110 protein-coding genes, 1 other RNA gene and 1 other annotated feature (1 of these 112 only partly in view) are annotated in these 114,532 nt (G+C 56.0%); of the genes, 63 read left to right on the top strand and 48 right to left on the bottom strand.

The window, feature by feature from the left end:
- Positions 1–153: 153 nt before the first annotated feature.
- From IV493_RS13735 to ppnP, 5 genes are all read left to right on the top strand, one after another.
- On the top strand, positions 154–906 hold the full coding sequence (locus IV493_RS13735; protein WP_095707629.1) for an IclR family transcriptional regulator: 753 nt from the start codon (positions 154–156) through the stop codon (positions 904–906).
- Positions 907–1,193: 287 nt separating this feature from the next.
- Positions 1,194–2,753 (top strand): OPT/YSL family transporter, encoded by a 1,560-nt coding sequence (locus IV493_RS13730; protein ID WP_195857297.1) that lies wholly within the window; start codon positions 1,194–1,196, stop codon positions 2,751–2,753.
- A 10-nt stretch (positions 2,754–2,763) separates the two neighbouring features.
- On the top strand, positions 2,764–3,696 hold the full coding sequence (locus tag IV493_RS13725; RefSeq protein WP_195857296.1) for a DUF1177 domain-containing protein: 933 nt from the start codon (positions 2,764–2,766) through the stop codon (positions 3,694–3,696).
- Between the two features lies 1 nt (position 3,697).
- Complete coding sequence (locus tag IV493_RS13720) at positions 3,698–4,375, top strand: AroM family protein (RefSeq protein ID WP_041456664.1); 678 nt, start codon at positions 3,698–3,700, stop codon at positions 4,373–4,375.
- A 95-nt stretch (positions 4,376–4,470) separates the two neighbouring features.
- Entirely contained in the window at positions 4,471–4,767 is a 297-nt protein-coding gene (gene ppnP / locus IV493_RS13715) for a pyrimidine/purine nucleoside phosphorylase (RefSeq protein WP_013356948.1), read from the top strand.
- Between the two features lie 368 nt (positions 4,768–5,135).
- Here the strand turns inward: ppnP and rdgC are convergent, their stop codons facing one another.
- Positions 5,136–6,047: a recombination-associated protein RdgC gene (rdgC, locus tag IV493_RS13710; RefSeq protein WP_033782014.1), complete on the bottom strand. Its 912-nt coding sequence runs from the start codon at positions 6,045–6,047 to the stop codon at positions 5,136–5,138.
- 146 nt (positions 6,048–6,193) lie between these two features.
- Here rdgC and mak point away from each other — a divergent pair, with 146 nt between their 5' ends.
- Positions 6,194–7,105, top strand: coding sequence for a fructokinase (gene mak / locus IV493_RS13705; protein WP_195857295.1), 912 nt, complete (start codon positions 6,194–6,196; stop codon positions 7,103–7,105).
- 82 nt (positions 7,106–7,187) lie between these two features.
- On the opposite strand, the gene eat is transcribed toward mak, so the two are convergent.
- Positions 7,188–8,552, bottom strand: a complete 1,365-nt coding sequence (eat, locus tag IV493_RS13700; RefSeq protein ID WP_195857294.1) for an ethanolamine permease — start codon at positions 8,550–8,552, stop codon at positions 7,188–7,190.
- 249 nt (positions 8,553–8,801) lie between these two features.
- On the opposite strand from eat, the gene IV493_RS13695 reads away from it, so the two are divergent.
- Positions 8,802–9,806, top strand: a complete 1,005-nt coding sequence (locus tag IV493_RS13695) for a phosphotransferase enzyme family protein (RefSeq protein ID WP_195858186.1) — start codon at positions 8,802–8,804, stop codon at positions 9,804–9,806.
- Between the two features lie 154 nt (positions 9,807–9,960).
- The gene (locus IV493_RS13690; protein WP_061061743.1) at positions 9,961–11,028 is read left to right on the top strand and encodes an AraC family transcriptional regulator; all 1,068 of its coding nucleotides are present in this window, start codon (positions 9,961–9,963) and stop codon (positions 11,026–11,028) included.
- On the opposite strand, the gene IV493_RS13685 is transcribed toward IV493_RS13690, so the two are convergent.
- Entirely contained in the window at positions 11,025–11,417 is a 393-nt protein-coding gene (locus IV493_RS13685; RefSeq protein ID WP_061061744.1) for a cell envelope integrity TolA C-terminal domain-containing protein, read from the bottom strand. The two genes, IV493_RS13690 and IV493_RS13685, sit on opposite strands and share 4 nt — an antisense overlap.
- A gap of 154 nt (positions 11,418–11,571) precedes the next feature.
- Here IV493_RS13685 and IV493_RS13680 point away from each other — a divergent pair, with 154 nt between their 5' ends.
- The 3 genes from IV493_RS13680 to IV493_RS13670 are packed head-to-tail and all read left to right on the top strand — an operon-like array spanning position 11,572 to position 13,273.
- Positions 11,572–12,249: a CsgG/HfaB family protein gene (locus IV493_RS13680; protein WP_013356955.1), complete on the top strand. Its 678-nt coding sequence runs from the start codon at positions 11,572–11,574 to the stop codon at positions 12,247–12,249.
- 11 nt (positions 12,250–12,260) lie between these two features.
- Positions 12,261–12,620: a DUF4810 domain-containing protein gene (locus IV493_RS13675; RefSeq protein ID WP_013356956.1), complete on the top strand. Its 360-nt coding sequence runs from the start codon at positions 12,261–12,263 to the stop codon at positions 12,618–12,620.
- Positions 12,617–13,273 carry a DUF799 domain-containing protein gene (locus IV493_RS13670; protein WP_230299971.1) on the top strand — a complete coding sequence of 219 codons (657 nt, stop codon included), beginning with the start codon at positions 12,617–12,619 and terminating at the stop codon, positions 13,271–13,273. The genes IV493_RS13675 and IV493_RS13670 overlap by 4 nt, the downstream gene beginning before the upstream one ends.
- 29 nt (positions 13,274–13,302) lie before the next feature.
- On the opposite strand, the gene IV493_RS13665 is transcribed toward IV493_RS13670, so the two are convergent.
- On the bottom strand, positions 13,303–16,977 hold the full coding sequence (locus IV493_RS13665) for an AAA family ATPase (protein WP_195857293.1): 3,675 nt from the start codon (positions 16,975–16,977) through the stop codon (positions 13,303–13,305).
- A complete protein-coding gene (gene sbcD, locus IV493_RS13660) occupies positions 16,974–18,173 on the bottom strand; it encodes an exonuclease subunit SbcD (protein ID WP_195857292.1) in 1,200 nt (399 codons plus the stop codon). The genes IV493_RS13665 and sbcD overlap by 4 nt, the downstream gene beginning before the upstream one ends.
- 197 nt (positions 18,174–18,370) lie before the next feature.
- Between sbcD and phoB the strand changes: the two genes are divergently transcribed.
- The 6 genes from phoB (at position 18,371) to proY (ending at position 25,733) form a co-directional block, all read left to right on the top strand.
- Positions 18,371–19,060: a phosphate response regulator transcription factor PhoB gene (gene phoB, locus IV493_RS13655; protein WP_003852491.1), complete on the top strand. Its 690-nt coding sequence runs from the start codon at positions 18,371–18,373 to the stop codon at positions 19,058–19,060.
- Positions 19,061–19,074: 14 nt separating this feature from the next.
- Positions 19,075–20,388: a phosphate regulon sensor histidine kinase PhoR gene (gene phoR / locus IV493_RS13650; RefSeq protein WP_095707620.1), complete on the top strand. Its 1,314-nt coding sequence runs from the start codon at positions 19,075–19,077 to the stop codon at positions 20,386–20,388.
- Between the two features lie 19 nt (positions 20,389–20,407).
- Complete coding sequence (locus IV493_RS13645) at positions 20,408–21,328, top strand: PstS family phosphate ABC transporter substrate-binding protein (RefSeq protein WP_147788576.1); 921 nt, start codon at positions 20,408–20,410, stop codon at positions 21,326–21,328.
- 164 nt (positions 21,329–21,492) lie between these two features.
- Entirely contained in the window at positions 21,493–22,599 is a 1,107-nt protein-coding gene (locus IV493_RS13640) for a cobalamin-independent methionine synthase II family protein (protein WP_195857291.1), read from the top strand.
- Positions 22,600–22,990: 391 nt separating this feature from the next.
- Positions 22,991–24,310 carry a branched-chain amino acid transporter carrier protein BrnQ gene (gene brnQ, locus IV493_RS13635; protein WP_013356963.1) on the top strand — a complete coding sequence of 440 codons (1,320 nt, stop codon included), beginning with the start codon at positions 22,991–22,993 and terminating at the stop codon, positions 24,308–24,310.
- A gap of 70 nt (positions 24,311–24,380) precedes the next feature.
- The gene (proY, locus tag IV493_RS13630) at positions 24,381–25,733 is read left to right on the top strand and encodes a proline-specific permease ProY (protein WP_033731734.1); all 1,353 of its coding nucleotides are present in this window, start codon (positions 24,381–24,383) and stop codon (positions 25,731–25,733) included.
- Between the two features lie 522 nt (positions 25,734–26,255).
- Here proY and IV493_RS13625 read toward each other — a convergent pair.
- The 3 genes from IV493_RS13625 to IV493_RS13615 form a co-directional block, all read right to left on the bottom strand.
- A complete protein-coding gene (locus IV493_RS13625; RefSeq protein ID WP_195857290.1) occupies positions 26,256–27,512 on the bottom strand; it encodes a histidine-type phosphatase in 1,257 nt (418 codons plus the stop codon).
- The gene (locus IV493_RS13620; protein ID WP_195857289.1) at positions 27,513–28,325 is read right to left on the bottom strand and encodes an inositol monophosphatase; all 813 of its coding nucleotides are present in this window, start codon (positions 28,323–28,325) and stop codon (positions 27,513–27,515) included.
- A gap of 207 nt (positions 28,326–28,532) precedes the next feature.
- Complete coding sequence (locus tag IV493_RS13615; protein WP_095707616.1) at positions 28,533–29,114, bottom strand: ACP phosphodiesterase; 582 nt, start codon at positions 29,112–29,114, stop codon at positions 28,533–28,535.
- Between the two features lie 103 nt (positions 29,115–29,217).
- Between IV493_RS13615 and queA the strand changes: the two genes are divergently transcribed.
- From queA to secF, 5 genes are all read left to right on the top strand, one after another.
- Complete coding sequence (gene queA / locus IV493_RS13610) at positions 29,218–30,288, top strand: tRNA preQ1(34) S-adenosylmethionine ribosyltransferase-isomerase QueA (RefSeq protein WP_033731738.1); 1,071 nt, start codon at positions 29,218–29,220, stop codon at positions 30,286–30,288.
- Between the two features lie 78 nt (positions 30,289–30,366).
- Entirely contained in the window at positions 30,367–31,515 is a 1,149-nt protein-coding gene (tgt, locus tag IV493_RS13605; protein WP_013356969.1) for a tRNA guanosine(34) transglycosylase Tgt, read from the top strand.
- Positions 31,515–31,847 (top strand): preprotein translocase subunit YajC, encoded by a 333-nt coding sequence (yajC, locus tag IV493_RS13600; RefSeq protein WP_009091760.1) that lies wholly within the window; start codon positions 31,515–31,517, stop codon positions 31,845–31,847. The genes tgt and yajC overlap by 1 nt, the downstream gene beginning before the upstream one ends.
- A gap of 25 nt (positions 31,848–31,872) precedes the next feature.
- Positions 31,873–33,720 carry a protein translocase subunit SecD gene (gene secD / locus IV493_RS13595; protein WP_013356970.1) on the top strand — a complete coding sequence of 616 codons (1,848 nt, stop codon included), beginning with the start codon at positions 31,873–31,875 and terminating at the stop codon, positions 33,718–33,720.
- A 10-nt stretch (positions 33,721–33,730) separates the two neighbouring features.
- A complete protein-coding gene (secF, locus tag IV493_RS13590) occupies positions 33,731–34,699 on the top strand; it encodes a protein translocase subunit SecF (RefSeq protein WP_013356971.1) in 969 nt (322 codons plus the stop codon).
- A gap of 57 nt (positions 34,700–34,756) precedes the next feature.
- Here secF and IV493_RS13585 read toward each other — a convergent pair whose 3' ends face one another.
- Together IV493_RS13585 and lysM are read right to left on the bottom strand one after the other, a co-directional pair.
- Entirely contained in the window at positions 34,757–35,335 is a 579-nt protein-coding gene (locus IV493_RS13585) for a DUF3251 domain-containing protein (RefSeq protein ID WP_195857288.1), read from the bottom strand.
- Between the two features lie 16 nt (positions 35,336–35,351).
- The gene (lysM, locus tag IV493_RS13580) at positions 35,352–35,789 is read right to left on the bottom strand and encodes a peptidoglycan-binding protein LysM (protein ID WP_033782154.1); all 438 of its coding nucleotides are present in this window, start codon (positions 35,787–35,789) and stop codon (positions 35,352–35,354) included.
- 186 nt (positions 35,790–35,975) lie between these two features.
- Between lysM and nrdR the strand changes: the two genes are divergently transcribed.
- The 6 genes from nrdR (at position 35,976) to pgpA (ending at position 40,046) form a co-directional block, all read left to right on the top strand.
- Positions 35,976–36,425: a transcriptional regulator NrdR gene (gene nrdR, locus IV493_RS13575; RefSeq protein ID WP_009091750.1), complete on the top strand. Its 450-nt coding sequence runs from the start codon at positions 35,976–35,978 to the stop codon at positions 36,423–36,425.
- Between the two features lie 3 nt (positions 36,426–36,428).
- The gene (ribD, locus tag IV493_RS13570; protein WP_195857287.1) at positions 36,429–37,529 is read left to right on the top strand and encodes a bifunctional diaminohydroxyphosphoribosylaminopyrimidine deaminase/5-amino-6-(5-phosphoribosylamino)uracil reductase RibD; all 1,101 of its coding nucleotides are present in this window, start codon (positions 36,429–36,431) and stop codon (positions 37,527–37,529) included.
- Positions 37,530–37,619: 90 nt separating this feature from the next.
- Positions 37,620–38,090, top strand: coding sequence for a 6,7-dimethyl-8-ribityllumazine synthase (gene ribE, locus IV493_RS13565; protein ID WP_195857286.1), 471 nt, complete (start codon positions 37,620–37,622; stop codon positions 38,088–38,090).
- A gap of 19 nt (positions 38,091–38,109) precedes the next feature.
- A complete protein-coding gene (gene nusB / locus IV493_RS13560; RefSeq protein ID WP_013356976.1) occupies positions 38,110–38,529 on the top strand; it encodes a transcription antitermination factor NusB in 420 nt (139 codons plus the stop codon).
- A gap of 55 nt (positions 38,530–38,584) precedes the next feature.
- Complete coding sequence (gene thiL, locus IV493_RS13555) at positions 38,585–39,562, top strand: thiamine-phosphate kinase (RefSeq protein ID WP_095707612.1); 978 nt, start codon at positions 38,585–38,587, stop codon at positions 39,560–39,562.
- On the top strand, positions 39,507–40,046 hold the full coding sequence (gene pgpA, locus IV493_RS13550; RefSeq protein ID WP_195857285.1) for a phosphatidylglycerophosphatase A: 540 nt from the start codon (positions 39,507–39,509) through the stop codon (positions 40,044–40,046). Before thiL ends, pgpA begins: the two co-directional genes overlap by 56 nt.
- Positions 40,047–40,105: 59 nt before the next feature.
- On the opposite strand, the gene IV493_RS13545 is transcribed toward pgpA, so the two are convergent.
- From IV493_RS13545 to xseB, 4 genes are all read right to left on the bottom strand, one after another.
- A complete protein-coding gene (locus IV493_RS13545; RefSeq protein ID WP_195857284.1) occupies positions 40,106–41,080 on the bottom strand; it encodes an aldo/keto reductase in 975 nt (324 codons plus the stop codon).
- Positions 41,081–41,161: 81 nt separating this feature from the next.
- Entirely contained in the window at positions 41,162–43,027 is a 1,866-nt protein-coding gene (gene dxs / locus IV493_RS13540) for a 1-deoxy-D-xylulose-5-phosphate synthase (protein ID WP_013356980.1), read from the bottom strand.
- 19 nt (positions 43,028–43,046) lie between these two features.
- Positions 43,047–43,946, bottom strand: coding sequence for a (2E,6E)-farnesyl diphosphate synthase (ispA, locus tag IV493_RS13535; protein ID WP_095707609.1), 900 nt, complete (start codon positions 43,944–43,946; stop codon positions 43,047–43,049).
- Positions 43,946–44,188, bottom strand: coding sequence for an exodeoxyribonuclease VII small subunit (gene xseB, locus IV493_RS13530; RefSeq protein WP_013356982.1), 243 nt, complete (start codon positions 44,186–44,188; stop codon positions 43,946–43,948). Before xseB ends, ispA begins: the two co-directional genes overlap by 1 nt.
- 232 nt (positions 44,189–44,420) lie before the next feature.
- Between xseB and thiI the strand changes: the two genes are divergently transcribed.
- Positions 44,421–45,869, top strand: a complete 1,449-nt coding sequence (gene thiI, locus IV493_RS13525; RefSeq protein WP_195857283.1) for a tRNA uracil 4-sulfurtransferase ThiI — start codon at positions 44,421–44,423, stop codon at positions 45,867–45,869.
- A gap of 66 nt (positions 45,870–45,935) precedes the next feature.
- Here thiI and yajL read toward each other — a convergent pair whose 3' ends face one another.
- Positions 45,936–46,532, bottom strand: coding sequence for a protein deglycase YajL (gene yajL / locus IV493_RS13520; protein WP_195857282.1), 597 nt, complete (start codon positions 46,530–46,532; stop codon positions 45,936–45,938).
- Positions 46,486–47,406 carry a 2-dehydropantoate 2-reductase gene (gene panE, locus IV493_RS13515; RefSeq protein ID WP_033731754.1) on the bottom strand — a complete coding sequence of 307 codons (921 nt, stop codon included), beginning with the start codon at positions 47,404–47,406 and terminating at the stop codon, positions 46,486–46,488. The genes yajL and panE overlap by 47 nt, the downstream gene beginning before the upstream one ends.
- 135 nt (positions 47,407–47,541) lie before the next feature.
- Here panE and IV493_RS13510 point away from each other — a divergent pair, with 135 nt between their 5' ends.
- A complete protein-coding gene (locus IV493_RS13510) occupies positions 47,542–48,033 on the top strand; it encodes a YajQ family cyclic di-GMP-binding protein (RefSeq protein WP_195857281.1) in 492 nt (163 codons plus the stop codon).
- Positions 48,034–48,787: 754 nt separating this feature from the next.
- Here IV493_RS13510 and IV493_RS13505 read toward each other — a convergent pair.
- From IV493_RS13505 to IV493_RS13470, 8 genes are all read right to left on the bottom strand, one after another.
- Positions 48,788–50,152, bottom strand: a complete 1,365-nt coding sequence (locus tag IV493_RS13505) for an MFS transporter (protein WP_033782162.1) — start codon at positions 50,150–50,152, stop codon at positions 48,788–48,790.
- 132 nt (positions 50,153–50,284) lie between these two features.
- Positions 50,285–51,172 carry a heme o synthase gene (gene cyoE / locus IV493_RS13500; protein WP_010255394.1) on the bottom strand — a complete coding sequence of 296 codons (888 nt, stop codon included), beginning with the start codon at positions 51,170–51,172 and terminating at the stop codon, positions 50,285–50,287.
- Positions 51,173–51,185: 13 nt separating this feature from the next.
- The gene (locus IV493_RS13495; RefSeq protein ID WP_008924889.1) at positions 51,186–51,515 is read right to left on the bottom strand and encodes a cytochrome o ubiquinol oxidase subunit IV; all 330 of its coding nucleotides are present in this window, start codon (positions 51,513–51,515) and stop codon (positions 51,186–51,188) included.
- Positions 51,515–52,132, bottom strand: coding sequence for a cytochrome o ubiquinol oxidase subunit III (locus IV493_RS13490; protein WP_009091720.1), 618 nt, complete (start codon positions 52,130–52,132; stop codon positions 51,515–51,517). Before IV493_RS13490 ends, IV493_RS13495 begins: the two co-directional genes overlap by 1 nt.
- Positions 52,132–54,114: a cytochrome o ubiquinol oxidase subunit I gene (cyoB, locus tag IV493_RS13485; RefSeq protein WP_013356988.1), complete on the bottom strand. Its 1,983-nt coding sequence runs from the start codon at positions 54,112–54,114 to the stop codon at positions 52,132–52,134. The genes IV493_RS13490 and cyoB overlap by 1 nt, the downstream gene beginning before the upstream one ends.
- A gap of 4 nt (positions 54,115–54,118) precedes the next feature.
- Entirely contained in the window at positions 54,119–55,045 is a 927-nt protein-coding gene (gene cyoA, locus IV493_RS13480) for a cytochrome o ubiquinol oxidase subunit II (RefSeq protein ID WP_033731758.1), read from the bottom strand.
- 444 nt (positions 55,046–55,489) lie between these two features.
- Positions 55,490–56,980, bottom strand: a complete 1,491-nt coding sequence (ampG, locus tag IV493_RS13475; protein ID WP_195857280.1) for a muropeptide MFS transporter AmpG — start codon at positions 56,978–56,980, stop codon at positions 55,490–55,492.
- Between the two features lie 57 nt (positions 56,981–57,037).
- Complete coding sequence (locus IV493_RS13470) at positions 57,038–57,616, bottom strand: lipoprotein (protein ID WP_013356991.1); 579 nt, start codon at positions 57,614–57,616, stop codon at positions 57,038–57,040.
- A 286-nt stretch (positions 57,617–57,902) separates the two neighbouring features.
- Between IV493_RS13470 and bolA the strand changes: the two genes are divergently transcribed.
- The 9 genes from bolA (at position 57,903) to IV493_RS13425 (ending at position 68,330) form a co-directional block, all read left to right on the top strand.
- A complete protein-coding gene (bolA, locus tag IV493_RS13465; RefSeq protein WP_033731761.1) occupies positions 57,903–58,217 on the top strand; it encodes a transcriptional regulator BolA in 315 nt (104 codons plus the stop codon).
- Positions 58,218–58,510: 293 nt separating this feature from the next.
- Complete coding sequence (tig, locus tag IV493_RS13460) at positions 58,511–59,815, top strand: trigger factor (RefSeq protein ID WP_110331458.1); 1,305 nt, start codon at positions 58,511–58,513, stop codon at positions 59,813–59,815.
- A 335-nt stretch (positions 59,816–60,150) separates the two neighbouring features.
- Positions 60,151–60,774, top strand: a complete 624-nt coding sequence (gene clpP, locus IV493_RS13455) for an ATP-dependent Clp endopeptidase proteolytic subunit ClpP (protein WP_010255410.1) — start codon at positions 60,151–60,153, stop codon at positions 60,772–60,774.
- A gap of 135 nt (positions 60,775–60,909) precedes the next feature.
- Positions 60,910–62,181, top strand: a complete 1,272-nt coding sequence (gene clpX / locus IV493_RS13450) for an ATP-dependent protease ATP-binding subunit ClpX (protein ID WP_003850494.1) — start codon at positions 60,910–60,912, stop codon at positions 62,179–62,181.
- Positions 62,182–62,367: 186 nt separating this feature from the next.
- The gene (gene lon / locus IV493_RS13445; protein WP_003850493.1) at positions 62,368–64,722 is read left to right on the top strand and encodes an endopeptidase La; all 2,355 of its coding nucleotides are present in this window, start codon (positions 62,368–62,370) and stop codon (positions 64,720–64,722) included.
- A 214-nt stretch (positions 64,723–64,936) separates the two neighbouring features.
- Complete coding sequence (gene hupB, locus IV493_RS13440; RefSeq protein ID WP_033731763.1) at positions 64,937–65,209, top strand: nucleoid-associated protein HU-beta; 273 nt, start codon at positions 64,937–64,939, stop codon at positions 65,207–65,209.
- A gap of 247 nt (positions 65,210–65,456) precedes the next feature.
- Positions 65,457–67,325: a peptidylprolyl isomerase gene (gene ppiD, locus IV493_RS13435; RefSeq protein WP_013356996.1), complete on the top strand. Its 1,869-nt coding sequence runs from the start codon at positions 65,457–65,459 to the stop codon at positions 67,323–67,325.
- 140 nt (positions 67,326–67,465) lie between these two features.
- Complete coding sequence (locus tag IV493_RS13430; RefSeq protein WP_013356997.1) at positions 67,466–67,831, top strand: helix-hairpin-helix domain-containing protein; 366 nt, start codon at positions 67,466–67,468, stop codon at positions 67,829–67,831.
- A 100-nt stretch (positions 67,832–67,931) separates the two neighbouring features.
- Positions 67,932–68,330 (top strand): YbgC/FadM family acyl-CoA thioesterase, encoded by a 399-nt coding sequence (locus IV493_RS13425; RefSeq protein ID WP_195857279.1) that lies wholly within the window; start codon positions 67,932–67,934, stop codon positions 68,328–68,330.
- A 50-nt stretch (positions 68,331–68,380) separates the two neighbouring features.
- On the opposite strand, the gene queC is transcribed toward IV493_RS13425, so the two are convergent.
- Both queC and IV493_RS13415 read right to left on the bottom strand, forming a co-directional pair.
- Positions 68,381–69,076, bottom strand: coding sequence for a 7-cyano-7-deazaguanine synthase QueC (gene queC, locus IV493_RS13420; RefSeq protein ID WP_095707747.1), 696 nt, complete (start codon positions 69,074–69,076; stop codon positions 68,381–68,383).
- 41 nt (positions 69,077–69,117) lie between these two features.
- Entirely contained in the window at positions 69,118–70,836 is a 1,719-nt protein-coding gene (locus IV493_RS13415) for an SgrR family transcriptional regulator (RefSeq protein WP_195857278.1), read from the bottom strand.
- Between the two features lie 92 nt (positions 70,837–70,928).
- Between IV493_RS13415 and cof the strand changes: the two genes are divergently transcribed.
- The gene (gene cof / locus IV493_RS13410) at positions 70,929–71,750 is read left to right on the top strand and encodes an HMP-PP phosphatase (protein ID WP_095707601.1); all 822 of its coding nucleotides are present in this window, start codon (positions 70,929–70,931) and stop codon (positions 71,748–71,750) included.
- 34 nt (positions 71,751–71,784) lie between these two features.
- On the opposite strand, the gene IV493_RS13405 is transcribed toward cof, so the two are convergent.
- Positions 71,785–72,819, bottom strand: coding sequence for a PLP-dependent cysteine synthase family protein (locus IV493_RS13405; protein ID WP_041456680.1), 1,035 nt, complete (start codon positions 72,817–72,819; stop codon positions 71,785–71,787).
- A gap of 117 nt (positions 72,820–72,936) precedes the next feature.
- Between IV493_RS13405 and IV493_RS13400 the strand changes: the two genes are divergently transcribed.
- The 5 genes from IV493_RS13400 to amtB all read left to right on the top strand — a co-directional run bounded on the left by IV493_RS13400 (position 72,937) and on the right by amtB (position 78,877).
- Complete coding sequence (locus IV493_RS13400; RefSeq protein WP_033782182.1) at positions 72,937–73,398, top strand: Lrp/AsnC family transcriptional regulator; 462 nt, start codon at positions 72,937–72,939, stop codon at positions 73,396–73,398.
- 24 nt (positions 73,399–73,422) lie between these two features.
- The gene (locus IV493_RS13395; protein WP_013357004.1) at positions 73,423–75,192 is read left to right on the top strand and encodes a SmdA family multidrug ABC transporter permease/ATP-binding protein; all 1,770 of its coding nucleotides are present in this window, start codon (positions 73,423–73,425) and stop codon (positions 75,190–75,192) included.
- Positions 75,185–76,960, top strand: coding sequence for a SmdB family multidrug efflux ABC transporter permease/ATP-binding protein (locus IV493_RS13390; RefSeq protein ID WP_013357005.1), 1,776 nt, complete (start codon positions 75,185–75,187; stop codon positions 76,958–76,960). The genes IV493_RS13395 and IV493_RS13390 overlap by 8 nt, the downstream gene beginning before the upstream one ends.
- Before the next feature lie 257 nt (positions 76,961–77,217).
- Positions 77,218–77,556 (top strand): P-II family nitrogen regulator, encoded by a 339-nt coding sequence (gene glnK, locus IV493_RS13385; RefSeq protein WP_003850469.1) that lies wholly within the window; start codon positions 77,218–77,220, stop codon positions 77,554–77,556.
- Positions 77,557–77,590: 34 nt separating this feature from the next.
- Positions 77,591–78,877, top strand: a complete 1,287-nt coding sequence (gene amtB / locus IV493_RS13380) for an ammonium transporter AmtB (RefSeq protein WP_195857277.1) — start codon at positions 77,591–77,593, stop codon at positions 78,875–78,877.
- A 58-nt stretch (positions 78,878–78,935) separates the two neighbouring features.
- Here amtB and tesB read toward each other — a convergent pair whose 3' ends face one another.
- Positions 78,936–79,799 carry an acyl-CoA thioesterase II gene (gene tesB / locus IV493_RS13375; RefSeq protein ID WP_013357007.1) on the bottom strand — a complete coding sequence of 288 codons (864 nt, stop codon included), beginning with the start codon at positions 79,797–79,799 and terminating at the stop codon, positions 78,936–78,938.
- A gap of 190 nt (positions 79,800–79,989) precedes the next feature.
- Here tesB and IV493_RS13370 point away from each other — a divergent pair, with 190 nt between their 5' ends.
- Positions 79,990–80,547, top strand: coding sequence for a YbaY family lipoprotein (locus IV493_RS13370; protein WP_013357008.1), 558 nt, complete (start codon positions 79,990–79,992; stop codon positions 80,545–80,547).
- A 1-nt stretch (position 80,548) separates the two neighbouring features.
- On the opposite strand, the gene IV493_RS13365 is transcribed toward IV493_RS13370, so the two are convergent.
- Positions 80,549–80,893, bottom strand: coding sequence for an MGMT family protein (locus IV493_RS13365; RefSeq protein ID WP_013357009.1), 345 nt, complete (start codon positions 80,891–80,893; stop codon positions 80,549–80,551).
- A 187-nt stretch (positions 80,894–81,080) separates the two neighbouring features.
- Between IV493_RS13365 and ffs the strand changes: the two genes are divergently transcribed.
- Positions 81,081–81,177: signal recognition particle sRNA small type (ffs, locus tag IV493_RS13360), an RNA gene on the top strand.
- 138 nt (positions 81,178–81,315) lie between these two features.
- On the opposite strand, the gene IV493_RS13355 is transcribed toward ffs, so the two are convergent.
- The 3 genes from IV493_RS13355 to IV493_RS13345 all read right to left on the bottom strand — a co-directional run bounded on the left by IV493_RS13355 (position 81,316) and on the right by IV493_RS13345 (position 82,434).
- A complete protein-coding gene (locus IV493_RS13355) occupies positions 81,316–81,531 on the bottom strand; it encodes an HHA domain-containing protein (RefSeq protein WP_003850458.1) in 216 nt (71 codons plus the stop codon).
- A gap of 24 nt (positions 81,532–81,555) precedes the next feature.
- A complete protein-coding gene (gene tomB / locus IV493_RS13350; protein ID WP_013357010.1) occupies positions 81,556–81,933 on the bottom strand; it encodes an Hha toxicity modulator TomB in 378 nt (125 codons plus the stop codon).
- Between the two features lie 147 nt (positions 81,934–82,080).
- The gene (locus tag IV493_RS13345) at positions 82,081–82,434 is read right to left on the bottom strand and encodes a hypothetical protein (protein WP_041456682.1); all 354 of its coding nucleotides are present in this window, start codon (positions 82,432–82,434) and stop codon (positions 82,081–82,083) included.
- A gap of 329 nt (positions 82,435–82,763) precedes the next feature.
- Here IV493_RS13345 and IV493_RS13340 point away from each other — a divergent pair, with 329 nt between their 5' ends.
- The 3 genes from IV493_RS13340 to IV493_RS13330 are packed head-to-tail and all read left to right on the top strand — an operon-like array spanning position 82,764 to position 85,166.
- A complete protein-coding gene (locus IV493_RS13340) occupies positions 82,764–83,432 on the top strand; it encodes a metal ABC transporter ATP-binding protein (RefSeq protein WP_033782191.1) in 669 nt (222 codons plus the stop codon).
- Positions 83,429–84,268, top strand: coding sequence for a metal ABC transporter permease (locus tag IV493_RS13335; RefSeq protein ID WP_107319385.1), 840 nt, complete (start codon positions 83,429–83,431; stop codon positions 84,266–84,268). Before IV493_RS13340 ends, IV493_RS13335 begins: the two co-directional genes overlap by 4 nt.
- A gap of 19 nt (positions 84,269–84,287) precedes the next feature.
- On the top strand, positions 84,288–85,166 hold the full coding sequence (locus IV493_RS13330) for a metal ABC transporter substrate-binding protein (RefSeq protein ID WP_195857276.1): 879 nt from the start codon (positions 84,288–84,290) through the stop codon (positions 85,164–85,166).
- A gap of 45 nt (positions 85,167–85,211) precedes the next feature.
- Here the strand turns inward: IV493_RS13330 and ykgO are convergent, their stop codons facing one another.
- The 4 genes from ykgO to IV493_RS13310 form a co-directional block, all read right to left on the bottom strand.
- Entirely contained in the window at positions 85,212–85,352 is a 141-nt protein-coding gene (gene ykgO / locus IV493_RS13325; RefSeq protein ID WP_009091664.1) for a type B 50S ribosomal protein L36, read from the bottom strand.
- 11 nt (positions 85,353–85,363) lie between these two features.
- Positions 85,364–85,618 (bottom strand): type B 50S ribosomal protein L31, encoded by a 255-nt coding sequence (locus IV493_RS13320; protein WP_033782196.1) that lies wholly within the window; start codon positions 85,616–85,618, stop codon positions 85,364–85,366.
- 161 nt (positions 85,619–85,779) lie between these two features.
- Positions 85,780–88,935 carry a multidrug efflux RND transporter permease subunit AcrB gene (locus tag IV493_RS13315; protein WP_013357015.1) on the bottom strand — a complete coding sequence of 1,052 codons (3,156 nt, stop codon included), beginning with the start codon at positions 88,933–88,935 and terminating at the stop codon, positions 85,780–85,782.
- Positions 88,936–88,951: 16 nt separating this feature from the next.
- Entirely contained in the window at positions 88,952–90,145 is a 1,194-nt protein-coding gene (locus IV493_RS13310) for an efflux RND transporter periplasmic adaptor subunit (protein WP_013357016.1), read from the bottom strand.
- 142 nt (positions 90,146–90,287) lie between these two features.
- Between IV493_RS13310 and acrR the strand changes: the two genes are divergently transcribed.
- Positions 90,288–90,926, top strand: coding sequence for a multidrug efflux transporter transcriptional repressor AcrR (gene acrR / locus IV493_RS13305; protein WP_033731781.1), 639 nt, complete (start codon positions 90,288–90,290; stop codon positions 90,924–90,926).
- On the opposite strand, the gene rsmS is transcribed toward acrR, so the two are convergent.
- From rsmS to priC, 3 genes are read right to left on the bottom strand one after another with little or no spacing between them, the layout of a single operon-like run.
- Positions 90,923–91,075 (bottom strand): pleiotropic regulatory protein RsmS, encoded by a 153-nt coding sequence (gene rsmS / locus IV493_RS13300; RefSeq protein WP_013357018.1) that lies wholly within the window; start codon positions 91,073–91,075, stop codon positions 90,923–90,925. The two genes, acrR and rsmS, sit on opposite strands and share 4 nt — an antisense overlap.
- A gap of 8 nt (positions 91,076–91,083) precedes the next feature.
- Entirely contained in the window at positions 91,084–91,329 is a 246-nt protein-coding gene (locus tag IV493_RS13295) for a membrane protein (protein ID WP_013357019.1), read from the bottom strand.
- A gap of 57 nt (positions 91,330–91,386) precedes the next feature.
- Positions 91,387–91,917, bottom strand: a complete 531-nt coding sequence (priC, locus tag IV493_RS13290; protein WP_147788559.1) for a primosomal replication protein PriC — start codon at positions 91,915–91,917, stop codon at positions 91,387–91,389.
- A 57-nt stretch (positions 91,918–91,974) separates the two neighbouring features.
- Here priC and IV493_RS13285 point away from each other — a divergent pair, with 57 nt between their 5' ends.
- From IV493_RS13285 to IV493_RS13245, 9 genes are all read left to right on the top strand, one after another.
- Positions 91,975–92,364: a DUF454 family protein gene (locus tag IV493_RS13285; RefSeq protein WP_013357021.1), complete on the top strand. Its 390-nt coding sequence runs from the start codon at positions 91,975–91,977 to the stop codon at positions 92,362–92,364.
- Between the two features lie 144 nt (positions 92,365–92,508).
- Positions 92,509–93,060 carry an adenine phosphoribosyltransferase gene (gene apt / locus IV493_RS13280; RefSeq protein ID WP_147788558.1) on the top strand — a complete coding sequence of 184 codons (552 nt, stop codon included), beginning with the start codon at positions 92,509–92,511 and terminating at the stop codon, positions 93,058–93,060.
- Between the two features lie 158 nt (positions 93,061–93,218).
- Positions 93,219–95,288, top strand: a complete 2,070-nt coding sequence (dnaX, locus tag IV493_RS13275; protein ID WP_195857275.1) for a DNA polymerase III subunit gamma/tau — start codon at positions 93,219–93,221, stop codon at positions 95,286–95,288.
- Positions 94,630–94,691: a sequence feature (DnaX frameshifting element), on the top strand. (Overlaps the previous gene by 62 nt.)
- A 55-nt stretch (positions 95,289–95,343) precedes the next feature.
- Positions 95,344–95,676 (top strand): YbaB/EbfC family nucleoid-associated protein, encoded by a 333-nt coding sequence (locus IV493_RS13270; protein WP_003850423.1) that lies wholly within the window; start codon positions 95,344–95,346, stop codon positions 95,674–95,676.
- On the top strand, positions 95,676–96,281 hold the full coding sequence (recR, locus tag IV493_RS13265) for a recombination mediator RecR (protein WP_013357024.1): 606 nt from the start codon (positions 95,676–95,678) through the stop codon (positions 96,279–96,281). The genes IV493_RS13270 and recR overlap by 1 nt, the downstream gene beginning before the upstream one ends.
- A gap of 97 nt (positions 96,282–96,378) precedes the next feature.
- On the top strand, positions 96,379–98,253 hold the full coding sequence (htpG, locus tag IV493_RS13260) for a molecular chaperone HtpG (RefSeq protein WP_195857274.1): 1,875 nt from the start codon (positions 96,379–96,381) through the stop codon (positions 98,251–98,253).
- A 455-nt stretch (positions 98,254–98,708) separates the two neighbouring features.
- Positions 98,709–99,353, top strand: a complete 645-nt coding sequence (gene adk, locus IV493_RS13255) for an adenylate kinase (protein WP_013357027.1) — start codon at positions 98,709–98,711, stop codon at positions 99,351–99,353.
- A 113-nt stretch (positions 99,354–99,466) separates the two neighbouring features.
- Positions 99,467–100,426: a ferrochelatase gene (gene hemH, locus IV493_RS13250; protein WP_013357028.1), complete on the top strand. Its 960-nt coding sequence runs from the start codon at positions 99,467–99,469 to the stop codon at positions 100,424–100,426.
- A 57-nt stretch (positions 100,427–100,483) separates the two neighbouring features.
- Entirely contained in the window at positions 100,484–101,785 is a 1,302-nt protein-coding gene (locus tag IV493_RS13245; protein ID WP_013357029.1) for an inosine/guanosine kinase, read from the top strand.
- Positions 101,786–102,066: 281 nt separating this feature from the next.
- On the opposite strand, the gene ybaL is transcribed toward IV493_RS13245, so the two are convergent.
- A complete protein-coding gene (ybaL, locus tag IV493_RS13240) occupies positions 102,067–103,761 on the bottom strand; it encodes a YbaL family putative K(+) efflux transporter (RefSeq protein WP_013357030.1) in 1,695 nt (564 codons plus the stop codon).
- Positions 103,762–104,356: 595 nt separating this feature from the next.
- Here ybaL and ushA point away from each other — a divergent pair.
- The gene (gene ushA, locus IV493_RS13235; protein ID WP_230300010.1) at positions 104,357–106,072 is read left to right on the top strand and encodes a bifunctional UDP-sugar hydrolase/5'-nucleotidase UshA; all 1,716 of its coding nucleotides are present in this window, start codon (positions 104,357–104,359) and stop codon (positions 106,070–106,072) included.
- A 34-nt stretch (positions 106,073–106,106) separates the two neighbouring features.
- Here the strand turns inward: ushA and IV493_RS13230 are convergent, their stop codons facing one another.
- Positions 106,107–106,538, bottom strand: a complete 432-nt coding sequence (locus tag IV493_RS13230; protein WP_013357032.1) for a multidrug/biocide efflux PACE transporter — start codon at positions 106,536–106,538, stop codon at positions 106,107–106,109.
- 89 nt (positions 106,539–106,627) lie between these two features.
- Between IV493_RS13230 and IV493_RS13225 the strand changes: the two genes are divergently transcribed.
- The gene (locus IV493_RS13225) at positions 106,628–107,497 is read left to right on the top strand and encodes a LysR family transcriptional regulator (protein WP_041457183.1); all 870 of its coding nucleotides are present in this window, start codon (positions 106,628–106,630) and stop codon (positions 107,495–107,497) included.
- Here the strand turns inward: IV493_RS13225 and ybaK are convergent.
- From ybaK to copA, 3 genes are all read right to left on the bottom strand, one after another.
- Positions 107,494–107,973 carry a Cys-tRNA(Pro)/Cys-tRNA(Cys) deacylase YbaK gene (ybaK, locus tag IV493_RS13220; RefSeq protein ID WP_033782216.1) on the bottom strand — a complete coding sequence of 160 codons (480 nt, stop codon included), beginning with the start codon at positions 107,971–107,973 and terminating at the stop codon, positions 107,494–107,496. The two genes, IV493_RS13225 and ybaK, sit on opposite strands and share 4 nt — an antisense overlap.
- A gap of 173 nt (positions 107,974–108,146) precedes the next feature.
- Positions 108,147–108,950 carry a TraB/GumN family protein gene (locus tag IV493_RS13215; RefSeq protein ID WP_033782219.1) on the bottom strand — a complete coding sequence of 268 codons (804 nt, stop codon included), beginning with the start codon at positions 108,948–108,950 and terminating at the stop codon, positions 108,147–108,149.
- A gap of 72 nt (positions 108,951–109,022) precedes the next feature.
- The gene (gene copA / locus IV493_RS13210; RefSeq protein ID WP_195857272.1) at positions 109,023–111,536 is read right to left on the bottom strand and encodes a copper-exporting P-type ATPase CopA; all 2,514 of its coding nucleotides are present in this window, start codon (positions 111,534–111,536) and stop codon (positions 109,023–109,025) included.
- A 97-nt stretch (positions 111,537–111,633) separates the two neighbouring features.
- Here copA and cueR point away from each other — a divergent pair, with 97 nt between their 5' ends.
- Entirely contained in the window at positions 111,634–112,038 is a 405-nt protein-coding gene (cueR, locus tag IV493_RS13205; protein ID WP_033731796.1) for a Cu(I)-responsive transcriptional regulator, read from the top strand.
- Here the strand turns inward: cueR and IV493_RS13200 are convergent.
- From IV493_RS13200 to IV493_RS13185, 4 genes are all read right to left on the bottom strand, one after another.
- Entirely contained in the window at positions 112,026–112,472 is a 447-nt protein-coding gene (locus tag IV493_RS13200) for an NfeD family protein (protein WP_013357038.1), read from the bottom strand. The genes cueR and IV493_RS13200 overlap by 13 nt on opposite strands.
- Positions 112,472–113,386 (bottom strand): SPFH domain-containing protein, encoded by a 915-nt coding sequence (locus tag IV493_RS13195; RefSeq protein WP_013357039.1) that lies wholly within the window; start codon positions 113,384–113,386, stop codon positions 112,472–112,474. Before IV493_RS13195 ends, IV493_RS13200 begins: the two co-directional genes overlap by 1 nt.
- A gap of 58 nt (positions 113,387–113,444) precedes the next feature.
- Complete coding sequence (locus IV493_RS13190) at positions 113,445–114,302, bottom strand: co-chaperone YbbN (protein ID WP_013357040.1); 858 nt, start codon at positions 114,300–114,302, stop codon at positions 113,445–113,447.
- Between the two features lie 79 nt (positions 114,303–114,381).
- Positions 114,382–114,532, bottom strand: partial view of an SDR family oxidoreductase gene (locus IV493_RS13185; protein WP_107320161.1) — the final stretch only. It continues 623 nt past the right edge of the window; only the last 151 of its 774 coding nucleotides appear in the window; its start codon lies off the right edge, out of view; its stop codon occupies positions 114,382–114,384.

The raw sequence follows: 114,532 nt of genomic DNA, 5'->3' as shown, positions 1-114,532 counted from the left end.
GCCATATAAAGCCCCGCTAATCATTTCTGTCACATTATTTTCTCTGCTGCCGATAACGTTAAGTGTTGAATTGTCGCTTGACCGATTCAGCGTCACGTTTTACTTTCGTCAAACCAACAGAGGAACTTAGTTCCATATAGTGGAACACGCTACATGACCACACTTGAAAATGCGGCTGCCGTACTCCGATTGTTTCAGCACAAAGGTGTGACGCAGGGGCATGTCGGTCTCTCATTCAGTGAGGTGGTTGAGGCGCTGACGCTGCCGAAGAGCACCGTTTCACGTCTGCTGGCCACGATGGAAAGTCAGGGGCTGCTGGAGCGGGATGCGGACACGCGCGGTTATCATATTGGTCGCGTGTTGCTGGCCGCCGCTGGTCATTATCTCTCGGCACCGCTGGTCGATAGCGTTTCAGCGGCGATGGTCCGGCTGGCTGCGAAGACCGGCTGCATGGGATACGTGTCGAAGCTCGATGGACGGGAAGTGTTAGTAATGCGCATGTTTCATGGGCGTCACTTTACGCAGATGGTCACACCGCCCGGCAGTCGAATGCCTGCCGCTGCGACGTCAACCGGTCGGGCGCTGTTAGCGCAACTCAGTGACGAAGAGGTCATAGCGCGCTTCCATGATCACTGGCAGGCTGGCCCGGCGAACTCGCCGCAAAGTCCCGAGGCGCTCTGTGCCAGACTGGCTGAAATCCGCCAGCACGGCTGGTCACTGGCCCGCAATGAATCACTGCCAGGCATCAGCTCGCTGTCGGTCATTGTTCATAACAAACATCATGGCGAAACGGTGGCACTCTGCCTGTCGTTTCTGTCACAGGAGAGTGAACCGGGTTTCCCGCCAGCGCTCCTTGAAGCACTACGTGCAACGGCCACAGAGATGACCGACAAATATGGCGCGTAACTTCACCACGATTTTATCGGCGTAATACTTTCGCCACACCAGGGAAAACCAGGGCCTTCGGGCCTTTTTCTTTCAATCTGATCGCTACGTTGTCCGCAGCAACCCGGTTGCCTGTGTTCGTCTCCCCCTGTCTCCTGTATCGGTTCAGCATCCGGGGTGACGACCATCTGCAATGGCTGTTGCTATGCGGCGCGCATCAGGGCAGTGAACCAGAAAACCGGCGTAAACCTGACATCAGGCAGGCGGACGTTATTTCATTTCTTCTCAACAAGGACTGGCGGGGACATATGGAACGGGTAAATCCAATCAGACACATTGGCGTGGCACTGGTTTTAATTTTTCTTTCCATCGCGGGTGCCATTATCGGCATTCAGCTGATTACGACGATTGGCGTAACGCCTAATACCTCCATTATCGGGGCGCTGTTTGCCATGCTGCTGGCGCGTATTCCGCTGCAGGCATTTCGCCGTTATCGTTCGATTGAAATCCAGAACCTGGCGCAGACCGCCATCTCTTCAGCGACCTTCGGGGCGGCTAACAGTCTGCTGATGCCGATTGCTGTGCCCTGGGCGCTGGGTGAGCCTCAGCTGGTGCTGCCGCTGTTCTGTGGCGTCAGCGCCGCGATGCTGCTCGATGCCTGGCTGCTCTATCGGCTGTTTGATACCCGCGTCTTTCCGGCCAGTAATGCATGGCCACCAGGCGTTGCAGCAGCAGAAGCGATTAAAGCGGGGGATAAAGGCGGACGCCAGGCGTGGCTGCTAGTGGCGGGCATTGCCGGTGGCGTTGTCGGCGCCATGCTGAAGATTCCGATGTCCGCTTTTGGCACCGCGTTTATTGGCAATATCTGGGCGCTATCGATGCTCGGCATCGGTTTTCTGCTGCGCGCCTACGCGCAGCCGGTGGCCGGTATTGATATCAATGCGCTCTATATTCCGCATGGGGTCATGGTCGGTGCCGGTCTGGTGGCGCTGATTCAGGTGGTGATGGTCATCCGCAGCCGTAAAAATGATGCGCTGACGGTGAGTCGCAACGGTAATGAAGTGCAGCGGGCGCTGGGTTTCGGCAGCGTGGGGTATATCGTGATTTCGGCGCTGCTGGCCCTGGCGGGGGGCCTGTGGAGTGAGATGGGCATCGCGATGCTGCTGCTGTTTGTTCTCTATGCTGCGTTTGCCGCTTTCGCCCATGAACTGATAGTCGGCATTGCCGCCATGCATTCCGGCTGGTTCCCGGCCTTTGCCGTGGCGCTGATTACGCTGATTATCGGCATTCTGATCGGCTTTCCACCGCTGGCGCTCTGCCTGCTGTGCGGCTTTACGGCCGCTACCGGCCCGGCGTTTGCTGACATGGGTTACGACCTGAAGGCGGGCTTTATCCTGCGCGGTAACGGGGCGGATCTGCAGCAGGAGTTGTGGGGACGTCGTATTCAGCTGATCGCGGCCATGATCGCCTTTGTGGTGTCGATTCCCCTTGTCTGGTACGCGCATACTCTTTTCTTTACAGACAATCTGCTGCCGCCGGTGGCGCGGGTGTATGCCAAAACAATTCAGGCGGGTGCTGAACCCGGTATCGCCGGAAACCTGCTGATGTGGGCTATTCCGGGTGCCCTTATCCAGCTGATCGGCGGGCCGAAACGCCAGCTGGGCGTGCTGCTCGCCACCGGTTTATTAATTAATAACGCGATGGCGGGCTGGGCGGTGGTGGTGGGGATCGCCTTACGCATTGTGATCATTCGCATCTGGGGCGAACGCGGCCGCTCGCCCATGGAGGTCATGGCGGCAGGCTTCATTGCCGGTGATGCTCTCTATAGCTTCTTTCATTCGCTGTTTACCAGCAGCAGCAAAAAATAAAGGATAAAGCATGAGCTTGCAGCAGACCCTGGCGGTTTTTGAGTTACTGGATAGTGCCCACATTGACGGGCAGCAGGTCGTGGATCTGTTTACCTTTTATCCTGACGTTATGGCCCGCTTTACCCGCGTCACCGGCCCCAAAGGTCGTACTGATTTTGTGCGCATTGATATCCCGGGTACCCAGGGTAAATCAGGCGGCGGCACGGCACCGACGCTGGGCATCATCGGTCGCCTGGGTGGCATTGGTGCCCGTCCTGGGCGTATCGGCATGGTATCCGATGCGGATGGCGCAATAGCGGCGATCGCCAGCGCGCTTAAACTGGCGCAGATGCAGAGCAAAGGCGACAGGCTCGCCGGCGACGTAATCATCACTACTCATATCTGTCCCGATGCACCGACACGGCCGCATCAGCCGGTCGATTTTATGGATTCGCCGATTGATGATGTCACCATGAATGATAATGAAGTGGTGGCGGGCGTGGATGCGATTCTGTCGATCGATACCACCAAAGGTAACCGCATTATCAATCACAAAGGATTTGCCCTGTCGCCGACGGTGAAAGAGGGCTATATCCTGCGGGTTTCGGAAGATCTGCTGCGCATTATGGAGATGACCAGCGGCCGTCCGGCGGTGACCTTTCCTATCACTACGCAGGATATTACCCCTTACGGCAACGGTGTTTATCACCTCAACAGCATCCTGCAACCCTCGACCGCCACCGATGTGCCGGTGGTCGGTGTGGCGATCACTGCCGAGTCGGTGGTGCCGGGCTGCGGAACCGGGGCCAGTCATGAGGTGGACATTGCGGCAGCGGCGAAGTTTGCAATTGAGGTGGCGAAGGCGTTTGGTCGTGGAACCTGTCACTTCTATGACGCTGAAGAGTATGCGCGGCTGATTACGCTCTATGGCAGCCTGGCGCACCTGCGCCACCGGAACCACTAAGATGGCGAAATCACTGGCGACCCTGACAATCGGGCAGTCACCACGCAGCGATATTCTGCCGTTGCTGCGTCAGCATCTGCCGGATGCGGTGACCGATCATGCCGGTCTGCTGGATGGACTGGACGCTACTGAGATTGCCGACCACTTCACGCCAGCCGCAGGCGACAGGGTTCTGGTGTCTCGGTTACAGAGTGGCGAACAGGTGCGGCTATCGGCGTCGAAGGTGGAGCAGGGATTACAGCGTAAAATCAGCGCGCTGGAGCAGATGGGGTATGACACCATTCTGTTGCTATGCACCGGTGAATTCAGCCAGCTCGTTACCCAGCGTGCGCTGCTGCTGGAGCCGGATCGCATCATTCCTCCGCTTATACGCGCCATGGTGCAGCAGCAGCGGGTCGGAATTGTGGTGCCGGTTGAGGAGCAGATTGTTGAACAGGCTGGCAAGTGGCAGCCACTGCCCGCGCAGCCCTGTTTTGCGGTCGCCAGCCCCTATCAGGGCGATGAGGCAACCTTCGCTGATGCCGCAAACCGCCTGAAAGCGCAGGGCGCAGAGCTGGTGGTGCTTGACTGCATGGGCTATCACCAGCAGCATCGGGCATGGTTACAGCAGCGGCTGGACGTGCCGGTTCTGCTCTCTAATCAGCTGGTAGCCCGACTGGCGGCGGAGCTGCTGCCCTGACGCAGGCGATCACAAACCGCCATCATTTCGCGTGACAGATCAGCGGGTTCCCTTCTACACTGCCTGACACACAACATGTGCTCTGGAGAACTATTATGCTCAACGTAAGTGAGTATTTTGACGGAAAAGTTAAATCTATCGGTTTTGACAGTGCGAGCACCGGCCGTGCCAGCGTGGGCGTGATGGCTGAAGGTGAATACACATTTGGTACCGGCCAGCCGGAAGAGATGACCGTGGTCAGCGGCTCGCTTAAGGTGCTGCTGCCAGGTGAGACCGAGTGGAAATGGTTTGAAGCGGGTTCGGTGTTTAACGTGCCGGGCCACAGCGAATTTCATCTGCAGGTTGGCGAGCCAAGTTCCTATCTCTGCCGTTACCTGAAAGATAAAGATTAAAAAAAGGTCCGCTAAGCGGCCCTTTTTGACAACTTCTGACCCGAACCGTGGTGGGATCATGCCCCAGCTCAGGGAACAGGGTCAGATCGGAAAGACGCTAAAGCCAATCCCTGGCCGCTCGGCCCGCGCGATTACGCACCTCATCCCTGAGGTGCGCCCGTTGCCGGGCCAACGCGTTGCGTTGTTCAAAAACGCTCCCGGCGTTTTTGTCCATGGCGCGGGACGCTTTCCTCTTCTGACCCTGTTCCCAGCGCTTTATGCTTTTCCGCTGCTGTCAGATCTACCTTGTTGGCATAGGTGCTTAAATGGCCGCTAAGCGACCATTTTTTTGGCATAAAACGTTTTTTCTGGCAACCCTGCCTGCTGAATTAACGCTGGGCTTCGCCGCCTAACGCTTCCACCAGATTGCTGGTCAGTGCCGCCAGTTCGCTGGTCATCAGAATAAAGTCTGCATCAAAGCGCTGGGCAAAATCTTCGCGATCGATATCGTCGTTCTGGTCGCGCAGCGTGTCGCTGAACTTCAGACGTTTTACCGAACCGTCATCCGCCAGCACGAACTGAATGCGCTCCTGCCAGTCGAGTGCCAGTTTGGTCACTACCTTACCGGCTTCGATATGGTTGGCGATCTCGTCACACACCAAATCCTGTTTCTTACAGCGGATGACGCCGCCATCTTCCAGCAGTGCTTTCAGCTCCGCTTCATCCATCAGCGCAAACCCGGCTGGCAGGTCGCCTGAACGTACCCATTGGGTCAGCGTCAGCTCAATCGGATTTTCCAGCGTCAGCGGCACCACCGGCAGTGAACCCAGACTTTTGCGCAGCAGCGCCAGAGTATCTTCCGCTTTTTTCGCGCTGGCACAGTCAACCATAATCAGGTTATTGACCGTATCGATCCACAGATAAGTCTGGCTGAAACGGCTGAAGGCGCGCGGCAGCAGGCTGTGCAGCACTTCATCTTTCAGGGAATCTTTTTCGGTCTTCTTAAGCTTGCGGCTCTGCTCAGATTCCAGCTTGTCGATTTTCGCTTCCAGCGCCTGTTTTACCACGGGCGAAGGCAGGATTTTCTCTTCTTTGCGGGCGCAAATCACAATCTGACCTTTGTTCTCGTGGGTCAGTGCGTCGCTGCGGTTGCCCATCGGTGGGACCCAGCCGGTCTTGCTCATATCCTGACTGCCACACGGTGAAAACGTGAAGGCGTCGAGCTGTTTTTCCATCTCGTCTGCGGACAACGGAATGTCACGATTCAGACGATAAACCATCATATTTTTAAACCACAACATCGGGATTCCTTACCGTGGCGCGATCGGGCGCACAAGTCTGCGAGAGTCAGCGCGCATGATAGCGAAACATCGGAGTGGTTTCATTGCCTTTAAGGCAGTCGCCTTCTACTGTATCTCTCACCTGAACGAACAACGAGGATGTAACCTTGCGCATAGGCATAGATCTGGGTGGCACCAAGACAGAAGTGATCGCATTGTCAGATAAGGGAGAGGAGCTGTTCCGCCACCGGGTGAATACCCCGCGTGATGACTATCAGGCCACGGTGCAGGCGATTGTCGATCTGGTTAACCTGGCCGAGCAGAAAACCGGCGAGACCGGTACGGTCGGCCTTGGGATTCCTGGCTCGCTGTCGCCCTTCAGCAAGCGGGTAAAAAATGCCAACTCCACCTGGCTCAACGGCCAGCCGCTGGATAAAGATCTGGCGCAGGCGCTGAACCGGGAAGTGCGCATCGCCAACGATGCTAACTGCCTGGCGGTGTCGGAAGCGGTTGACGGGGCGGGAGCCGGACAGTCGCTGGTGTTTGCCGTGATCATCGGCACCGGGTCGGGCGCGGGTGTGGCGATCAACGGGGAGTCGCGCATCGGTGTCAACGGCAATGCTGGCGAGTGGGGCCACAATCCGCTGCCGTGGATGGATGAAGATGAGCTGCGTTACCGCCAGGAAGTGCCCTGTTATTGCGGGCAGCAGGGCTGCATCGAGACCTTTGTTTCCGGCACCGGTTTTGGTATCGACTATCAGCGGCTGAGCGGCGTGCAGCGTAAAGGCGCAGAGATCGTTTCGCTGCTGGCACAGCAGGATCCGATCGCCGAACTGGCGATGAGCCGCTATGAGCTGCGGCTGGCTAAATCCCTGGCGCAGGTGGTGAACCTGATCGATCCCGACGTGATCGTGCTGGGTGGCGGGATGAGCAATGTGGATCGTCTCTATCAGACCGTGCCGGTGCTGATGAAGAAGTGGGTGTTTGGCGGGGAGTGTGAAACGCCGGTGCTGAAGGCGCAGCATGGCGATTCCAGCGGCGTGCGCGGTGCGGCGTGGCTCTGGCCGCTTAACGGCTGATGCCGATCCTGCCCGCGGTTCAGCACCTGAAGCCCGGGTGCTGAACCGTTAACCTCTGGCGCAGCATCCTGCCGCGCCGCGGTTATTCGCCAGCCAGCATCGTGTCCTGCGGTGCCCGATCGCGCTGCGCTTTGGTGGCGAGGAAGTAGAGATAGCCGACCACCATGATGGCGACAAACAGCGCGCCAATCACCGGATTAAACCACAACATCGCCAGCAGGCAGACGACTGACAGCAGCAGGGCGATGCCCGGCACAATCGGATAACCCGGCGCGCGGAAGCTGCGCACCATCTCCGGCGCGCTGCGGCGCAGTTTAAACAGGCTCAGCATGCTCATGATGTACATCACAATCGCGCCAAACACCGCCATGGTGATCATCGCTGCCGTCAGCGTCATCCCCTGCAGATTAATCACGCCATCGCTGTAAATCGCCGCGATGCCCAGCACGCCGCCGAGAATAATTGCGCGATGCGGAGTCTGGAAACGCGACAGTTTTGCCAGCGAAGGGGGCAGATAGCCCGCGCGGGCCAGGGCAAAAAACTGCCGTGAGTAGCCGAGAATGATGCCGTGGAAGCTGGCAATCAGGCCAAACAGCCCAATCCACACCAGCATATGCATCCAGTTAGAGTGTTCGCCAACGATCATTTTCATCGCCTGCGGCAGCGGATCGTTAATGTCAGCAAGTTTGCGCCAGTCGCCTGCGCCGCCTGCCATCAGCATCACGCCAATTGCCAGCACCACCAGCGTCAGGATCCCGCTGATATAGGCACGTGGAATGGTCCGGGTGGGATCTTTCGCCTCTTCAGCCGCCATCGCGGCGCCTTCAATAGCAAGGAAAAACCAGATGGCGAAAGGAATGGCGGCGAAAATGCCGGAGAAGGCGGGCAGTCCGAAGCTGTCGCTGCCCGCCCAGCCGTGCGCAGCAAAGTTTGCCAGGCTGAAGCCAGGCGAGACCACGCCCATAAACACCAGCAGCTCAATGACCGCCAGCACGGTGACAACCAGTTCGAACATCGCTGCCAGTTTTACGCCGAGAATATTCAGCGTCATAAACACCAGGTACGCGCCGACCGCCGCGGTTTTCGGGTTCAGTTCAGGATACTGCACATTGAGATAAGCCCCGATCGCCATGGCAATCGCCGGTGGTGCAAAGACAAACTCAATCAGCGTCGCCAGCCCGGCAATCAGCCCGCCGGTTTCGCCAAAGGCGCGACGGCTATAGGCAAAGGGGCCGCCCGCATGGGGGATCGCGGTGGTCAGCTCGGTGAAGCTAAAAATAAAGCAGGTGTAGAGCGTGGCGATCAGCGCCGTGGTCACCAGAAATCCCAGCGTGCCTGCCACAGCCCAGCCGTAACTCCAGCCAAAATATTCGCCTGAGATCACCAGGCCAACCGCAATCCCCCACAGATGCAGGGTGCCCAGCGTGGGCTTGAGTCTGTTTGTCATACTGTTATCCCCGTCGTTGTTGGTCTCACGCGGCGTTTCACCGCCATAACTACTAAAGTAAGGGGATAATGCCGTTGCATTACTCACCACGACTTGACGCGGGCGCAGTAACTTCTGTCCTCCACAGTCAACTCACAGGCAACAACCTGGCCAGCTGCACGCTGCGGTCAACTTTGTCTCTTCTGAGGTCAAGCAGCTCACCTTCTGGCAACGCATGCTGAGATAACGCAAGTGAAAAGGAGCCGGATGATGAGCGCTAAACAATATGACAACCTGACTGATTCCCAACTCACCCTGATGGCGCAGCAGGCGCTCGCCTGCTATCCCGCCGAGCTGCAGGGTCAGCTCAGCCTGCTGTGCCGCTCAGAGAACGCCACGTTCCTGGTGAAAGCGGCAGGCCGGCGTTATGCGCTGCGGCTGCATCGCGGCGATTACCACCAGAAAGCGGATATCCTTAGCGAACTGCTGTGGCTCGATGCATTGCGCGAAACCGGCATTATGGTGCCGGAAGCGGTGCCGGACAACGCGGGCGAAACGGTGCTGACGCTGCGGCTGCCGGATGGCAGTGAGCGCTACGTGGTGCTGTTTCACTGGATCGATGGTGAGATGCCGACCACCGACGTTGATCCCCGCGCCTTTCAGCAGCTTGGTCAGATTACCGCGCGGCTGCATCAGCACAGCAAACAGTGGCAGCCGCCTGCGGGTTTCCAGCGCATTATCTGGGATCATCACACCATGACCAGCGCTGAGAGTCACTGGGGGCGCTGGCAGGATGCGCCCAATTTGCCTGTTGCCGATCACGGCGTCGTCGAACAGACGATCGCGCAGGTCGGCGCGGCGATGGCGCAGTTTGGTAAGGGATCGGATCGCTATGGCCTGATCCACGCCGATCTGCGGCTGACCAATCTGCTGCTGCACAAGGGAGAAACGCGGGTGATCGACTTCGATGACTGCGGACTCGGCTGGTATCTGCACGATCTGGCGGCCGCGATCAGTTTTGTTGAGCATCACCCGCGCGCGCCAGAGTGGATCGATCACTGGATACGCGGTTATGAGCAGGTGGCGCATATCAGCGATGCGGAGATGGCCATGCTGCCCGCACTGCTGATCCAGCGTCGTATTCAGCTCACCGCCTGGGTAGGATCGCATGCTGAAACCGAAATGGCGCGCAGTCTCGGCCCGGCGTGGGCCAGTCACTCGGTCCGCCTCTGCCGCGATTATCTGGAGGGTAAAGCGCTGCCGGTCGGTGTCTGATGCACCAGCGGCGGGCGTGGCTGCGCCGCCGCAGTGCCGGATGCCGTGTCCGCGCGCAGTCCGGACCGCCCGCAGGCGGGGCTTAGAGACCTGGTATGGAATTTGCTCTGATCTCAGGGACGGGTGATCCACCTGACTTCTGACTGAGGCGACCATGAATCCGACACTGATCAAGCCCGATGCGTTTGCGGCCTGCTCTGCCGCGGCGGGGGCAGGCAATCACGGCGTACTGGCTGCGGCGGCGACCGGCTTAAGCGAGTTTATTCATACTCAGGGTGGCGATGTTGATCGCATATTTGGCATCAGCGGCATCGATCCGGAACGTCTGGCCAGTCCGACGCTAAGCCTGGGGCTGGTGAACTACTGTCGGGTGCTGGAAGAGGCGGCGCGCCACTCTGGTTTTGATAACTTCGGTTTGCACTACGGCAGGCAGTTTAAACCGCAGTCATTAGGCCTGATCGGCTACATTGGCTTGTGCTCCGTCACGCTGGAACAGGCGCTGCACAATGTGGTTAACGCGTTTCCCTGGCATCAGCACGACACCTTAACCCGGCTGGTGGATAAGGGAGAGTGCTGGCGGCTCGACTATCAGGTGCGCCACGGGGCTATTCTGTCGCGCCGTCAGGATGCCGAGCTGACGCTGGGGATGTTTATGAATCTGATCCGCCACGTCGCGGGCAGACACTGGGCGCCGCGCGAAGTCCATTTCGAGCATCCGCGTCCCGGCCAGTGGCACGATCACTGCAAAGTGTTTGATGCGCCGGTCTGGTTCGATCAGCCGTTTAATTCGCTGGTGATCCCGAAACGCGATCTGCTGCGCGCGATGCCGGAGAGCGATCCGATCCTGTTGATGGTGATGCAGGATGCGATCCGGCGGCTGAACCGCGGGACGTCTCAGCAAAGCATGATTGAGCAGGCGCGTTCGCAGGTTAATTTATCGCTGATGCAGGGCGAGCCGGTGCTGGAAGAGGTGGCGGATAAACTCGGGCTGTCGAGCTGGTCACTACAGCGGCGGCTGCGCGAAGAGGGCAGCAGCTTTACTGCGCTGGTGGATCAGGTGCGCTGCGAAATGGCGACGTACTATCTGCAGCAGAAGCAGCTGCCGATCTCGGAGATGGCGCTGCTGCTGGGCTACTCGGAAGTCAGCGCGTTCTCACGCGCATTTCGCCGCTGGTTTGGCATCAGTCCGCGCCAGTGGCGCCAGGAAGGTCTGGCCAGCTAACCACGCGGCGCAAAGCCAAACCACGCCGGTTGTCCCGGCTCCGGCGGCGGGGGCAGATCGCGCGTTTGTGCCACCAGCTGCCAGGCACGCAGGCAGAGCGCCTCATCCCCCTGAGTCTGCGTCACGGCATAATGTCTGCTGTGTTGTTGCCACTCCATCCGTACCAGACATTGCTGACCGGCGTAACGCGCCGCATCAGTAAACTGTCGATTCAGTACCGGCTGCATTTGATTAGTCCAGTGACAGGATTTGCTGTCCGGATCCTTCGCAGGCTCACACAGGTTTGCCACGCTATCCCGTTGCTTTGTCACAGGTTGCTGACAGGCGCTGAGCGCCATTGCAATAATCACACCTGGCAATACTCTCACTATTGTATTAATTAAATTCATTAAGTTAGCCACTTTTTTCTAAAGATCTTCCGGTCTGCTGCCGACAGTCTACAGACCGGCCTGCTGAATGCTATGGCATTCCTCCGACTGTCGGCAGAACCAGAATTTACCGCCTCTGTGCGGATGATGTCTTTTTTCACTTCATGGATTAGAAATGCAGAAAAAATATGCCTTTGCGGCACTCTCCTTGTTAACCACCTCGCTAATCAGCGGCTGTGCTACCGAATCTTCCCGTGCTATTCAGGCTCCGCAGGTTCGTGCAGCCAGCCAGCCGGTTTATCAGGGCGTGCGCAGCCCGATTGCGGTAGGTCAGTTCGATAACCGCTCCTCGTACATGAACGGCATCTTCTCTGATGGTGTCGATCGGCTGGGTAATCAGTCGAAAACCATTCTGATTACCCATCTGCAGCAGACCAATCGCTTCAGCGTGCTGGATCGCAGCAATCTGAAAGAGTTGCAGCAGGAGTCAGACTTCAAACGCAGCCAGCAGAATATCAAAGGCGCGAACTACATCATCACCGGTGATATTACCGAGTTTGGCCGCAAAGAAGTGGGCGATCAGCAGCTGTGGGGCATTCTGGGCCGCGGCAAAACCCAGATCGCCTATGCCAAAGTGAATCTCAACGTGGTGGATGTCACTACCTCTGAAGTGGTTTACAGCACCCAGGGTGCAGGCGAGTACCAGCTTTCGGCGCGTGAAGTGATCGGCTTTGGCGGCACCAGCAGCTATGACTCGACGCTGAACGGCAAAGTGATGGATCTGGCGATTCGCGAAGCGGTCGATCATTTAGTGGATGGAATCAACAACGGCGCATGGCGTCCGGCTAAATAAGGAAGCAGTAAATGAAAATGATGACACTGAGCAGCCTGCTGATGGCAGCGGCGCTGCTGGCCGGCTGTGCGCCAAAAGCGCCGAAAACGATCTACTACTGGGGCGACTATCAGGAACAGATTTATAGCTACTATCAGCAAAGCGGCGATCCGCTGAAGCAGATCGATGCGCTGAGTCTGGATGTGGAAAAAGCCCGTGCTGCGGGTCAGCCCGTACCGCCAGGCCTGCATGCGCAGCTCGGCCTGCTCTACGCTAAAACCGGTGATACCAATAAAGCGTTTGGTCAGTTCGCCACCGAGAAGCAGCTGTTCCCCGAATCAGCACCTTACATGGATTTTCTGATGAGTAAAAAACAAGGAGTGGTACAGTGAAAAAATGGATTGCCCTGAGCGGCGCGCTGATGGTGCTGTTGCTGACTGGCTGTGCGCAGCCAAAAAAACCGTACGACTACACTGCGTTTCGTGCCAGCAAGCCTGCCTCGATTCTGGTGCTGCCTGCCGCTAACACCTCGCCGGATATCAACGCCGCTCACAGCCTGAACTCGCTGGTGACGCGTCCGCTGGCCGAAGCCGGTTACTACGTCTTCCCGGTGGCGGTGGTTGAAGAGACCTTTCAGCAGAACGGCCTGACCAGCGCCAGCGACGCCCAGGCGGTCAGCGCGAAACGTCTGAATGAGATCTTCCACGCCGACAGCGCGCTCTATATCTCGATCAGCGACTATGGCAGCAGCTATCGGGTGATCGACAGCGTGACCACCGTGACCGCCAAAGCACGGCTGGTGGATTTACGCAGCGGCAAAGAGATCTGGCAGGGTTCCGCTACCGCTACCGACAATGATCAGGGCAATAATAACAACAACGGCGTGATTGGTATTCTGGTCAGCGCGGCGATCAAGCAGATTTCCGACAACGTCACTGACAAAGCCCATACCGTGGCCGGACTGACCAGCAATCGTCTGCTGTCACAGAACGAGCAGGGCGGATTACTTACCGGCCCTCGCTACAAAGTCGTCAGCACCCGCTGATCAGACTCAAACGGGCGCTTTGGCGCCCGTTATCCCTGCGGCAATTCCAGCTGGCTGTACCCTAATCCATTCATCTTGCGCACTTTAATCTGCACCGGGATACGCTCTTTCATCGCTTCCACGTGGCTGATCACCCCGATGGTTTTGCCGCTGGCGTTCAGCGCGTCGAGGGCATCCAGCGCGGTGTCCAGCGTCTGGGCATCCAGCGTGCCGAACCCCTCATCCAGAAACAGCGATTCGATGCGCGTTTTGTGGCTGACCAGATCCGATAACGCCAGCGCCAGCGCCAGACTGACCAGGAAACTCTCGCCACCTGACAACGTGCGGGTATCGCGAGCCGCGTCGGCCTGCCAGGTATCGACGACATCCAGCTCCAGCAGATCCTGCGCCCGGCGCTGCAGCAGATAACGGCCATGCAGCCGATCGAGCTGACGGTTGGCAAGCGCTACCAGATGATCCAGCGTTAACCCCTGGGCGAAGCGCCGGAATTTATCGCCGCTGGCGGAGCCGATCAGATCGTTGAGCAGGCTCCACTGCGCCAGCACCACACCATCCTGTTCAATCTGCGTCATCAGGCTCTGTTGTCGGGCGCGGAGGCTGGCGTCGCTGTGCAGCTGCTGCTGAATCTGACCCTGCTGGCTGGCGTTGTCGCGCAGGGCCAGCCGTAACTGCTCCAGCTGCTGCGCCAGTGCTTCGGCGGATTCCGGCATCGCATCGGGTTTCGCCTGCTGATGAACGCTGAGCCGCTGCTGCAGATCCGCTAGTCGCGCCTGCTGCTGCTGGCATTGCTGATCGAGCTGCTGCAGCTGCTGACGCAGTTGCAGCGCAGTCTGCTCATCCAGCAGCGCCGCGCGCAGGCTGGTTTCATCGATAAATCCGGCGCTCTCCAGTGCCTGCTGCAGCGTGCTTTCCGCCTCTGCCAGTTTGCCGCTGAGCGTCTGACGCTGATTTTCCAGCCCCGACAGCTCACCCTGCAGGCGACTGACCTCGGCCTGCGCCTGCTGCAGGGCGGTGAGCTGCTGTGCCAGCTGTTCATCAGCGTGCTGAACGCGGGCCTGCAGCTGCTGACGGGCGTTGGCGACATCGCGATCGCCAAACAGCGCCAGACGGGCACGACGCATTTCGCTGAGCTGCGCCTGGCTCTGCTGCTGCTGCTGCTGACGGGTGGCGAGCTGCTGCTGTTCCTGCTCTGCCTGTTGTTGCAGGGCAGTGAGCTGGGTTTCCCCTTTTAACAGCTGCGGCTGCAGGTTAGCGAGCAACTGCTCACTTTCCTGCCAGCGCTGCCAGCGCCGCTGTTGCTCCGCCAGCCACGCATCGCGATCGGCAGCATCGGGCAGGGCAAGATGGTGCGCGCTGAACTGCTGCTCCAGACGGCTCTGCAACTGCTCCCAGGCCTGCTGTTCCTGCTGCTGACGCTGTTGCAGCGCATCCAGTGCCTGTTGCAGGCTGGTCAGCGACTGCTGCGCCAGCTGTTCGGCCTGCTGGTGCTGCTGCCAGGCCTGTAGTTGCTGAAGATGGTGATCTTTCGCAGCCTGACGCGCCTGTTCAGCGGCCTCCTGAGCCTGTCGCTGCTGCTCAAGCTGACTTTCACGGTCGCTTTGCTGCTGCTGCCACGTGGCTAAGGCCTCGCGATCGGCAAGCGGGATGGTAAGTGCCAGCTCACCGCTCAGCGCCTGCCATTGCTGCTCAAGCTGCTCAAGCTGTTGCTGCATCCCGGCGATTTCATCGCGCAGGGCCTGCTGCTGCACTACTGACTGCTTCAGCTGTTCATTTTTTGCCGTGCCCGCTTCACGCAGTGCCTCGGTTTGCTGCTGCAGCGCAGCCCGGCGCTGCTGGTTAGCACTCACTTCCAGTGTGCTGTAGGCCTCAACGGCGGGATGGGTGCAGGAGCCGCACAGCGGGCAGGGCTGATCGGCGGTGAGCCGGGCGCGGTAATCGCTGAGGTCGACAATCTGCTGCTCCAGCGCGCAGATTTTTTCGACATCATCCAGCTGCTGTTTTTCGCGTTTCCACGTCTCGCGCAGGCTCTGGAGTTCCGCTTCACTCTGCTGATGCGCTTTTTCCAGCGCGCTCAGCCTTTGCTGGCGCTGGCCCAGCTGCTGGTGCAGCGGCTGCCACTGCGTTGAGAGCAGCAGCAGTTGCTGACGCGCCGGACGGCTGTTCTGCAACTGGCTTAATGCCTGCCGCAGTGCGGCAGGCGGATGCTGCTCCTGAAGCGAAGTGAGTACCTGCTCCGCCTGCGACAGCGCCTGGCGGGCCTGTTGATCTGACAACTGGCGCGGCAGTGCCTGTTGTGCCTCTTGTTGCTGTTTCGCCTGTTGCGCATCGATCTGTTGCTGCTGCTGTTCGCGCTGTTGCGTCAGTCCCGCCAGTGTCGCCTCGCGCTGTGCCAGCAGGGCAAAGTTCTCCTGCCATACCGGCAGCGAAGCGCCCCAGTGCGCCAGATCGGCCAGCTGCTCGCGTAACTGATGCTGTTCGGCAATCGCCTGCTGCCAGGCCGCGACCTGCTGCTTCTGCTGCGTCAGGCTGGCCTGGGTCTGGTCGGCATGCTGCTGCTGCCGGGCATTTTCCTGCTGCTGCTCTGCAAGCTGTTGCTGCAGCGTCGTGATGTGCTGATCCAGCGGCAGCACCTGTTCCGTCAGCAGGTTCTCCTGCTGCTGCTGTTCCTGCTGCGCCAGCTGGCGGGCGGTCTGAGCGGCCGCATAATTCTGCTGATGCTGCTGCTGCTGGTTCTGCGCCTGCTGCTGCGCCGCGGTAAGCTGCTGATAGCGGCTCTCAGCCTGCTGCTGTTCACTGCGCAATGTGTCACGCTGCTGCAGTTTAATCCTCAGTTTTTCAGCCGGTTCGCTGCGAGCCAGCCGCTGGCGGTCGGTTTCAGCCGCCTGTGACGCGGCCTGTGCCTGCTGTAGCGCCGCTTCAGCCTGCGCACTCTCCTGCTGTAACTGCTGTGCCTGTTGCTGCCACTGCTGCTGTTGCTGCGCCTGCTGATAATCCGCGCTGAGCTGCTGTTCAGCCCTGGTCAGATCGCTAAACTGCTGTTGCAGCGCGTCGCGGGCATCGCTATCCAGCAGCGCCATCGCTCCCGCCTGGCTGCGCAGCAAATCCAGCTGGGTTTTCGCCTCTTTATGACGCTCGTAGATGGCTGCGGAAATCAGGCCGTAAATTTCGGTGCCGGTCAGCTCCTCCAGCAGTTCGGCGCGTTCACTGGCTTTCGCGTTGAGAAAGGCGGCGAATTGTCCCTGTGACAGCATCATTGAGCGGGTGAAGCGTTCGAAATCAAGACCTGACAGGGTTTCGATCAGCTTCAGCTTGTCACCGACCTTATCGGCAACAATGGTGTTGTCGTCACAGCGCGCCAGCTCAACGCGCGGCGCCTGTAGCTTGCCGTCAGCGGTGCCGCGCGCGCGGTTCTGGCTCCAGAAAGCGCGCCAGGCTTCACCTTTGATCTCAAACTCGACCTCAGCCAGACATTCTGCGCAGTCGCGGGTCATCAGCGCATTCTGGCTCTGGGAAATCGCGCCCAGGCGCGGCGTCTGGTGATAGAGCGCCAGGCAGATGGCGTCCAGCAAGGTGGTTTTACCGGCTCCGGTGGCCCCGGTTATCGCAAACAGGCCGTTGCTGGCAAAGGGTTCGGCGCGGAAGTCGATGAACCATTCACCGCGCAGGGCATTGAGGTTTTTAAACCGTAGCGTAAGGATCTTCATTGGGTCTCTTCCATGGCGGCCAGCGTCTGGTGAAACAGCGTGGTCATCTCGTCGATTTGCGCCGGTTGCAGCTCCTCATCCAGCGCCAGGCGGCGGGCAAAGACCTCTTCCACCTTCAGCTCACTCAGCGTTTCGTTGTCGAGCCGCGCCAGGCTCTGCTGCCGCTGTTCACGGCTGCGGCGCAGCAGCAAGACTTCGACCGGCAGCGTAGCGGTCAGGGTTTCGACCTGACGTTGCAGATCACTGAGGTACTCCTGAGTGGTGACTTCGATATCGAGCCAGGTCGGTTTTTCCTGCTCTGCCGAACTGAAGGCATTTAGCTGTTCCGCTATCTGCGCCAGCGACCCTTTCAGCACCTGCATCGGCTGCGCCTGTGGCACCATCAGCGGCGTGACTGACTGCAGGCCGCTGGCCGCCAGCTCCAGCAGGAAGACGCTTTTTTCAGTCCCCAGCTCATCAAAGCTCAGCGGAATCGGCGAGCCGCTGTAGCGGATATGCTCGCTGCCCGCCACGCGCTGGGCGCGATGAATATGGCCGAGCGCAATATAATCAGCAGCGGGAAACGCGCTGGCGGGAAACGCATCCAGCGTGCCGATATAGATGTCACGCACTGAATCGCTCTGGCTGACGCCAACGGTGGTGAGATGCCCGGTAGCAATGACGGGCAGCGCATAGCCCAGCGCCTGGGCGGCGGCAAAACGCTGCTGATAGTGGTGGGCAATCGCCTCCAGCAGCGAGGTCTGCTTGTCGCGTCCCGACTGACCCGCCCGGCTGCGCAGGATATCGCGCGGGCGCAGATAGGGAATGGCGCACAGCAGCGCGCCCGGCTCGCCCTGGCGGGTGTTGAGCAGCAGCACATCATCCTGCGCCTGCGGGGTGGCGATCACCCGCGTGTTGAGGCAGGCCAGCAATTCGCGTGACTCATTCAGCGTTGCCACGGAATCGTGGTTACCCGCCAGCACAATCAGCTGACAGCCCGCAGGCTGCAGTGCCACCACGAAGCGGTTAAACATCTCGCGGGCGTAGCTGGGCGGCGTACCGGTATCAAACAGGTCGCCTGCAATAATCAGCGCATCCACCTGATGCTGTTCAATCTGGATCAACAGCCAGTCGAGAAACGCCTGATGTTCCGCCGCCCGACTTTTGTTGTAGAAGAACTGCCCCAGATGCCAGTCCGCAGTATGAATGATGCGCATGATGAGTCCCTGCCGTTGTGATTCGCCGGGCGATTATACTGGCTCTGCGGCCAAAGCAAAAAAATGTCGCTGCGCTGTCATAAATGATTACCAGTGAGGTTACAGGCAGGTTATGTTTTTCATAAAAGTGTCACAAATCTGACGCATAATGGCGCCGCGAATCTCAGTGACAGCCGTCATAATCAGCAGGAGTAATAATGGCTAAGCGCATTTTGGTTGTGGAGGATGAAGCCCCCATCCGTGAAATGTTGTGTTTTGTTCTGGAGCAGAACGACTATCAGCCAATCGAGGCGGAAGATTATGACAGCGCCGTTGGCAAGCTGATTGAACCCTGGCCCGATCTGATTTTGCTGGACTGGATGTTACCCGGTGGCAGCGGGATTCAGTTTATCAAGCATCTGAAGCGCGAGGCGATGACCCGCGATATCCCGGTGATGATGCTGACCGCGCGCGGCGAAGAGGAAGATCGGGTACGTGGCCTGGAAGTGGGCGCCGATGATTACATTACCAAGCCGTTTTCACCTAAAGAGCTGATGGCGCGGATCAAAGCGGTAATGCGCCGCATTTCGCCGATGGCAGTGGAAGAGGTGATTGAGATGCAGGGGCTGAGTCTGGATCCCTCCTCACATCGCGTGATGTCCGAAACCACGCCGCTGGAGATGGGCCCCACCGAATATAAGTTGCTGCACTTCTTTATGACGCACCCGGAGCGTGTCTACAGCCGCGAACAGCTGCTGAACCACGTCTGGGGCACCAATGTGTATGTGGAGGATCGCACTGTCGATGTTCACATTCGCCGTTTACGTAAAGCGCTGGAAGTCTCCGGCCACGATCGCATGGTACAAACCGTCCGTGGAACAGGGTATCGTTTCTCTGCCCGCTACTAAACGGAGCCTTTACCGTGCTGGAACGCCTCTCCTGGAAGAGATTACTGACAGAACTGCTGCTGGCCTGTCTGCCTGCGGCGCTGCTGGGTCTGCTGTTTGGCGGCCTGCCCTGGTGGCTGCTGCTGAGCGTGGTCATGGTGTTGTTGTGGCATTTCCACAATCTGATGCGGCTGTCGCACTGGCTGTGGCTCGACCGCACCATGACGCCACCGACCGGGCGTGCCAGCTGGGAACCGCTGTTTTATGGGCTTTACCAGATGCAGCTGCGCAACCGGCGGCGGCGGCGTGAACTCGGTAATCTGATTAAGCGTTTTCGCAGCGGGGCCGAATCGCTGCCGGATGCGGTGATCCTGACCACGGAAGAGGGCACTATTTTCTGGTGTAACGGCCTGGCGCAGCAGCATCTGGGCCTGCGCTGGCCGGAAGATAATGGCCAGAATATCCTCAATCTGCTGCGTTACCCGGAGTTCTCCCGCTATCTGCGCCAGCGCGATTTTGACAAGCCGCTGACGCTGGTGCTGAACAACAAACTTCACATGGAATTCCGCGTCATGCCCTATAGCGAAGGGCAGTGGCTTCTGGTGGCGCGTGATGTGACGCAGATGCATCAGCTGGAAGGGGCGCGCCGCAACTTCTTTGCCAACGTCAGCCATGAGTTACGCACGCCGCTCACCGTGCTGCAGGGCTATCTGGAGATGATGAATGACTCGGTGATGAGCGAGCCGTCGCGCAGCAAAGCGCTGCACACCATGTCGGAGCAGACGCGCCGCATGGACAGTCTGGTGAAACAGCTGCTGACGCTGTCGCGCATCGAAGCCGCGCCCGCGATCGATCTCAAAGAGAAGGTCGATGTGCCGGTGATGCTGAAGCTGCTGCAGCATGAGGCGGCGACGCTGAGTGGCGGTCGTCACGATATTCATTTCCATACCGATCCCCATCTGAAAGTGTTCGGCAACGACGAACAGCTGCGCAGTGCTATTTCCAATCTGGTGTACAACGCGGTGAATCACACGCCGGAGGGCACGCGGATTGATATCAGCTGGCTGCGTGGCAAGCAGGGCGCGACCTTCCGGGTGTGCGACAACGGGCCGGGTATTGCGTCAGAACATATTCCGCGTCTGACCGAGCGGTTCTACCGGGTTGATAAGGCGCGTTCGCGCGCCACCGGCGGCAGCGGGCTGGGACTGGCGATTGTGAAACATGCGCTGAGCCACCACAACGCGCGGCTCGATATCACCAGCGTGCCACATAAAGAGACTTGTTTTACCTTTACGCTGCCCGCGAGGTTGATTGTGAACAGCGTGATGCAGGAGAATGCCGTTCATTAATCGCTGCCGGATCTCTCTGATGCGCCTCCTTCTTTTATTAATCGTCTCTCTGCTGCCGGGTCTGGCGCTGGCCCAGCCCGGCACGCTCTCCGGCAATCTCAGCAGCGTCGGATCCGACACGCTCGGCTATCTGATGACCCTGTGGGGCGAAGATTTCAGCCGCCAGGCACCGGGCGTCAATGTGCAGGTTCAGGCCTCCGGTTCGTCTACCGCGCCGACCGCGCTGGCGGCGGGTGCCGCACAGCTCGGGCCGATGAGTCGCCCCATGCAGGCTGATGAACGTCAGGCCTTTGAGGCGCGCTACGGCTATCCACCGCTGGCGGTGCCGGTGGCAATGGATGCGCTGGTGGTGGTGGTCAATCAGCGCAATCCGCTGCAGCAGATTGAACCGCGCCAGCTCGACGCGATTTTCTCCATTACCCGCCTGTGTGGCGCGCACAGTGTGCCGCTGCGCTGGGGCGATCTTGGTTTAACCGGCGACCAGTGGCGCGAACGGCCGATTCAGCGTTATGGGCGCAACTCCGCCTCCGGCACCTGGGGGTTCTTCAAACAGCAGGTGCTGTGTAAAGGCGATTTCCGCAGTGACGTAGCGGAGTTTCCCGGCTCGGCGGCGGTGGTGCAGGCGGTGGCCGGTAATTCGCGCAGCATCGGCTATGCCAGTTTCGGCTTTCACCTCAGCGGCGTAAAAATGCTGGCGGTGATGAATGACCAGGGCCAGGCGATTGCTCCGGATGCCGATGCGATCCGCAGCGGCCGCTATCCCTGGGCGCGTCCGCTCTATCTCTATGTCAACAAAGCGCCCGGCAAACCGCTGCCGCCGCTGGTAGCCGCGTTTCTGCAGCAGGTGCTTTCCGTGCAGGGACAGCGGCGCGTCAGCGAAGCGGGCTACCTGCCGCTCTCTGACAGCCAGATGGCGCAGGCGCGCGCAGCGCTGCAATAATCTTCCAGCATGAATTTTTTTCATCATCGCTGAATTTTCTTCAGTTGCAGACTGAGGTTACTCGTGTCACTCTGCATTCAGACATATAGCCATCCAGATGGCTATTTATATCAGAATGTAATTATTTCCTGCCGTAATCATTTGCAGGAAGGACAGGAGTGATCATGCAAAGAGAAACCGCCCCGTTCCGCGCCGACACCGTTGGCAGCTTCCTGCGTCCCGCTGCAATTAAGCAGGCGCGTGAACAGTTTTCAGCCGGAGAGATTGATGCCGCCGCCCTGCGTCAGGTTGAAGATGCGGCAATCCGCGATGTGGTCGCGAAACAGCGTGAAAATGGCCTGAAAGTGGTGACAGACGGCGAGTTCCGTCGCGGCTGGTGGCACTTCGACTTCTTCTATGGTCTTGACGGCGTTGAGAGCTATGAAGCGGAGCAGGGCATCCAGTTTAATGGCGTGCAGACTAAAGCGCATGGCGTGAAAGTGGTGAGCAAACTCGGTTTCCCGGCGGATCACCCGATGCTCGACCATTTCCGCTTCCTGCAGAGTATTGCCGGTGATGCGGTGCCGAAGATGACTATTCCCAGCCCCAGCGTGCTGCACTTCCGCGGTGGCCGCAAAGTGATTGATTCGGAAGTCTATCCGGATCTGGCGGAATACTTCGACGATCTGGCGCAGACGTACAAACAGGCGATCAAGGCGTTTTACGACGCGGGCTGCCGCTATCTTCAGCTGGATGACACCGTCTGGGCGTACCTCTGTTCTGAAGATCAGAAGCGAGATATCCGCGCTCGTGGCGACGATCCGGACCAGCTGGCACAGACGTATGCTCAGGTGCTGAATAAAGCGCTGGAAGATAAACCTGCCGATCTGACCGTGGGTCTGCATGTCTGCCGCGGGAATTTCCGCTCAACCTGGATCTCTGAAGGCGGCTATGGGCCCGTGGCAGAAATCCTGTTCGGCAGCGTCAACGTGGATGCATTCTTCCTGGAGTATGACAACGCCCGTTCCGGCGGCTTTGAGCCACTGCGTTACGTTAAGCCGGGCCATCAGCAGGTCGTTCTGGGGCTGATCACCACCAAAGTGGGTGAGCTGGAAGATCCGGCGCAGGTGAAAGCCAGGCTGGAAGAGGCGACGCAGTATATCAGCCTGGACCAGATCTGCCTCAGCCCGCAGTGCGGCTTTGCCTCTACCGAAGAGGGCAACAGCCTGAGCGAAGCCGAGCAATGGCAGAAGATTCGTTTAGTGGTCGATATTGCTAATCAGGTCTGGTAATGCTGTAACGTTGTGCAGACAGGCGCGTAAAACGCGCCTTTTGTGTATCTTCTGGCCCGTTTATGCGGGGTTTTCTCACGCTCTGTCTGTTATTTAAGCACATCATCTTGTGTGCCTGCGGCAAAAATTAACGCTATCCACTGCCTTTTGAAAAAATGGCGGCATAACCTTCTGGTTTTCCGATCCCGTATTGCCTTTCACCGCTATAAACGTTTTACTTAGCGCCGTTGTCGATCCATCCCTCTGTGAACAGAATAAAAGCAGCTTAAATCACCTGCGCTTTACCCTGCGACGAGCATAATGCGCTGACATTGTCAGCCAGATCGCGGTTTGCACGCAGCGAGGGGACAACACTAACCCAACTTCCACCGCAACATCAGTGACAGGCCGTATGACACATCGTTTAACTTCGAAGGACATTCTCGCGCTGGGCTTTATGACATTTGCCCTGTTTGTTGGCGCGGGCAACATCATTTTCCCGCCCATGGTCGGTATTCAGTCTGGCGAACACGTCTGGACAGCCGCCATCGGCTTTCTGATTACCGCTGTTGGTCTGCCCGTGATGACCGTGATCGCCCTGGCCCGCGTCGGCGGCGGCGTGGATGCGCTCAGCACCCCGATTGGCAAGGTCGCTGGCATCGTGCTGGCCACCGTGTGCTATCTGGCTGTCGGGCCGCTGTTTGCTACGCCGCGCACGGCAACCGTCTCGTTTGAGATGGGCATTGCACCGCTGACCGGCGATGGCGCGCTGCCGCTGTTCATCTATAGCCTGATCTACTTCGCGCTGGTGATTGGCGTGTCGCTCTATCCGGGCAAACTGCTCGACACGGTAGGGCACTTCCTGGCGCCACTAAAAATTATCGCGCTGACCGTGCTGGGCGTGGCTGCACTGGTGTGGCCCGCAGGCGGCACCATTCCGGCGACCGCGGACTATCAGCGTGCGGCGTTCTCCAGCGGTTTCGTTAATGGCTATCTGACCATGGATACGCTGGGCGCGCTGGTGTTCGGCATCGTGATCGTTAACGCCGCCCGTTCACGTGGTGTTGATAATGCCGCGCTGCTGACCCGTTATACCGTGCTGGCAGGACTGATTGCCGGTCTGGGCCTGACGCTGGTCTACCTCTGCCTGTTTAAACTGGGCGCAGGCAGCGGGGCGCTGGTGGATCAAAATGCTAACGGCGCAGCGATTCTGCACGCGTATGTTCAGCATACCTTTGGCAGCATGGGCAGCTTCTTCCTGGCCGCGCTGATCTTCGTCGCCTGTATGGTGACCGCCGTCGGCCTGACCTGTGCCTGTGCGGAATTTTTTGCGCAATACCTGCCGTTGTCGTATAAAACGCTGGTGTTTATTCTGGGTCTGTTCTCGATGGTGGTGTCGAATCTCGGCCTGAGCCACCTGATTCAGATCTCCATCCCGGTACTGACGGCGATCTATCCGCCCTGTATCGTGCTGGTGGTGCTGAGTTTCACCCTTAACTGGTGGAATAAGAGCAGCCGGATTATCGCGCCAGCGATGCTGGTCAGCCTGCTGTTTGGCATTGTTGATGCGATTAAAACCACCGGGTTTAAAGATTTGCTGCCGGCATTCAGTCAGCACCTGCCGCTGGCTGACCAGGGTCTTGCCTGGTTGCCACCGTCACTGGTAATGCTGCTGATTGCCGCTGTTGTGGATCGGGTGAAAGGACCGGAACAGGTGACGGTTCACTCGTAACAGAGCGCACTGATTCTTCTTTAACCACGGGCTTGCCCGTGGTTTTTTCATTTCACAGGTACAGGTTGTTATGCAAGAAACCAACAAGCTCAAACGCGGACTGAGCACGCGCCACATCCGTTTTATGGCGCTGGGATCGGCGATTGGCACCGGGTTGTTTTACGGTTCCGCTGACGCGATAAAAATGGCCGGACCGAGCGTGCTGCTCGCCTACATCATCGGCGGTGCAGTGGCGTATATCATCATGCGCGCGCTGGGTGAGATGTCCGTTAACAATCCTCAGGCCAGCTCTTTCTCCCGCTACGCGCAGGACTATCTTGGGCCGATGGCGGGCTATATCACCGGCTGGACCTACTGTTTTGAAATCCTGATTGTGGCGATAGCGGACGTTACCGCGTTCGGCATCTATATGGGCGTCTGGTTCCCTGAGGTGCCGCACTGGATTTGGGTGCTGAGCGTGGTGCTGATCATCGGTGCCGTCAATCTGATGAGCGTGAAAGTGTTCGGCGAAGTGGAGTTCTGGTTCTCCTTCTTCAAAGTCGCCACCATCATCGTGATGATTCTGGCTGGTTTCGGCATGATTATCTGGGGGATTGGCAACGGCGGTCAGCCGACCGGTATCCATAACCTGTGGACCAACGGCGGCTTCTTCGCCCACGGCGTCGTCGGCATGCTGCTGTCGCTGCAGATGGTAATGTTCGCCTATGGCGGCATCGAAATCATCGGTATCACTGCGGGTGAAGCGAAAGATCCGGAGAAGTCGATTCCGCGCGCGATTAACTCGGTGCCGTGGCGCATTCTGGTGTTCTACGTTGGCACGCTGTTTGTGATTATGTCGATCTACCCGTGGAATCAGGTAGGAACCTCGGGCAGCCCGTTTGTGCTGACCTTCCAGCATCTGGGGATCGCGGCAGCCGCCTCTATCCTCAATTTCGTCGTGCTGACCGCGTCACTCTCGGCGATTAACAGCGATGTGTTTGGCGTGGGCCGTATGCTGCACGGGATGGCGCAGCAGGGCCATGCGCCAAAAGTCTTTATGAAGGTTTCGTCGCGCGGCATTCCGTGGGTGACGGTGGTGGTGATGATGTTCGCCATGCTGATTGCGGTTTATCTCAACTACCTGATGCCGGAAAAAGTCTTCCTGGTCATCGCCTCGCTGGCGACCTTTGCAACGGTGTGGGTCTGGATCATGATTCTGCTGTCGCAGATCGCCTTCCGTCGCAAAATTGGCAAAGAGGCGGCGAGTAAGCTACAGTTTGCGCTGCCAGGTGGCAGCTGGACGGCTGGCGTCGGCGTGGCGTTCCTTTGCTTTATTATCGGTCTGATTGGTTATTTCCCCGATACCCGCATTTCACTCTATGTTGGCATGGTGTGGATTGTGGTGCTGCTGCTGGGCTATAAGCTGGTGCGTAAACCACGCTAATCTCCTGTTCTGCTCTCCCGATTTATGGGGGAGCAGAAGCCGCTATTTCCCTCTTTTATTTTCTCCCGTCACTGTTTATTTGTGTGATCTTCGCCACAACGCTGAATTCTTTTATTACGCGTTGAACCACTGTTATCGAAATAAGACGCTGCGCCGGATTATTACGGTGAATGCATCCCGAAAAGATTATTCAGACGGGCAGTGAATATCGCTGAAGATTACAGGCGGGCAAAGGCGTTGATGGGGCTTCATGCTCAGAAAAGTGCGGCTATACGGGCACTGGCGGGCTAAAAAAGCAGAGAGGCAGAAATAAAAAACGGCGAAACCAGTCGCCGAAATACGCAAGAATTACAGGAAAATAGATAATAAAGGGATGATTGACAGGACTATCGTAAATCAAAATGCGTGGCGCTGATAGTCAGGCGAATTAAATAAGAAAAGGTCGGAGTAGCGTTAATTAACAGCGGTTAACATTATTAAGGCCGCATTGCGGCTGCGGCCTTAATTTGATTAGCCACAGACTCAGGGCAATATAACCGAAACCGGCAGCACAGCGCTGTTATCCAGGTTTTTACGCAGCTGAGTCAGCGTGGATTGATAAGGGCAGAGCAGGCCGGCATCGGTAACTCTGCAGTCGGGCTGATGCCATTCCTGCTGTAATAACGGATGTTTTTCATTAATCGGTTGCAGCTGACGGATGTCATCCAGACTCTGCGCCTGAAAATAGATCCGCAAAAAACGCTCGCCGCTGCGGGTGTCGCGCCAGCGCTCCAGCACCAGACTGCTACCCGGCGGAATGTTACCGCGAGAATAGCCGGGTAACTGCCAGTTAAAGTCCATCAGGGTGCGCACCATCGCAATGTTGGTGTCATGCGCGACGAGAACCAGCCAGCGGCCCGGTGAGCTGTCGGCAGCGATCGCTTCCAGCATCGTGTTGAGCAATATCGAGCCACGGCGCTGTGCCAGGTAGAGTACGTCGTTGCTGAGATCGTAGTTGGCGGTCAGCAGCGGCAACAGTGAGGTGATCTGCGCGGCCGTGGTGATGTGTCCCCAGGCGAGCTGATCAAACGGCAGATTTTCGCTGTAGCCCAGTCGCAGCGTCTCCACCATGCTCGCCATCACGCTCAGCCCGTAAACGTAACTATTCCCGTTGCGGGTTTGCCGGAACGTCCAGGGCGCCTCAAACAGGGGACAATCCGTTGCGGGGGGACAGACGGCGGCTTTCAACTGCTGAATCGCCGGTTGCAGTTGCTGTTGCAGGTGTGCCAGATCGCCCGCTTTCTGCTGTTTCGCGGCCAGCTCCTGAGCGGGATCGGTCCGGGTGACCGTCAGCTTTTCAGTCTGAAAAAGGGGATCCACATCGCCCGCGACGTGATGCACCGGCACGCCGCAGCCGGGAAACGCGCCGTCCGTCAGCGCCGCAGCCGTGGCGCGGGTGCGCTGCAGCGGACTGGCGCGCACGTAGACCTGAGCCGCATCCGGACAGCCCGCGCTCAGCAGGCCAAGCTGGCGATAGTGATCGCCTTCCCAGCGTCCTTTATTCACCACGGCACTGTAGCCGTGACCCGTCAGCTCGCCATCGGCAGTGGTCCACTGTGTCCAGGGTTGCTGGCTGGCGGCTTCCATCTCTTTACGATTGCCTGGCGTGGGTGGACGTACGCCGTGACGGTTCAGTTCAACCACTTTCTCCAGCTGGTAATCCGCCGCCTGTGCCGCCGGGCTTAACAGCCAAAGAGAACCGAGGATTAGCGCACAGCGGCACAGGGTTGGCAGCGTCATTTACTCTTCCAGTGCGCCGTTGCCGGTCAGCGCTTTAATTTTTGGATACAGGGTCGCATTGGCCAGCAACACCGGGTTACCGTTTTTCAGGCCTTCATTACGCAGATAATCATTGGTGACACCGCCTGCTTCGCGCATAAGAACGATGCCCGGCAGACTATCCCACGGATGCATATGCGCTTCGTAGTAACCAATCAGCCGACCGGCTGCTGCCCAGGCACTGGTCAGCGCACCCGAACCGATGCGAATAAACATGCCGCCCTGTTCAATTAAGCCGCTGATCAGGCGTGAGACGCTTTCGCCCGGCGTCCGGCTGGAGTTACTGATGCCAAGCAAACCCTCGTTGAGATGCGCTGCGTCATGCACATGCAGGCGACTTTCATTCAGCCATGCCCCCTGGCCTGCCCGTGCGTGGAACAGCTCCTGATGATTGGGATCGCAGACCACGCCGATCACCGGTTCGCCTTCACAGACCACCGCCAGTGAAACGCACCAGTTAGGCAGGCCGTTGACGAAACAGGCGGTGCCATCGATCGGATCGACAACCCAGATAAAGGGCGCACCCTCAACCTCGCCGCCGCTCTCTTCGCCATAGACGATATCCTCAGGAAAACGTTCAGCGATTAAGGTCTTAATTAATGCCTCAACGTTACGATCAGCCTCGCTGACCACGTCCTGCAAATCCCTTTTGTGTTCCACGACCAGTGTCTGACGCTGCTGATACCATGACAGAGCCCGGCTGCCCGCCGCACGGGCGATGTCGCAGGCGTAACGGTAACGCGCGTCTATTTCAGAATGCGAAGCGGATGACATCTTTTCCTCTTATGATTTTTTGCCATAACGAACGGAAGGCGCGCCTGAACAGGCGGTCTGGCTGTGATGTTTACTTCACTATTGTTAAGAAAGGCTTCATTAAGCCGCAGATAAGCAGCAATGGCAAGATGGTGCTGAGCCGGGCTGCTGGCTTTTTTCATCAGGCAAAAGCGCATGTCCGTCAGCCCGGCAGCAGAGGATCGGGTTTTACAGGGTTCTGCTGGTCGCCAGCGCCATTAAACGCGGATAAAAAACAAAAAACAGCGCTTCCAGCTGATCATAATGTTGCGTGAAATCGTGGTAGGAGTCGCGTAGTGCCGACAGGCGTGGACGGCGGCTGGCCATGCCGTGCAGCACCCGCTCCAGCCGCGCAGGCTGCGCATAATGCTCAAACCACCGCTCGCGCCACATCACCGCGTTGAGTGCCTGAAATTCAGGAGGCGTGTCGGCCAGCTGCGGCAGGATTTCGCGCTCGGCGGTGGCAGAAAACTGCACCAGCGTCTGGTCGGGCGTAAATTGCTGCCAGTGACGGGCCAGAAAATGGTCCCAGATGACGTCCAGCGTAATCGGTGCCACACGATAAGTTTCCGCACGGAACAGCTGACGGGCGCTGCGCACCTCCGGCAGCGCATCCGTCATCACGTCCAGACGACGATGCATCAGAATGCCGTCTGCGACAGGCGCGGACCAGTGCTGGTGCGGGTTGCCCCGCACAAAGTCGGCCATTAGATTGCCGAGTAAGGAGCTGTCGGCCAGCTTAGCCAGATGGAGATGCGCAAGAAAGTTCATGCCGCATTATAGGCTGAACTGCCTTTGCGCAGCCAGTTGTTCAGAATTGGTCGGTTTTCCGCTAAACTGTGCCGCCTGTTTTTGCCTGAGAAAGAACATTTCAATGCGTGTCGCCGATTTTGCTTTTGAACTGCCCGAATCCCTGATTGCTCACTATCCCCAGGCGCAGCGCAGCGGCTGTCGTCTGCTGTCGCTCGACGGTCCCAGCGGTGCGCTGTCGCACGGTGTTTTCACCGACGTGCTGGATAAGCTGAATCCAGGCGATCTGCTGGTGTTCAACAACACCCGTGTGATTCCGGCGCGCGTGTTTGGCCGTAAAGCCAGCGGCGGCAAAATCGAGATGCTGGTGGAGCGGATGCTCGACGACAAGCGCGTGCTGGCACATGTGCGCGCCTCAAAAGCGCCGAAGCCGGGGGCAGAACTGCTGCTGGGCGAAGATGAGAGTGTGAAAGCGACCATGGTGGCACGCCACGATGCGCTGTTTGAGATCGCGTTTGATGATGAGCGCGCGGTGCTCGATATCCTCAACAGTGTCGGTCACATGCCACTGCCGCCGTATATCGACCGTCCGGATGAAGAGGCGGATCGCGAGCTTTATCAGACGGTTTACAGCGCCCGTCCGGGTGCCGTCGCGGCTCCGACAGCTGGTCTGCACTTCGATGAACCGCTGCTGCAGGCGCTGAAAGAGAAGGGCATCGAGATGGCCTTTGTGACGCTGCACGTCGGGGCGGGCACCTTCCAGCCGGTGCGTGTCGAGACCATCGAAGAGCATCACATGCACGCGGAGTATGCCGAAGTGCCGCAGGAGGTTGTCGACGCGGTACTGGCCTGTAAAGCACGTGGCAACAAGGTGGTCGCCGTCGGCACCACCTCTGTTCGTTCGCTGGAGAGCGCCGCCAAAGCGAGTCAGGATGCCCTGATTGCGCCGTTCTTCGACGATACCCAGATTTTCATCTATCCGGGCTATGAGTATCAGGTGATCGATGCGCTGATCACCAACTTCCATCTGCCCGAATCGACTCTGATTATGCTGGTCTCGGCGTTTGCCGGTTATCAGCACACCATGGCCGCGTACCGCGCAGCCGTGGCTGAGCAATATCGTTTCTTCAGTTATGGAGATGCGATGTTTATCAGCAAAAATCCGCAGGCGCCGCTGGAAAAAGTGGGCGACTGATTTATTAACCGATAGCCGGAATCGCCTGTTACGTGACGAAGGTTATCTGCATCGGACTGTTTCTCCGATGGAGGCTTTGTGAAATTTGAACTTGATACCACAGACGGGCGCGCACGCCGTGGCCGTCTGATTTTTGATCGCGGCGTGGTGGAAACCCCGGCGTTTATGCCCGTTGGCACCTACGGCACCGTGAAAGGCATGACGCCGGAAGAAGTGCAGGAAACCGGCGCGCAGATCATTCTGGGCAATACTTTCCACCTCTGGCTGCGTCCGGGCCAGGAGATTATGAAACTGCATGGCGATCTGCATGACTTTATGCAGTGGAAAGGCCCGATCCTGACCGACTCCGGCGGCTTCCAGGTCTTCAGCCTGGGCGACATCCGTAAAATCACCGAAGCGGGCGTTCACTTCCGTAACCCGATCAATGGCGACCCGATCTTCCTGGATCCCGAAAAATCAATGGAGATTCAGTACGACCTGGGTTCCGACATCGTAATGATTTTCGATGAATGTACGCCGTACCCGGCTGACTGGGACTACGCCAAACGCTCTATGGAGATGTCGCTGCGCTGGGCGCAACGCAGCCGTGATCGTTTCGACAGCCTCGGGAATAAAAATGCCTTATTTGGCATTATTCAGGGCTCGGTTTACGAAGATTTACGAGATGTCTCGGTGAAAGGTCTGGTAGAGATTGGCTTTGATGGGTACGCTGTGGGCGGCCTGGCGGTGGGTGAGCCTAAGCAGGACATGCACCGTATTCTTGAGCACGTCTGTCCGCAGCTTCCGCAGGATAAACCGCGTTATCTGATGGGTGTCGGCAAGCCAGAAGATCTGGTTGAAGGTGTCCGTCGCGGCGTTGATATGTTTGATTGCGTGATGCCAACCCGTAATGCGCGAAATGGTCACCTGTTTGTCACCGAAGGTGTGGTGAAGATTCGCAACGCCCGCTACAAAGATGACACTGCGCCGCTGGATGCGGAGTGTGATTGTTACACCTGTCGCAATTATAGCCGTGCCTACTTGTATCATCTCGACCGTTGTAACGAAATACTGGGCGCGCGTCTGAATACTATCCACAATTTGCGCTACTACCAGCGTCTGATGGCAGGTTTACGCCAGGCCATCGAAGAGGGTAAATTAGAGCGCTTTGTAACTGAGTTTTACCAACGGACGGGCAAAGAAGTTCCGCCATTAACGTCTGATAATTCATCAATGAGGGAAATTTAATGAGCTTATTCATTTCTGACGCCGTGGCCGCAGCAGGCGCTCCGTCTCAGGGAAGTCCGTATTCTCTGGTGATCATGCTGGTGGTGTTTGGTCTGATTTTCTATTTCATGATCCTGCGTCCGCAGCAGAAACGTGCGAAAGAGCACAAGAAGCTGATGGATTCCATCTCTAAGGGTGATGAAGTGCTGACCAGCGGTGGCCTGGTAGGCCGCGTAACGAAAGTCTCTGACACGGGCTACGTAGCTATCGCGCTGAATGACACCAATGAAGTCGTCATTAAACGTGATTTCGTCGCCGCCGTGCTGCCGAAAGGCACTATCAAGGCGCTGTAATTCTTTCTTCCCTAAGGGAACTGCCGTGTTAAATCGTTATCCTTTGTGGAAGTACGTAATGCTGGTCGTCGTGATTCTCGTCGGCCTGCTCTATGCGCTTCCCAACCTGTATGGTGAGGATCCGGCCGTTCAAATCACTGGTGCGCGCGGAAGCGCCGCCAGTGAGCAGACGTTGGATCAAATTCAGTCCGCATTAAAACAAGACAATATCCAGAGCAAATCTGTTGCGCTGGAAAATGGTGCGATTACCGCGCGTTTCGCTAATACGGATGTGCAGTTACGCGCCCGTGAAGCGATCATGAAAGCGCTGGGTGAAAACTACGTTGTCGCGCTGAACCTTGCGCCTGCCACGCCGCGCTGGCTGACGATGCTGTCAGCAGAGCCGATGAAACTCGGTCTCGATCTGCGTGGTGGTGTGCACTTCCTGATGGAAGTGGACATGGACACCGCGCTCAGCAAGCTGCAGGAGCAGAATGCTGACACGTTGCGTAGCGACCTGCGCACCAAAAATATCCCCTACACCAACGTCAATAAAATCGCGAACTACGGCGTGGAAATTCGTTTCCGTGACGCTGCCAGCCGCGACGCGGCGATCTCCTGGCTGAGCTCGCGTCATCAGGATCTGGTGATCAACAGCAGCGGCAGCGATGCGCTGCGTGCCACCATGAGCGATGCCCGTCTCAGCGAAGCACGTGAATATGCGGTTCAGCAGAACATTACGATTCTGCGTAACCGTGTAAACCAACTGGGCGTAGCTGAACCGCTGGTTCAGCGTCAGGGTTCCGATCGTATCGTGGTTGAGCTGCCGGGTATTCAGGATACGGCGCGCGCCAAAGAGATTCTGGGTGCCACCGCGACGCTGGAATTCCGTCTGGTGAACACCAGCGTGGATCCGACTGCGGCGGCCAGTGGCCGTGTACCGGGTGACTCTGAAGTTAAAGACATGCGTGATGGCCAGCCGGTCGTGCTTTACAAGCGGGTGATCCTGACCGGTGACCATATCACCGACTCAACCTCCAGCATGGATGAGTACAACCAGCCACAGGTGAACATTTCACTGGATGGCGCAGGCGGTAACATCATGTCCAACTTCACCAAGGACAATATCGGCAAGCCGATGGCGACCCTGTTTGTGGAGTACAAGGACAGCGGTAAGAAAGATGCCAATGGCCGTTCCATTCTGGTGAAGCAGGAAGAGGTGATTAACGTCGCCAATATCCAGTCTCGCCTGGGGAACAGCTTCCGCATCACCGGTATCAACAACCCGAACGAAGCGCGTCAGCTGTCGCTGCTGCTGCGTGCCGGTGCGTTGATTGCGCCGATCCAGATTGTGGAGGAGCGTACTATCGGGCCGACCATGGGTCAGCAGAACATTACTCAGGGTCTGGAAGCCTGCCTGTGGGGTCTGCTTGCCTCGATCCTGTTTATGGTGGTGTTCTATAAGAAGTTTGGTCTGATTGCAACGAGTGCACTGCTGGTGAACCTGGTGCTGATTGTCGGCATCATGTCCCTGCTGCCGGGCGCGACCCTGACCATGCCGGGTATTGCCGGTATCGTGTTAACGCTGGCGGTGGCAGTCGATGCCAACGTACTGATTAACGAACGTATTAAAGAAGAGCTGCGCAACGGGCGCTCGGTTCAGCAGGCAATTCATGAAGGCTACAAAGGCGCCTTCTCCAGTATTGTCGATGCGAACGTGACGACCCTGATCAAAGTTATCATTCTTTACGCGGTCGGCACCGGTTCGATCAAAGGCTTTGCGATTACCACCGCAATTGGTATCGCGACCTCAATGTTCACCGCGATTATCGGTACCCGTGCCATTGTTAACCTGGTTTACGGTGGCAAACGCATCAACAAGCTGTCTATCTGAGGAGTGCGTTGTGGCACAGGAATATAACATTGAGCAGTTAAACCACGGGCGTAAAGTCGTCGACTTTATGCGCTGGGATAAGCTGGCCTTCATCATTTCAGGACTGCTGATTGTGGCCGCGATTGCGATCGTGGGCGTGCGTGGTTTTAACTGGGGCCTCGATTTCACCGGTGGTACGGTGATTGAGATCGCGCTGGAGAAACCGGCCGACCTCGACACGCTGCGTAGCGAACTGGTGAAAGCGGGCTTTGACGAGCCGCTGGTGCAGAACTTTGGCAGCAGCCGTGACGTGATGGTGCGTATGGCACCGGTTACCGGCCCGGCAGGTACCGAGTTAGGCAATAAAGTGGTGTCGGTGATCAACCAGACTACGCAGCAAAACGCGACCGTTAAGCGCATTGAGTTCGTGGGGCCGAGTGTGGGCAGCGACCTGGCGCAGGCGGGTGCGATGGCGCTGCTGTCGGCACTGATTGCGATTCTGATCTATATCGGCTTTCGCTTTGAGTGGCGTCTGGCGCTGGGCACTGTGCTGGCGCTGGCGCATGACGTGATCATCACCTGCGGCCTGCTGGCGCTGTTCCGCATTGAAATCGACCTGACGATTGTTGCCTCGCTGATGTCGGTGATTGGCTACTCGCTTAACGATAAAATTGTGGTCTCTGACCGTATTCGTGAAAACTTCCGCAAGATCCGTCGCGGCAGCTCTTACGATATTACCAACGTGTCACTGACCCAGACGTTAAGCCGTACCCTGATTACCTCGCTGACGACGCTGGCGATGATCCTCATCCTGTTCATATTTGGTGGTGCGCTGCTGAAAGGCTTCTCACTGACCATGCTGATTGGTGTGACGATTGGTACGATTTCATCCATTTATGTCTCTTCAGCGCTGGCGCTGAAGCTGGGCATGAAGCGTGAACATATGATGGTGCAGAAAGTCGAGAAAGAGGGCGCCGATCAGCCTTCTATCCTGCCTTAATCGCGCGTCAGAAATAAAAACGGGCAGCCTTTTGGCTGCCCGTTTTTTGCACCACGGCTAAGGATTAGCGGGTGCCGCAGGGGATGTCGGGGGCGGTGCGTCAGCGGTCACGTTATGCACGCGGACATAACCCAGTTGCTCCGGCGTCAGGCCGCTGAGACGCAGCGGAATGCTCGCCGAATGCTGCGGCAGCAGCGAGGCAGGCAGCGCGACCGTCTGCGTCAGACTGTCACTGCTCAGCGGTTTACCGGTCGTCGGGTCGAGTTCACCCCAGATCACCGTTGCGTGCAGGGCGGGCAAAGGCCGATCGTCCATTGAGCGTACGGTCAGGGTTGCCCGCGAACCGCTGGCTTCCGCAGTGACAGGGGACAGCGTCAGTCGCAACGTGCCGAGCTGAGTCTGCAGCGCCACTGGCGTATTCGCCTGTGGCACCAGCCAGGCACCCTGCTGCAACTGGCTGTTAAGCTGTCCCTGAATCTCCAGCGCGCTGGCCTGCGTGGTCAGATGCTGCATCTGCTGATTGAGCTGACTCACTTCCTGATGCAGCTCTCTGACCTGCGGGTTACCTGCACTGCTACTGCAGCCGCTCTGCGCCACCAGTGAGAACGCCACCGGAACCCAAACCATCCTGCTCATAAGTTATCCTTGTCCGTTATTTTGGAATACGTAAAACCTGGCCAGGATAGATCTTATCAGGATGGGTGAGCATTGGCTTATTCGCTTCGAAAATCTTGTTATATTCGTTAGCGTTACCGTAAACCTGTTTAGAAATAGCGCTCAGCGTGTCGCCTTTCTTCACGGTGTAAAGCTCTGACTCGGCCGCGCTGTCTGTCACGGTGACCTTGTCTTCCACTTTTGTGATGCCTGCCACGTTACCTGCCGCGATCAGAATCTTCTCTTTCAGCTCCTGAGAAAGGCCATCGCCGGTCACGGTGACGGTATCGCCATTGACCTTTACGTCCACCTTGTCGCTGTCTGGCAAGCCGAGCTTGTTGATGTGATCCTGCAGCTTTTTATTCTGATCGTCACCGCCGTTTACGGCGTCCCAGAGTTTTTCACCGGCTTCTTTCACAAAGTTAAACAGACCCATACAACCTCCAATGTGTTAGTGGAAAATTTTAATTGCAGCTCTTAAAGCGTAGTCCCTTTTGCCGCAGACGAAATTTAGCATCGTTTATCCTGCGATGAGAATCCCGCGAAAGACACGGAAGAGATTTTGTTGATTCGCAGTTCGCGCTACACTGTATGGCCCATCACTCTCGCGTCAGGAAACGTCATGCATTGCCCATTCTGCTCCGCTGTGGACACCAAAGTGATTGATTCTCGTCTGGTTAGTGAAGGCTCCTCGGTGCGACGCCGCCGCCAGTGTCTGATGTGTCATGAACGCTTCACCACCTTTGAGGTGGCGGAACTGGTGATGCCCCGCGTGGTGAAAAGCAATGATGTGCGCGAGCCTTTCAATGAAGACAAAATGGCCAGCGGGATGATGAAAGCGCTTGAGAAGCGTCCGGTCAGCGCCGACGCGGTAGAAAGCGCCGTAAACCATATTAAAACGCAGCTGCGCGCCACCGGCGAACGAGAGATCCCCAGTAAGCTGATTGGCAATCTGGTGATGGATGAGCTGAAAAAGCTCGATAAAGTCGCCTATATTCGCTTCGCCTCGGTTTACCGCAGCTTTGAAGATATTCGCGATTTTGGCGAAGAGATCGCCCGGTTACAGGATTAGAGTATGGACGAACGCTATATGGCGCGTGCGCTGGAACTGGCGCGACGCGGCCGTTTTACGACCATGCCGAACCCGAATGTCGGCTGTGTGATTGTGCGCGATGGTGAAGTCGTGGGTGAGGGCTGGCATCAGCGTGCTGGTGAACCCCATGCCGAAGTCCACGCTCTGCGCATGGCTGACGAGAAAGCGCGTGGCGCAACGGCCTATGTCACGCTGGAGCCGTGCAGCCATCATGGCCGCACGCCGCCCTGCTGTGATGCGCTGATCGCCGCAGGTGTGATCCGTGTCGTCGCCGCCATGCAGGACCCGAATCCGCAGGTCGCGGGGCGCGGACTGCACCGTCTGCATCAGGCGGGCATCGACGTCAGCCATGGTCTGATGATGCCGGAAGCCGAAGCACTCAATCGCGGCTTCCTCAAGCGCATGCGCACCGGCTTTCCCTGGATTCAGCTCAAGCTGGGCGCGTCACTGGATGGCCGCACGGCCATGGCCAGTGGCGAGAGCCAGTGGATCACCTCTGAGGCTGCCCGCCGTGATGTGCAGCGTCTGCGGGCGCAAAGCGCCGCCATTCTCAGCAGTAGCGCTACGGTGCTGGCGGACGATCCCTCTCTGACAGTGCGCTGGTCTGAACTCAATACCGACAGCCAGGCTTTGATTGATGAGCAGCAACTGCGTCAGCCGGTACGTGTGATTATCGACAGCCAGAATCGCGTGACGCCGCAGCATCGGCTCATCTTACAGCCGGGCGAAACCTGGCTGATGCGCCATCAGCCGGATCAGCAGCTCTGGCCCGCTGACGTCACGCAAATCGCCGTGCCGCTGCGCGAACAGCAGCTGGATCTGGTGGCGATGATGATGCTGCTGGGACAGCGACAGATTAACAGCGTCTGGGTTGAAGCGGGTGCGACGCTCGCCGGTGTCCTGTTACAGGCCGGGCTGGTGGATGAACTGATCGTTTATCTGGCACCTAAGCTGTTAGGTCATGAAGGACGCGGCCTGTGTCAGCTGCCGGGGCTCAGCCAACTGGCTGACGCACCTGCGTTCCGTTTCAGCGATGTCCGGCAGGTCGGTGACGATTTACGTCTGACCCTGACACCGCAATAGCATGCCCGGAAAAGCGAGAGCACGCCGCCTAAGAGTATGATAGAATCCGCCCCCCTGCGCGGGGCCAACCAAACCCCTGAAAGGATAAGTATGAAAGTTATCGAAGCTGCTGTTGCAACGCCTGATGCCAATGTTGCCATCGTCATCGCGCGTTTTAACAACTTCATTAATGACAGCCTGCTGGATGGCGCAGTTGATGCCCTGAAACGTATCGGCCAGGTCAAAGATGAAAATATCACCGTTGTCTGGGTGCCGGGTGCTTACGAACTGCCGCTGGCAGCACGTGCGCTGGCGAACTCCGGCAAACATGATGCGATTATCGCACTCGGCACCGTTATTCGTGGTGGCACTGCGCACTTCGAATATGTGGCGGGTGAAGCCAGCTCTGGTATCGCCAGCGTTGCCATGAACAGCGACATTCCTGTCGCGTTCGGCGTGCTGACCACTGAAAGCATCGAGCAGGCCATTGAGCGTGCCGGCACCAAAGCGGGTAACAAAGGTGCTGAAGCGGCGCTGACTGCGCTCGAAATGATCAACGTATTGAAAGCCATTAAAGCCTGATTTTTGTAAGGGGAATTTTGTGAAACCTGCTGCTCGTCGTCGCGCCCGTGAGTGCGCTGTTCAGGCGCTTTACTCCTGGCAGTTGTCGAATAACGACATTGCCGATGTGGAATACCAGTTTCTGGCGGAACAGGACGTCAAAGACGTCGACATTACTTACTTCCGCGAACTGCTGTCCGGTGTGGCGACCAACAGTGCGTATCTGGATGGACTGATGAAGCCCTATCTGTCGCGTCAGCTCGAAGAGCTGGGCCAGGTAGAAAAAGCTATCCTGCGCATCTCGCTGTATGAGTTGAGCAAGCGTGATGATGTTCCCTATAAAGTGGCCATCAATGAAGGGATTGAGCTGGCGAAAGTCTTCGGTGCCGAAGACAGTCATAAATTTGTTAACGGCGTGCTGGATAAAGCCGGTCCACAAATTCGACCCAATCGCAAATAAACAAAAAGGCCGGCTTGCCGGCCTTTTTTCATGAAGAGTTAAGCGGAACGTAATTATGTCTTGTGGTGAATTTGAACTCATCGCACGCTACTTCAACCGCAGAACACGCAGCCGCCGTGATGTCGAACTCGGCATCGGTGACGATTGTGCGTTACTTAGCGTGCCGGAAAAACAGACGCTGGCGATCAGCACCGATACCCTGGTCGCGGGTGTGCACTTCTTACGGGATATTCATCCTGCCGATCTGGGTTACAAAGCCCTGGCTGTTAATCTTAGCGATCTCGCTGCCATGGGCGCGGATCCCGCGTGGCTGACGCTGGCCTTAACGCTGCCGCAGGTCGATGAGAGCTGGCTCTCTGCCTTTAGCGAAAGCCTGTTTGAACTGCTGGAATATTACGACATGCAGCTGGTGGGCGGTGACACGACCCGTGGCCCGCTGAGCCTGACGCTGGCGATTCACGGTCTGGTGCCGCAGGGCCGCGCCCTGAAACGCTCCGGAGCGAAGCCGGGCGACTGGATCTACGTGACCGGCACGCTGGGTGACAGCGCAGCGGGTCTGGCGCTGTTGCAGCATCACTGCCGCATCAGCGATCCGGCGGTGCATGAGGCACTGATTAAACGGCATCTGCGTCCGATGCCGCGCATTCTGCAGGGCCAGGCACTGCGTGCGCTGGCCTCTTCAGCGGTGGACCTTTCTGATGGCCTGATTTCCGACCTCGGCCACGTGCTGAAAGCCAGCGGCTGTGGTGCACGGCTAAACCTGGATGCGTTGCCGCTGTCGCCGGCGCTGCGCGACCATTTCGACCCTGAGCAGGTATTGCGCTGGGCGCTGAGTGGCGGAGAAGATTACGAACTCTGCTTCACCGTGCCGGAAGTGAATCGCGGCGCGCTTGATGTGGCGCTGGGGCATCTGGGCGTGCCTTATACCTGCATCGGGCAGATAGCACCGGAATCAGAAGGCTTAACGCTGCTAGATAATGGCAAACCTGCCACATTCCATCATAAAGGGTTTGATCACTTTGATACTAAATAACGACGTGGCGAAGAGACGCCTGCGGATGAGCAATCCCTGGCATCTGCTGGCCACCGGTTTCGGCAGCGGATTAAGCCCGGTCGTGCCTGGTACCATGGGATCGCTGGCGGCCATCCCATTCTGGTGGCTGATGACCTTTCTGCCGCAGGATCTCTATTCGCTGGTTGTGCTGGTTGGAATCTGCGTCGGTGTCTATCTCTGCCATCGCACCGCCAAAGATATGGGTGTACACGATCACGGCAGTATTGTCTGGGATGAGTTCATCGGCATGTGGATTACGCTGATGGCGATTCCGGTCAACAGCTGGCAATGGGTGCTGGGCGGCTTTGTGCTGTTCCGTATTCTTGATATGTGGAAACCATGGCCGATTCGCTGGTTTGACCGCAATGTGCATGGCGGTATGGGAATTATGGTGGATGACATCATTGCTGGCGTGATTTCTGCGGCCATGCTTTATGGCTTTGGGGTCTGGCTGGCGGGTTAATTGCCGAGGCTGAACGCCTGAATAAGAGGTGACGCCCGGCCAGGGCGTCACATTCTGATTTATTCGAATCCCACCGCCTGATGCGGCTGATAGGTTTCTTCCAGCAGGGTAATCTCGTCGTCACTCAGCGTGACATCCACCGCCTTCACCAGATCCTCAAACTGCTCAGCGCGCGACGCGCCAATAATCGGTGCCGTAACGGCAGGCTTGCTCAGTAGCCAGGCCAGCGCCACCTGCGCCCGCGTCACACCTTTGCTTTCCGCCACCTGTGCCAGCCGCTCTGCAATCACGGCATCGTTCTCTTCGGTGTTGTCATAGAGCTTCGCCATCACCTGATCGGAGGCGGAACGCGCGGTGTTTTCCCCCCACGGGCGGGTCAGTTTACCGCGCGCCAGCGGACTCCAGGGCAGCACGGCGATCTGCTCTTTCAGACAGAGTGGATGCATTTCCCGCTCCTCTTCACGCTGAATCAGGTTGTACTGATCCTGCATGCTGACAAAGCGATGCCAGCCCTGTTCTGACTGCAGCTGCAACGCCTGCGCAAACTGACTGGCGTGCATGGATGAGGCGCCGATATAGCGGGCTTTTCCTGACTGCACCACGTCATGCAGCGCTTCCAGCGTCTCTTCCAGCGGTGTCTCGTAGTCCCAGCGGTGAATCTGCAGCAGGTCGACATACTCCATGCCGAGACGCTGCAGGCTGTCATCAATGGATTGCAGGATATTTTTGCGCGACAGTCCCTGTGAGAGATTGGTCAGCGGGAAATAGACTTTGGTGGCGACCACGATCTCTTCGCGGCGGGCAAATTCTTTCAGCGCCCGGCCCAGAATCTCTTCACTGCTGCCATCGGAATAGCTGTTGGCGGTATCAAAGAAGTTGATGCCCGCGTTCAGCGCCTGCTGGATCAGCGGACGGCTGCTCGCTTCCGGCAGCGTCCAGGCATGATTACCGCGCGTTGGCTCGCCATAGGTCATACAGCCGAGACAGAGACGCGACACCTGCAGATCGGTGGTACCCAGTTGAATCGTTTTCATGGTGGAGGCTCCTGCGAAAGTGCAAAGGTTACAGCATAGCAGGATGTTGCGCTCCCCAGGGGGGAGCGCAGAGAGGAGAGGTTACTGCGCCAGCCAGCGGGCGATCTGTTGCTGAATGCCCTCCGCGTCCAGCAGATAGTCATGACGCACTTCATCCTGCGTGCCCTGCGGGATGAACTCATCGGGCAGGCCGATGTTCAGTACCGGAATGCCCAGGCGTTTCGCCATCACAAACTCATTTACGCCACTGCCCGCACCGCCTTTGATGGCACCTTCTTCCAGCGTTATCAGCGAGTCGTGGGTGTTAGCGAGTTCGGCGATCAGCGCTTCATCCAGCGGCTTCACAAAGCGCATATCGACCAGTGTCGCGTTCAGCGCTTCCGCCGTGGCGGCGGCTTCCGGCAGCAGGGTACCGAAGTTCAGAATCGCCAGCTTTTCACCCTGACGTTTCACGACTGCTTTACCCAGCGGCAGACTCTGTAGTGGAGCCAGCGGGGTACCGACACCGGTGCCGCGCGGATAGCGCACCGCACTCGGGCCAGCCTGATGGTGATAGCCGGTATAGAGCATCTGCCGACACTCATTTTCATCGCTCGGCGTCATGATCACCATATCCGGCACGCAGCGCAGATAGGCGAGATCAAACGCGCCCTGGTGGGTCTGACCATCCGCGCCAACAATACCACCGCGATCGATAGCAAACAGGACCGGCAGTTTCTGGATGGCGACGTCGTGAATCAGCTGATCGTAGGCGCGTTGCAGGAAAGTGGAATAGATGGCAACAATGGGCTTATAGCCGCCAATCGCCATACCGGCCGCGAAGGTCACCGCATGCTGCTCGGCGATCGCTACGTCAAAATATTGTTTCGGGAATTCGCGAGAGAAAGCCACCATGCCGGAGCCTTCACGCATCGCCGGGGTAATCGCCATCAGCTTCGGATCGTCGGCAGCCATTTCGCACAGCCAGTTGCCGAAGATTTTAGAGTAGCTCGGCAGACCCTCTGCGCTTTTCGGCAGTTCGCCAATCGCCGGGTCAAATTTAGGAACGGCGTGCCAGGCAATCGGATCTTCCTCTGCCGGGGCGTAGCCTTTACCTTTCTTCGTCATGATATGCAGGAACTGCGGGCCTTTCAGGCTGCGCATGTTGCTCAGCGTATTGACCAGCGTCAGCACATCGTGACCGTCAACCGGGCCAATATAGTTAAAGCCCAGCTCTTCAAACAGCGTGCCCGGCACGACCATGCCTTTGAGATGCTCTTCGGTGCGTTTGACCAGCTCTTTGATTGGCGGCAGATTTGTCAGCACGCGCTTACTGCCTTCGCGCAGTCGTGCGTAGGTTTTCCCCGACAGGATCTGCGCCAGGCGATTATTCAGCGCGCCGACGTTTTCGGAAATCGACATCTCGTTATCATTGAGGATGACCAGCATGTCCGGCTTGATATCACCGGCATGGTTCATCGCTTCAAACGCCATACCTGCGGTAATCGCACCATCGCCAATAATACAGGCAGTGCGACGGCCCTGACCTTCACGTTCTGCCGCCGCTGCCATGCCGAGACCGGCACTGATAGAGGTCGATGAGTGACCGACGCTCAGGACGTCATATTCACTTTCTCCGCGCCATGGAAACGGGTGTACGCCGTTTTTCTGACGGATAGTGCCGATGCGATCGCGGCGACCCGTCAGAATTTTATGCGGATAAGCCTGATGACCCACATCCCAGACCAGATGGTCAAACGGGGTGTTATAGACATAATGCAGCGCGACCGTCAGTTCAACCACGCCCAGACCCGATGCAAAATGGCCGCTGGAGCGGCTCACACTGTCTAACAGATACTGACGCAGTTCATCACACAGCGCAGGCAACTTCTCTTTTGGCAGGGCGCGCAGCGCCTGAACCGTGTCTGCCAGCGCCAGTGTCGGGTATTTAGCAATATCAAAACTCATCAGAGACTCATTATGGAAGTTATTTGTCGCGTTCAATTATGAAGCTCGCCAGCGCCTGCAGTGCTGTAGTGTTATAAGAGTGCGCAGCGAGCAATTCTAAAGCATCAAGAGCTTCCTGATACAAATCCCGCGCTTTGGCACGGGCACTTTCAAGGCCTAACAGTGAAGGATAGGTGCTTTTCCCCAGATCCTGATCGGCACCCTGACGTTTTCCGATCACGGCTGTGTCGCCGATCACATCCAGAATGTCGTCCTGCACCTGAAACGCGAGACCAATCGCCTCTGCATAGCGGTCGAGCAGCGGCAGCGCTTCGCGACCCGCATCGCCTGCCGTTAATGCGCCTAGCCGTACCGCTGAGCGGATCAGGGCGCCGGTTTTATGGCGATGGATCTGTTCCAGCTGATCGAGATCGACGGATTTGCCTTCCGCCGCTAAATCCAGTGCCTGCCCGCCACACATTCCGGCTACGCCACTGGCTTTTGCCAGTTCGGAGAGCATCATCAATCGATATTCGGCGCTGACACCGGGCATTGCTTCATCGGCCAGAATGGAAAAGGCCAGCGTCTGCAGGGCGTCGCCCGCCAGAATCGCGGTATCTTCGCCATATTTAATATGACAGGTTGGCTGCCCGCGACGCAGTGCATCATCGTCCATCGCAGGGAGATCGTCATGAATCAGAGAGTACGCATGAATGCATTCAACTGCGGCGGCAGGAGCATCCAGACTCGCCGGATTGGCGTGGAGCATTTCGCCGGTCGCGTAGACCAGAAAAGGACGCAGACGTTTACCGCCTAATAATGCCCCATAATGCATGGCATTCACCAGAGGAGAACTCTGAAAAGGAAGTGGCTCTATAAAACGCGTCAGCGCGGCGTTCACCTGCTGCTGATAAACGTCGAGTAAGCGGGCAAAATCCATTAGTCATTTTCCGGCGTGAAAGCAGTGAGGTCGGCATCTTTATCATCGTTCAGCAGAATGCGGACCCGCTGTTCAGCCTGCTGCAGTGTCTGCTGGCCATTCCGCGCCAGCTGCACGCCGCGCTCAAATTCGTTCAGGGCTTCTTCCAGCGGCAGTTCACCACTTTCCAGACGGCTGACAATCTGCTCCAGCTGCTGCAATGACGTTTCAAAGCTGGCTGGCTGTTCGGCTTTTTTCGGCATATTTCGTGTCGACTCACGGTTGGGACATTATCTCGCAATCGGTCATGGTAGCTGAGACCCTATGATTAGCAAAATAATCAATGCGGCGGCTGATGAAGAAGCAGTCACCTGACAAAGGTGATATACTCCCGCGCCTCGGATGCGGTTGCGCCTTGCAGCCCGCAATTTTGTGATTTTACCAGCTAAGTGCCGCCTGTTTTAGCACTTATTTGCCCAACGAAGCTGTGTCGCCATGAAGTTTATCATCAAGTTATTTCCTGAAATCACCATCAAGAGTCCGTCGGTGCGTTTGCGCTTTATCAAGATTCTTGCCAGCAATATCCGCAACGTCCTGAAAACCGTCAGCGACGACATCGCCGTTGTGCGCTACTGGGATCACATTGAAGTGCGGTCAAAAAATGCTGCGCTGGCGGACATTATTCCCGATGAGCTTTCCCGCATTCCCGGTATCCATCACGTTTTAGCGGTTGAAGATCGCGAGTACACCGATATTCATCACATCTTTGAACAGACGTTAGCGCAGTATCGCGACAGTCTTGAGGGCAAGAGCTTCTGCGTGCGTGTGAAACGTCGCGGTAAGCACAGCTTCAGTTCGCAGGATGTAGAGCGCTATGTGGGTGGTGGTCTGAATCAGCATATTGAAAGCGCCCGCGTGCAGCTTAAAAATCCTGACGTGACGGTGAACCTTGAAGTTGAAGAGAATCGCCTGACGCTGGTGACGGCGCGCTACGAAGGTCTGGGCGGTTTCCCGATCGGCACGCAGGAAGATGTGCTGTCGCTGATTTCCGGCGGTTTCGACTCCGGTGTCTCCAGCTATATGCTGCTGCGCCGCGGCAGCCGCGTGCATTACTGCTTCTTTAACCTTGGCGGTGCCGCGCATGAGATTGGCGTGCGTCAGGTTGCTCACTATCTGTGGAATCGTTTTGGTCGTTCACACCGCGTGCGCTTCGTGGCGATCAATTTTGAGCCGGTCGTCGGTGAGATCCTCGAAAAAGTGGATGACGGCCAGATGGGCGTGGTGCTGAAGCGCATGATGGTGCGTGCCGCCTCGGCGATTGCTGAGCGCTACGGCGTGCAGGCGCTGGTCACGGGTGAAGCGGTAGGGCAGGTGTCGAGCCAGACGCTGACCAACCTGCGCCTGATTGATAACGCGTCGGATACGCTGATTCTGCGTCCGCTGATCTCTCATGACAAAGAGCACATCATCAGAGTTGCCCGGGAGATTGGCACAGAAGATTTCGCCAGCACCATGCCGGAATATTGTGGTGTGATCTCAAAAAGCCCGACGGTGAAGGCGGTGAAGGCGAAGATTGAGGCGGAAGAGCAGAATTTCGACTTCTCGATTCTGGATCGGGTCATCGAAGAAGCGACCAATGTCGATATTCGTACTATTGCTGAGCAAACGGAAGAGGAGGTGGTGGAAGTTGAGACCGTCGCGCTTCTGAGTGACAACGATGTGGTGCTGGATATCCGCTCTATTGATGAGCAGGAAGAGAAGCCCCTGACGCTGAACGCCACGGAAGTGAAGTCGCTGCCATTCTACAAACTCAGTACGCAGTTTGGCGATCTCGATCAGAACCGCACCTGGTTGCTCTACTGCGATCGTGGTGTGATGAGCCGTCTGCAGGCGCTCTATCTGCATGAGCAGGGCTTTAAGAACGTTAAAGTCTACCGCCCGTAGTCATCGCTCTGAGCCAGTCAATGCCTGTTCAGGTCTGACTGGCTTTCTCGTTTTAAGCCTGAGTCTTTACGCCTGATAGTCATAAATGCCGGGAGCCAGCACCAGCTGTGCAGCGACCTCACGCGCCATCTCTTTTCCCCCCAGCAGATCGATCAGCTTCAGCGCAAAATCCATTGCCGTGCCAGGTCCCTGGCTGGTCAGCAGATTAACGCGGGGATCCCAGACGACACGTCGCTCCATCCACTTTTCCTCCGGAATCGTCTCTTTCAGGCCAGGAAAGCCGGTCATGTTACCGACCGGGAAGAGATCGTGAGGGATCAGTACCGTGCCTGCGGCTGCGCATATCGCGGCGACAATCTTCTCATTAAGGTGAAACTGACGCACCGTTTCGACCAGCAGCGGACTGTCACGGAAGGTCTCCGCGCCTTTCAGGCCGCCGGGCAGGACGATGGCGGCGAAATCGTTGTCGGCGACTTCAACCAGCGTGACGTCAGCCAGCAGACGAACCCCGCGTGAGCAGACGATCTCACGGCTGCCATCGCTTTCGACGCTGGCGGTGACAACCTTCAGGCCCGCCCGAACCAGCAGGTCGATGGTGGTGACAGCTTCGGTTTCTTCACTGCCATGTGCCAGGCAAACCAGCACCGATGCGTTCGCGGTCATAATGGGACTCCTTGCGTTTTACAATGTCATACAGACGGGTGTTCTCCGTCAGCACCAGGCCGTGCGTCCGGGCGCGGCGCAGCAGAAAGCCGCTGATATAGTCGATTTCGGTGAGCCGCTGGGCGCGCACGTCCTGCAGCATCGAAGAGGTATTGGCCGCCGTGCTTTCGATCACGTCGAAGATGATGTCCTGCAAACTGTCGCTAGCGACGTTCTGGCCTTCGCGCTCCATAACCCAGCTGATCTCTTCGCACAGTTGCGCGATCTGCTCCGGATACGCGCGTAGTGCGCCGTTCTGGCACTCATACTCCACGCTGAGCGGGTTGATGACGCAGTTGACGGCCAGTTTGCGCCAGCAGGCCGCCCGGATGTTGTCATGCCAGGCAACGTCGGGCAGGGCAGGGTGCAGGATGTCGGCGAGGTCACTGTAAGCGGCGCTTTTGCGGTTACCGGGACCAATGTGGGTGATGCCACTGGCGATGTGCTTGATAACGGTGCCATCACGCATCGCCGCATGCGTGGTGACGCCACGCAGGAGTGGCTGAGTCAGCCCTTTGAGTTCCTCCAGCGTACCCATACCGTTGTGCAGCAGCAGCACCGGGCAGTTTTCTGGCAGCACACTTTCCAGATTCTTCACGGCGGGTGAAACCTGTGGCGCTTTGAGTGTGACCAGCAGCAGCTGGCTTTCCGCCAGGAACAGCGGATCGTTGGCGATAAACGTGCGATTCGAGATGTTGCCCTGAGGATCGATTACATTGGCTGAGCAGTAAGGCTGCGGCACGCGCAGCCATCCCTGTACTTCATGTCCCTGGCGGGCAAGCGCTGTCAGCCAGACCTGACCCAATGCACCGCAACCTAACACGGTAATTTTCATGCTGCCTCCCGCTGGCGGGCTATCCATCTGTTATTTACTGTCACACCTACATTATAGCGTTGTGTGCAGCCTGATTTTATTTAGCACCTTAAGACGCGTATTATGCATGTCACTTTAGCGTCAGGAGAAGAAGAGATGCCATCTTTCGATATCGTTTCAGAAGTCGATCTGCAGGAAATTCGCAATGCGGTGGAGAATGCTAACCGTGAAGTGTCTACCCGCTTCGATTTCCGCAACGTGAGCGCCGAGTTCGAGCTCAACGAAAAGAATGAAACCATCAAGATCACCAGCGAGTCTGATTTCCAGGTTAAGCAGCTGGTCGATATTTTGCGTGAGAAGTTGCTGAAGCGCAGGATTGAAGGCGGAGCCTTAGAGGTGCCGGAAGAGATCGAGCACAGCGGCAAAAGCTGGGCGGTCGATGCCAAACTGAAGAAAGGCATTGAGAGCGACGTGGCGAAGAAGCTGGTGAAGCTGATTAAAGACAGCAAGCTTAAAGTGCAGACCCAGATTCAGGGTGAAGCATTGCGTGTGACCGGCAAGGCGCGTGATGATTTGCAGGGTGCGATGGCGATCGTGCGCGGCAGCAATCTGGGCCAGCCGTTCCAGTTTAAAAACTTCCGCGATTAAGTGGGGGAGGCTGAATTTTCAGCATGAATGCAGTGATAAAAAACCCGGATCAGGCCGGGTTTTTTGTTATTAATAGGGGATATTACTTTGAAAATGTCTAGCGTATAGAGCAGGTTAGGAGTTGCGGCGTCTGCAAGATCGTGTACCGGCTCAGGGAGCCAGTGCCTTATGCAAAGACACAACAGCGCCATCCATGGCGGGCTCAGCGCGGGCGATTACGCACCTCATCCCTGGGGTGCGCCCGTTGCCGGGCCAACGCTTTGCATTGTTCAAAAACGCCTGGCGTTTTTAGTACGTACCTCATCCCTGAGGTGCGCCCGTAGCCGGACCAACGCGCTGCGTTGTTCAAAAACGCTTCCGGCGTTTTTAGTACGTACCTCATCCCTGAGGTGCGCCCGTAGCCGGGCCAACGCGTTGCGTTGTTCAAAAACGCTCCCGGCGTTTTTGTCCCTGCCCGCGATGCTTTGCTACAGGCACAGGCTCCCATCGCTTTAAGCTGGTTAGTGGTCTGTAAGAAGGATTGCGCGGGTTGATATTTATTCAGAAACTTAAATGCGGGTGAACCTGGCAGCAGCGCAAAAGCTCAGGAGCGCAGGGAACAGGGTCAGAGGAGGAAAGCGTCCCGCGCCAGGACGGCGCGGGCCGAGCGTGCCATGGATGGCGGCTTTTGCGACTTTCCGATCTGACCCTGTTCCCTGAGCCAGCTCGATCCTGAAGCGAAACGAGCGGAAGTTGTCGCGAAAATTTTCTTAAACTAGCAACTCCCCAGCAGCGCTTCCAGCTCAGGGCGGCTGGTGACCTTACTATCAATTTTGATATACGCGCTTTTCTCTTCCGGCACGATAAACACGGAATTAACGCCCTTCTGCGCCTTCAGACGCTGCTCCAGATTCGGCACAGCCAGTGCGGCATCACTCAGGACGATGCGCAGGCTACTGACATAAGGCGGCTCCTGCATCGTCATGCTGACAAACAGCCAGGCCGCTGCCACCATCGCGCCCACCAGGAACACGGTCTGCGCATCGAAATGACCAAACACCCAGCCACCCATGCTGCCGCCAACGGCCACGCCCAGGAACTGGCTGGTGGAATAAATCCCCATCGCCGTGCCTTTGTAGCCTGCGGGTGACTCTTTACTGATCAGCGAAGGCAGAATGGCTTCCATCAGATTAAAGGCGAAGAAGAAGAGCTGAACACCCACTACCAGCGTCCAGAAGTGGCCTTCTGCACCCCACAGCACGATCTCCGCAATCACAATCATCCCGACGCAGCCGACAAACACGCGCTTCATACGGCGCTTCACTTCGGCATAGATGATGAACGGGACTACGCCCGCAAAGGCGATCAGCATAGTAGAGAGATAGACTTTCCAGTGCTCGGGGGCCGGGAATCCAGCCTGTTCAAACTGCCCAGGCAACGCGACAAAGCTCGACATCAGCAGAACGTGCAGGCAGAAAATCCCGATGTTGAGCTTTACCAGACGCGGGTTAGCCATCACTTTGCGGAAGCTGCCTTTCACCATGCCTGATTCACGGTTCAGGACATGATGGGAGGCGGATGGCACTACCAGCAGGGTGATCACGATTCCCAGTGACGCCAGAATCGCAATCATCCAGAACAGCGCATGCAGACCCAATGCATGAGTCACAACCGGGCCGACCACCATCGCAATCGCGAAGGTCACGCCAAAACTGATGCCGATAAAGGCCATCGCTTTGGTGCGGTTCTGCTCACGGGTTAAGTCTGATAACAGCGCCATCACCGCAGCCGCAATCGCGCCCGAGCCCTGCAGTGCACGGCCCAGAATAATGCCCCAGATGGAGTCGGTGCAGGCTGCGATAACGCTGCCCAGAACAAACAGCAGCAGTCCGCCAACGATCAACGGCTTGCGGCCGATGCGATCAGAGAGCAGACCAAAAGGAATCTGAAATATCGCCTGAGCAAGGCCATAGATGCCAATCGCCAGACCAATTAAGGTTTCACTCGCGCCCTGTAATGCCATGCCATAAGTGGTCAGTACCGGCAGGACCATAAACATCCCAAGCATACGCAGGGAAAAGACCGTACCGAGGCCCCATGTGGCGCGCAGCTCCACCGGAGTCATTTTATTATCGTTCATTCCAACCTCTGTTAATGTGCTGCATTTATTCTAGGGGGCGGGGCAGGGCGGGTAAAACAATAGTTTTTAAGCAGTGGTAACAAAAAGAAAGGGCGCGAAAATCGCGCCCTTTTCATGCTGTATCGGTGCCGGTTACCAGACGTAGGTCAGCAGATCCTTCGAAGCCGGAGCCATCGAATCTACCGACATCATCACGCTCAGCGCGGTAATAGTCACGATAGAGAAGACAAACAGCTTACGCGCCCAGACACGGTCATCTGCGGTTTTGTAACCCGATAACGCCATGCCCAGCCACCAGACGCTGACCGCAGCGGCCACCACCAGATATTTGTAGCCCGCGTAACCGCCCAGCGTCAGCATCAGCGTGGCAATCATAAACGCCAGAATATAGAGCGTAATATGATTCTTCGCGACGGAAATGCCTTTCACCACCGGCAGAACCGGGATGTTCGCTGCCTGGTAATCTTTAAAGCGGAAGATAGCAATCGCGTACGAATGCGGCATCTGCCACAGGCTAAAGATCGCCAGAAGGATCAACGCGCCAGCATCAAACTGGTTAGAGACGGCGCAGTAGCCGATAACCGGCGGCGCAGCACCCGACAGACTGCCAATCAGCGTTCCGTAAACGGAATTACGCTTCATGTACAGACTGTAGATGCCCACGTACACTACGAAGCCCATCACCGCCAGCCACATGGCCAGCGGATTAGCACCGAAGTAGAGCAACGCAAAGCCAGCAATACCCAGCACAGTGGCATAAACCAGGCTTACTTTCGCGGAGATAAGGCCTTTTACCAGCACCCGATTCCTGGTTCTCTCCATCTTGATGTCGATGTCGCGGTCAATCACGTTGTTGAAAACACAACCCGATGCAACCACCAGTGACACGCCCACCAGGGTGATGAGAAACAGGGCGTAATCCGTGTTGCCTTTGGAGGCCAACAGGAATCCGCCGATCACAGAAATTAAATTCCCGAAAATAATTCCTGGTTTTGTAACTTGCAGGTATTGCTTAAACATTACGCGTGACTCTTTAGTGAGGCATCATGTTGTAGTTGAGGTTCCACATGATCCACAGTGAGCCTACTACGACAATCAGGATGATGATGGCCGAGAAAACAATGGCTACCATGTTCCAGCCACCCTCAGATTTGCTGTCTAAATGCAGGAAGTACACCAGGTGAACCAGCACCTGAATGACCGCACACACCAGAACAACACCGAGGATAGTACCGTGAGATGCACTGCCATCCATCACCATCCAGAACGGGATTGCCGTCAGGATGATAGAGAGGATGAAGCCGATCATGTAGGACTTCACGCTACCGTGTGAAGCGCCATGTTCGTTAACAGAATGACTCATTACATGGCTCCCATCAGGTAAACAACGGTGAAGACGCAAATCCAGACCACGTCCAGGAAGTGCCAGAACAGGCTCAGACACATGATACGGGTGCGGTTAGTCGCGTTCAGGCCACGTTTGGAAATCTGGAACATCAGAACCAGCATCCAGATCAGACCGGAGGTCACGTGCAGACCGTGGGTACCGACCAGCGTAAAGAAGCCTGACAGGAAGCCACTGCGATCCGGACCAAAGCCTTCAGCAATCAGGTGATGGAATTCATAGATTTCCATACCGATGAAGCCCAGACCAAACAGGAAGGTCAGCGCCAGCCAGCCGATAACGGCACCTTTTTGCTCCTTGTTCATGGAGATAACAGCCATGCCGTAAGTGATCGAACTCAACAGCAGCAGGGCGGTTTCTACCAGAACAAACGGCAGCTCAAAGATATCTTTACCTGCCGGGCCACCGGCAGTGTTGTTGACCATGACGGCATAGGTCGCAAACAGGGTTGCGAAGATAATGCAGTCACTCATCAGGTAGATCCAGAAGCCAAAGACTTTATTGGCTCCTGCATCGTGATGCCCATGCTCCGCATGGGCGTCGTGGTGATGTTTAATCAGAGTTTCAGTTGACATTATTTCAGACCTGCTTTGCTGATTTCGTCAAAGTGCTGGTTCTCAATCTTCTGAACTTCGGCAACCGGAACGTAGTAATCCACGTCTTCGTCGAAGCTCTTCACGATCCAGGTAACGATCATGCCGAGGAATGAAAGACCCGCCATCCACCAGATATGCCAGATCAGCGCGAAGCCCATCACAGTAGCGAATGCGCAGATGACGATTGCCGCACCACTGTTTTTCGGCATATGAATCTCTTCATACGATGCCGGCTGTTTGTACGCTTCGCCTTTCTCTTTCATTTCCCAGAACGCATCACGCTCATGGACATGTGGGATCACAGCAAAGTTATAGAACGGAGGTGGTGAAGAGGTTGCCCACTCCAGCGTACGACCGCCCCACGGGTCACCTGTCACATCACGGTTCTGGTCGCGGTCACGTACCGAGACGTAGAACATGGTCAGCTGACACAGGATACCCAGTGCAATCAGACCTGCACCGACCGCAGCAACCACCAGAAGAGGGTGGAACTGTGGATCGATATCCTGGCTCAGACGACGGGTCATACCCATGAAGCCCAGTGCGTACAGCGGCATAAAGGCAACGAAGAAGCCAATGATCCAGAACCAGAATGCGCGCTTACCCCAGGTTTCGTTCAGGGTGAAGCCGAAGGCTTTCGGGAACCAGTAGGTCACGCCCGCCATACAACCGAAGACCACACCACCGATGATTACGTTGTGGAAGTGTGCAATCAGGAACAGGCTGTTGTGCAGAATGAAGTCAGCGCCCGGAACGGCCAGCAGTACGCCGGTCATACCCCCTACAGAGAAGGTTACCAGGAAGCCAACGGTCCACAACATGGCAGAGTGCATCTGAATGCGGCCCTGATACATGGTGAACAGCCAGTTAAAGATTTTAACCCCGGTCGGAATCGCGATGATCATCGTCATGATACCGAAGAAGGCGTTAACGTTGGCACCCGCACCCATGGTGAAGAAGTGGTGCAACCAGACGATGAACGACAGCACGGTAATGGCGATAGTCGCCCATACCAGCGAGGTATAACCAAACAGACGTTTTTTGGAGAAGGTCGCGGTAATTTCTGCGAACACACCAAACACCGGCAGTACCAGGATATACACTTCCGGATGGCCCCAGACCCAGATCAGGTTGACGTACATCATCATGTTCCCGCCCATTTCATTGGTGAAGAAATGGAAGCCGAGATAACGATCAAGGGTCAACAGCGCCAGTGTCACGGTCAGAACCGGGAACGCAGCGATGATCAGGACGTTGGTGCACAGCGCGGTCCAGGTAAAGACCGGCATTTTGAACAGGCTCATGCCCGGTGCGCGCATCTTCAGGATGGTCACGAAGAAGTTAATACCGGTTAAGGTCGTACCAATACCTGAGAGCTGAAGGCTCCAGATCCAGTAATCGACCCCGACGCCGGGACTGTACTCCGCGCCGGAGAGTGGCGGATAAGCCAGCCAGCCGGTCTGTGCGAACTCGCCCACACCCAGAGACAGGTTAACCAGGATCACACCGACCGCAGTAAACCAGAAGCTCAGGTTGTTCAGGAACGGGAACGCAACGTCACGTGCACCAATCTGCAACGGAACGGCGATGTTCATCAGGCCAACCACGAAAGGCATCGCCACGAAGAAGATCATAATCACGCCGTGCGCGGTAAAGATCTGGTCGTAGTGGTGCGGTGGCAGAATGCCCGCTTCACCGGCCGAAGCCATCACCTGCTGGGTACGCATCATAATGGCATCTGCGAAGCCACGAATCAGCATGACGAACGCCATGATGATATACATGATACCCAGGCGTTTGTGGTCAACTGACGTCAGCCATTCAGACCACAGATATTTCCACTTACCAAAATAGGTGAGCGCAGCGACCAGCGCAGCACCACCTATCAGGATAGCGGCAACCGTAACCATGATAATCGGCTCATGATACGGCACTGCATCAAGTGTTAATTTTCCTAACATCGTATTATTCCTCGGCTCCCGCGGAAGCGGCGTGACTCATGTCCATACCTTCATGCTGTGGCATGTCCATTTTCCCGTGGCTCATCCTGAACTTGTCCATAACCTGCATGAAAAGTTTCGGATCAGCTGAAGAGAAATATTCCACCGGATGATTTTCGCTTGGCACAGCCACTTTCTCGAAATCTTCCATGGTGGTCAGCGTGTTAGGGGCTGCTTTGACTTTAGCCACCCACTGCTGGAATTCCGCATCGTCTTTGGTTGCAATGGCTTTAAACTTCATGCCAGAGAAACCGCGACCACTGAAGTTCGCAGAGATACCGTCGAAAGTGCCTGGTTCATTCGCAATCAGATGCAGTTTGGTCTGCATACCCGCCATCGCATAAATCTGGCTGCCGAGTGTTGGAATGAAGAAAGAGTTCATGACGGAGTTAGAGGTGATTTTAAAGTTCACCGGAGTATTTGCCGGGAAGGCAATCTGGTTCACGGTCGCAATACCCTGTTCCGGATAAATGAACAACCATTTCCAGTCCAGTGCAACCACATCGATCTCAACCGGTTTCACATCAGATTGCAGCGGTTTGCTGGGCTCCAGTGCGTGGGTTGATTTCCAGGTCAGTACGCTGAGGAAGAGAATGATCAGGATCGGAATGGTCCAGACCACGGCTTCAACCTTGTTAGAGTGTGACCAGTTAGGGCTGTACTTCGCATTCGTGTTGGACGCCCGATACTTCCAGGCAAACACCACGGCCATCAGGACTGCGGGAATCACGACGATCAACATCAGGCCAAAGGCAGTCAGTATCAGCGAACGTTGCTCCAGTGCAATCTGTCCTTTGGGATTTAACAATGCACTATCGCAGCCACTCATTAATAAAGTGCCTGCAATTAATGACAAAATCCCCAAACTTTTATTGTATTTACTGAGTCTCATTTAACGACCTCAATGACAAAGGGCTCTATTGTCGTTTAAGTGTGCGCGCATTTTACGGGAAGGTTTATGCAGTGTAAACCAGCTTAAGGATGTGTCAGATACGTGTTGACACCTTTTGCTAAGGGTGTCACAGATGTTGCGCCAGGTGACAAATAATTAACGCAGACAAGCAGTTGGCATCAATATAACAAAAACCGATGGAAGTAACCGTAAAAAAATCAGGGAAAGGAATAACCCTTACTTTTAACTCCCAAATATTTAACAAGTCTGCATCATTTGCGCGATGAAATTTAACTAAAGTAATTGCTAACCGGTTTTTAGTATTTCCGCTACGCCTCCTCAGGATCTATTCTTATTTTTTAAAAATAACACGCGATGATAAATGACGGCGACTTATCCGGACGTCACAAAATAAGCCGCAGCCCGTTAACCTATCGATTTCACTTAAGCATCTGACGCGGGCAACACCGGCGTTCTCTTCAGTGCCCTGTAATCCAGCAACACCCCGACAAGCACCGCCAGCAGAGAGAGGCTCATGCCCAGCTCAAACAGGCGAGTCAGTAGCGGTGCCAGCGCAGTCAGTCCCAGTGCATTCAGTGCCAGCGCGACCAGCCAGAGAGCCAGCACGCCGCAACCGGCTGCAAACAGACGATTAGTCCAGCGATAGCCATGAGGATAGTAGCTTCGTGTGAGGAAATTGCCACTCTGCTCGACCTGATTAAGCGTCTGGCGGCAAAAAGCCAGCAGCACCAGGCCCGGCACACCCGCGATCACCGTGAAAGCATAAAAAGTTGGCCAGCCCCAGAGTTCTACCAGCCAGCCCGCTGCGGGGCCGACATAGACCCGGCCCACTGCGGAGAGCGCCGATAACAGGGCAAACTGGGTAGCTGAGAACGATTTATTGCACAGCGTCATTAACAACGCGACAAAGGCCGCGGTGCCCATGCCGCCGCAGAGGTTTTCGACAAAGACTGCGCTGGCCATGCTCCACAACTGTTTGTCGGTCACCGCCAGCAGCCAGTAACCAAAGTTTGAAACCGCCTGCAGCACGCCGAAAATCAGCAGCGCCCGGAACAGACTCAGGCGCTGCATCAGTACGCCGCCATAAAGCGCCCCGATAATGGTCGCCAGCAGACCCAGCGTCTTATTAACCAGGCCGACGTCACCGGCATTGAACCCGACGCCGCGGATCAGAAAAGTGGTGGTCAGCGAGGCGGCAAAGGCATCGCCCAGCTTGTAGAGAATAATCAGCGTAATGAGTAGCCAGGCGTTGTTGCGCTGAAAGAAATCTTTCAACGGGTCGACAACTGCCTCTCGCAGTGAATGCGGGGTGGAAGTGCGCGTGTCCGGCTCGCTCGCCATCAGCGTGGCAATAATGCCTGGCACCATCATCAGTGCCATCAGCCAGTAGGTCGCCTGCCAGCCCAGATAGCGGTCAGCCAGCCACAGCGCCAGCCCGCCTGAAATCAGCATCGCCAGCCGATAGCCCAGCACGGTAATGGCTGCGCCGCTGCCACGCTCTTCAGGTGGCAGAATATCGGTTTTCCAGGCGTCAAAAACGATGTCCTGTGAGGCGGAGCAGAAAGCGATCAGCACTGCCAGCGCCGCCATCAGGGTCAGATCGCGGCCTGGCTGCAGAAATCCCATCGCGACAATCCCGCCCATCAGCGCCAGCTGACTCAGCAGTAACCAGCCGCGACGCCGGCCGAGAAACGGCGGCGTATAGCGGTCCATCATCGGCGACCAGAGAAATTTAAAGACATAGGCCTGGCCGACCAGTGAAAAGAAGCCGATAGTTTTCAGATCGACATTTTCCACCGTCATCCACGCCTGCAACGTACCCGAAGTCAGTGCCAGTGGCAGTCCGGAAGCAAAACCAAGGAGCAGCAGTACGGCGGCGTTTTTCTGGCTGAAGAGGCGAAGATAGTGGTTCATGCGGATCCTGCAGATAACAAAAAGCCCTGCACGAGGCAGGGCAGAGGTGAGACGGTATTAACGGGCGTTCTGCTTGATGAAGTCGTTAACGCTGGTGTCCTGTGCCATATCCGCGATTACATCGCTCATGGTGGCGTTGACCGCGTTAGTGATCTTCTGGTTATTAGCGTTGAACGCGCCTTCTACGCTGTAAGTCTGGCGGTAGTTTTTAACCTGCTTGTTGCCGTTTTTGGCGGTCGCGATGATAGAGATGTCCGCTTTAGTGGTGATGCTGTAGCGCACATTGCCCTGCGTCACGTCAGCGTAGAGATTGTTAACCACAATCTGCAGATCGACCGCGCCATCAGGACCAATCATATAACCACGTGCGGTCATCTGCTTCTCCAGCACTTCCTGCAGCAGGAAACGGAGATCGCGCGATGGCGTCAGGGTCACTAACTGACCATCACGGTTAACTTTTGCCAGCGCCTGATCTTTACGCTGGTCGGCACCATTGATGCTCACAGTCACGCCCATCAAGCCCGGATCCTGCTGCGGCAGCTGAATTTTAGGCTGGATAGTGAGGGTATTATTGCTGGTTGCACAGCCGGCTAAAATGAACGCAGCCAACAGTGGGAATAACAGTTTTTTCAACATACTTTTTCTCGTGGGTGTCAGGGGGTTGGTTTGCAAAAACTGCGGCCATCATAGCATTGCCCGGCAGTGAAAAAAGCCCTGCTACGGGTGAAATTGTCTCTGAAACCGTTTTAAGCCTCTTCTCTGACAGGCTGGTTTGCTGATGGTTTCGACTGCGTTATGATACCTGCCGGAAGCGGGCTGACATAAAATGCAATATTTAGCGTCCGCCGGCGGGTAAGCGCACTAAAAGCGACTAAGATTGAATAAGATGGGGCACCGCGCTCGCCATTGAGGAGTAATAGCCATGATCCGCGAACAAATAGAAGAAAAGCTGCGTGTGGCGTTTCAACCAGCTCATCTGGAAGTGCATGACGAAAGTTACCGGCACAACGTGCCTGCCGGATCGGAAAGTCACTTCAAAGTGGTTATTGTCAGCGACTGCTTTGCAGGCCAGCGCTTCCTGGCGCGTCATCGTCTGATTTATAGTGAACTGGCGGCTGAATTAGCGGGCAGTGTCCATGCCTTAGCCCTGCATACTTATACCCTGAAAGAGTGGGAAGGGTTGCAGGATACCGTTCTGGCTTCACCTAACTGTCGTGGTGCCGGAAGTCTCGCCTGATTTCCCTTCTCTGAAACGGCCTGCTGGCCGTTTTTTCTGTGATTTAGCGAAAAACGCGATCCCTGGCTCAAAAAAGCAGCAAACCTGCTGAAAAGTGGTGAGTTAGCGTCCTCGACTCATTCCAGCGATGCCGCTATAATGCTGCGTCTATTTTTCCGGAATGTCTTCGGGACGCTTCTGGTAACAGGGATCAGGTTCTCTTCACGGAAGCCGTCCCGGTTGTTGGATACGGCGCATTTCACGATGTGTGGTGTCTGAAGTTGACCGAGCACGTGATTTTTTGAGGTAACAAGATGCAAGTTTCTGTAGAGACCACTCAGGGCCTGGGCCGTCGCATTACGATTACTGTTGCAGCTGACAGCATCGAAAGCGCAGTAAAAAAAGAACTGGTTGACGTTGCCAGGAAAGTTCGCATCGATGGTTTCCGTAAAGGCAAAGTGCCGATGAACATCGTAGCGCAGCGTTACGGCGCTTCTGTCCGTCAGGACGTGCTGGGCGAGCTGATGACGCGCAACTTTGTTGACGCCATCATCAAAGAAAAAATTAATCCGGCTGGCGCACCAAACTACGTGCCAGGCGAATACAAAGAAGGTCAGGATTTTACCTACGCGGTTGAATTCGAAGTTTATCCGGAAGTTGAGCTGAAAGGCCTGGAAAACATCGAAGTTGAAAAACCTGTCGTTGAAGTGACTGATGCTGACGTTGATACCATGCTGGATACCCTGCGTAAGCAGCAGGCCAACTGGATCGAAAGCGACGCAGCTGCAGGCCCGGAAGATCGTGCAACTATCGATTTCAACGGTTCTGTTGACGGCGAAGAGTTCGAAGGCGGCAAAGCCACTGATTTCGTTCTGGCCATGGGCCAGGGCCGCATGATCCCAGGCTTTGAAGAAGGCGTTGTGGGCCACAAAGCGGGCGAAACGTTCACTATCGACGTGAAATTCCCGGACGACTATCACGCAGAAACCCTGAAAGGGAAAGATGCGAAATTCGAGATCGTGCTGAAGAAAGTTGAAACGCGTGAGCTGCCAGAGCTGACTGAAGAGTTCATCAAACGTTTCGGCGTTGAAGATGGTTCAGTTGCCGGTCTGCGTACTGAAGTGCGTAAGAACATGGATCGCGAGCTGAAAGGCGCTATCCGTAACCGCATCAAAACTCAGGCTATCGACGGCCTGGTTGAAGCGAACGAAATCGACGTGCCAGCTGCGCTGGTTGACAGCGAAATCGACGTTCTGCGTCGTCAGGCTGCACAGCGTTTCGGCGGCAACGAACAGCAGGCGCTGGAACTGCCACGCGAACTGTTTGAAGAGCAGGCTAAACGCCGTGTTGTTGTCGGTCTGCTGCTGGGCGAAGTGATTCGTACCCACGAGCTGAAAGCTGACGAAGCGCGCGTTAACACCATGATCGAAGAGATGGCTTCTGCGTATGAAGATCCGAAAGAAGTTATCGAGTTCTACAGCAAGAATAACGAGCTGATGAACAACATGCGCAACGTCGCGCTGGAAGAGCAAGCGGTTGAAGCGGTCCTGGCGAAAGCTAAAGTGACCGAGAAAGAGACCAACTTCCAGGAACTGATGAATCAGACCGCTCAGGCCTGATCACGCAGTTAACCGTCTGTGCTAAGCCCGTGACTGAAAAGTCGCGGGCTTTTTTGTGTTTTGCGTACAGAACGCGACTCTTCGCCGCTATTTGCTTAATTAATCGGCAAATTATTCACGCATCGCTTTTTCCGGGTTAGCGAACAGGGAAAAGATTGTTATGCTTGAAACATGCGTGCAGCATCCCCAGATAGTGGGAGTATGCAGAATGAAGAGTGAGGCTGGCTGATTAACCGTCCTGAAGGTGTCGGAAAAGGTGCGACGTGGAGTTTCCCGCGCGTCTTACGTAGAATCGGTACAGAATGTTGCCAATGAAATTTATCCAGGAGACGGTAATGTCATACAGTGGCGATCGTGAATATACTGCACCGCACAATGCGCTGGTGCCAATGGTGGTTGAACAAACTTCGCGTGGTGAGCGTTCTTACGACATCTACTCCCGTCTGCTTAAAGAGCGCGTTATCTTTCTGACTGGCCAGGTTGAAGACCACATGGCGAATCTGATCGTGGCGCAGATGCTGTTTCTGGAAGCTGAGAACCCGGAAAAAGATATCTATCTTTACATCAACTCGCCAGGCGGTGTGATCACGGCCGGTATGTCGATTTACGACACCATGAAATTTATCAAACCGGATGTCAGCACTATCTGTATGGGACAGGCCTGTTCAATGGGTGCGTTCCTGCTGACAGCGGGCACCAAAGGCAAGCGTTTCTGTCTGCCAAACTCGCGCGTGATGATCCACCAGCCGCTGGGCGGCTATCAGGGCCAGGCGTCAGACATTGAAATCCATGCGCGTGAAATCCTCAAAGTTAAACAGCGTATGAATGAGCTGATGGCTGAGCACACCGGTAAAACGCTGGAAGAGATTGAGCGTGATACCGAGCGTGACCGTTTCCTCTCTGCAAATGAAGCGGTAGAGTATGGATTAGTCGATTCAATTCTGACGCATCGCCAATAAGACCCCGACTTACCGTTGTCCCTGGTCTATAGTTAAAAGGACAACGGTACTATTATGGGTTGAATGAATTTCGGCCGTCCCTGTACGGCCTGAGCCGTACGCGGGTATGGCCTGAGAACAAGAAGAGGTTAACTGATGACAGATAAGCGCAAAGACGGTTCAGGAAAGTTGCTGTACTGCTCTTTTTGCGGCAAAAGCCAGCATGAAGTGCGTAAGCTGATTGCCGGGCCGTCAGTGTATATCTGCGATGAGTGTGTTGACCTGTGCAACGACATCATTCGCGAAGAGATTAAAGAAGTTGCCCCGCATCGTGAACGCAGTGCGTTGCCAACCCCACATGAAATTCGCCATCACCTCGATGATTATGTTATCGGTCAGGAAAGAGCGAAGAAAGTGCTGGCGGTTGCGGTTTATAACCACTACAAGCGTCTGCGTAACGGCGATACCAGCAATGGCATCGAACTGGGCAAAAGTAACATTCTGCTGATCGGCCCGACCGGTAGTGGTAAAACGCTGCTGGCAGAAACGCTGGCGCGCCTGCTGGATGTGCCATTCACTATGGCTGACGCCACCACGCTGACTGAAGCCGGTTACGTGGGTGAAGACGTTGAAAACATCATCCAGAAACTGCTGCAGAAATGTGACTACGACGTACAGAAAGCACAGCGCGGCATCGTCTACATCGATGAAATCGACAAAATCTCACGTAAGTCAGATAACCCGTCGATTACACGTGATGTGTCAGGCGAAGGTGTACAGCAGGCTCTGCTTAAACTGATTGAAGGCACCGTGGCTGCTGTTCCGCCGCAGGGTGGACGTAAGCATCCGCAGCAGGAATTTTTGCAGGTTGATACCTCGAAAATTCTGTTTATCTGCGGCGGCGCATTTGCCGGCCTGGATAAAGTGATCTCCCAGCGTGTGGAAACCGGATCCGGTATTGGCTTCGGCGCTACCGTAAAAGGGAAGTCGCAGAAAGCCAGCGAAGGCGAACTGCTGTCACAGTGTGAACCTGAAGATTTGATCAAGTTTGGTCTGATCCCTGAGTTTATCGGTCGTCTGCCTGTGGTCGCAACGTTGAGTGAACTGAGCGAAGAAGCACTGATTCAGATTCTGCGTGAGCCGAAAAACGCCCTGACAAAACAGTACCAGGCGCTGTTTAACCTGGAAGGCGTTGAGCTGGAGTTCCGTGACGAGGCATTAACCGCCATTGCTAAGAAAGCGATGTCACGTAAAACCGGTGCGCGTGGTCTGCGTTCTATTGTTGAAGGCGCGTTGCTGGAAACCATGTATGACCTGCCTTCCATGGATGACGTGGAAAAAGTAGTGATTGATGAATCAGTTATTGAAGGTCAGTCTGAGCCCATGCTGATCTACGGCAAGCATGAAGCGCAGGCATCTGGCGAATAATTAAACAGATCGTCCATGTTGTTCTATTAAAAAAGGGGAAAATGTTTCCCCTTTTGCTTTTCTCGCCTCTGTGACGTTGAATGTCGGACAATCATCCCCATATACTCAGATACCTGTGGGTTTAACTGCATACCTGCCTGATGCGGTTCCCATCACCTGGCGGACATTAAACAAAGAGAGAGCTCTATGAATCCTGAGCGTTCTGAACGCATTGAAATCCCCGTGTTGCCGCTGCGCGACGTGGTGGTTTATCCGCACATGGTAATTCCGTTGTTTGTTGGCCGGGAAAAATCAATTCGGTGCCTTGAAGCCGCAATGGATCATGATAAAAAAATCATGCTGGTCGCACAGAAAGAGGCTTCAACGGATGAACCTGGCATTAACGATCTCTTTTCAGTAGGGACCGTTGCTTCAGTATTGCAAATGCTGAAACTGCCGGATGGCACGGTCAAAGTCCTGGTGGAAGGTTTACAGCGCGCCCATATTACGACGCTGGCCGACAACGGTGACCATTTTGTGGCACAAGCTGAATATCTGGTTTCGCCAGAGATTGAAGAGCGCGAGCAGGAAGTGCTGGTGCGTACGGCGATCAATCAGTTTGAAGGCTACATCAAACTCAATAAAAAGATCCCACCCGAGGTTTTAACCTCACTGAATAACATTGACGATGCGGCCCGCCTTGCCGACACCGTTGCAGCACATATGCCACTGAAACTGGCAGACAAACAGTCTGTGCTGGAGATGTCCGACGTCAATGAGCGTCTGGAATATCTGATGGCGATGATGGAATCTGAAATCGATCTGCTGCAGGTTGAGAAGCGTATTCGCAACCGTGTTAAGAAGCAGATGGAGAAGAGCCAGCGTGAGTACTATCTGAATGAGCAGATGAAGGCGATTCAGAAAGAGCTGGGCGAGATGGACGATGCGCCTGACGAGTATGAAGCGTTAAAACGCAAAATCGACGCGGCAAAGATGCCGGAAGAAGCGCGTGAAAAAGCAGAAGCTGAGCTGCAGAAGCTGAAAATGATGTCCCCGATGTCCGCAGAAGCGACCGTGGTTCGCGGCTACATCGACTGGATGGTGCAGGTTCCGTGGAACGCGCGTAGCAAAGTGAAGAAAGATCTGCGTAAAGCGCAGGAGACCCTGGATACTGACCATTACGGCCTGGAGCGCGTGAAGGATCGTATTCTTGAGTATCTTGCGGTTCAGAGTCGCGTCAGCAAGATCAAAGGGCCGATTCTGTGCCTGGTCGGACCGCCAGGGGTAGGTAAAACCTCTCTGGGACAGTCGATTGCCAAAGCGACCGGACGTAAATATGTGCGTATGGCGCTGGGTGGCGTGCGTGATGAAGCGGAAATCCGTGGTCACCGTCGTACCTACATCGGCTCCATGCCGGGTAAACTCATCCAGAAAATGGCGAAAGTCGGGGTTAAAAACCCGCTGTTCCTGCTGGATGAGATCGACAAAATGTCTTCGGACATGCGCGGAGACCCGGCTTCAGCGCTGCTGGAAGTGCTGGATCCAGAGCAGAACATTGCGTTCAACGACCACTATCTGGAAGTCGACTACGACCTCTCTGATGTGATGTTCGTGGCAACATCGAACTCAATGAATATCCCGGCACCGCTGCTGGACCGTATGGAAGTGATTCGTCTGTCGGGTTACACCGAAGATGAGAAACTGAATATCGCTAAGCAGCATCTGCTGACCAAGCAGATTGAACGCAACGCCCTGAAAGCCAGTGAAATTACGGTTGAAGATAGCGCGATTGTCGGCATTATCCGTTACTACACCCGTGAAGCCGGCGTGCGTAGCCTTGAGCGTGAGCTGTCGAAATTGTGCCGTAAAGCGGTGAAATCACTGCTGATGGACAAGACGAAAAAGCACATCACCATCAATGGTGAAAACCTCAAGGACTTCCTGGGCGTACAGCGCTTCGACTATGGTCGTGCTGACAGTGAAAACCGGGTGGGTCAGGTCACCGGCCTGGCGTGGACGGAAGTGGGCGGCGATCTGCTGACCATTGAAACTGCATGCGTACCGGGTAAAGGCAAGCTGACTTACACCGGTTCTCTGGGCGAAGTGATGCAGGAGTCGATTCAGGCTGCGCTGACCGTGGTGCGTGCCCGTGCCGAGAAGCTGGGCATTAATGGTGACTTCTACGAAAAACGTGATATTCACGTTCACGTGCCAGAAGGCGCCACACCGAAAGATGGTCCAAGTGCGGGTATCGCAATGTGTACCGCGCTGGTCTCCTGTCTGACCGGTAACCCGGTGCGTGCGGATGTCGCTATGACCGGTGAGATTACCCTGCGTGGTCAGGTTCTGCCGATTGGCGGTCTGAAAGAGAAACTGCTGGCAGCACACCGTGGTGGCATTAAAACCGTGCTGATCCCGGACGACAACAAGCGTGATTTGGAAGAGATTCCACAGAACGTGATTGCCGATCTGGAGATCCATCCGGTGAAACGCATTGAAGAGGTGCTGAATCTGGCACTGGAAAATGCGCCTTATGGCATGCAGGTCGCAACAGCAAAATAGTGATTAACGGCATAAACCGTTAAAAAGCGGAGCTGGCAAGGCAATTGGCGCTTGCCAGCTTTTTTTTGTGCCGCTAATTTAGGTGGCTGTCGGGGCGACGTTCTCAGAGAAATTCCGTTGTTTCGGCTCCACAGGCTTGATATAACTTGCTGCGCGTTCGTACCCGGCCGGAAGCCCGGTACGATGTGAAATAATAAAAGAGGGGATGAAGAGAGTGAATAAGTCACAATTGATCGACAAAATTGCTGCCGATGCTGATATTTCCAAAGCTGCAGCAGGACGTGTTTTAGATGCATTTATGGGCTCAGTTTCAGATGCGCTGAAAGAGGGTGATGAAGTGGCTCTGGTGGGTTTCGGCACATTCTCTGTGCGTGACCGCGCTGCACGTACCGGCCGCAATCCGCAAACCGGTAAAGAGATCACCATCCCGGCTGGTAAAGTACCCGGTTTCCGTGCTGGTAAAGCATTGAAAGACGCTGTCAATTAATAACAACGAATAGATTCATTGACGCATTTTCTTCAGTGGATTAGAGGACGATTAACCCGTTCTCATGTAACATACGGGCACATCAATGAGATGTGCCTTTTTTGTTTTAACCGGTGAGAATCGGGCCGTAAGATGGACCTGGACCGGATTGAGACTGCCAGCTAAGCCAGCAGTTGCGTGAGTCGCCAGCCAGTGGCGAATTGCGACCGAGCTTTACATTCACACTACAGCGGAGTGTTGCCATACCATGATGGACAATTTACGCGCGGCGTCGAACCATGTCGTGCTCAAGATTATTCTGGGACTGATTATCGTCTCTTTTGTGCTGACAGGCGTTGGCAACTATCTGATTGGCGGCAATAACGACTATGCGGCCAAAGTTAACGGTCAGGAGATAAGCCGGGGACAGCTGGAGCAGGCGTTTAACAGCGAACGCAGTCGCCAGCAGCAGATGCTGGGTGACCAGTTCTCGCAGCTGGCCAGCAACGATGGCTTCATGCAGCAGATGCGTCAGCAGGCGCTGTCGCAGTTGATCGACCAGGCGCTGCTCGACAGCTACATCAAAGAGCTTCATCTCAGCATCAGTGACGATCAGGTTAAGCAGGCTATCTTCAATCAGCAGGCTTTCCAGACCAACGGCAAATTCGACAATGCTAAATATCTGGCGCTGATCGGCAATATGGGTTTCAGCGCCGACCAGTATGCTGAAGCGCTGCGCAAGCAACTCTCCAATCAGCAGTTGATCAATGCGGTGGCGAACACAGACTTCACGCTGAAAGGCGAAGCCAGCAAACTGGTGGACCTGGTTTCACAGCAACGTGATATTCGTCAGGCGACGCTGGACGTTAATGCCCTGATGGCGAAACAAACCGTCACCGACGACGAAATCAGTCAGTACTATCAGCAGCATAAAACCAGCTTTATGGCGCCGGAACAGTTCCGCGTCAGCTACATCCTGATGGATGCCGCCAGCATGCAGCAGGATGCCAGCGAAGCAGATATTCAGGCCTGGTACGACCAACATAAAGCAGACTATTCGCAACCACAGCGTAATCGCTACAGCGTTATTCAGACCAAAACGGAAGCGGATGCCAATGCGGTACTGGCTCAGCTGAAAGGTGGCGCTAACTTCGCGGATGTGGCGAAAGCCAAATCAATCGACCCCATCTCTGCGCGTAAGGGCGGTGATATGGGCTGGCTGGAACCGTCAACCACCCCGGATGAGCTGAAAAATGCGGGTCTGACTGAGAAAGGCCAGATGTCAGGCGTGATCAAATCGTCAGTGGGCTTCCTGGTGGTTCGTCTCGACGATATTCAGCCAGAGCAGGTTAAACCACTGGATGAGGTTCGCAGCGCTGTTGCAGCGAAAGTGAAGCAGGAGAAGGGCGTTGATGCCTTCTACAAACTGCAGCAGAAAGTCAGTGAAGCAGCCAGCAATGACAATGAGTCACTGGCGGGTGCCGAGCAGGCTTCGGGTCTGAAAGCGAAAGAGACCGGCTGGTTCAGTCAGGACACACTGCCAGACGCACTTAACTTCGATGCGGTGAAGCAGGCGATCTTTAACGGTGGTCTGGTGGGTCAGAACGGTGCGCCGGGTAACAACTCCGATATTATCACCGTCGATGGCGACCGTGCCTTTGTACTGCGTATCAGCGAGCACAAACCGGAAGCGGTAAAACCGCTGGAGCAGGTGAAGGCGCAGATTACGGATACGCTTAAGCATGACAAAGCGACACAGCAGGCTAAAGCCCAGGCCGATAAACTGCTGACCGACCTCAAAGCGGGCAAGCTGGACGCACTGACTGCAGCAGGCCTGACACTGAGCGTCAGCAAAACCGTTGATCGCAATGCACAGGATCCGGTGGCACAGGCCGCCTTTAACCTGCCTCAGCCTGCTGATAATAAGCCTTCATGGGGTGTCAGCGAAGATATGCAGGGCAATGTGGTGCTGGTGGCGGTAGATAAAGTTAAAACCGGCAGCATGCCGCAGGCGCAGATTGACGAAATGGTCAAAGGCGTTACGCAGAATAATGCGCAGCTGACGTTTGAAGCCCTACTGCAAAACCTGCGTAAAGAGGCCAAAATCAAGTACGGCGCTGCCGCACAAATGCAGTAAGCCTCGCAAAAATTACGCAATGACTGTAACAATCAAAGGCCGCATTTGCGGCCTTTTCCATTTCTGATATTCCGCTTTTGAGCCTTGTGCGGCGTAGTGCCACTCTGTCGCTGCTGTTTACACACAAGGAGAAATACAGCATGGCTAAATCTAAACTTGTTGCCTTTTATCTCTCACTCGCACTGGGCGGTGTACTCTGTCACGGCAGCGTCTCTGCGGCACCTGAACCTGCCAGTCCGGCGGTCTCGCAGAACACACATCCTGCACCGAAGCCGGAGACAGCCGCGCAGCTGCAGCCAAATCAGGAGCAGGAGCAGGTCAGCATCAATGAAGCGACAGCGGAACAGCTTTCTGCCGCTATGAATGGTGTGGGGCTGAAGAAAGCGCAGGCGATTGTGAACTATCGCGAACAGTACGGACCCTTTAGCGCGATTCAGCAACTCAGTGAAGTACCGGGTATCGGTAACGCGCTGATAGAGCGAAATGCGGCCCGGCTGAAATTGTGAGGCAGTACACATCTGTGATGCTTAATCCACGCTAACCAGACGACTCTGCTAAAGTGAACAGGTCCAACCAGTTAACTCACAGTAGCAGGAGAGCATGATCATGCAGACCACCATAAAAGTGCGTGGCTATCATCTGGATGTCTATCAGCACGTCAACAATGCGCGCTATCTTGAGTTTCTTGAGGAGGCGCGCTGGGAATGGCTGGAAGTGGCTGAAGCGTTCCACTGGTTGCAGGAACAGAAACTGGCTTTTGTGGTGGTCAATATCAACATCAACTATCGTCGCCCGGCCGTGCTGGGCGACGTACTGGTTATCGACAGTGAGATTACGCAGTTAAATGGCAAAAGCGGCATTATTGCCCAGCGGGTGTTGCTGGCAGGTCAGGAGACCGTGGTGGCGGATGCCGCACTCACGTTTGTCTGTATTGATTTGCGGACCCAAAAGGCGGTTGCGCTGGAAGGGGAGTTACGCGAGCGACTGATGCGTCTGATGGCATGAGCCGATAAAAAGCGGCAAACCGAACTGCTTTGCCGCCACGCCAGACAGCCTTAGTTAAGGCCGCTCTTTGCTTTCATTGCTGCCATGACGCCAGCACGATCGTTGAGATAACCCTGGAGGCCATTAGCCCGTAAATGACAGGCAGCACACTCACCACATCCGTCGCCTTTCACACCGTTATAGCAGGTCAGCGTCTGCTCGCGTACCAGCGCAAGCTGCTGCCAGTAATCTGCAAGCGCCCAGGTTTCCGCTTTATTGAGCCACATCAGCGGCGTCTCAAAACGCACCTCGCGCGCCATGCCAAGCGACACCGCATGGTTCAGCGCTTTGACAAACTCATCGCGGCAGTCGGGATAGCCGGAAAAATCGGTTTCGCAGACGCCGGTGATGACCGCTTCTGCTTCGACCTGATACGCGTAAACCGAGGCCAGCGTCAGAAAGAGAATATTGCGGCCCGGCACGAACGTACTGGGTAAGCCACTGGCCTCAGGATTATAAGCCGGCACCGGAATGTTATCCCGCGTCAGACTGCTGACGGCGAGTTCGTTCAGCATGGTCACGTCCAGCACTTTGTGTGCGCGCGCACCCAGTGTCATCGCCAGATCGCGGGCGACCTCGATCTCTTCCCGGTGGCGTTGTCCATAGTCGAAAGTGACGCAGTGAACTTCATCATAAAGCTGTACAGCCTGAATCAGGCAGGTAGTGGAGTCTTGTCCACCGCTGAAAACTACAACCGCGCGTTTCATGGTGTTTCCCTGATAATTAATTTTGCGCTTATGGTAATGCCTCAGTCCGCCGCTGAACAGCTGCAAGGCGGATCAATAGGCGGCGGAATCCATGCGCGGCTGAAATCAAACCAGCCCAGCGTGTTCAGCTCTATCCCTTCAACGGCAGGGGGGGCATAAATCTGGTAGCGATAATTGAACAGGGGCAGCAGGATGCCGTCCGTCATCAGTTGATGATAAAGCTGCTGCAGCGCACGGGTACGACTATTGCCGTCTGATATCTGCTGGATAGCCAGCAGTTGCGCCTGGACTTCTTCGCCCTGCGGTGTGGGCCACAGCCGACGCCATAGCGGGTCAATCTGTAACCAGCTCGCCAGTGTGAAGACCGGCGCATCGCCAATCAACCGATCGCCCATCACGATATCCGCCTCATCAGGCGGGGCGATATGATGCCAGCTTTTGACCGGATGAAAAACGACGTTCAGAGTACAGCCGTGCTGTTTTAACAGGGCGACCAGTGCCTGTGACATCTGATGCAGCTCAACCGGCAACTGATAATGCAGCGTCAGGGTGGGGGGCAAGGGGACCGGAACACTATCAATCAGCGGTACTTCCCAGCCGGGTAACAGCTCTTTGCTTGGGGTAATCAATCCCTCATCCAGTGGTAACCGGCTGACGATGCCGCTTTGCTGGATGAGCTGAAAAAGCGTGCGCGCCTGATCGGGTGTAAATCCGGCTCGCGGGCGGCAGACCAGATAACAGAAGCCGAGACTGATGCTACTGCTGACCGGCTTTAATGTCCTGAGTTCAGCGGCATCGCCAATGGCAATCTGCACCGGATGGCGACAGCTGCTGCCGAGTGCGGCATCAAACAGCTGAGGAGTAATCCAGTACTCTACCGCCTGCAACAGCGGACGCTGCAGATGCCAGCGCGCATGGCTTTCAATCCTGACCAGCTCAGCGCTGAAATGCCTGAGTTTCCATGGCCCGCTGCCTGTGGCGGGATAATAGGGATGGGGCAGCAGGCACAAAAGATGGGCAAGCCGGTGAGGCAGCCAGAAATCAGGTCGTCGCAGGTTAAACCGCACCGCCAGCGGGTGAGGCGCATCCACGCTGACCACATCGGCAAGCAATATCCTGACACGCGTATCCTGCAGCAGCTGGCGGAACTGCACCACCAGTTGCGCGGCCTGCACCGGCTCGTCGTTATGCCACATCAGCTGAGGCCGCAACCAGAATAACCAGCTACAGGACGCTTCATCGTGCTGCCAGTGATGCGCCAGATCGCCGACCGGCTCATCCTGCTCAAAACGGATCAGACCGGAATAGATCTGACGAACCAGATGCTGTTCAGCCCGCCCGGTAATCTGGCGTGGCTCGGTACTCTCCATGGGACGATAGTAGGGGATGCGCAGAACCGGCGTGTCGTTCTGCCACTGTCCACCCATTAACGGCCGCAGCATATTAATCAGCCTTTCCGGCGGCAGATCCAGCAGCTGTAAAGCGTCAGCTGCCTCTCCGGCATCAAGCTGTTTTTGCAGCAACTGCTGCCGTAACTGTTCAGGCGTGCGCAGAAACACTAACCGACCCTGTTTGCCACGGCCCGGTTCACCGTGCCAGCTAAGCCAGCCAGCGTGCTGCCACTGTGACAGTAACGTGCGCAGATGACGCTCACTGCAGATGCAGTGGCGCGCCATCTCTGCCACGCAGGTCTGCTGAGGGATGCCCTGGCTCTGCTGCCACAGGCGCTGAAACTGATTAAGGCGGTTAAGCTGACGCATGATAAACCCGGAACAGTTTTTTAAAAGTATTCACTATTACTTCCGTAATTAACAGGCAATAGTAAGCTCATCTTTTCAGCAGGAGGGTAACCATAATGCGTTTAGCCGCATTCGATATGGATGGCACATTATTACTGCCGGATCATCAACTGGGTCAGCAGACGCTGGACAGTCTGCAGGCGCTGCATCTGCGCGGCGTTAATCTGGCGCTGGCGACGGGCCGCCATCTGCTGGAGATGCAGATTCTGCGGGAGAAATTAACGCTGCCCGCGTGGCTGATTACCGGGAATGGCACCCGCGTACACGATCGGTCTGGCAATCTGATCTTTGCCCGCGATCTGCCCTCTGCGGTAGCTGAAGAGGTCATTCATCGCCATTGGGAAACACCCGCGTCGATCCACGTTTTCAACGATCAGGGATGGTTTACCGATCGACCCCAGCCTGAGCTGCTGGTGGCCCATCAGATGAGCGGATTTGGCTATCAGCTGTGCGATCTGAAAAGGCTGCCCGCGCATCAGGTAACAAAAATCTGCTTTATCGATCAGCATCAGCGTCTGTGTCAGCTGAAAACAGAGCTGGATGCGGCGCTGGGTGAGCAGGCAAATATCTGCTTCTCTGCGGTGGACTGTCTGGAAGTGTTGCCCGCCAGCTGCAACAAAGGCAGCGCGCTGGCACTGTTGTGCGACCATCTGTCACTGACGCTGGCGGAGTGCATGGCGTTCGGGGATGCAATGAATGACAGAGAGATGCTGTCGCAGGTTGGACGGGGTTTCATCATGGGCAATGCGATGGCGCAGCTGAAAGCCGCGCTACCGCATCTGCCGGTATTAGGGCATTGCGAGACACAGGCGGTGTCTCACTATTTAAATCACTGGCTGGCAACACCCGACCTCGCGTATTCCCCCGAATGCTGAGGATTGCCGTGAACCGGACAGGATGTCCGGTTTTTTATTCGAGTTCGCGCTGCCACGGCGTGATATCGCCAATATGTTTTGCCACCCATTCCGGCTGATAGTAGCTATCGGGATAACGTTCGCCACTGTCGCACAGCAGTGTCACCACGGATCCCTGCTGATTCGCTGCCCGTAAGCGTTTCGCCACCTGCATCATGCCCCAGAAATTGGTGCCGGTAGAGGCCCCAGGCTTGCGTCCCAGAATCTTTTCCAGCTTCAGCATGGCGGCCAGCGTTGCACCATCCGGTACTTTGATCATTTCATCAATCACGTCAGGCATGAACGACGGCTCCACGCGCGGACGGCCAATTCCCTCGACCATGCTGCCACGTGTGCTGGTCAGCGTTGCATCACGCTGTTGCCAGTAATCGAAAAACACCGAATGCTGCGGATCCACCACCAGCAGTTTCGTATCCAGGCCCTGATAACGGATATAGCGGCCCAGCGTCGCCGAGGTGCCGCCGGTGCCCGCGCTCATAATCACCGTATGGGGAATCGGATAGGGCTCATGCTGCATCTGACGGAATATGCTTTCAGCAATATTATTATTACCGCGCCAGTCGGTAGCGCGTTCAGCATAGGTAAACTGATCCATAAAATGGCCATTCAGCTCACGTGCCAGCCGTTCAGATTCTGCGTAAAGCTGGCAGGGATCCTCGACAAAATGGCACTGTCCGCCATAAAAGGTGATCTGCTCAATTTTACGTTTCGCCGTACTGGCGGGCATCACCGCAATAAAGGGCAGGCCTAGCAGCCTTGCGAAGTACGCCTCAGAAACGGCCGTGCTGCCTGATGAGGCTTCGATAATCGGCGTATTCTCTTTAATCCAGCCGTTGGAGAGACCGTAGAGAAACAGGGATCGTGCCAGCCGATGTTTCAGACTGCCACTGGGATGGGTACTCTCATCTTTCAGGTAGAACCAGATGCCGGGAAAATCCGCCAGATCGAAACGGATCAAATGGGTTTCAGCCGATCGTTGAAAATCAGCGTTAATTTCGTTGATAGCGTGGCGAATCCAGCAGGTCTGCATCTCAGGCATCCGGTAAAGAAGTGATGCGGCTATTTTATGGCACGTGCAGGAAAAAGAGATTGCAAAAATACCGCTAAAATCGCGGTAATGGAGAAAATGATTCTCCCGGAGTCCCGTATGTTAGATAAAACTGACCTTAAACTGCTCTCACTGCTGCAGCAGGATTGCACGCTGTCACTGCAGGCGCTGGCGGATGCCGTCAACCTCACTACCACACCCTGCTGGAAGCGCCTGAAAAAGCTGGAAGATGATGGCATTATTCGCGCCCGGGTGGCGCTGCTGGATGGGGATAAAATCGGACTGTCACTGACGGCGTTTATGTTTGTGAAGACCCAGCAGCACAGCCGCGACTGGTATCAGGCTTTTGTCTCGGTGGTCAGCAGCATGCCCGAGGTGATGGCCTTTTACCGGATGGCAGGTGAGTATGATTACCTGCTGCGCATTCAGGTGGCGGACATGAAGAGCTATGATGCGTTCTACAAGCGATTAGTGAACGGTGTGCCCGGCCTGATTGATGTGACATCCAGCTTCGCCATGGAAGAGATTAAATACACCACGGCTTTACCTGTCGCCCCCTGAGGGCCTGAGATTGAGAGCAGCGTTGTGCGATTATTCAGTCAATTAAGTTGGTATTTTCTGCGGGAGTGGCGGCGCTATCTGGGCGCGGTCATCCTGCTGATTGTTATTGCTGTTCTGCAATTACTGCCGCCGCATGTCGTCGGTGTCATTGTTGATGGTGTCACACGTGACAACATGAGTACCAGCCGCATCATGATGTGGATTGGTATCATGCTGGCAACCGCAGTGGTGGTCTATCTGCTGCGTTATGTCTGGCGCGTGCTGCTCTTTGGTGCCTCCTACCAGCTGGCGGTTGAGCTGCGCGAAGATTTCTATCGCCAGCTGAGTCGGCAGCAACCGGCATTTTATCTGCGTCACCGTACCGGTGACCTGATTGCGCGTGCCACTAACGACGTGGATCGGGTGGTGTTTGCGGCCGGGGAAGGGGTGCTGACGCTGGTCGATTCGCTGGTGATGGGCTGTGTGGTGCTGCTGGTGATGAGTACGCAGATCAGCTGGCAGCTGACCCTGCTGGCGCTGGTGCCGATGCCCATTATGGCAATCGTCATCCATCGCTACGGTAATCAGCTTCATCATCGGTTCAAACTGGCCCAGGCGGCCTTCTCCAGCCTTAACGATCAGACGCAGGAGAGCCTGACCAGCATCCGGATGATTAAATCCTTCGGTCTTGAACAGCATCAGTCGCAGCAATTCTCCGATATCGCCCGCGATACCGGTGATAAGAACCTGCGCGTGGCGCGGGTCGATGCCCGTTTCGATCCCACAATCTACATCGCTATTGGTTTCTCAAACCTGCTGGCGATTGGCGGCGGCAGCTGGCTGGTGTGGCATGACCAGATGACGCTGGGGCAGTTGACCAGCTTTGTGATGTATCTCGGCCTGATGATCTGGCCGATGCTCGCCCTGGCGTGGATGTTCAATATCGTCGAACGCGGCAGCGCTGCCTGGAGCCGCATCGGTGCATTGCTGGCGGAAGCGCCCGCGGTGGAAGATGGCGATAAGTCTCTGCCACCTGAACCGGGCACGCTGCAGGTCGCGATTCGCGCCTTTCACTATCCGGCCAGCGCGGCTCCGGTGTTAAGTGATGTCAGCTTCCAGCTGAAGCCCGGCGAAATGCTGGGACTGTGTGGGCCAACTGGCAGCGGAAAAAGTACCTTACTGAGCCTGATCCAGCGCCATTTTGATATTCAGCAGGGCGACATCCGTTATCACCAGATCCCGCTGACGCAGTTGCGGCTGGACAGCTGGCGCAGTCGTCTCGCCGTGGTCAGCCAGACACCATTCCTGTTTTCGGACAGCGTAGCGAACAATATTGCGCTGGGGAAACCGGGCGCAACCCGGCAGGAGATTGAACAGGCCGCCACGCTGGCCTGCGTGCATGACGATATTCTGCGGCTGCCGCAGGGTTATGAAACCGAAGTCGGGGAGCGAGGTGTGATGCTGTCGGGTGGACAGAAGCAGCGTCTTTCAATTGCCCGGGCACTGCTGCTGAACGCAGAAATCCTGATTCTGGACGATGCGCTCTCTGCGGTGGATGGTCGTACCGAGCACGAAATCCTGCATAACCTGCGCATCTGGGGGCAGGGAAAAACACTGATTATCAGCGCGCATCGCCTGTCGGCGCTGACGGAAGCCAGTGAAATCCTGGTGTTACAACAGGGCAGCGTGGCACAGCGTGGCGATCATGACGCGCTGACCACCAGCGCTGGCTGGTATCGTGACATGTACCGTTACCAGCAACTGGAAGCGGCGCTGGATGATGATGAAAATGAGAAAGGAGTGCCGCATGGCTAAGTCTGCCCGCTTGTGGCCCACCCTGAAGCGCCTGCTGAGCTACGGTAAGCCCTGGCGTAAATCCCTGTCGCTGGCGGTAGGCATGCTGTGGATCGCTGCCGCGGCGGAAGTAACCGGTCCGGTGCTGGTCAGCTATTTTATCGATAACCTGGTGGCGAAACATCAGATGCCCTGGGGGCTGGTGGCCGGTCTGGTCATCAGCTTTGTCCTGCTTCAGCTACTGGCCGCCGGGCTGCACTACTGGCAGGCGCTGCTGTTCAATCGCGCCGCCATTGGTGTGGTGCAGCGGTTACGCAGTGACGTGATGAATGCCGCGCTCTGTCAGCCGCTGAGCGCTTTTGATACTCAGCCGGTCGGGCAGATTATTTCGCGCGTGACGAATGACACCGAAGTGATCCGCGATCTTTATGTCACGGTAGTTTCAACCGTACTGCGCAGCGCTGCGCTGGTCGGCGCCATGATGGTGGCGATGTTCAGTCTTGACTGGCGCATGGCGCTGGTAGCAATGATGATCTTCCCGCTGGTACTGATAGTGATGCTCATCTATCAGCGTTACAGCACGCCGATTGCCCGACGGGTTCGCAGCTATCTGGCTGACATCAACAACGGCTTCAACGAAGTGATCAGCGGCATGAGTGTGATTCAGCAGTTTCGTCAGCAGGCGCGATTTGGTGAGCGTATGGGCGAAGCGAGCCGCTCTCACTATCTGGCGCGAATGGAGACGCTGCGTCTCGATGGCTTTCTGCTGCGTCCATTGCTGAGCCTGTTTTCAGCGATGGTGTTGTGCGGGCTGCTGATTCTGTTCAGTTTTTCGGTGCCTGGCGTGTTTGAAGTGGGGGTGCTCTATGCCTTCATTACTTACCTGGGCCGTCTGAATGAGCCACTGATTGAGCTGACCACCCAGCAGTCGATGCTGCAGCAGGCGGTGGTGTCTGGCGAGCGTATCTTCGAGCTGATGGATGCCGCCCAGCAGCAGTATGGTGCCGATCAGCAGCCACTGGCTTCAGGTCGTATTGCCCTGAACAACCTCAGTTTTGCCTACCGTGAAAACCGCGATGTGCTGAGTGATATCAATCTTGACGTCGCACCGCGTGAGTTTGTGGCGCTGGTGGGCCATACCGGCAGTGGCAAAAGTACCCTCGCTAACCTGTTGATGGGTTATTACCCGGTGACGCGCGGCGAAATCCGTATTGATGATCGTCCGATTGGCGACCTGAGCCATGCCGTGCTGCGACGCGGTATCGCGATGGTGCAGCAGGATCCGGTGGTGCTGGCCGATACGCTGCTGGCCAATGTGCGGCTGGGCCGCGACATCAGCGAAGAGGCCGTCTGGACCGTGCTGGAACAGGTGCAGCTGGCACTGCTGGCGCATGCCCTGCCGGAGGGGATTCACACCCGGCTGGGCGAGCAGGGCAATAATCTGTCGGTCGGGCAGAAGCAGCTGCTGGCGCTGGCCCGGGTACTGGTTGATCTGCCGCAGATCCTGATCCTCGACGAGGCGACCGCTAACATCGACTCCGGCACCGAGCAGGCCATTCAGCATACGCTTGCGACGCTACGGCAACACAGCACGCTGGTGGTGATCGCTCACCGCCTCTCAACGATTATCGATGCGGATAAGATTCTGGTGCTGCATCGTGGTCGTGTGGTTGAGCAGGGCACTCATCAGCAACTGCTGGCGCTACAGGGACGTTACTGGCAGATGTATCAGCTGCAACAGGCAGGGGAAGATCTGGCGTCGGGCGTACCTGTAACATCTGAAAGCTGACTTGCACCTTTTTTGCGCAGCTTTATCGGAATAATCTGTATAAATGCACTCCTTTGACGCCTGGAGCACCAAAGGAGTGCAGTCTCAGGCTGCGATCCCTGTCACACACCCATTCTCATTCATATCTTCCTTGAAGCATCCCTTGCTCCGTCTCGCCTGACTCACTGATTAAGGGCACTTTTACACTCTGGCACAGGCTTTGCTTATATCCCTGCGTGTCCATAAACGTTACCTATTTACTCGCTGGAGGGGATCCAATGAAGCTGGTTACCGTCGTAATTAAGCCATTCAAACTGGAGGATGTACGTGAAGCTTTATCCTCTATCGGCATTCAGGGACTGACCGTCTCCGAAGTGAAAGGTTTTGGTCGTCAGAAAGGCCATGCAGAGCTCTATCGTGGCGCAGAGTACAGCGTTAACTTCCTGCCGAAGGTCAAAATTGATATCGCGATTGCCGATGATCAGTTAGACGAAGTGGTGGATGTCATCAGTAAAGCGGCCTACACCGGCAAAATTGGCGACGGTAAAATTTTCGTGGCTGAACTGCAGCGCGTCATCCGTATTCGTACCGGCGAGACCGACGAAGCCGCTCTGTAATTAAGACTCAGTACTGTGATGGGATGGAATAAAAATGAATAAAATTTTCACGAAGCTGGGTCTCACCAGCCTGGCACTGTTACCCTCACTCGCAATGGCTGCGCCTGCCGTTGCGGACAAGGCTGATAACGCATTTATGATGATTTGCACCGCGCTGGTGCTCTTTATGTCAATTCCAGGTATTGCGCTGTTTTACGGCGGTCTGATTCGTGGCAAAAACGTTCTGTCGATGCTGACGCAGGTTGCTGTGACCTTCTCGCTGGTCTGCGTGCTGTGGGTGGTCTACGGCTATTCACTGGCCTTCAGTGAAGGCAATCCCTTCTTTGGCGGCTTTGGCTGGGCCATGCTGAAAAACATTCAGCTCACCGCCGTTATGGGCAGTTTCTATCAGTATATCCACGTAGCATTCCAGGCCTCGTTTGCCTGTATTACCGTGGGCCTGATTGTTGGTGCCATTGCAGAACGCATCCGTTTCTCTGCCGTACTGATCTTCGTCGGTGTCTGGCTGACGCTTTCATATTTACCTATCGCACACATGGTCTGGGCGGGCGGTTTCCTGGCTCAGGATGGCGCTCTGGACTTCGCTGGCGGTACCGTGGTGCACATCAACGCGGCTGTCGCAGGTCTGGTGGGTGCTTATCTGGTGGGCAAACGTGCGGGCTTTGGTAAAGAGGCGTTCAAGCCACATAACCTGCCGATGGTCTTCACCGGCACCGCTATTCTTTATGTTGGCTGGTTTGGCTTTAATGCCGGTTCAGCTTCAGCAGCAAACGAAATCGCCGCACTGGCTTTCCTGAACACCGTGGTGGCAACAGCGGGTGCCGTACTGGCATGGACCTTTGGCGAGTGGGCGGTACGCGGTAAGCCTTCACTGCTGGGTGCCTGCTCAGGCTTTATTGCGGGTCTGGTCGCGATTACACCGGCCTGTGGTTATGTCGGCGTTGGCGGTGCATTAATCATCGGTCTGGTCGGCGGCCTCGCGGGACTGTGGGGCGTCACCACTCTGAAAAAATGGCTGCGTGTCGATGACCCGTGCGATGTATTCGGTGTGCATGGCGTCTGCGGTATTGTCGGCTGTATCCTGACCGGCGTGTTTGCTTCCTCTTCACTGGGCGGCGTCGGCTATGCGCAGGGCGTCACCATGGGCCATCAGGTCTGGGTGCAGCTCTTCAGCGTGGGTCTGACGATTGTCTGGTCCGGCGTTGTCGCTTTCATCGGCTTCAAGCTGGCCGATCTGATTGTCGGACTGCGCGTTCCGGAAGAGCATGAACGTGAAGGTCTGGATGTAAACAGCCACGGCGAGAATGCTTATAACCAGTAATGGACAGGCACTGAAATGAACAATCGGGGGCGAGCAATCGCCCCTTTTTTTATTCTCTTCATTCGCTGCGCTGGCGCATTACCCCTTCCTGAACGGTTGAGGCTACCAGCACACCCTGCTGATTGTAGAACTCGCCGCGGACAAAACCGCGTGCGCCAGAAGCTGAGGTACTGACCACGCTGTAGAGCAGCCATTCAGTGAAGTCGAACGGGCGATGGAACCACATAGAGTGGTCGATTGTGGCGACCTGCATATCCGGCTCTAAAAAGCCTTTGCCATGCGGCTGCAGCGCGACCGGCAGGAAGTTGAGGTCAGAGGCATAGCCGAGCAGGTACTGATGGATACGCAGGTCATCGGGCAGGGGGCCGGTGGCACGGATCCAGACCTGACGCTCCGGTTTATCCACATGTCCACGAAGCGGGTTATGGATCTGCACCGGGCGAATCTCCAGCGGACGTTCAGCAATAAATTTTTCACGTAACTTTTCTGGCAGCAGATGCGCCATTTTCTGCGCCATCGCCTGTTCGGTTAACAGGTTTTCTGGCCCCGCCACCTGGGGCATCGGATTCTGATGCTCAAATCCGCTTTCCGGTGACTGGAAAGAGGCCGTCATATAAAAAATCGGCTGGCCATTCTGAATGGCGCTGACCCTGCGTGCGCTGAAACTTTTGCCATCACGCAGAGTTTCAACATCATAGATAATCGCTTTCTGGCTATCGCCGGGCCGCAAAAAATAGCTGTGAAATGAGTGAATAATGCGATCTTCCGCGACGGTTTGCTTCGCGGCATACAGTGCCTGACCCACCACCTGACCGCCAAACACCTGGCGCAGTCCCAGATCTTCGCTCTGGCCGCGATATAAACCCTCTTCCAGTTTTTCCAGATTCAATAAATTCAGCAGATTTTGCAGTGCCTGACTCATGGCGCATTCCTCAATATAGTGACCCGCTCAGTGTGAAAGATCGGACCAGTTGACGTCAATCTGACTTTCCGCTTTGCCTGTGCCAGGCAAAATTTCATTTTTGTGCCAATATTAAGCACATACGGCGAGTGAAGCGCTGTAAGCAGGATTCGCTGCCGACAATCATTTTGATCAAATGGAGACGACATCAATGAAACTCAGGCATGTGTTCAGTGGGGTAGTTATTGCGGTTGCTGTTGCGGGATGTGCCGACAAGAGTAAACCAGTGCCAACACCAACGCTGGGTTCTGCAGTTGCAGGACAGACGGCCGCGATTGCGCAGCCAAACGTAAGTGGTTCAGTCTTTATCCGCCAGCGCATTGCGCTGCCGCCGGATGCGGTATTAACCGTGACGCTTTCTGATGCCTCTGTATCCGACGCGCCATCAAAAGTGCTGTCGCAGCGCGTGGTGCGTACTGAAGGCAAACAGGCACCGTTCCAGTTTGTATTACCGTTTAACCCGGCCGACATTCAGCCCAACGCGCGCATTCTGTTAAGCGCAGCCATCTCAATTGATGGCAAGCTGGCCTTTGTCACTGAAGGGGTGAAGCCGGTCATCAACCAGGGCGGCACTAAAGCTGAACTGCTGCTGGTACCGGTACCGTCAGTAGCGATGCCAACTCAGCCAGGCGCAGCGACGACTGTTCCGTCGACGTCACCCACTCAGGTGACGCCATCGGCTGCTGTTCCGGCACCAACCCATATTTAATTTATCGGGGCGACGTTGTCGCCCCTTTTTCCTGCCTGAAATCCCAGCGATAAGTTTCAAGATCGAGCTGTCCCTCATTACTGACCTCTATACCTTCCGCTTCCAGCGCATCCCGCTGCCGCAACAGACTGTCGCCCTGCAGTGAGATAGTACCGTGACGATTGACGACACGATGCCAGGGAAGCGTGGTGCCTTCTGGTAACCGGCTCAGCACGCCGCCCACCTGACGTGCCGCGCGCGGGGAACCCGCCAGTCGCGCAACGTCGCCATAGGTCGCGACGTGGCCATAGGGAATGGCGGCAACAATTTGCCAGATGCGTTGCCGGAAAGAGTCAGGCTGATCCATGTGCTTATTTCGTCTGCTTTTTTCATCAGGAATAGGGTTTTAACTTTAGCATGGCGAGGATGAAGAGACAGTGCCAGCACGTTGGTTGTTCAAGAAAACAACGGTTGTCCCGACTACGCTTGCAATTGCCACCTCCTTCCCAGATAATGCCCCCGCTCTCGTAAAGAGGGCTTGTCAATGGGGGCCCTGTTGGTTCTCCCGCAATGCTAGCTTGTGAACTCGGTCAGATCCGGAAGGAAGCAGCCGCAGCAGGTGACGCGTGTGCCGGGATGTAGCTGGCAGGGCCCCCACCATTTTCTCCCTCTGAATATCTCCTCTCCATAAACTGCAGACAGGCAAAACCCGCCTGGGCCGATCCTTTGCCGGCAGGCAGGAATATCTGGTACTAAAGAGGAGATTAAACGTAGCAGCAATCCGTCAGATTAGCGGACAAATTTCCATACTGAACCTGGGACTTTATCATAAAGCTTGTTCATCGTCAGTTCCGCCAGGCGATGGTCAGCTGCAGAGTAAAATACCGCTAATTCATCCTCGGGTAATTCATACTTATTTTTTTCAATGACCCTTTCCAGGGTATCCAGAGAGCGGCAACGCCGCAGTCGCATCAAATAATCGGTTTTAGTCAGGGTTTTGTTCATAAATAAACCGTTCTCATGTCTGTACTATAATGAATGGCTTGGTTGCTGGAGAAAAGCGCACTCTTCAGTGAACAGATTAAATAAGCGTTTTGCTGAACGTTGCCACCGTTGAAGATCCGGACTATTGATACCATAGTTGCTGAAGAGCATAAAAGTATCATCAAGATATTCATCGATTTGCGAAATCAGCGCTTCATCTTCAACGTGCTTAATTTTGTAATTCATGGTGAAAGAGGCAATGTGTTCAATCAAATCGTTAAGCTGCAGATTGCTTTCAGAAGTGGGGTCGTTCACCCAGCCGTGATGGCTGTCGGTTAATGTTGCCATGCTGTCGTCAAACAGGCTCTCACACAGATATTTAAGCTGGGCAATATCATGCCGTTTCGGTGAGTATTCGTCCATCTTTTTCCCCTCCATAGCTAGCACAGTTGCCGCAGGGCGGCGATATTGGATAACGCGGCCAGGAAGCGATTATTCGGGCAGTTATTAAACGGGATACCTTAAAGATAGTGTAGAACCATTAGTTCTGCTCACCTCCATTACTAAATATTACAATTCATCGCCAGGGGAGGGCTGCTGATTGTCGATCACATCAAACTCAAGTGCTCCGGGCTTAATGTGAAAGTTTACCTGCTCAGATTGCGTCACGGTTTCATTTAGATCCAGACAGGGACTAAATAAATTCCAGTCAAAATCGTAAAGTAATTTAAAACTATTCATATCCAGGTATTCAACCGAAACAATTTTTAAACTGCCTGGAACTAACTGTGCATTCTGTGAGTACCAGCGTAAATCGCCCACCAGCAAATCTGTTATTTTGAGAATATTCCGCTGAACAATCTCTGCTATTTTTGCGCAGTCTGATTCGCCCGGGGCAATATCACATTCAATACGTGACAGCATATCTGATCCACTAATAACCGTTAATAAACCTATCATTGGTTTTCTGCAACTGGTTTGCAAGCCAGCAGAGCACAAAACTGTCAGCATCTGCGCGTCAGCAGGCGACTGTGCCTGCCAGCCTCCTGCCGTAAGTCCCATCGCTGTTTATCTTTTGATACACAATCACGCGTTTCCCTGACGGGAATATCCGGTATCTTGATTGTTATGTTATAACATATTGGTGAGACGATGCGTCAGAGTGGATTACTTATGTCATGGGGTGGGCGGCTGAGTGTAGCGGTGCTATTCATCGCGCTGCTTGCCGTGGCCATAAAATGGGGGATCAGCGCATGATCCGGTTCAATACGCTTCGTGCTGGCTATCAGGGACAGAGCGTAACCCCGCCGGTTACCGGGCAGCTTGCAGCTGGCTCAATGACAGCCTTGGTCGGTGCTAATGGCAGTGGCAAATCAACCCTGCTCAAAACCATTGCGGGTTTGTTGCCACCGATAGCCGGACGTTGTGAATTGCAGGTTTCGCGTCGGGATATCGGCTGGATGCCGCAGCGTACAGAACTTGAAACCCGTTTTCCCCTGACAGTATTTGAACTGGTCTCCATAGGCTGCTGGCCGCGCTGCGGCTGGTTCGGCGGTATTAACCGGGTACTACGCCGGGAAATCTGGCAAGCGCTGGAGGCCGTTCAGATGGGTGATTATGCAGATGCGCAGCCCGCGACTTTATCAGGCGGACAACTTCAGCGCGTATTGTTTGCGCGGCTGATGTTGCAGCGCAGCCAGCTCTGGCTGCTGGATGAGCCTTTCAACGGCATTGACAGCCAGACCGTGACATTACTGATGTCGATCCTTGAACAGCAACAGCAGGCCGGCACAACCCTGCTGGTGGTGCTGCACGATCGCCCGCTGGTGGCGCGCTACTTCAGTAACGTGATGTCGATGGATGATAGTGAGGTCAACTGCACCAGCCAGCCTGCTATCCCTTTGCGGAGTTGTGCGCCGTGACCCTGATGCAGCCTTTTATTGAGTTCGGTTTTATGCGGCGCGCGCTGGTGGCCTGCTTTGCACTGGCGGTCAGCGCTACGCCGCTCGGCGTGTTCCTTTCACTGCGCCGGATGAGCCTGATTGGTGATGCCTTATCACATGCAGTGCTGCCCGGTGCCGCTATTGGCTATCTGATTTCCGGCCTGTCACTGGTTGCGATGGGTATCGGCGGCCTGATCGCCGGTTTAGCCGTGGCGCTGCTTTCTGGCGCGGTCAGTCGTTATACGCCCCTGAAAGAGGATGCCAGTTTTGCCGGGTTCTATCTTGGCTCCCTGGCGCTGGGCGTCACGCTGGTCTCATTACGCGGCTCAAGCGTGGATCTGCTGCATGTTCTGTTTGGCTCGCTGCTGGCGGTGGATAACGCCGCGCTGCTGCTGGTCGGCGGCATCGCTGCCTTTACGCTGATTGTGCTGGCGATTATCTATCGTCCGCTGGTCATCGACGCATTTGACGGAGACTTTCTGCGGGCGCAGGGGAAATGGAGCGCACCGCTGGTGCATGGTCTGTTTTTAATGCTGGTGGTGCTGAATCTGGTCGCGGGCTTTCAGGTTCTGGGCACGCTGATGTCGGTGGGACTGATGATGCTGCCCGCCGCCAGCGCCCGTTTCTGGAGCCGTCATCTTGCCGCCATGCTGGTGATCGCCATTTTCATGGCAATGATTTCAGCGCTGGCGGGACTGATGCTCTCCTGGCACTTTTCATTGCCGGCCGGCCCCGCTGTGGTGCTGAGCGCCGCCATGCTGTTTTTTCTCTCCATTCTTGCAGGGCCGTGCGGCGGGATTTTGCGCCGCCATTAATCTTAAGGGGTATCTATCTATGAAGAAATTACCGGTTAGCCTGGCGCTCGCGGCGCTGTTTGCCACGCCTTTTGCGATGGCAAAAACAGTGGATGTGGTGGCCAGCTTTACCGTGCTGGCAGACATCGTTAAGCAGGTCGGCGGCGACCATGTCAACGTGAAAAGCCTGGTGGGGCCGAATGGCGATCCTCATACGTTTGAACCGACGCCACAGGACAGTCAGGCACTGGCAAAGGCCGATCTGGTTTTTGTCAGTGGACTGGGACTGGAAGGGTGGATGGATCGGCTGGTCAGCGCCTCCGGATATCGCGGCCAGCCGGTTGTCGCCTCCACCGGCGTTACGACCCGCAGCATGGAGGAGGACGGCAAAATCGTTACCGATCCGCACGCCTGGAACAGCATGCAGAACGGTGTGATTTACGCGACCAATGTGATGAATGCGCTGGTCAAAGCCGATCCTGAAGATGCCGCAGCCATTCGTCAGCGCGGTCAGAATTACATTCAGCAACTGGAGGCGCTGGATAGCTGGGCAAAAATGGCCTTTGATGCTGTGCCTGTCGACAAGCGGAAAGTGCTGACCAGTCATGATGCGTTTGGGTATTTTGGACAGCGCTATGGCGTGACGTTTCTTGCGCCGGTAGGGTTCTCTACTGAAGCGGAAGCGAGTGCCAGTGACGTGGGTAGTTTAATCACCCAACTCAAGCAGCAGCATATCAACCGCTATTTCATCGAGAACCAGACCGACCCGCGCCTGGTTAAACAGATTGCCAGTGCCACCGGCGCTGAACCGGGTGGCGAACTCTATCCGGAAGCGTTGTCCACCGCCACTGGCCCGGCAGCCACTTATCAGGCGGCCTTTAAACATAACGTGAATGCGATGCTGAAGAGCATGCGCTAAGCATAAAAAAGGCCGGGCAAGCCCGGCCAGTCATCACGACACACACTAGCGTTTTTTCTTCCTTCCCTGTACGGCTTTAAAGCGTGGATTCGTTTTACAGATCACGTAAATCCGTCCCTTGCGGCGCACTACCCTGCAATCCCGATGGCGATTTTTTGCTGAGCGCAGCGAACTCAATACCTGCATGAATCTTTTCCTTATTTACGGCCAAGAAAGCGCCCGAAACGCTGATTAAAGCGCGCGGTGCTGCCCTCTTTGGCGAAATCTTTCTGTTTGCCGGTATAGAAAACGTGCGAGGCCGACGACACATCCAGCGTGACGTAGGGCAGCGTTTCACCTTCAAACTCTACGGTGCGATCGGTTTTGATGGTTGAACCGATTTTGAAATAAACGTCAGCTGATGTGTCATGGAAGACCACATGACGATAGTGAGGATGAATATTCGCTTTCATAATGCCCGCCTTTGTAATGTTATAATATAACATTATTATGCGCTGCACCGTTCAGGATTGCAACTGCCAGAATGTCAGCTCGCGTGAAGTGTCAGGAAGGGAGAAGGGCAGAATCGCAGGCAAAAAAAAGGCCGCTTGCGCGGCCTCAGATGATTTACAGCTTAGTGAGTCGGATTGTGCTCAACCGGATGACTGTTCGCTGATTCTTCTTTTTTCTTGCCAAAGCGGCGGCGTACCACCACAAAGAACACAGGAACGAAGAAGATAGCCAGTATGGTCGCGGTGACCATGCCCCCGATAACGCCAGTACCTACGGCGTTTTGTGAACCGGAGCCAGCACCCGTACTGATCGCCAGCGGCAGCACCCCGAGAATAAACGCCAGTGACGTCATCAGGATAGGACGCAGACGCATACGACAGGCTTCCAGCGCTGCTTCAATCAGCCCTTTACCCTCTTTATCCATCAAATCCTTGGCAAATTCGACGATAAGGATGGCGTTCTTGGTCGAGAGGCCGATGGTTGTCAGTAACCCCACCACGAAGTAGACGTCGTTACTCAGGCCACGCAGCGTGGTAAAGATCAGCGCACCGATGACCCCGAGTGGAACAACCAGCATGACCGAGAATGGAATCGACCAGCTCTCGTACAGTGCGGCAAGACACAGGAAGACCACAATCAGCGAGATGGCATAGAGCGCAGGTGCCTGGTTGCCTGACAGACGTTCCTGATAGGACATACCGGTCCAGTCATAGCCGATGCCAGCAGGCAGCTTCGCCGCCAGCTCTTCCATCAGGTCCATTGCTGCACCGGAGCTTTTGCCTGGTGCGGCCTGGCCCAGAATTTCCATGGCTGGCAGACCGTTGTAGCGCTCAAGACGCGGTGAACCATATTGCCACTTCGCTGACGAGAAGGCAGAGAAGGGCACCATGGTTCCACTGCTGTTACGCACGTACCATTTACCAATGTCGTCCGGCAGCATACGGGAATCCGCATTACCCATGACATAAACTTTCTTCACACGACCGCGGTCGATAAAGTCATTTACGTAGGAGCCGCCCCAGGAGGCTGCCAGCGTGGTATTGATATCACTCAGTGATACGCCCAGCGCCTGCGCTTTTTCCTGATCGATAGTCAGTTTGTACTGCGGTGTATCTTCCATCCCGTTAGGGCGAACACCCACCAGCGTATCAGGATGCTGCGCAATCATACCGAACAGCTGATTACGTGCTTCCGTCAGCTTATCGTGGCCGAGGTTGTTCTGATCGATCAGCTCAAAGTCAAAGCCGGTCGCGTTACCCAGCTCGATAATCGCTGGCAGGTTGAAGGGGATGACCATCGCATCTTTGATCGCGCCCAGCGCCTGCATGGCACGGCCAGCAATCGCCGGAACTTTCATGTCGCTACCGGCACGCTCATCCCACGGCTTGAGACTGACAAAGGCGATACCGGTGTTCTGTCCACGACCAGCAAAGCCGAAGCCGTTAACGGTGAACACGGATTTAACCGTATCTTTCTCTTGCGTCAGGAAGTAATCCGTCACCTGATCCAGCACTTTCTGGGTACGTTCCTGAGTTGCACCCGCTGGCAGCTGAGCCTGAGCGAGCAGCAGACCCTGATCCTCTTCCGGTAAGAATGAAGAGGGCAGTCGCATAAACAGAAACGCCATACCGACCACGATCAGCAGGTAGATCACCATATAGCGACCCGTACTGCGGATCATGTGACCGACGCTGTCGACATAGTGGTGGGTGCTTTTGTCGAACATGCGGTTGAACCAGCCGAAGAAACCGGTGGTTTTACCGTGCTCGCCTTTTTTAACCGGCTTCAGCATGGTGGCACAGAGTGCCGGCGTCAGAATAAAGGCGACCAGCACCGACAGCGCCATCGCTGAAACGATAGTGATTGAGAACTGACGATAAATAACGCCGGTCGACCCACCAAAGAACGCCATCGGAATAAATACGGCGGCAAGCACCAGCGCGATACCGACCAGCGCGCCCTGAATCTGCTCCATGGAACGCTTGGTCGCTTCTTTTGGCGGCAATCCTTCTTCCGCCATGACGCGCTCGACGTTCTCGACCACCACGATGGCGTCATCCACCAGCAAGCCGATGGCCAGCACCATCCCGAACATCGTCAGGGTATTTATCGAATAACCAAACGCGCTGATAACGGCAAACGTACCCAGCAATACCACAGGTACGGCGATGGTAGGAATCAGCGTGGCGCGGAAGTTCTGCAGGAACAGGTACATGACCAGGAACACCAGCACAATCGCTTCGATCAGCGTTTTCACTACTTCGAAAATTGAGATCTTAACGAACGGGGTGGTGTCATACGGATAAACCACTTTTAACCCGGCCGGGAACGTTGGCTGCAATTTGGCCAGCTCGGCTTTTACCGCATTGGCAGTATCCAGCGCATTCGCACCGGTGGCCAGCTTGATACCGATACCGGATGCAGGCTTGCCGTTATAACGGGCAACGATCTCGTAGTTTTCTGCGCCGAGCTCAATTCTGGCCACATCACGCAGACGAACCTGAGAACCATCCTCGTTTACTTTGAGCAGAATTTTACCGAACTCATCCGTTGAGGTCAGACGGGTTTGCGCAATGATGGAGGCGTTAAGCTGCTGGCCCGGAACCGGAGGCGTACCGCCCAACTGACCGGCAGCGACCTGGGTGTTTTGAGTGTTCAGCGCGCTGATCACATCGACCGGGGTCAGGTTGTAGTTGTTCAGCTTGTGCGGATCCATCCAGATACGCATCGCGTACTGCGCACCAAATACCTGGGTATCACCCACGCCTTTGGTACGGCTGATAGGATCTTTGATGGACGATGAAATGAAATCAGAAATATCATTCTGCGTCATATTGTCATCGTCGCTGATGAAGCCCGCAACCATCAGGAAGCTGCTGGAGGATTTTTTAACCTGAATCCCCTGTTGCTGCACTTCCTGCGGCAGCAGCGGCGTCGCCAGCTGCAGTTTGTTCTGCACCTGAACCTGCGCGATATCCGCATCTGTTCCTGACTCAAAGGAGATAGTCAGGGTCAGCGTACCGGATGAGTCGCTGCTCGAGGACATATACATCAGTCCATCGATACCGTTCATGTTCTGCTCAATGACCTGCGTCACCGAGTCCTGCAGCGTTTTTGCATCCGCACCAGGGTAGGTCGCCTGAATCTCAATCGCCGGCGGCGCAACATTAGGATATTGCTCGATCGGAAGTTTGAGAATCGATAGCGCACCGACCAGCATGATGATGATGGCGAGCACCCACGCAAAGATGGGGCGATCGATAAAGAACTTAGCCATGAATCAACGGCTCCTGTTATGACGATGACTTGTCAGACTGCGGCTTTGAATCGGGTGCCGCTTTCGCATCGTCTGAGACTTCTTGTGGAGTAACCTGTGCGCCTGGCTTGGCACGCTGCAGACCGGTGCTGATCACACGTTCGCCTGCTTTAACGCCGTCGGTCACTAACCACTTGTCACCGATCGCCTGAGAGGTGGTGACCTGACGTGATTCGACTTTGTTATCTGCACCCACAACCATCACGGTTGCCTGACCCGTTGGCGTGCGGGTGACAGCCTGTTGCGGCACCAGCATTGCATTCGGGTTGATCCCCTCATCCAGACGCGCACGAACAAACATGCCCGGTAACAGCGTGTGGTTAGGGTTCGGGACAATGGCGCGCAGGGTGATGGAGCCGGTGGTTTCATCAACGGTCACGTCAGAGAACTCCAGCGTACCGGTCTGTGCATAGCTGCTGCCATTCTGCATCAGCAGCGTCACGTTGGCTTTGCCATCATTCTGCTTCAGCTGACCCGATTCCAGTTCTGAACGTAAGCGCATGAAATCTTCGCTCGACTGGGTCACGTCGACATACATGGGATCAAGCTGCTGCACGGTAGCCAGCGCGGTGGTTTGTGCGCTTTGTACCAGTGCACCTTCGGTAACAGAGGATTTACCGATGCGGCCACTGATAGGCGAGGTCACTTTAGTATATGCCAGGTTAATACGGGCCGTTTCAACATTGGCTTTTGCCACCTGCACGGCAGCATCGTTCTGCGCGGCAGTAGCAACGGCGGTGTCATAATCTTGCTGACTGATATATTTGGTGCCGAGCAGCGGTTTATAGCGCTTGACGGTCAGCTGAGCGATGCGTGCATTCGCCTGAGCCTGAGTCAAATCGCCTTTAGCGCTGTCGTAAGCGGCCTGATAAGTCGCCGGATCGATCTGATAAAGAGACTGACCTGCTTTGACATCGCTGCCTTCAATGAAATTACGCTTCAGAATGATACCGGAAACCTGCGGACGGACTTCAGCCACACGATATGCTGAGGTGCGGCCAGGTAATTCAGTCGAAATTTTCAGGGGTTCAGTTTTAAGTGTCACAACACCCACTGCTGGCGGTTGCTGGGCGGCTTGTTCGGATTTATTGTTGTCACATCCTGTTAACAAAAAGCTGCCTGATAGCATCAGGACGGCCGCCAGAGGCGATAATCCTCTGATTTTATTCATAAATAAACCTCTAGTGTCCGATATCAATTGGTCAATGGATCACAAACTGAAAAACCCATTGCTGTGTCAAGTCGCAGGTCATGCTATGGTACATACATTCACAAATGTATGTAAACTTACCTGTTTGTAAAAAAAGCCCCCTATGGCACGAAAAACCAAAGCGCAAGCACTTGAAACGCGACATCAAATTCTTGATGCCGCCATTGTTCTGTTTTCGCAGCAGGGCGTCTCAGCCACTTCTCTTGCAGAGATTGCCACCGCCGCCAGTGTCACGCGTGGGGCTATCTACTGGCACTTCAAAAATAAAGCCGATGTATTACATGAAATATGGCTTCGTTGTGATGCTGGTCTGGACGATGTGGAACTTGAGTATCAGACAAAATACCCTGGCGATCCACTCTCTGTGTTGCGTGCAATGCTGGTCTATATCTTTGATGCAACAGCAAAGGATCCGCAGCGCCGCGCTCTAATGGAGATCATTTTCCATAAATGTGAATTTGTAGGCGAAATGTCGGCGCTGAAAAATATTCAGCAAAGCCTGCTGCTGGAGTGCTACGACAAAATAGAAGATGTCCTGCGTCAGTGCATTGAAGCCGGACAACTTCCGGGTAGTCTCAGTACGCGTCAGGCCGCACTAATCCTGCGTGGTTACGTTAATGGCATGATGGAAAGCTGGCTGTTTGCGCCCGAAAGTTTTGATTTAGCCGCTGACGCGCCAACGCTGGTCAATGCCTTTATTGATATGCTGCGTCTTAGCCCGACGCTGACTGCTCAGCGCTAAGCAGGCTGCCCATCGCGCTTGTTCTCGAAATCGCGCTGCACCATGGCCAGCGCTGAAAGCACCGTTTCAACCGGCAGTTGATGCTCTTCCAGAAGCTGAATCAGATCCACTGCCAGTTTGACGTCGTCAGGGGCGTTTTCCAGTGACATCTTTTCTCCTAAATACGTAAGCGGGCCGCGACCAGCAGCATCAGCACTGCGCCGAGAATCGCCATGCCCAGCGCGCCAGCGTGCAACGTTGCCAGCGAGCCCAGTTCAAAATAGGTGGCGATATAGCCGCCAATCAGTGCGCCGATCATCGACAGCGTCAGAGTCGCCATCAGGCCGCCGGGTCGTCCCGGCATCAGCAGACGCTTCAGCAATCCCAGCAGCAGCCCGCATAGCAGCCAGGTCAGTAAACCCATGGTTCTTCTCCACGCAGAATTACACCCAGTATAGAAGCGCTTTTATCACGCTGCGCTTTATTCGCCGTCTTCACTGCCGCGCAATGACGAGGCCCACTCAACCGAGCGAATCGCCTGTCGACAGCGTGCCAGTCGTCCCTCCAGCGTTTCCAGATCCTGCTTCAGCTGATGCTGTACCGCCAGGGTTTCAGCCAGTGCCAGCCGCTGCTCACGCTGATCGATCATCGCCAGTAAACGCCGTTCAAATTCACGGTACTCCTGATATTTAGTCGCGCGTGGGTTCTTTACTGGTTGTTCGCGTCGGGTACGCAACTGCTGGGTACTCGCCTCGCGTTGCAGGGCGGCAATCTGATCGACCAGGCGTTCAGCCAGCCAGGCACTGCGGGCAAGGTCATGGCTAACATCGCATAATCGGGCGAAGTTCTGTTCCACCTCCTGCAGATAATCTGCCAGTCGCGTACCTTTGGTCTGGAATAGCTGAGTATCAAAACGTGGCAGACGGCAAACGCCATCGGGATGGCGGGCAATCTCCTGACGCAGGGCGATAAGGAGCTGGTGCAGGCGCTGTTGCACAGCGATCGCACTCATCGTCTGGCCCTGAGTTGTGCTAACGTACGCTGATGAGGAAAGAGCTGGGCGAGATTCATGCAACGCATTCTGTTATTAACCCTCGGCTGGCTGGCGATTGTGCTGGGGACGCTGGGCATTGTATTACCTTTATTACCCACCACGCCATTCATGCTGCTGGCGGCCTGGTGTTTTGCCCGTTCATCGCCGCGATTCCATCACTGGCTGTTGTGGAAATCACCGTTTGGCCGCTATCTGCGTCACTGGCAACAGCATCGCGCCATGCCACCGGGTGCCAAATTGCGCGCTATCTGCCTGATTGTCGCCACCTTTAGTCTCTCACTTTTCCTGGTGCATCAGCTCTGGGTTCGCATCATGCTGCTAATCATGCTGGCGGCGCTGCTGCTGTTTATGTGGCGTATTCCGGTGGTGGCAGAAACAGCGGACGCACCGCCGCCGCCGCGATAAAGTTGCATTTAGCCGGTCATTTGCTTAGATTTGGGCGTCTTCGTGCGTGGCTTCCCTTTGTGAATTGACTTCCGCTGAGCCTTTTACCAGGTATTAGCGCTTTTGAAGCTGCGCGAAACAGAATTTTTTACCAGGCGTATCATTATGACCGACACTGCGCAGCAGCTTGAATTCATTAAAAACAGCATTAAAAGTATCCCCAATTATCCTAAACCAGGCATCCTGTTCCGCGATGTCACCAGCCTGCTGGAAGATCCGAAAGCCTACGCCGCGTCGATTGCGCTGCTGGTTGAGCGTTACCGTAATAAAGGCATCACCAAAGTGGTGGGTACGGAAGCGCGCGGTTTTCTGTTTGGTGCACCTGTGGCATTAGGTCTCGGTGTCGGTTTTGTTCCGGTTCGTAAGCCTGGCAAACTGCCGCGTGAGGTTTACAGCGAGTCCTATGAACTGGAATACGGCACCGATAAGCTGGAATTGCACAAAGATGCCATCCAGCCAGGCGATCTGGTGCTGGTGGTTGACGATCTGCTGGCGACCGGCGGCACCATCGAAGCGACCGTTAAACTGATTCGCCGTGCTGGTGGTGAAGTGAAAGACGCAGCCTTCATTATCAACCTGTTCGATCTGACCGGTGAATCGCGTCTCAATGCCCTGGGCGTTGAGAGCTACAGCCTGGTCAAATTCCCCGGCCACTAAGCCACGCTTTCGGTCTCGCTACCCGGCGAGGCCGTCGCGCCACCGGCGTCAAGATAACGAGTGCCAGCCAAAAGCGTAGCTGTTAGACTACTGCAATCTTATACAGGGGTTGCAGAGCGTCTGCGCTCATCTTTCCATCCAACTTCGTCGAACTCCACATGAGCTATCAGGTACTTGCGCGAAAATGGCGTCCCCAGGCTTTTGCTGATGTTGTCGGTCAGGAACATGTTCTGACGGCGCTGGCGAATGGATTGTCTCTGGGACGCATCCATCATGCTTATCTCTTCTCCGGCACCCGCGGCGTAGGGAAAACCACCATTGCGCGTCTGCTGGCCAAAGGCCTTAACTGCGAAACCGGCATCACCGCCACGCCCTGTGGTCAGTGCGATAATTGCCGTGAAATTGAGCAGGGCCGCTTTGTCGATCTGATTGAGATTGACGCCGCCTCACGCACCAAAGTTGAAGACACCCGCGATCTGCTCGACAACGTGCAGTACGCCCCGGCGCGTGGCCGCTTCAAAGTCTATCTGATCGATGAAGTGCACATGCTGTCGCGTCACAGCTTCAATGCGCTGTTAAAGACGCTGGAAGAGCCACCTTCACACGTTAAATTCCTGCTTGCGACCACCGATCCGCAGAAACTGCCGGTGACCATTCTTTCGCGCTGCCTGCAGTTCCACCTCAAAGCGCTGGATGTTGATCAAATCCGTCAGCAGCTTGAGCATGTGCTGAAGCAGGAACAGATTGAGAGCGAAACCCGGGCGCTGCAGCTGCTGGCGCGTGCCGCCGATGGCAGTATGCGTGATGCGCTGAGCCTCACCGACCAGGCGATTGCCATGGGGCAGGGCGCGGTGACCAGCAGCACGGTCAGCGTTATGCTCGGCACGCTGGATGATGAACAGCCGCTGGGTCTGCTGGAAGCGCTGGTTGACGGTAACGGTCAGCAGGTAATGAACCTGCTGAGCCAGGCCGCGTCACGTGGGGTGGAATGGGAGGCGCTGCTGGTCGAGATGCTGCGCCTGCTGCACCAGATTGCGATGGTGCAACTGCTGCCGGCCTCGCTCAACGATGACGAAGAAAGCAATGCGATCCGACTGCGTGAACTGGCCCGCGTGGTGCCGCCAGCCGATCTGCAGCTCTATTATCAGACCCTGTTGATGGGCCGTAAGGATCTGCCGATTGCGCCCGATCGCCGCATGGGCGTTGAGATGACGCTGCTGCGCGCCCTGGCGTTTCATCCTAAAGCGGCGGTGGCAGAACCCATTGCGCGTCCCGCGTTAACGGAACAGATGGCACCTGTTGCTCCGGCGCAGACGTCACCGGCACCATCCGGTCCTGCGCCTGTAGCACGACCCACGACAGCACAGCCAGCCACATCGTCACCTGCTCAGACAAGGTCGCCCGTAGCGCAGCAGCCGATGCCTGCTCCGCAACAGCAGGTGGCCGCTCAGCCACAGATGGCCGTGCCCGATCCGGCTCCGCAGCCTGCGCCGCCACCGGATGCGGCGCCTGACAAGGCACTTTCCAGTTCCACCAGCCAGCTCCTGCAGGCGCGCACTCAGTTGCTGCGTCAGGGAGCGAACAAGCCAAAAAAGAGTGAGCCGGCGGCGCCAGGTGCGCGGCCGGCCAACTCCGCGCTGGAGCGGCTGGCCTCGGTTACTGAGCGCAGTCAGCAGCGTATCCGCGATCGTGAGCCCGCCGCCCCGGTAAAAGAGGAAGCATACCGCTGGAAAGCGGTTAATCAGCCGGTTGAAGTGGCGGAGCCGGTGGCGACGCCTAAGGCCTTGCGTTCCGCGCTGGAGCATGAGAAAACCCCTGAGCTGGCGGCGCGTCTGGCCGAAGAGGCGCAGCAGCGCGATCCCTGGGCCGCAGAGATTACAACCCTGCCGCTGCCAAAGCTGGTGCAGCAGCTGGCATTAAATGCCTGGAAAGAGACAACTGAAAATGGTGTCTGCCTGCATCTGCGCAGCAGCCAGCGTCACCTTAATTCACCGTCGGCGCAGCAGGTGCTAAGTGATGCGCTTAGCCAGAGTGCCGGGCAGAAAGTTGAACTCTCTGTCGTTGAAGACGATAATTCATCGGTGTTGACGCCACTGGAGTGGCGTCAGGCCATTTACGAAGAGAAACTGGCGCAGGCGCGTCAGTCGATCACCTGTGATACCCACATTCAGACGCTGCAGCGATTTTTTGATGCCGATCTGGATGAGGAGAGTATCCGACCTGTTTAGACACGCTGCTGCTATCGTAACGATAGCGTTGTAGCCTCAGCTGAGAGAGAAAACTATGTTTGGTGGTAAAGGCGGATTGGGCAACCTCATGAAACAGGCCCAGCAGATGCAGGACAAAATGGCCAAGGTTCAGGAAGAGATCGCCGCGATTGAAGTGACCGGTGAATCGGGTGCTGGCCTGGTAAAAGTCACCATCAACGGCGCGCACAACTGCCGTCGCGTGGAAGTCGATCCCAGCCTGCTGGAAGATGACAAAGATATGCTGGAAGATCTGATTGCCGCGGCGTTCAACGATGCGGCACGTCGCATTGATGAGACCCAGAAAGAGAAGATGGCGTCTGTCTCCTCAGGCATGCAGTTGCCACCAGGCTTTAAGATGCCGTTCTGATGCAAACCAGTCCACTGCTTGAATCATTGATGGAGTCGCTGCGCTGTCTGCCCGGCGTTGGGCCGAAGTCGGCACAGCGCATGGCTTTTCAGCTGCTGCAGCGCGATCGCAGCGGTGGCATGCGGTTGGCACAGGCGCTGACCCGGGCGATGTCGGAGATCGGACACTGTTCTGACTGCCGGACATTCACCGAGCAGGAAATTTGCACCATCTGTGCCAATCCACGGCGTCAGCAGAATGGTCAAATCTGCGTGGTAGAAAGCCCGGCAGATATCCACGCCATTGAGCAAACCGGTCAGTTTGGCGGTCGCTACTTTGTGCTGATGGGGCATCTCTCGCCGCTCGACGGCATCGGTCCGGCGGACATCGGTCTGGATCGTCTGGAGCAGCGGCTGGAGAGTGAAACGCTGCAGGAAGTGATCCTCGCCACCAACCCGACGGTAGAAGGCGAGGCAACCGCAAACTACATCGCGGAGCTCTGTGGCCAGTATGGCGTTGACGCCAGCCGTATCGCGCACGGTGTACCGGTAGGCGGAGAGCTGGAGATGGTGGATGGCACCACGCTGTCCCACTCGCTGGCAGGCCGCCAGAAGTTTAAATTTTAATCACTTGCCGGTGTTGTGACAGACACCGGCTTGAAATTCCTCCTGTCATCCCCACATCAACCTCAACGTTTGTTCAACCTGTTTTGTTGAGGTAGCAATGACCATGAAAGGACAAGAGACCCGTGGCTTTCAGTCGGAAGTAAAACAACTTCTGCACCTGATGATCCATTCTCTCTATTCAAACAAAGAGATTTTCCTGCGTGAGTTGATCTCCAACGCCTCGGATGCGGCAGACAAACTGCGCTTCCGTGCGCTGTCAGATTCCAGCCTGTATGAAGGTGATGGCGAGCTGCGTGTTCGTCTCTCTGTTGATAAGGACAACCGTACCATCACGCTCAGCGACAACGGTATCGGTATGCGTCGCGATGAGGTCATTGAGAACCTCGGGACTATCGCCAAATCAGGCACCAAATCTTTCCTGGAGTCGCTGGGCTCCGATCAGGCGAAAGACAGCCAGCTGATCGGTCAGTTCGGTGTCGGTTTCTACTCTGCCTTTATCGTGGCGGACAAAGTCACGGTGCGTACCCGTGCCGCTGGCGCATCAGCCGATGAAGGCGTGTTCTGGGAATCCGCAGGCGAGGGCGAATATACCCTGGCGGAGATTGAGAAAGCCGATCGCGGTACTGAGATCACCCTGCATCTGCGCGAAGGCGAAGATGAGTTCCTGGACGCATGGCGCGTGCGCAGCATCATCAGCAAATATTCCGATCACATCGCACTGCCGGTTGAGATCGAGAGCAAAGATGAAGAGGGCGAGGGAACGCACTGGGAGAAAATCAACAAAGCCCAGGCGCTGTGGACCCGCAACAAATCTGAGATCAGCGACGACGAGTACAATGAGTTCTACAAGCATATCGCCCATGACTACAGCGATCCGGTCGCCTGGAGCCACAATCGGGTGGAAGGTAAGCAGGAGTACACCAGCCTGCTCTACATTCCGGCGCGCGCGCCATTCGATATGTGGAACCGCGACCAGAAGCATGGCCTGAAACTTTACGTGCAGCGCGTCTTTATCATGGATGACGCTGAGCAGTTTATGCCGAACTACCTGCGCTTTGTGCGTGGTCTGATTGACTCGAACGATCTGCCGCTGAACGTCTCCCGTGAGATCCTGCAGGATAGCCGCGTGACCCAGAGTCTGCGTGCTGCGCTGACTAAGCGTACCCTGCAGATGCTGGAAAGACTGGCGAAAGAAGATAACGAGAAATACCAGACCTTCTGGAATGAGTTCGGTCTGGTGCTGAAAGAGGGCCCGGCGGAAGATAACGCCAACCAGGAAACCATTGCAAAACTGCTGCGTTTCGCCACCACCCAGAGCGAAGGTTCGGCACAGACCATTTCGCTGGAAGATTACGTCAGCCGCATGGTGGAAGGTCAGGAGAAGATTTACTACATCACCGCTGACAGCTATGCCGCCGCGAAGAGCAGCCCGCATCTGGAACTGTTCCGCAAAAAAGGCATTGAGGTGCTGCTGCTTTCCGATCGCATCGACGAATGGATGATGAGTTACCTTACCGGGTTCGACGGTAAAACCTTCCAGTCGGTCAGCAAAGCGGATGAGTCGCTGAGCAAGCTGGCGGATGAAGAGACCGAAGAGCAGAAAGAGGCGGAAAAAGCGCTGGAGCCGTTTGTTGAGCGGGTGAAAAATCTGCTGGGCGAACGCGTGAAAGAGGTGCGTCTGACCCATCGTCTGACCGATACGCCAGCGATTGTGACTACCGACGCCAACGAGATGACCACGCAGATGGCGAAGCTGTTCGCGGCGGCTGGACAGGAAGTGCCGGAAGTGAAGTACCTGTTTGAAATCAACCCGGATCACCCGCTGGTGAAACGTGTTGCCGATACGCAGGATGAAACACGCTTTGGTGAGTGGATTGAACTGCTGCTGGATCAGGCGTTGCTGGCCGAGCGCGGCACGCTGGACGATCCTAACCAGTTTATCCGTCGCATGAACCAGCTGCTGACCGCATAACGGCAACAGGCCGGTGAATTTCACCGGCCTCAGACGGCTGTTAAAGTCAAAGCAGGGGGATTCTGGCCGCAACGAATGAACCCAGTGCGCAGGGAACACGGTCAGAAGAGGAAAGCGTCCCGCGCCATGGATGACGGCTTTTGCGTCTTTCCGATCTGACCGTGTTTTTTGCGCTGGCTCGATCAAACAGCAGTCCAGGCCTGACGCGGTCATCAAAATCAAGCCGGTGATGATCACCGGCTTTTTTATGGCTGTGCGGCATCCCGCCATTTCTGCTCAGCGCAGGCGGTTAATCTGAAAAAGCAGCAGTCCGACCCGCCGGGTCGGGTTCAGGGCCACAAACAGAGTAAAGCCGCCCTGAGCGATCCTCGCCCTTCCTTGTGATGAGCGGGTCATAATGGTATGTTCTTCCGCTTCTAAGATAGATCAATGCGATTCGCAAGGGGATTTACGCAATGCGTATTATTCTGCTCGGAGCTCCGGGCGCAGGTAAGGGGACTCAGGCCCAATTCATCATGGAGAAGTACGGCATTCCGCAAATCTCCACTGGCGACATGTTGCGTGCAGCAGTAAAAGCAGGCAGCGAGCTGGGTAACCAGGCGAAAGCCATCATGGATGCTGGCAAACTCGTAACCGATGAGCTGGTGATTGCGCTGGTTAAAGAGCGTATCACTCAGGAAGACTGCAAAAACGGTTTCCTGCTCGACGGTTTCCCGCGCACCATTCCTCAGGCAGATGCAATGAAAGAAGCCGGGATCACCGTTGATCACGTGCTGGAGTTCGCTGTACCGGACGAGCTGATTGTTGAACGTATCGTGGGCCGTCGCGTTCACGCGCCATCTGGCCGCGTTTATCACGTCACCTTTAATCCACCGAAAGTGGAAGGTAAAGATGATGTCACAGGCGAAGAGCTGACCACGCGCAAAGACGATCAGGAAGAGACCGTGCGTAAGCGCCTGGTGGAATACCATCAGATGACCGCGCCGCTGATTGCTTACTACAGCAAAGAAGCCGAAGCGGGCAACACCGCCTATCACAAAATCGACGGCACCCGTAAGGTGACCGAAGTGAGTGCCGAGCTGGCAAAGATCCTCGGCTAAGCTCAATGGGGCCGGTATCACTGGCCCCTTTTGCAGTAATTGCTTTTACCTCCCACTAATTCCGCTACAATTTCCCTGTTTTCACGCATCCCCGTTGTCATCAAGGAACTCAAATGAGGCAAGATAAGCCCGGCGTGTTATTGGTTAATTTAGGTACGCCAGACGCCCCAACCACACCTGCAGTTAAACGCTATCTGAAACAGTTTTTAAGCGATCCGCGCGTGGTCGATGCACCGCGCTGGCTCTGGTGGCCGGTTCTCAATGCTGTCATTCTGCCGTTTCGCTCGCCGCGCGTGTCGAAGCTCTACGCATCGGTCTGGATGGAAGGTGGATCACCGCTGCTGGTCTACAGTCAGCGTCAGCGTGATGCCCTGGCGGCTCGCGTCGATATGCCTGTCGAGCTGGGTATGAGCTATGGCAATCCGAGCCTGAAAAGCGCAGTGGATAAGCTGATGGCGCAGGGCGTCACCCGCCTGATTGTACTGCCACTCTATCCGCAATTCTCCTGCTCTACCGTGGCCGCGGTATGGGATGGCCTGACCACCGTCTTCAGAGGGTATCGCTCGCTGCCCGATGTGCAGTTTATCCGTGATTACGCCGAACATCCGGCCTATATCGCTGCACTGAAAGCGACGGTAGAGCGCTCGTTTGAGCGGCACGGTCAGCCCGATCTGCTGGTATTGTCGTTCCACGGCATTCCGCAGCGCTTCGCCAACGAAGGTGATGACTATCCGCAGCGCTGTGCCGATACCACGGCGGCCCTGGTCAAAGCGCTGGGTCTGCGTGAGGATCAGTACATGATGACCTTCCAGTCGCGTTTTGGTCGTGAGCCGTGGCTGATGCCTTACACCGACAAAACCATGGAAAGTCTGCCTGCCAAAGGGATCAAACATGTTCAGGTCATGAGTCCGGGCTTCTCGTCTGACTGCCTGGAAACGCTGGAGGAGATCAGTGGTGAAAACTGCGAAATCTTTATGCATGCCGGCGGTGAGAAGTTTGAGTATATCCCGGCGCTGAACGCCGATGAGGCGCATATCGACATGATGGTGCAACTGGTCGACGCACGCCGTTAAAGCGCAGGCGGAGAGTGTGATATCATTCTCCGCCTGTTTTTCCAGACGGCATTCCCGATGAAATTTCCCGGCAAACGCAAATCCAAACACTACTTTCCCGTCAGCGCACGCGATCCCTTGTTACAGCCCGCTCAGCACGATGTAGATGCTGGCAGCTGGGTGGTGGGTATCGACCAGACGCTGGTGGATATCGAAGCCAAAGTCGATGACGACTTTCTCGCCCGTTACGGCCTGAGTGCCGGGCACTCGCTGGTTATCGATAATGCCGTCGCGGAAGCGTTGTACAACGAGCTGATGCGCGATGCGCTGATCACCCATCAGTTTGCCGGTGGCACCATTGGTAACACGCTGCACAACTTCTCGGTGCTGGCCGATGACCGCTCCGTGCTGCTGGGCGTGATGTGCAACAATATCCAGATTGGCGGCTACGCCTATCGCTATCTCTGCAACACCTCAAGCCGGGTCGATCTTAACTATCTGCAGGGCGTTGATGGCGCTATTGGCCGCTGCTTTACGCTGATTGGCGAACATGGAGAGCGAACCTTCGCGATCAGCCCCGGCCAGATGAACCAGCTGCATCCGGATAATGTGCCGGAAGAAGTGATTGCTGGAGCGTCTGCGCTGGTGCTGACCTCCTATCTGGTGCGCTGCGCCGAAGGTGAACCCATGCCGCAGGCAACGTTACAGGCGATTGAATATGCCAAACGCCACAACGTGCCGGTGGTGCTGACGCTGGGCACCAAACATGTGATTGGCGACAATCCTCAGTTCTGGCGGGATTTCCTGCGCGAGCACGTCAGCATCGTGGCGATGAACGAGGAGGAAGCGCTGGCGCTGACCGGCGAATCCGATCCGCTGCTTGCTTCCAATATGGCGCTGGACTGGGTGGATCTGGTGCTCTGCACCGCTGGCCCGATTGGGCTTTATATGGCGGGCTACACCGAAGACGAGTTCAAACGTAAAACCAACCATCCGCTGCTGCCTGGCGCGATTGCGGAATTCAACCAGTATGAGTTCAGCCGCGTGATGCGTCAGCAGGATTGCCAGCAGCCGCTGCGCATCTTCTCGCACATCGCGCCTTATATGGGCGGGCCGGAAAAGATCATGAACACCAATGGCGCCGGAGATGGCGCGCTGGCGGCGTTGCTGCATGACATTACGGCTAACAACTATCACAGCCTGAATGTGCCGAACTCCAGTAAACATGCGCGTCCGTATCTGACCTATTCGTCGCTGGCACAGGTGTGTAAGTATGCCAACCGCGTCAGCTATCAGGTGCTGAATCAGCATTCACCGCGTTTAACCCGCGGCCTGCCGGAGCGCGAAGACAGTCTGGAAGAGTCTTACTGGGATCGGTAACGCGGGTCGCCTCAGGGCGTAAAAAAGGCCCTTCTGAACAGAAGGGCCTTAGATGACTGGCAACGTCTGGCTCGTTTAGCGGTGAGATCTGGCCTGCTAAGGGAACACGGTCAGATCGGAAAGGCGCTTAAACCATCCCTGGCCGCTCGGCCCGCACCGTCCATGGCGCGGGACGCTTTCCTCCTCTGCCCATGTTCCCTGCGCATTGAGTTTATTCGTTGCGGTAAAATTTACCCTGATTTTGATATATCAGTAGCCTGCGAGGCCTTGCTAAAAAGGCATTAGCGCACGACGTCGCAGGGCTGTAAATCTTCGCCCTGCGTCATCTCATCCTGCAGGATTTGCAGCATACTGCTGGCAATCTCACGTTCACCCATCACCACGCGCGAAGCACCACGCTCCATGATGTACTCCACCTCATCGTCATAGTGAGCGCGGGCGATAATCTCGATATTCTGATGTTTTTCACGCGCCGCCGTCACCACTTCACCCGCTTCGTAGCCATTCGGTATGGTCAGTAACAGCCAGCGGGCGCAGTCGAGCCGTGCCAGTTCCATGGTGTCCGCGCGAGCGGCATTCCCCAGCACCGCCTTGATGCCCTGTTCGCGCAGCGCTTCGACCCGCGTACGGGAGTTTTCAACCACCACTAGCGGAACATTAGCCTCAAGCAGCTTCTGACCAATCAGGCTGCCAACCCGGCCATAGCCCACAATCACTGCGTGATTGCAGAAATCCACTGGGATCTGCTTCTCTTCTTCAATAGCTTCTTCCAGCGTCTGCTCTTCCATGGATTCCGTTTTGGCCAGGAAACGCTCCAGCAGGGTAAACAGAATCGGGTTAAGCATAATCGACAGAATAGCGGCGGCCAGCACAAGATTACGGCCCTCATCACTCAGCAGACCCAGCGAGATGCCCAGACCGGCCAGAATAAAGGCGAACTCACCAATCTGCGCCAGGCTGACCGAAATGGTCAGTGCTGTGCGGCGCGAATGGCCGAGCAGCGACACCAGCAGCCACGCGGCGACCGACTTGCCCACCACGATAATCACCAGCGCGCCCAGTACCGCCAGCGGCTGTGTCACCAGAATCGACGGGTCGAACAGCATGCCGACCGAAACAAAGAACAGCACGGCAAACGCATCACGCAGCGGCAGGGTATCGCGTGCGGCACGGTGGCTCAGTTCCGACTCGTTCAGCACCATACCGGCGAAGAAAGCACCCAGCGCAAACGAAACATCAAAGAATTCAACGGCCCCAAAGGCGATGCCCAATGCCAGCGCTAACACCGCCAGCGTAAACAGTTCGCGTGAGCCGGTGGCGGCGCTGCGGGCGAGGATCCAGGGCACTGCACGGCGTCCCACCACCATCATCAGCACCATAAACGCAGCGACTTTGCCGATGGTCCACAGCAGGTCCCAGGCCAGCAGTCCGGCGCTGGCGTTGCCCTGTTCCATCATGCCCGCAATGGCTGGCAGCAGCACCAGCGTCAGCACCATCACCAGATCTTCGACAATCAGCCAGCCAATGGCTATCTGTCCACGCTGGCTGTCAATCAGCTGTCGTTCCTCTAACGCGCGCAGTAACACCACGGTACTGGCGGTAGAGAGGCAGAGACCAAACACCAGGCCGGTCATCCACGACCATCCCAGCGTCCATGACAATCCCATTCCCAGTAGCGTCGCGACTGCGATCTGCGCGATGGCACCGGGAATGGCGATCGACTTTACCGACATGAGGTCTTTCATTGAGAAGTGCAGGCCGACACCAAACATCAGCAGGATAACGCCGAGTTCTGCCAGTTCAGGGGCCAGATTGGTATCTGCGACAAAGCCGGGCGTAAAGGGGCCAGCCAGCACGCCGGCCATCAGATAGCCAACGAGGGGCGAAATACGCAGGCGGTTTGCCAGCATCCCAAGGAGAAATGCCAGAACCAGCGCTCCGACAATGGTAGTGATCAACGGTGTGGTGTGATGCATGCCTGTCTCCTTGTATACAAATGTATCCGCTTGTAACAAATGAGTTTAAAACAAAATCACCTCTTTCGCTGAGCAATTTGCGGGAATACCTTAAAAAATCATGAAAAAAAGTCGAAAACACAATCGAAAGGGTGTTTTTGTCCATTATCCATAATATTGGCTGATTTGACGCTTTAAACAGGGCCGGATAAATAAAAATTAGCTTCGGTAAATTACGCCGCTCTGGGATGAATAAGGGATAAATGCGCGCGCAGAGGGTGTAAAGCCAGCCAGCGGCACTTTTGCAGCAGTAAACAATCGGTTAACAACATGGTTTACTGCCTGTTCCTGCTCAGCCGTGAGAAACCGGACCCGGGCTGGCACGATAGCCCGCTGTTGCACGGGTGTCACTCTGCGGCTCTGCAAAGGGGAGGCAGAGACGAAAAGCGTGAGCACCTGCATGCATGCAGATGTGCATTGGCCTTGAGTTCGCCGGGGGAATATGCGACACAGTGGGGCAAAGCGGCAAATAATCGGGCCAGAAAGTAAATTAAGGAGAATCACCGTGTTGTTATCAAAATGGACAGGGGCAGGTGTGGCGCTACTGGTGGCCCTGATGCCGCTATTTTCACAGGCCGCCGAGGCCGATCGCACCTATCGCTTCAGCCTGCTGCACACCAACGATGAGCATGGCCACTTCTGGTTTAATGCGCAGGGCGAATATGGTCTGGCGGCGCAGAAAACGTTGATGGATACCCTGCGCTACGATGTCCAGGCCAGAGGCGGCGGCGCACTGATTCTCTCTGCCGGTGATGTAAATACCGGCGTGCCGGAGTCCGACGAGCTGGATGCTGAACCCGATTTTCGCGCGATGAACCTGATTGGCTATGACGCGATGGCGCTGGGCAATCATGAGTTCGACAAGCCGATTGCGGTTCTGCGCAAGCAGGAGAAGTGGGCGCGATTCCCGCTGCTGGCCGCCAACGTTTATCAGAAAGGCACCGATCAGCGCCTGTTTAAACCCTGGGCGGTATTCAACCGTCTCGGGCTGAAAATCGCTGTCGTCGGGTTAATTACCCCGGACACCGCAAAACTGGCTAACCCGGCTGGGCTGAAAGATACCGAGTTCCGCGATCCTGTCGCGGAGACGGTGAAGGCGGTTGCTGAACTGCGTGCCGCCGAGAAGCCGGACGTGATTGTCGCGCTGACTCACCTTGGCCACTATGACGACGGTAAGCATGGCAGCAACGGCATCGATGACGTTACTCTGGCCCGCAGCCTGCCTGCCGGCACAATCGATCTGATTGTGGGTGGACATTCTCATGATGCGGTCTGCATGGAAAAAGAGAACGTCAGCGTTAAAAATTATCAGCCCGGCCAGCCCTGCAAACCCGATCAGCAGAACGGCATCTGGATTATGCAGGCCGACAAGTGGGGCAAATATGTCGGCCGTGGCGACTTCACCTTCCGTAATGGAGAGGTGTCGCTGGAGGCTTATCAGCTGGTGCCGGTCAACCTCAAACATCAGGTAAAGAATGCAGATGGCAGTGAAACCTGGCTCACCTGGCAGGAAGAGATCCCGAAAAATACCGCGATGATGAAGCTGCTGATGCCGTTTCAGAAGCGGGCAGAGGCGAAGCTGACCCTGAGTGTTGGCAGCGTTGACGGCGACTTCAGCGGTGAAAAAGAGCAGGTTCGGTTTGAGCAGACCAATCTCGGCCAGCTGATTCTGCGCGCCCAGATGACGCATACTAAAGCCGATTTTGCGGTGATGAGCGGCGGCGGTATTCGCACCTCGCTGAAATCGGGCAAGCTGAGCTGGCGTGATTTGCTGCAGGTCCAGCCGTTCAGCAACCAGGTAGTCTCGGTCAGCCTGACCGGCGCAGAGATCAAAAAATATCTGGATGGGGTCGCCAATATTCAGCCTGACTCAGGTGGCTATGCCCAGTTTGCCGGTATCAGCCTGACCGCCGACGGAAAGGATGTCAGTAACGTCCGTATTAACGGCAAACCGATTGAAGATACGCAGCATTATCGCATGGCGACCAACAGCTTTAATGCGGCGGGCGGCGACGGCTATCCGCGTCTGGATAATCATGCCGGGTACGTCAACAGCGGAGCAGTCGATGCGCAGGTGCTGCGCGACTTTATTAAGGCGCATTCACCGGTTAAAGCCAGTGACTATCAGCCGAAAGGCGAGATCGTACATCTGACCGATGAGCAGATTCGGGCGCGGGATGAGGCAGCAGAGAAAGCACGGAAGCGTAATTATCCCAAAATGATTCTGGCGTGGATCTGGCCGTGGGGGAACGAAACAGCCGCCACGCATTGAACTGACCGGGAGGCGCTTGCGCCTCCCGTTTTTCTTATGCCCGGCAGGGGTGACGTCTGATCCAGCGCTCGCGCAGTTTGTCCCACCCCCAGTTGTAAGCCATGGTGAAAGGCAGGAAGAAGAGGAAAAAGGCCACTTCGACCAGGAAAGCTTCCCACAGGGTGATATCCAGCATCAGGGCGGCGATCGGCAGACCAATCAGGATAAATCCCCCTTCAAATCCCAGCGCATGTAACACGCGCACGCCCGGACCGCGTTTCTGGCCTGGCGCATAGATCCGATCAAACCCGCTGTTGTAAATCATATTCCATAGCATCGCGACCGTAGAAAGCATGATCGCCAGCGAGCCCATCTGAAACAGCGGTTTATTCATGATCCATGCTGCCAGCGGCGAAACGGTCAGAATCGCCAGCGTTTCAAAGCAGACAGCATGAAGAATACGTTCTTTAAGTGAGCGGGTACGCATTGTTTGTTCTCCTTCAATAATGCGGCGCATTTTCACATGTCAGAATGCTAAGATAAAATGAACACCTATCGAAAAAAGCGATGGAACAGATGCGATACTCCCCGGAATCCCTTGAGGCGTTTATGCAGACCGTGGCGAGTGGCTCCTTTTCGGCGGCCGCGCGTGCGCTGGGTAAAAGTCAGTCCACCATCAGCGCAGCGGTGGCAAATTTAGAAGATGACCTCGGCTTTGAGCTGTTCGACCGCACGGGCCGTCAGCCGATCCTCACCGAGCAGGGACGCCGGGTTGTTCCTCAGGTTCAGCAGATTCTGTCGGCCAGCGAGCGGCTGGATGCGCTGGCGATACGTCTGTCGCAGGGCGTTGAACCCCGGCTCAGTTTTGCCATGTCCGATTTCTGGCAAACCGATCATCATGAACATCTGCTGAGGCAATTTGATGCCCGTTATCCGGAGATCGAACTGGAAGTCATGATTGCTGAAGATGGGGATGTCCTGGATCTGCTGCAGGCCGGGCGGGTACATCTGGGCGTCGTGCGGGCGCAGCCCAATCTGCCGGTTGATATCGCAGTAGCGCGGCTGCAGGTTGAAGCGCAGATGGCGGTCTTTTTACATCGCGATCATCCGCTGGCACAGCCTGATACCCTGAGCGAAAGCGAACTGGAAAGCGTGCGGCATCTGCGACTTAACACCTGGGTTGAGGCGCATGAACCCGCGCCCATGGGTCGCATCTGGTCAGCGCCCACCTATTTACTGTTGCTGGAGATGGCGGAGCAGGGATTTGGCTGGACGATTCTGCCACGCTGGCTGGTGAAACAGTTTGGGCATGGCGTGCTGAAAGAGTTGTCGATGTCGGGCTGGCCACAGCACATCGCCGTTGAAGTCGTCTGGTCACGACGAACGCCGCCCGGTCCGGCGGGGCGCTGGATGATCGATCAGCTGTGCGCCCAGCCGCGGGTTTAGTCGTGGCGGGCGATATCCGCAAACGGCGCGTCCAGCAGGCGTGAAAGATCCTGAGGCGCCAGTTCAATATCCAGGCCCCGTTTGCCGCCAGAGATAAACATGGCGTCAAACGCGCTGGCAGAGTCATCGATTACCGTGGGCAGACGCTTTTTCTGCCCCAGCGGACTGATACCGCCCACCAGATAGCCGGTAACCCGCTGTGCCAGCTGCGGATCGGCCATATCCGCTTTCTTCGCGCCCAGCGCTTTTGCCACCTTTTTCAGATCGAGTTGGGTCGATACCGGCGTAATCGCTACCGCCAGCTGTTTCGCCTCACCATTCAGTGCCACCAGCAGCGTTTTATAGACCTGGCGCGCATCAAGATTAAGCTTGCGGACCGCTTCGTCACCAAAATGCGTTTCGTTACTGTCATGCTCATAAGGATGCAGAATAAAGCTGACCTTTTGTTTTTCCAGCAATTTTACGGCGGGCGTCATACAGGTTCCTTACTAAGAAAAATCTTATTGCGCAGAATCATTGAAAAAGGTGGCGAAATTTTGTTCTTTGCGTAAAATTGGCCGCGCGCCAGCAATCTGATTGCTGAGCGATAACCAAAATCATAAACAAATTCCTCTTTGACGGGCCGATAAACTTATCGGCTCTCTTTTTTTCAGGGCTTCTTCAGCATCTCAGGCAGATTGTCTTCGCCGTAAAGATGCAAAGCACCCACCGCAACCACATAGTTTCCCGCCGCCAACCCCTGCAGCCGGTCACACCACTGCGCATTACGCTGACCGATCAACGTATCATTCAGCGCCTGACTGAACGTCGCGGGCAGGGTGATTTCCGGCTGGCGTGGCGGCGTATCAAGCCACCAGCTCACCATCATCTGCAGCAGTCGTGCATTAGTGTGCCAGTGCAGCAGCGTATCCTGTAACAGCGCCATGCCATCATCCGGTAACGCGGTCAGCAGGGCGATCTGCGCATCAGCGCCTTCCAGTTCAATCACGGGTTTGTTCAGGCTTTTCGCTGCCTGCAACAGCTGATAATCAATGCCGTAGTCAGGCCGTAATCCCAGTCTCTGTGCCTGTTGAGCCTGTAACATTAGCGCCACCTGCCAGGCAGGCAGATTATCCAGCAGGCTAAGCGTAAGACTCATCTCCTGACACAGTGCGGTGAGCGTTTGCATCGCGCTGCTCTCAAGTCGTTCAGAGAGCGCAGGACGATCGCCGTAATGGTCAAAGGGTGAGCCACCCTGGGTAATATCCGCTTCCACAATCAGCGCATCCGCCTGCTGCAACTGCCGCAGCAGGCGAGCGGGCAACGGCTGCATGTCACGCGTTCCCATGTGGATGCTGCCCACCAGATGCAGCTGACGATTGCCAATCCGGACATCCAGCGCAGGCCAGCGGTAACTGGCGGGAAAAAGTTGGCTGATAAGGCCGCGCAGTGAGCGCCAGATGTTGCCTGTCATTCCCGGTCCTTTGCCGATTCAAAACCCCATGCTAGCGACTTCAGAGCGTGAAAAACAGCGCTGAAACGGCGATTACTGGCGCGGTGGCCGGTAACGCAGCAGGCGGTTAGCATTGCTGACCACGGTAATGGAGGAGAGCGCCATCGCCGCACCTGCCACAATCGGGCTGAGCAGGGTGCCGGTCAGCGGATAGAGCACGCCCGCGGCTACCGGAATACCGATACTGTTATAGATAAATGCGCCAAACAGGTTCTGCCGGATATTGCGCAGCGTCGCGGAAGAGAGCGCTAACGCATCTGCCACGCTGTTAAGATCGGCGCGCATCAACGTAATACCCGCGGTTTCTACCGCCACATCGCTGCCGCCACCCATCGCAATGCCCACATCCGCCTGCGCCAGTGCAGGTGCGTCATTGATGCCATCACCGACCATCGCGACGCGACGGCCCTGCTGCTGTAGCTGTTCGATTGCAGCCGCTTTGCCTTCAGGCAATACGCCTGCAATCACTTCATCAATGCCGGTTTCGGCAGCGATGGCGCGTGCGGTACTTTCATGGTCGCCGGTCAGCATAATCAGGCGATAACCCTGCTGATGCAGTCGCTTAAGGGCTGCACTGCTTTCAGGACGCAGCCGATCGCGCAGCGCGATAAGCCCGGTGAGTTGCCCCTGTTCCGCCAGTAATACCGGCGTGGCACCCTGTTGCGTCAGGCGCGTGATCGCTGCTTCTGCCGCCCGGTAGTCGACGCCGTTATCCTGCAACAGCGCTGCGTTACCCAGCAGCAGCGCTCTGCCATCCAGACTACCGCTGACCCCTTTGCCGCGTATTGTACGAAATTGCGTTAACGACGCTGGCTGAGTCAGCTTCGCTTCGGCGACAATCGCTTTCGCCAGCGGATGATCTGAGGCGAACTCCAGCGCAGCCGCAGTCGTTAACACCGATTCACGGCTGGCATTACCCCAGACCAGCACTTCACTGACCTGCGGTTTTCCGGCCGTCAGGGTGCCGGTTTTATCAAACACCAGCGTGTCGATCTGGCTGGCGCGCTGCAGGGCATCGGCGTCGCGCACCAGTACGCCCAGCTCGGCGGCACGGCCAACACCGGCAATAATCGACATCGGCGTCGCCAGTCCCAGCGCACAGGGGCAGGCGATAATCAGGACGGTTGTCGCGATCACCAGCATGTAGGCGATTTGTGGCTGCGGCCCGAACAGGTACCACACTGCGCCGCTGAGCAGCGCAATTAATACCACTACCGGCACAAACACAGCGGAGATGCGATCGGCCAGGCGGCCCACATCCGGTTTGCTGCTCTGCGCCTGACGCACCAGCCGGATAATGCGCGACAGGGTGGTGTGATTCCCGGTCGCCCGGGCGATAAACTCTATCGCGCCATCCTGCACCAGGGTGCCGGCGAAGATCGCCGCACCCGGACTTTTGCTTTGCGGCACCGCTTCGCCGGTGAGCATCGCTTCATCAAACCAGGCTTCCCCTGTGGTGATGTCGCCATCGACCGGCACCCGATCGCCGGTGACCAGCCGCAGCGTCATGCCGGGCTGGACGTCACTGACCGCGATCAGCCTGTCGCCCCGGGGATCGACCAGCCGCGCCTGAGCCGGTGTCAGATCCAGCAGTCGTTCCAGCGCTTTGGACGATCGCTGACGCGCGCGCTGCTCCAGCGCATGCCCCAGATTGATCAGGCCCAGAATCATTACACTGGCTTCGAAATAGAGATGGCGCGCCTGCGGCGGGAAAAAGTCGGGCCACAGCACCACGCTAAAGGAGTAAATCCAGGCCGCGCCGGTGCCGAGTGCCACCAGCGTATCCATGGTGGCGCTGCCATTACGTAAACTGCGCCAGGCGCTGCGATAAAAGTGGCTGCCGGTCACGACCATGATCAGCAGGGTCACGACGCCCAGTGTCAGCCAGATGCCGTGGTTATGGTCGGTGAGCATCATGTTGTCGCCCACCATGCCCCAGACCATCAGCGGCACGCCAAAGGCTAACGCAATAGCCGCCTGCCAGCTGAAACGCCGCATCGCGCTGCGGGCGCTGTGCTGCTGCTTCTCACGTCGCTCCTGCTCGTCATCCACCACCTGCGCGCCATAACCCGCGGCATCAACGGCAGCGACCAGCTGCTGCGGGTCAGCATTGCCCAGCACCAGCGCACTGCGCTCACCGAGATTGACCCGCGCCTGGCTGACGCCTGTGACCTGCTGTAGCGCTTTTTCCACCCGACTTACGCAGCTGGCGCAGGTCATACCTTCAATCAGCAGCACGTGGGCAGGTAATGTTTTTTCTGCCGGATGAGAAGGGATCTCCGTTGTCAGCGCCTCCGGCGGCGGCTCCGATGCTGTCAACGGTTCAGACTTTGGGGACGCGTCCGCCGTTTTCAGCGTCGCGTGATAGCCCGCCTGCTCAACCGTGGCGATCAGTGCAGTCGCATCCGCGTGACCGGAGACCTGCGCTTCCTGTTGGGTCACCTCAGCCTGATCAACATCGTCGCGTTGCTCGAGTGCCTCTTTGACGCGTTTGACACAGTGGCCGCAGGACAAGCCGTCCAGTGCCAGAGAAATAGTGTGTGACATAATCAACTCCTCTTGTGATCCCATTTGACCGATTGGTCAGTTTCGATTCATGCTTAAGCATAAACCTTCCATCAAGGGGAAGGTCAAGGGGACGAAAATGAACATCAGCGATGTGGCGAAAAAGACCGGGCTGACCAGCAAGGCGATTCGTTTCTACGAAGAGAAAGGCGTGGTGACGCCGCCGTTGCGCAGTGAAAATGGTTACCGCCATTACGACGGTCACCATCTGGATGAACTGAACCTGTTACGTCAGGCGCGGCAGGTGGGTTTTACGCTGGATGAGTGCCGCGAGCTGGTGGCGCTGTTTAATAATCCCTCGCGACACAGTGCCGATGTAAAAGCCCGTACGCTGCAGAAAGCCGATGAAATTGCGGCGCACATTGAAGAGCTTCACGCCATGCGCGCTCGTCTGCTGGCGCTGGCGGACGCCTGTCCGGGCGATGAGAGCGCAGAGTGCCCGATTATCAATAATCTGGCCGGGTGCTGCGGTCAGCGTGGCTGAATTCGCAGAGTAATCCCCTCAATGCCGACCACGACGACCGGCGTGCCCGCAGGCAGATCCTGCTCCGCCTCAACTCGCCAGCTGCTGTCACCGATGCGTATATGCCCGGTGCGGTTATGTAGCGCGGTATCCAGCGTCAGCTGCAACCCGATCATCTGGCTGCCACGCTGGTTCAGGGCATTAGGCGTCTGACGCGTTTCACGGTGGCGCATCCAGCGATACCACAGAAAGACGCAGACCAGCGTCAGCACGGCAAAGAGTGACCCCTGTGTCGTCCAGCTCACCGGCACCAGCCACTCAAAGATGCCGACAATAACTGCCGCCAGCCCGCTCCACAGCAGATAACCGCTGGTGCCCAGCATCTCAGCCGCCAGCAGTAATCCACCCAGCGTCAGCCAGAACCAGTGCGGATGCGCGATGATTTCCATCAGCATCAGCGTTTCGACTCGGTACGCGATTCCTTCAGCAGTTCACCGATGCCCGCGATCGACCCCAGCAGACTGCTTGCCTCAAGCGGCATCATCACGACTTTGCTGTTAGTGCCTTCACCGATTTTTTGCAGCGCATCGGTATACTTTTGCGCCACGAAGTAGTTGATAGCCTGAATGTCTCCCGCGGCGATCGCTTCCGAAACCATTTTAGTGGCGTTAGCTTCCGCTTCAGCCTGACGTTCACGGGCTTCTGCCTGCAGGAACGCCGAGGTACGTTCACCTTCCGCTTTGAGGATCTGCGACTGCTTCTCCCCTTCAGCGCGCAGGATCGCCGCCTGTCGTACCCCTTCGGCTGTCAGAATATCGGCGCGCTTGGTTCGCTCCGCTTTCATCTGTGCATTCATTGCGCCGATCAGCTCCTGCGGTGGACGCACGTCGCGAATCTCGATGCGGGTAATCTTAACGCCCCACGGATTGGTGGCTTCATCCACGATATGCAGCAGACGGGTATTAATGCTGTCGCGCTGTGACAGCATTTCGTCCAGCTCCATGCTGCCCAGCACGGTACGCATATTGGTCATCGTGAGGTTCAGAATCGCCTGCTCAAGATTGCTGACTTCATAGGCGGCACGCGCCGGGTCAACGACCTGAATAAAACAGACCGCATCAATGGTGACGTTGGCGTTATCTTTGGAGATGATCTCCTGAGAGGGGATATCCAGTACCTGTTCCATCATGTTGATCTTGCGACCGACGCGATCCATGAACGGTACCACCAGACTTAATCCTGGCTGTAGCGTGCGGGTATAACGGCCAAAGCGCTCAACCGTCCATTGAAAACCTTGTGGCACGATCTTGACGGTCGCCCAGACCGCCACCAGTGCCAGAATAATCAGGGCAGGAATGACAGTTATCATACAACCTCCGCATTGTCAGATTAACGGGCCGAGTCGCTTCGGCCCGTGGTGCTGCTGTTTAGTACAGCAGGGAATAGAGCTGGCGACGATAACGCGCAGCCAGTGCATCGCCGGTTCCCAGCGCTGCCAGAATCTCCTGCAGCATTTTACGCGCCTGGCCATCAGCGGCATTGAGATCGGATTTCAGGAAGCTGAACAGCAGTTCCAGTGCTTCTTCATTACGACCCACCTGATGCAGCTGTAACGAGAGTTTAGCAGCCAGCCCGGCGTTAGACGGGTCCGCTTCCAGCTCGGATTGCAGCTGCTGAATCTCCGGCGTATCCGCAGCCTGTTTCAGCAGATCGATCTGCGCCATCAGGCTCTGATAGCGAGTGTCCTGATCCTGCAGGGGGACAACTTTCAGCACCGCCTCCGCTTCATCGCTGCGGTTCAGGGTAATCAGCACGTCTGCCAGCAGGAAACCAATCTCACTGGATTGGTTGCTCAGCTGCCACGCATCTTTTAACAGCGGCAATGCCTCCAGCGGTTTACCTTCCTGCATCAGTGCCATCGCCTGCTGCGCTTTCAGTTCTTCTTCACGCGGCAGCACTTTTTCCAGCAGGGCACGGATCGCCTCTTCCGGCTGCGGTCCCTGGAAGCCGTCAACCGGCTGACCATCCTGGAACAGGTAGACGGTCGGGATTGAACGCAGACCAAACTGCGACGCCACCCTTTGCTCTTTGTCGCAATCGAGTTTTGCGAGAATAAACTGACCCGCGTACTCCTGCGCCAGACGCTCCAGCACAGGTGTCAGCTCCTGACAGTGCTGGCTGCGCTCAGACCAGAAGTAGAACAGCACCGGCAGCTGCATCGACTGCTCAAGGGTCTGCTGCAGGTTAGATTCGTTGATGTCGATGATAGAAGCGTGTGGTGACATGGATAAGTCTCTTTGCAAAAAGTGTTCTAAGAATATGGGGCCAACTGGCCCGGCTTCAAGCGCTATTGCGCATGGCTGATTAATGGCTGCGCAAAATGCGATCCAGCATCCAGCCTGGCAGTAACCGTTTCAGCAGGCTCATTACGTGTGCGACCAGCGTCACCGGATAGCGCAAACGTGGATGTTTACTCTCGAGTGCGTGACGAAGTTTAGGCAGAATGGCTTCCGCT

The organism is Pantoea sp. SM3640, assembly GCF_015654165.1.
In the GTDB taxonomy this organism is placed as follows: Bacteria; Pseudomonadota; Gammaproteobacteria; order Enterobacterales; family Enterobacteriaceae; genus Pantoea; species Pantoea vagans.
This window is presented reverse-complemented; position numbering and strand designations above follow the sequence as displayed.

Excerpts from the sequence above, each read along its gene's own strand:
- yajL (WP_195857282.1), bottom strand. The coding sequence starts at position 46,532 with ATGACCGCGAACGCATCGGTGCTGGTTTGCCTGGCACATGGCAGTGAA.
- ispA (WP_095707609.1), bottom strand. The coding sequence starts at position 43,946 with ATGGATTTTGCCCGCTTACTCGACGTTTATCAGCAGCAGGTGAACGCC.
- brnQ (WP_013356963.1), top strand. The coding sequence starts at position 22,991 with ATGACACATCGTTTAACTTCGAAGGACATTCTCGCGCTGGGCTTTATG.
- tig (WP_110331458.1), top strand. The coding sequence starts at position 58,511 with ATGCAAGTTTCTGTAGAGACCACTCAGGGCCTGGGCCGTCGCATTACG.
- tomB (WP_013357010.1), bottom strand. The coding sequence starts at position 81,933 with ATGGACGAATACTCACCGAAACGGCATGATATTGCCCAGCTTAAATAT.
- recR (WP_013357024.1), top strand. The coding sequence starts at position 95,676 with ATGCAAACCAGTCCACTGCTTGAATCATTGATGGAGTCGCTGCGCTGT.
- IV493_RS13365 (WP_013357009.1), bottom strand. The coding sequence starts at position 80,893 with ATGGATCAGCCTGACTCTTTCCGGCAACGCATCTGGCAAATTGTTGCC.
- IV493_RS13330 (WP_195857276.1), top strand. The coding sequence starts at position 84,288 with ATGAAGAAATTACCGGTTAGCCTGGCGCTCGCGGCGCTGTTTGCCACG.
- IV493_RS13685 (WP_061061744.1), bottom strand. The coding sequence starts at position 11,417 with ATGAATTTAATTAATACAATAGTGAGAGTATTGCCAGGTGTGATTATT.
- IV493_RS13200 (WP_013357038.1), bottom strand. The coding sequence starts at position 112,472 with ATGCTGATGGAAATCATCGCGCATCCGCACTGGTTCTGGCTGACGCTG.
- thiL (WP_095707612.1), top strand. The coding sequence starts at position 38,585 with ATGTCTTGTGGTGAATTTGAACTCATCGCACGCTACTTCAACCGCAGA.
- priC (WP_147788559.1), bottom strand. The coding sequence starts at position 91,917 with ATGAGTGCGATCGCTGTGCAACAGCGCCTGCACCAGCTCCTTATCGCC.
- IV493_RS13735 (WP_095707629.1), top strand. The coding sequence starts at position 154 with ATGACCACACTTGAAAATGCGGCTGCCGTACTCCGATTGTTTCAGCAC.
- apt (WP_147788558.1), top strand. The coding sequence starts at position 92,509 with ATGACCGACACTGCGCAGCAGCTTGAATTCATTAAAAACAGCATTAAA.
- queA (WP_033731738.1), top strand. The coding sequence starts at position 29,218 with ATGCGTGTCGCCGATTTTGCTTTTGAACTGCCCGAATCCCTGATTGCT.
- phoB (WP_003852491.1), top strand. The coding sequence starts at position 18,371 with ATGGCTAAGCGCATTTTGGTTGTGGAGGATGAAGCCCCCATCCGTGAA.
- bolA (WP_033731761.1), top strand. The coding sequence starts at position 57,903 with ATGATCCGCGAACAAATAGAAGAAAAGCTGCGTGTGGCGTTTCAACCA.
- ribE (WP_195857286.1), top strand. The coding sequence starts at position 37,620 with ATGAAAGTTATCGAAGCTGCTGTTGCAACGCCTGATGCCAATGTTGCC.
- tesB (WP_013357007.1), bottom strand. The coding sequence starts at position 79,799 with ATGAGTCAGGCACTGCAAAATCTGCTGAATTTATTGAATCTGGAAAAA.
- IV493_RS13390 (WP_013357005.1), top strand. The coding sequence starts at position 75,185 with ATGGCTAAGTCTGCCCGCTTGTGGCCCACCCTGAAGCGCCTGCTGAGC.
- IV493_RS13695 (WP_195858186.1), top strand. The coding sequence starts at position 8,802 with ATGAGCGCTAAACAATATGACAACCTGACTGATTCCCAACTCACCCTG.
- nrdR (WP_009091750.1), top strand. The coding sequence starts at position 35,976 with ATGCATTGCCCATTCTGCTCCGCTGTGGACACCAAAGTGATTGATTCT.
- cyoE (WP_010255394.1), bottom strand. The coding sequence starts at position 51,172 with ATGTTTAAGCAATACCTGCAAGTTACAAAACCAGGAATTATTTTCGGG.
- lon (WP_003850493.1), top strand. The coding sequence starts at position 62,368 with ATGAATCCTGAGCGTTCTGAACGCATTGAAATCCCCGTGTTGCCGCTG.
- panE (WP_033731754.1), bottom strand. The coding sequence starts at position 47,406 with ATGAAAATTACCGTGTTAGGTTGCGGTGCATTGGGTCAGGTCTGGCTG.
- clpP (WP_010255410.1), top strand. The coding sequence starts at position 60,151 with ATGTCATACAGTGGCGATCGTGAATATACTGCACCGCACAATGCGCTG.
- xseB (WP_013356982.1), bottom strand. The coding sequence starts at position 44,188 with ATGCCGAAAAAAGCCGAACAGCCAGCCAGCTTTGAAACGTCATTGCAG.
- IV493_RS13225 (WP_041457183.1), top strand. The coding sequence starts at position 106,628 with ATGCGATACTCCCCGGAATCCCTTGAGGCGTTTATGCAGACCGTGGCG.
- IV493_RS13415 (WP_195857278.1), bottom strand. The coding sequence starts at position 70,836 with ATGCGTCAGCTTAACCGCCTTAATCAGTTTCAGCGCCTGTGGCAGCAG.
- IV493_RS13340 (WP_033782191.1), top strand. The coding sequence starts at position 82,764 with ATGATCCGGTTCAATACGCTTCGTGCTGGCTATCAGGGACAGAGCGTA.
- lysM (WP_033782154.1), bottom strand. The coding sequence starts at position 35,789 with ATGGGTCTGTTTAACTTTGTGAAAGAAGCCGGTGAAAAACTCTGGGAC.
- glnK (WP_003850469.1), top strand. The coding sequence starts at position 77,218 with ATGAAGCTGGTTACCGTCGTAATTAAGCCATTCAAACTGGAGGATGTA.
- IV493_RS13215 (WP_033782219.1), bottom strand. The coding sequence starts at position 108,950 with ATGACAGGCAACATCTGGCGCTCACTGCGCGGCCTTATCAGCCAACTT.
- eat (WP_195857294.1), bottom strand. The coding sequence starts at position 8,552 with ATGACAAACAGACTCAAGCCCACGCTGGGCACCCTGCATCTGTGGGGG.
- IV493_RS13725 (WP_195857296.1), top strand. The coding sequence starts at position 2,764 with ATGAGCTTGCAGCAGACCCTGGCGGTTTTTGAGTTACTGGATAGTGCC.
- dxs (WP_013356980.1), bottom strand. The coding sequence starts at position 43,027 with ATGAGTTTTGATATTGCTAAATACCCGACACTGGCGCTGGCAGACACG.
- IV493_RS13285 (WP_013357021.1), top strand. The coding sequence starts at position 91,975 with ATGCAACGCATTCTGTTATTAACCCTCGGCTGGCTGGCGATTGTGCTG.
- IV493_RS13545 (WP_195857284.1), bottom strand. The coding sequence starts at position 41,080 with ATGAAAACGATTCAACTGGGTACCACCGATCTGCAGGTGTCGCGTCTC.
- IV493_RS13315 (WP_013357015.1), bottom strand. The coding sequence starts at position 88,935 with ATGGCTAAGTTCTTTATCGATCGCCCCATCTTTGCGTGGGTGCTCGCC.
- IV493_RS13675 (WP_013356956.1), top strand. The coding sequence starts at position 12,261 with ATGAAAATGATGACACTGAGCAGCCTGCTGATGGCAGCGGCGCTGCTG.
- IV493_RS13625 (WP_195857290.1), bottom strand. The coding sequence starts at position 27,512 with ATGACGCTGCCAACCCTGTGCCGCTGTGCGCTAATCCTCGGTTCTCTT.
- IV493_RS13295 (WP_013357019.1), bottom strand. The coding sequence starts at position 91,329 with ATGGGTTTACTGACCTGGCTGCTATGCGGGCTGCTGCTGGGATTGCTG.
- copA (WP_195857272.1), bottom strand. The coding sequence starts at position 111,536 with ATGTCACACACTATTTCTCTGGCACTGGACGGCTTGTCCTGCGGCCAC.
- IV493_RS13645 (WP_147788576.1), top strand. The coding sequence starts at position 20,408 with ATGCGCCTCCTTCTTTTATTAATCGTCTCTCTGCTGCCGGGTCTGGCG.
- ykgO (WP_009091664.1), bottom strand. The coding sequence starts at position 85,352 with ATGCAGGTATTGAGTTCGCTGCGCTCAGCAAAAAATCGCCATCGGGAT.
- IV493_RS13405 (WP_041456680.1), bottom strand. The coding sequence starts at position 72,819 with ATGCAGACCTGCTGGATTCGCCACGCTATCAACGAAATTAACGCTGAT.
- IV493_RS13190 (WP_013357040.1), bottom strand. The coding sequence starts at position 114,302 with ATGTCACCACACGCTTCTATCATCGACATCAACGAATCTAACCTGCAG.
- IV493_RS13320 (WP_033782196.1), bottom strand. The coding sequence starts at position 85,618 with ATGAAAGCGAATATTCATCCTCACTATCGTCATGTGGTCTTCCATGAC.
- IV493_RS13490 (WP_009091720.1), bottom strand. The coding sequence starts at position 52,132 with ATGTCAACTGAAACTCTGATTAAACATCACCACGACGCCCATGCGGAG.
- ybaL (WP_013357030.1), bottom strand. The coding sequence starts at position 103,761 with ATGCATCACACCACACCGTTGATCACTACCATTGTCGGAGCGCTGGTT.
- ampG (WP_195857280.1), bottom strand. The coding sequence starts at position 56,980 with ATGAACCACTATCTTCGCCTCTTCAGCCAGAAAAACGCCGCCGTACTG.
- htpG (WP_195857274.1), top strand. The coding sequence starts at position 96,379 with ATGACCATGAAAGGACAAGAGACCCGTGGCTTTCAGTCGGAAGTAAAA.
- IV493_RS13400 (WP_033782182.1), top strand. The coding sequence starts at position 72,937 with ATGTTAGATAAAACTGACCTTAAACTGCTCTCACTGCTGCAGCAGGAT.
- ppnP (WP_013356948.1), top strand. The coding sequence starts at position 4,471 with ATGCTCAACGTAAGTGAGTATTTTGACGGAAAAGTTAAATCTATCGGT.
- ushA (WP_230300010.1), top strand. The coding sequence starts at position 104,357 with ATGCCGCTATTTTCACAGGCCGCCGAGGCCGATCGCACCTATCGCTTC.
- IV493_RS13620 (WP_195857289.1), bottom strand. The coding sequence starts at position 28,325 with ATGTCATCCGCTTCGCATTCTGAAATAGACGCGCGTTACCGTTACGCC.
- IV493_RS13505 (WP_033782162.1), bottom strand. The coding sequence starts at position 50,152 with ATGAACGATAATAAAATGACTCCGGTGGAGCTGCGCGCCACATGGGGC.
- adk (WP_013357027.1), top strand. The coding sequence starts at position 98,709 with ATGCGTATTATTCTGCTCGGAGCTCCGGGCGCAGGTAAGGGGACTCAG.
- rdgC (WP_033782014.1), bottom strand. The coding sequence starts at position 6,047 with ATGTTGTGGTTTAAAAATATGATGGTTTATCGTCTGAATCGTGACATT.
- IV493_RS13245 (WP_013357029.1), top strand. The coding sequence starts at position 100,484 with ATGAAATTTCCCGGCAAACGCAAATCCAAACACTACTTTCCCGTCAGC.
- ybaK (WP_033782216.1), bottom strand. The coding sequence starts at position 107,973 with ATGACGCCCGCCGTAAAATTGCTGGAAAAACAAAAGGTCAGCTTTATT.
- cyoB (WP_013356988.1), bottom strand. The coding sequence starts at position 54,114 with ATGTTAGGAAAATTAACACTTGATGCAGTGCCGTATCATGAGCCGATT.
- IV493_RS13690 (WP_061061743.1), top strand. The coding sequence starts at position 9,961 with ATGAATCCGACACTGATCAAGCCCGATGCGTTTGCGGCCTGCTCTGCC.
- pgpA (WP_195857285.1), top strand. The coding sequence starts at position 39,507 with ATGGCAAACCTGCCACATTCCATCATAAAGGGTTTGATCACTTTGATA.
- IV493_RS13720 (WP_041456664.1), top strand. The coding sequence starts at position 3,698 with ATGGCGAAATCACTGGCGACCCTGACAATCGGGCAGTCACCACGCAGC.
- IV493_RS13680 (WP_013356955.1), top strand. The coding sequence starts at position 11,572 with ATGCAGAAAAAATATGCCTTTGCGGCACTCTCCTTGTTAACCACCTCG.
- IV493_RS13430 (WP_013356997.1), top strand. The coding sequence starts at position 67,466 with ATGGCTAAATCTAAACTTGTTGCCTTTTATCTCTCACTCGCACTGGGC.
- cyoA (WP_033731758.1), bottom strand. The coding sequence starts at position 55,045 with ATGAGACTCAGTAAATACAATAAAAGTTTGGGGATTTTGTCATTAATT.
- amtB (WP_195857277.1), top strand. The coding sequence starts at position 77,591 with ATGAATAAAATTTTCACGAAGCTGGGTCTCACCAGCCTGGCACTGTTA.
- IV493_RS13195 (WP_013357039.1), bottom strand. The coding sequence starts at position 113,386 with ATGATAACTGTCATTCCTGCCCTGATTATTCTGGCACTGGTGGCGGTC.
- IV493_RS13345 (WP_041456682.1), bottom strand. The coding sequence starts at position 82,434 with ATGCTGTCACGTATTGAATGTGATATTGCCCCGGGCGAATCAGACTGC.
- IV493_RS13230 (WP_013357032.1), bottom strand. The coding sequence starts at position 106,538 with ATGCGTACCCGCTCACTTAAAGAACGTATTCTTCATGCTGTCTGCTTT.
- dnaX (WP_195857275.1), top strand. The coding sequence starts at position 93,219 with ATGAGCTATCAGGTACTTGCGCGAAAATGGCGTCCCCAGGCTTTTGCT.
- yajC (WP_009091760.1), top strand. The coding sequence starts at position 31,515 with ATGAGCTTATTCATTTCTGACGCCGTGGCCGCAGCAGGCGCTCCGTCT.
- proY (WP_033731734.1), top strand. The coding sequence starts at position 24,381 with ATGCAAGAAACCAACAAGCTCAAACGCGGACTGAGCACGCGCCACATC.
- rsmS (WP_013357018.1), bottom strand. The coding sequence starts at position 91,075 with ATGTCACTGGAAAACGCCCCTGACGACGTCAAACTGGCAGTGGATCTG.
- IV493_RS13425 (WP_195857279.1), top strand. The coding sequence starts at position 67,932 with ATGCAGACCACCATAAAAGTGCGTGGCTATCATCTGGATGTCTATCAG.
- IV493_RS13615 (WP_095707616.1), bottom strand. The coding sequence starts at position 29,114 with ATGAACTTTCTTGCGCATCTCCATCTGGCTAAGCTGGCCGACAGCTCC.
- sbcD (WP_195857292.1), bottom strand. The coding sequence starts at position 18,173 with ATGCGCATCATTCATACTGCGGACTGGCATCTGGGGCAGTTCTTCTAC.
- IV493_RS13585 (WP_195857288.1), bottom strand. The coding sequence starts at position 35,335 with ATGAGCAGGATGGTTTGGGTTCCGGTGGCGTTCTCACTGGTGGCGCAG.
- thiI (WP_195857283.1), top strand. The coding sequence starts at position 44,421 with ATGAAGTTTATCATCAAGTTATTTCCTGAAATCACCATCAAGAGTCCG.
- IV493_RS13510 (WP_195857281.1), top strand. The coding sequence starts at position 47,542 with ATGCCATCTTTCGATATCGTTTCAGAAGTCGATCTGCAGGAAATTCGC.
- IV493_RS13640 (WP_195857291.1), top strand. The coding sequence starts at position 21,493 with ATGCAAAGAGAAACCGCCCCGTTCCGCGCCGACACCGTTGGCAGCTTC.
- IV493_RS13310 (WP_013357016.1), bottom strand. The coding sequence starts at position 90,145 with ATGAATAAAATCAGAGGATTATCGCCTCTGGCGGCCGTCCTGATGCTA.
- IV493_RS13730 (WP_195857297.1), top strand. The coding sequence starts at position 1,194 with ATGGAACGGGTAAATCCAATCAGACACATTGGCGTGGCACTGGTTTTA.
- acrR (WP_033731781.1), top strand. The coding sequence starts at position 90,288 with ATGGCACGAAAAACCAAAGCGCAAGCACTTGAAACGCGACATCAAATT.
- IV493_RS13270 (WP_003850423.1), top strand. The coding sequence starts at position 95,344 with ATGTTTGGTGGTAAAGGCGGATTGGGCAACCTCATGAAACAGGCCCAG.
- queC (WP_095707747.1), bottom strand. The coding sequence starts at position 69,076 with ATGAAACGCGCGGTTGTAGTTTTCAGCGGTGGACAAGACTCCACTACC.
- IV493_RS13665 (WP_195857293.1), bottom strand. The coding sequence starts at position 16,977 with ATGAAGATCCTTACGCTACGGTTTAAAAACCTCAATGCCCTGCGCGGT.
- IV493_RS13470 (WP_013356991.1), bottom strand. The coding sequence starts at position 57,616 with ATGTTGAAAAAACTGTTATTCCCACTGTTGGCTGCGTTCATTTTAGCC.
- ppiD (WP_013356996.1), top strand. The coding sequence starts at position 65,457 with ATGATGGACAATTTACGCGCGGCGTCGAACCATGTCGTGCTCAAGATT.
- IV493_RS13370 (WP_013357008.1), top strand. The coding sequence starts at position 79,990 with ATGAAACTCAGGCATGTGTTCAGTGGGGTAGTTATTGCGGTTGCTGTT.
- IV493_RS13495 (WP_008924889.1), bottom strand. The coding sequence starts at position 51,515 with ATGAGTCATTCTGTTAACGAACATGGCGCTTCACACGGTAGCGTGAAG.
- IV493_RS13355 (WP_003850458.1), bottom strand. The coding sequence starts at position 81,531 with ATGAACAAAACCCTGACTAAAACCGATTATTTGATGCGACTGCGGCGT.
- clpX (WP_003850494.1), top strand. The coding sequence starts at position 60,910 with ATGACAGATAAGCGCAAAGACGGTTCAGGAAAGTTGCTGTACTGCTCT.
- hemH (WP_013357028.1), top strand. The coding sequence starts at position 99,467 with ATGAGGCAAGATAAGCCCGGCGTGTTATTGGTTAATTTAGGTACGCCA.
- ribD (WP_195857287.1), top strand. The coding sequence starts at position 36,429 with ATGGACGAACGCTATATGGCGCGTGCGCTGGAACTGGCGCGACGCGGC.
- cueR (WP_033731796.1), top strand. The coding sequence starts at position 111,634 with ATGAACATCAGCGATGTGGCGAAAAAGACCGGGCTGACCAGCAAGGCG.